Below are 115,343 nucleotides of genomic sequence, written 5' to 3' on the forward strand. Positions count from 1 at the left end.
CGCGGCGGCGTGCTGGACACCAGGCTTGTGGGCGCGTCACCTAGTGCTAGGCCATCGACTCCGGCGTCATGCTGAAGGATGACGAGGTGGAGGTCACGGATCATGCTGGAGCACGACGCGGGGCCGGGGCCGGGGCCGGGTGGCGCAGGGTATGAGCCATGACAAACAACGGACTTCGCCTCTCCCGCCCCGCCGTCATCGTGACGGCCGTCGCCGCCCTCGCCGGTCTCGCCAGCGGCGGCGCGATCTACCTCAACCGCTCTGAGCAGATCGATCCGCACATCGCGGGCACCGAGGCGTTGATTCCTCACCTAGTCGTCCTCGCCGTGGTGGCGCTCTGGTTCACGGTGGCGTCCCGCCGTAGCCCGCTGGGCTGGAAGGTGATCCTCACACCGCTCGGAAGCCCGATCGCGGCCCGGATCACGGCGACCTTCCGGTCCAGCTACACCCCGTTGAATCTGCTGCGCCGCCTGGCTGTCGGCTTCCTCGTGCTGCTGGAGGTCTACATGGCCTGGCGCATCGGAGAGCAGGTCTTCGCCGGAATGGGTCCGAACTTCACCCAGAACGCCTGGGGCGGCCCGTCCTACCTCGGGGCGATGTTCTTCCACTACCTCGACGGCACCCTGCTCTACCCGATCTGCCACGTCCTGATCCGGTCGGCAACTGTCCCCGCCCCCACCGGACCCGCCGCCGAGAGGACGGGGCGACGCGGACAGCGGCTGCAGCCGGTCATGGTCCCTCGGTGAGGATGCGGTCAAGCAACCTCGATGGCGGCAGCGGACTCAGCGACGGTCAGGCGGGCATCCTCGGGGACGTTGCGCTCGCGGCGGTCTCGTTCGGGCTGTTCACACTGCCGGTGCTGATCAAGGACTCCGGGCACAGCCCGACGGCGGCGATCATCGCGCTCGGCGTGGCCGCGACCGGGCGTAGAAGTGCTAAAGGCCGTGCTGGTACGGGTGCCGCACACTGGGGTAGTGGGAGAACTGGAGCGGGCACGCGAACGTGCCGTTGCTGACGCGGCGGGCAAGGTCATCGAGGGCGCGGTCACAGCGGCATTGACTGGTTCCCTTGGTCCCGAAGCAGCGGCGGTCATCGGAGCCGGTGCCGCCGGAGCAGTCAAGGAATTGCCTAATCTCTTCGTACAAATGTTTTGGGACCGGCACCGGCGCGCCTCCATGATGGTGGAGGAAGCTACCGAGCATGCCCGGCTAACGGCAGATGAATTCCTTGCCCTTCTCAGCGCTGATGAGCAGCACCGACAGCTCCTTTTCCGAGCCGTGCAAGCTGCCAGCGAGTCTCTCAGCGAAGAGAAAACCCGGTTGCTCGCGGGAGCGCTTGCCTCCGGGGCGCTCACGCGAGACCCGGCCGAGGTCGACGCGATTCTGGTCATCGTGGCGGCGGTGAAGGAGCTTGATGGATTCCACGTCCGAGCTCTCGGTCTGCTTGCCACGCGCTACGAATCTCCGACCGCACCCATTCCTCACCCCAAGGCGTGGTCTATCAGTGAACTCGGGAGGCAGCTGAAAGCCCACCGGTCAGTCGTTCCTGGAATAGTCGCTCAACTCCGCAGCGGCGGCTTGATCGAGGACAGCTTCGGCGCGCGGTACGACGGCGTAAACGATGCTGCCGTGGCTATCACGCCCTTTGGCTCCGCGTGCATCGACTACTTGAACGCGGTGGCCACCGGCGAAGACCCAGCCCGCCCATTCCAACCACCAATCTGGCGCCGCAGGATCACAACTAGCTAGAGGATGACCTTGATGCGCGGGCCGCTCGCCGCCTCCGCCGCCTACTAGTACTGCTACGGCGGGTCGTAGCTTTCGAGGCGTTCGAGTCGTTTGCGGTAGTGGGCGGCTCGGGCGCGTTGCAGGCAGCGTTGCCGGAAGTTGGACCAGGCCAACACCTGTTTGGTCGCGTGCTGCATAGCCAGGATCAGGGTGGCGAACAGACGCCTGATCTCGTTGACGGTCGGCCAGATCAGGCTGCTCTCGTTCTCTCTGTCGGCGGTGCCCCCTTCCGCCGGACAGACTGCGCCGCGCCGTCGAAGTCTACGACGGGGCGGTCGCGTTCCAACTCAGCGACGGAACAACCGCCGACGTGAGCTGCCGGGTGCGGGACACGATCGAGGCCACCTATGACCGGTTCGCCGTAGTGTCCGCGGCGCTCGCCGCATACCTGGGCCTGGTGTTCGACCCGAGTGCGCGGGTGGTCGAGCGGGCCCCGATCCAGGCAGTGGAGGCCCTGGCCGGCGACGATCCCGGCTTCGGTCAGATCGCGCTGGCCGAGCTGCTCGACACCCGCGACGACGCGATGCAGCGGCTCACCGGCGTGATGGCGGCCGAGGAGTGGACGGCCACCCACCCGCAGTAGCCCGTTCTCGCCCGCCGCACAGTACTGGCAGATCCTGCGCGACTACGAGCTGGTCCGCCAGCCGATGCTGATCGGGCCGGTCGGCGCGCCGATCACGCGGACTCGGAACCCCGTGCGGGGCTTCCTGGACATTCCGCGCGACGTGGTGCTCGCTCTGGTCACCGTCGGCGGGATGCGGTGGGGCGCCAGCGACTTCGGGCCTCGGGAGAGCGGCGACATCATGCACTTCGACCTGGCCACCTGAAACAGTCGCCAGCCCGGCTTGGGTAACCGCCCCGGGTCAGGGCAGCGTGGCGCGGGCCTGGTGGGCGAAGGCCCGCCGGGCCGCGAAGACCGTCTGCACGGCCGGGTCGGTCCGGGGCAGCCGGTGGCCGACCGTGTCGAGGATCGCGCCGGGGACCTCGAAGCTGTAGACGATCTCGTCGCTGGCCGCATCGACGGTCACCGCCGGGTTCGTGACGACGGCGAGCACTCCCGGATAGGCGGCTCGCATCTCCCCGGCCAGATAGTGCAGTTGCGCGTCCATGCTGCGCAGCGTCTCCACGCCGAGCACGCGCCCCTGGTAGGCGTGGGTGAACAGGCCGGAGCGGCGGTTCGCGGAGGTCCACTGCGCGAGGCCCACTCCGGGCAGGCGGGGGCCGCCAGGCCGGGTCCGCAGCATGATCTCCTCCGGGGTGAAGTCGACCACGACACCGTCGAAGTTCTTGGCGCGCGTCGGGTGGTCCGCCGTGCTGCCCTCGATCCGTGACGGGATGACCCCTGACTCGGCCAACAGGTTGCCCACCACGCCCGCGGCCCCGTCGGCCGGGAATCCGTACTGGTGGACCAACTGGCCGGTGGCGTACCGCAGCCGCTCGGTGAGGGAAACCCCGGTCCAGTCGCCGGCGGCCGGGGTCACCACTCCGGGGGCGGGCGCGAAGATCTCCAGCACATCACCGGCCGGCGTCCAGGCGAGGGTGCCGCCCTCGAAGTCGGAACTGCGGCCGTCGGCACCGTCGGGGTACTCGTCGCTGATCGGGAAACCCCACGGTCCGGCCGGACCACCCTGGCTCTCGTAGTACTCCCGGATCCGGCCGTGCACCTCGTACATGCCCCTGTCGGGATATGCGGTCAACAGGGCAAACTGGTGTCGCCGCAGCTGTCCGGCGCCGACCGTTTCGACGGTGCCGGTCGCCAGGCCCGGATCGATCCCGGCCACCCGCATCCGGTCGGCTTTCTGGTCGAAGTCGGTCTCGGTTGCCATCTGTCACCTCGGTGGGTTCGCCGTGTCGAATCGCAGACCAGAGTCCGCGTTGCCGTTACCGGCCCGCTTGGTCCGGCCCCGCCAGGAGTAGTGCCGTCCGTCGTATCCGGACCGCGTGGAGCACCAACCTTCGCGTGCGGTCGAGCTCGACCAGCCGCACCATCCCGAACAGCAGCAGGGTGTTCCAGTCCGGTGGCGCGACGAGATCGTGCAGCCTCCGCACGGCGTCCTTGGTGAGCTCGGCAGCGTCCTCGGCCGTGTCCGCTGCGGCCTGGAGAGTCTCGGCGAGCAGGTCGCCGACCGCCGCGGGCATCTGCTGCGCATGGGCAAGGGCCCGATCCGCGAGCCCGATCAGCAAGTCAGCGAGGGCCTGCGGGTCCGCTCCGGTACCCATGTCAGTTCATCCCGGGCACCGAGGTCACACAGCGCAGCCTTCTCACAACGACAATGTAGGCGCAGAAATCGCCATGATCGTCGAAATTTCCATATTGCCCGAATGGCTTACCGGCGTTTGTGCGGCTGGATCTTCAAGACGCTGATTCGGTACAACGTCTCCTGTCCAGTTCGCAGGCAACATTTCAAGCCTCTTGGCCCCATGTGACAGTCACACGATCCGAGGGCGCAGCGCAGCGCACGCCGGCCGGCGGCCTTGCGCCTGAGCAGCGCTCGCCTACCGGGCGGATCGTCCGCCCTGGCCGCTGTTGCGCGCCGTTGCCACGCTGTGTGCTCGGGGTGCGGCTCCGGTCTGCGCGGTCCGCCTGGACGGGTTCCTCGCGTCAGATCTTGCGAAAGCCCAGCGGGGTCGGCGGCAGGCGGCGCATGATTTCTGTGGCGCGTCATTGTCACGCTCGCGATGGGTACCCGGCGGCTGCAGTCTTCATTGGTGCGACAATCGGGACATACTGCGGGGGCTACAGCCGGGGAGAACGCCGATGGCCAACGGAACCCGGATCAGCCTGCTTCGACCGTACGATCTACTCTGTCTGGATTTTGAGCTGGTCAACCTTGACGTGGACGCCGCCCGGTCGCGTCTGGTCCGGGTCGACGCGGCCGCCGACGCGCTGATCATCGTGCATTTCCCGCCGCAGGCGCTCGCCGAGGCCACGTTCACCGGAGATCCGCCGCAACCGCCGATCGGCACGGCACTGTCCGGGCCCAGCCGGCTGGTGTTCCGGATCGACGATGACGAGCTGCCGCTCACCACCGAGGCCCTGCTGAACTTCGGCGCCTGGCAGCCGGTGCTGGCTCCGACGGCGTTGCCCCGCGGCACCGGGCCGGCGCCGGAGATCCCCGCGCCGGCGATGGCGACTGACCAGCAGACCTCGATCGAGTTTCCGTGGCGGCTGACCCTCTCGCCTGACGAGACCGCCACGTGGCGGACCGATACCGCCGCGACGTCGAGCCCGCGCGGGCAGTTGTGGAGCGCGGTGCTGCTGCCGCCCGCTGACGTCCGCGCGCTCGGCAGCTTCGGTGGTCTGTCGCTCTTCGACAGCCTGCCCGGCGAGTTCAGCCGTGACCAGATCGTCAAGCTGACTTCGAACTTTCACCTGCCGGTGCCCGGCGGCGAGTTCACACCGCTGCCCCTGACCGCCAACCGGCTCGAGCTCACCGCGCTCGGTGCCAACGCTGACCTGGAAGGGCTCTGGGACTACCCGCTGGTGCCGCCGGAACAGCAACCGCCCGGCTTCGACCCGATCGGTCTGCGCCAATATCAGCATACCGCTGGGCTCGGGCGAGACCACTTCGTGCGTACGGTGAAGGTGGGTTGGCTCTGCGGCACCGGGCATCAGGCCGTCGTGGTGACCACGGTGCAACGACTCCCGGTCCACGTCCAGGTCGTCGCCCACCGGCCCGAGGGCGCCCTGTTCTCCAGCATCGGGTATCTGATCGAAACCGTGGACGTGGTCGTCCAGCAGCCGCGGCTCGACTACGGGCCGCTGGCGCCGGCCTTCGCTCACCACGGACGCGAGTTGCCGCTCGCGAGCATCCGGCTGACCACCCTCACCGCGCGGGTGCATCCGGTGCCCGAGAACGAGCCGGTCTGGCTGCGCAACCCGGACGGCTCGATGCTGATGTTCGACGCGGTGGCCACCGATGTCACCGGCGCGACCGTCCGGTTCGCGCTACCGCTGATGTTCGTCCCCTTCGAGGCGCTGGACGAGTATCGCGCGATCCGGGCCGAGTTCGATCGACCCGAGCCGGAGGTGCGCGCCGGCCGCCGGATCGACCTCGCCGGTCAGGCCCTCAGCGTTGCGCCGCACGGCGATCGAGCCGGCTCCACGGTCCTGACCATGAGTACGATCACGTACGACATCGAGCAGCCGCCGTGGCCCGGCAACCCGCGGCCCGACCACCTGATGAACGCGGCCGGGGCGCCGTCGACGTACCTTCCGCGATTCCTGATGCGGATCGACGGGCTGACCGCGTCCAGCCCGGCGATCGGCGACCTGCTCGGCGGCGCCCGGCCGGTCGAACTCACGCTGTCCGCCAGATACCTCCAGGCCGGCTTCGACGGCGGACTCAATCCGGCGCAGACATTCGCCGACTTCGTCACGCCCCTGCCGCTGGCGTTACCGAGCCAGCGTGGCGGCGGACTCGCCGGCGTAGACACAGCGGTCAGGGCCCTCTCCCGGACGCTCGGGCCCGTCGCCGCCCCCGAGGCGTTGCAGACCGGCACCGTCGACCTGTCCGCCTTCGCCGCGACCAGACTGCTCGGCACGATCAAGCTGACCGACCTGCTGCCCGACCCGCCGTTGCCGTTCGACGTGGCGTCGGCCGGGGCGGCACCGACCGGCGCGCAGCTCGACGACCCCCACTTCGTGGTGAACCCGCCACGGCTCACGACCCGCCGCGAACCGATCGGGGTCGCGGTCCCGGACGTCGTCGAGACCCGCTTCCTCTGGAAACCACCGCTGCGCAGCCAGACGATCCTCCCCTCGCTCACGCTGAACCTCGACGAGGCGGACCTGCTGCTCGACGCGACCACCCGGCTCGTACGCAACGGCCCCGGCAGCACTGTGGTCTTCGGGCGCCTGCGCCGGGTGAAGCTCACCTTCGCCAACGCGCTGTCGGCCGGCATCGCATCGCTGACGTTCCGGGCCGAGGCGGGCCGCAAGGTCGAGTTCGGGGCCGGCGGCGTGGACATCACCTTCGAGGGACCGTTGGCGTTCGTCAACGCCCTGCGATCGATCCTGCCGGCCGACGGCTTCGACGACCCGCCGTACGTCACCGCCGACGCGCAGGGGGTGGTCGCCGGCTACACCCTCGCCGTCCCCAACGTCGGGGTCGGCATCTTCAGCATCCAGAACATCGCCGTCGCCGCCGCCCTGTCCATCCCGTTCACCGACCGACCGGCCGGCATCCGGTTCGCAATCTGCGAGCGGCACAAGCCGTTCCTGGTCACCGTCTCGCTGTTCGGCGGCGGCGGGTTCTTCGCGGTCGGGGTCAGCGCCGACGGGCTCGAGTCGGTGGAGGCCGCCATCGAGTTCGGCGGCAGCATCTGCCTGAACCTCGGGGTCGCCTCCGGCGGTGTGTCGGTCATGGCCGGCGTCTACTTCGGCATGACCGGCAAATCAGTGGAGCTGACCGGATATCTGCGCTGCGGCGGCTACCTGAGCGTGCTCGGCCTAATCTCGGTGTCGCTCGAGTTCTACCTGGCCTTTACGTACCGCAAGAAGACACCGGGTGGCAGCGAGATCTGGGGGCAGGCCAGCCTCACCGTGAGCGTGAAGATCGCCTTTTTCAGTACGTCGGTGACGCTCTCGGTGGAGCGGCGGTTCGCCGGATCCGACGGCGACCCGTCCTTCGCCCAGTCCGTCACTCCCGGCGAGTGGGCGCGCTACCTGGGGGCGTTCGTATGATCCGTCGCCAGACCGTCCAGTGGATCCTGCTGCCGAACGGCCTCACTCCCGACGGGCAGCTCAGCGCCTCGGTCTTCGTGGCCCCACGGCTGCGCCCCGGCGACGCCGCCACGCTCGCCGACTTTCCCGACTTCGCCGACTGGCCCGCTGTCGTGGCCGGGCTCGAGTTGACTCTCGTCCGGCCCGACGGCGTGACCGAGGCGCCGCTGGCCATGTCGGTGACCGCCTCCAGCGGCCTGTGGGCCGCCCTGTTCCCGGGCGACACCACGGTCCGGCCGTTCACCTTCGGCGACCTCGCGGACCGGCCGCTGATCAGCTATCCGGTCACCGAGGTGCTGTCCCACCTGCGGGAGCGCTGGGCCGACCTCGCCTACCGGGCCCGTGACGACCTGCCGGTGACCGGCCCGCACGCCTCGCCGATCGGCGGGCCACCCGGCGGCCGGGGCGACGACCGCCCGTACACGCTCGTCGACCACTTCACCGATCTGCGTTCGGTGCGGTCACACGGGCTGTTCGAGGGGGTCGCGGACGGCGCGGAGTTCTCCGACCGGCTGCGCCGCGCCGGGGACGAGGCCGCCCGTGCCGCGCGCGATCTACGGGAACGCCACGCGAACGCCGTACAGCCGCTGATCCGGCCGTTCGGCGCCGGAGGGTCGCCGGCCGCCGCCCTCCATGCCCTCGCCGGGTTTCACGCCCGTCCCTCGAGCGAGACGCCGAAGGCGTTCCCGGCCACCCGGGACGAGCTGCGCGCCGAACTCGCCGAGCAGCAGGACTTCCACCACCAGCTTTCCGCGGTCGGCGATCACCCGGCCCTGCTGCGGCAGCTTGGCCTGGTCATCGACCTGCAGATCCGGCCGGACTTCGTGCCGGCCACCACCGACGGTGACCCGCCGGTGCCGCTGCGGCTGCGGGTGACCCGCGCCTCAGCCTTCCCGGCCCGCGGCGACCACCCCGGCGCTGACGTGTGGAACACCGACGTCACCCCGGCGACCTGGTGCCGGCTGACCACGGTCGGCGGCCAGGCCGTCTTCACCGCGGTGGAGCGTTCGTCCCGGCAGGATTACGCGCACGGCTTCCTGCACCTGGATCCCGCCCGCTACACCGCCACCGCCGTCGACGTGGACGGGCTCGCGCTGAAGGCGCTCAACCTCGCCGCCACGCTGCACCGCCAGGACGACCACGAGCAGCGGCCAGTCGAGGAGCCCGACCGCGAGGGCATCCCCACGGCGCGGACGGGCGGGGTGGCGCTCGTACACAGCGGCCACGCGAACGACCTGCACGAGGGCTTCTACGACGCGCGCGCCGCCGACGACGCGCTCGAGAAGGACCCGGACAACCCGAAGGACATCGCGGCGGAGGACGTCGTCCGCGGCTACCGGCTGGACATCGGCGTCGACGGGCAGTGGCGCTCGCTGCACCGGCGACAGGTCACCTACCGCCCCGAGCGCGATCCCGGCCAGGCCACGAACGTCACCGACGAGGGGCACGTCCAACTCGGCCTGACCGCGGAAGCCGACCGGCCCGGCGCCCCGGCCGATCCCGACCGGGCGCTCTACGCGCACGAGACGCTGACCACCTGGGACGGCTGGAGCCTGGCGGTTCCGCGCCCGGGCAGCGCCATCGCCCAGGAACCGGCCGCGCCGGAGGCGGCCACCGACCTCACGTCGATGCGGCTCGGCATCGACATCACCCCGCCGCCGGCGACGTTGCCTCGGCTGCGGTTCGGGACCGGCTACCGGGTACGCGTCCGGACCGTCGACCTGGCCGGCAACGCGCACCCCCCGGAAGCCGCCGACGCGGTGATGGCGGCCCTCGACGACACCCACGACGCCCGCTACACCTGCACGACTCCGGTGGAGCCGCTGATCTATCGCCGCTTCGAGCCGGTGCCGCCGCCCGAACTGCTGCCGCGACGGCCGTTCGGGCCCGGCGAGGGCGCGGAGCGGCTGGTGATCCGCAGTGCGCCGGGGCAGTCCGCGGAGTCCTACGCGGCGGCCAGCCAGACCACCGCCGACGAGTCGCTGCGGTTCCACGCCGTCAGCGAACGGCACCTGGCCGCGCCCAAGGCCGCGCTCCAGCTGGTCGAGGCGCACGGGCGGCTCGACGAGGTGTTCGAGGCGGTCCGCGGCCTCGACCCGGAGGCGGCGGTCGCCGCGGCCCAGGGCTGGTACGAGATCGTCGCCCGGGAGAGCGGCAGCTTCCGCGACGCCCCGCAGGCCCGTTTCGTGGCCACCGGCACACACGACGGCGTCGAGCAGGGCTACGTCTGCCTGGACCGGGACACGGTGGACCTGCCCTACCTGCCCGACCCGCTCAGCGTCGGCGTCAAGGTGCGGCTGGTCCTCGAACCGGGGCAGCCCGAGCAGGTTCTCGACCTGACGTTCCCGGACGGTGGCGACTGGTACCGGCCGGATCCGCTGCGGCTGCGGCTGGCCGAGGGTGACTACGCCGCCAGCTTCGATCCGGCGGGAAAGGTGCTCACGGTGGCGCTGCCCGCCGGGCGTACGGCTCAGTTGCGGGTCTCGTCCTTGATGGCAGACGATCCGGAACTGTTCGGCATCGTCGGCTGGTGCGACGAGGAGTTGTCGCCCGACCGGGCCGCTGCGGTGCGCCAGGCGGTACGCGACGGAACCCACTGGATGACCACGCCCTGGCGCGACCTGGTTCTCGTACACGCCGTGCAGCAGCCGCTGTGGGCTCCGAAGCTCGACCTCGACACCGACGCCATGGATGCGTTCGCCGGCCGGTTCGTGCTGGCGCGCGGTCGAGGCGAGACCACGGCGGACGTACGCGGCCGCATGTTCTTCGATCTGCCCTCGACCGCACAGGTGGACGTGGAGGCCATCTGGGACGACGAAACCGACGACCCTGGCCGCGCCTATCCCGACCGGGCCGCGATGGTCCACCGGATGTGCAAGCGCATCCTGTCGCTGCCGGTTCCGGAGCCGTTCGGCACCCCATGGCAACCCGAGCTCGCGCCGTGGATCGAGCCGCTGGATCGCGACGGGGTCTCCTTCCGCGGCGGCGGCCACGACGAGCAACCCGAGGACGTACGGCGTCGCCTGCTCGACCGAGCGGCCGGCCCCGGGCTGAACGCTCCGGAACGACGCCGGCTGGAAGCGGGCGCCGCCCAGCTCGAGCAGTTGCGCGCCCACGAGTTCGGCGACACCCGCTATCGCCGGGTCAGCTACCAGCCGGTCGCGTCCACCCGCTTCCGTGAGTACTTCGACCCGGCGATGCCCAGCGCCGACGTTTCGGCGACCGGCGAGCCGCAGACGATCGAAGTGCTGAGCAGCGCCCCGCCGACGAGGCCGGTCGTGCTCCAGGTGCTGCCGCTGCTGGGGTACGACCAGGAGCGCACCGGCGACACCACGCTCAGCCGCCGCGAGGGTCTGGGGCTGAGGGTGTGGCTGGGCCGCCCGTGGTTCTCCTCGGGGACCGGAGAGCTGCTCGCGGTCGTGTGCAACAGCGGCGGCCCGGTCACCGCCGACGATCCGGCGTCGCGCGTGATCACGATGATCACCGCCAACCCGGCGTATGGCTCCGCGGTGCCGCTGCCGCTGCGCGCCGACTCCTTCCCCGACGCCGTCCGAGTGAGACGGCAGGCGTTCGACGCCGCGACGTTCGCACCCGTCTGGGACGCCGGACGTCAGGCTTGGTATTGCGATCTGCGGTTCGACACCGGCGACGCGTACTTCCCGTTCGTGCGGCTCGCCCTGGGCCGCTACCAGCCGTACTCCCTGCCCGGTTGTGAGCTGTCGGCCCTGGCCGTCACGGCCTTCGTCCAGACGCTGCCGGACCGGACGCTGACCTGCACACACGGCGACGGCCAGGTCGCAGTCTCGGTAACCGGCCCCGCTCCGTCCGCCGCCCGGGACCTGGGCGGAGCCGTGGTGACCGGCGGCAACGAGCTCGTGGCGGTGGTCGAGATCCAGCCGGAGGAGTACGCCGACCCGCTGCTGGGCTGGACGGCGCTCGGCCCGGAGACCCTTCTGACCGCGGACGCCGATGCCGTGACCCATCGAGGCGACGTGTCGGTGCCGGAGGCGCCGGGGCAGCGCCGCCGACTCGTGGTCCGCGAGTTCGAGCACCATCCCACCGACGACCGATCGGCCGGCGGTTTCGTGGTGGCTCGGCGGCTCGTGCACGCGGACGCGGTGCCGCTGTGAAGGCCTTCTGGTTCCGCTACGACGCCGTCCTCCAGGCGGTGCTGGCAGGTGAACACCGCCTGCTGGTGAGCAACCCGCTGGAGACCGGGCGGCACGTGCGCAAGGTGCAGCAGGCACTGCTGGACAGCGGTTTCGCCTTGCCAGTCCATGGCCGATCGCTGCTTGAGCAGGGTGAGGCTGCGGCCGGCGTCGTCGAGGAACAGACCGAGCGCGGGGATCGCGGCCTGCCGCACCCGACAGGCGGCACGTCGCTGGGCGGCATGGGTGATCGCTAGCCGCTGGGAGGGGAATTCTGTCCATCGATCATGGGTGTGAGGTCTTGGTGGATCTGATCCGGCCAGAGCGCTTTGAGCTGGATGTGTCAGTTGCAGTTGGGCGGCTGGCCGACTCCATCCGTCTCAGTAGATCTAATTCCTTTTCGGGCTGCGGAGCGTCGAATGGTGTTTTTTCCTGAGCGCGGTACAGGTCAGGCGGCCAGGCTCACGGGTGTTCGGCCAGCATGGCTCCTGCGCATGGTCGAGTAAGTAAAACCATTCACCTTAAAGAATCCTGACGCCGGAGCTTCGAGCACGTGATCAAATCACTTCATGAAGATCATGTCAGGCGTTTCTGTAACCACTCTTCTGGTATCCCTGGTTGTCGGGGTGAGCCCGGCTGCCGCGGCTCCGCAGCGAACGGAAAGACCTTTCAGGATCGCCGCCGAATGCACCACCGAGCCGACCGATCGTGGAGTGCGCAAGAGCTGTGACTCAGACGTGACCAGCTTTCCCGCACCTGCTGGATTCTGGATCGACCAATCCAGCGTGAAGGGTGAATACACCTCGGCCGCTGGCTCAGAGAACAGCATCAATATCACGTACGATGGCCTGGTTCCCGTCATCGCGAATGTTCCCCAAACGGCGTTGCCCACGATCATCAACGTGAGCGTTCACGCACGTAGCCCCAAGGGCTTATCGCCGCGGCGGGGATGGTCCAAGGCGATCGTCACCGGGACAATGTTCTCTCTCTCCTAGCGGCTGGCTCACTCTCCGACAAATCGAATTCATCATGGAGGCCTCACATATCTGCGGGCCACTCGCAAGCAGGCCGGCGCCACCGCGTCTGACCGGAGGCGCCGGCCCGGCCGCTGCTTACTTGCTGAAGATGAAGTACTTCCAGGCCCCGTTGGTGGTGTAGTTGGCGCGGTCGCCGGAGGTGCCGGTCAGGTATGCCGCCGAGACTCGATACTTGACCCCGGTCTTGTGGGTTCCGGTGAGGGTGTACGTGTACTTGCCGGCCGAGCTGAGCTTGTAGGTTCCGCTCTTCCACGCCACCCATTTGCCGCCCGCGTACCTCTGGAAGATCAACCGCTCGGTACGCCGGGGGTACGGCGTCATCGTCGTGGTGAAGGTGATCCGTCGGCCGCAGCGCGACGTCAGCCATGCCGCTCCGAGATCGGCAGTTGATCGCGTGGTGATCCGGTGGTGATCGGATGTCGGCGACAGTTCCAGCACAACCGGAGCTAAATCAGCACGACCGCTCGTGCGGCCGGGCTCCGATTCTGCTAGTTCAGCCCGCCTTCGCAGACGACCGGCTCTGACCTGCGATAATAAACCTGCTGGTGGCAGCGGGTTTGCGCACGCTACCTGGCCCTGATAGAGTCAACTCGTACTTTAGCGCCACTCTGGGTAGGCCATCTGACTACGGATCAGAAGGTTAGGGGTTCGAGTCCCTTCGGGCGCACTTCTGGAAAAGGCCGTGACCTGCGGAAACAAGGGTCACGGCCTTTCGTTTCCCATTTTTGCTCCCTAAATGCCCATCTCGTGGGAGCGTGGTGATCCGATGGTGATCGCGTGTCGGAAACGTGTTCCGTCCATCCGGCCCGCGGCGGCCCGGATCCCGGCCGGGTCCACCTCACTCCCGGCCGTGGTCAGCCCGAGCCGGTTCAGGTAGCCCCGCGCCAGGCTCGGCCCGGCCAGGTGCAGCTCACTCGGCCACCCCTGGCGGCACCACCGTCGGCTGCTCGTCGAGGACGTACGCCCGGGATTCTCGGCTTTCCGATCGGCGGAGTGTCCCTACCCCGCAGCGGGCCGCTCATGGTCGTGCACACCGTCGCCTCGGTCGGACCGTAGGCGTTGAACATCTGCCGGCCCCGCGACCACTCGGCGGCGACCTCGGCCGAGCAGGCTCGCCGCCGACCATCGGGCACTCCAGCCCGGGCAGCTGCTCCATCACCGCCCCGGACAGCGAAGACGGCCCGACCAGGGCATGGCTGGCCCGCAGCTCGCGCAACGTTGTCCGCGAGCACCCTCCCCGGCCAGCTGCCGCGGGTCGGGAAGGACCAGTGCCGCCCCGGCGGGCAACGACATCAGCAACCCAGCCGCCCGCCGTGGCGAGGGGAGTGGCCCATGCCGACGCCGGCGGGCCCGAAAGGCTCCCGATCGGCGCGGTCGGGAGGCCCATGCTCAACGTAGCGGCGGGTAACTTTCCGTGCATCTTCCATGGTGCGCAGTGAGGAGATGATCGCCCCGGTTCCCCCCGAAGGCGGGCGTGACCAAGCGTTGTGCCGTTTGGCGCTCAGGCCCCGGCGGCGTCGGCCGGTCGACGCGGGTGAGCGGGCTCGGCGGCGACCGACGCGGTCACGGCCATCCCCTGCCTGAGGGTCGCCGCCACCAGGCAACCGCGTTCAGCGACCTCGACGAGGTGCTCGAGGTCAGCGGGCGGGCACGAGTCACAGGACACCTCGATGTGGATCGAGCCGAACCGCCGGGGGTTCGCCACGAACACGCCCGTGACACGTGAGGTGGCGCCCTCGATCGGGACGGACCGGGCCTGGGCGGCGGCGTAGAAGGTACTCATGAAGCAGCCGCCGACCGCGGCGAGCAGCGTCTCGCCACCCATCGGGCCGGCGTCCGATCCGCCGTGCGAGGACGGGCGGTCCATCACGACGGCGTGATCGCGAATGCTCGCGACCGATGCCGTCTGCCCGCTCTGAACGAGAGCCACCGTCATCTGATCCATACCCGCCGTCCCCCTTCGCGCGATGATCACGGTCGATGCCAAGTCTGCCGATGTTCCGGCGGTCCGCCTGGCACGACGACTGTAGCCGCCGCCGGTGCCGGCGGATTCCGCACTGACGAAGTGGCGCCGCCGCGTTTCCGGCCGTCAGAATCGGTGGATCCCCAAGGTGATTACTCTCGTCGTTCCGGAGGACGGGATGATCCACATAGGCCGGGCGTTTGTCCTGCCGATGACTCACATGGAGGCAGGGCTTGCGTCGTCGTCCTCGGGTTATCATCGTCGGCGCCGGACTGGCCGGCACGGCAACGGCCATCCGGCTTCTCCAGTTCGCCCGCGAGCCCCTCGAGATCGTCCTGCTCGAGCGCCGCCACGACTACCGGTACGCGGGCGTGGCGTATCACCGGGACGGCAACCCGTGGGATCACGTGTTCAACATCCAGGCTGGCCGGATGTCCGCGTTCCGCGAGGACGTCAACGACTTCGTGCGGTGGGCCAATCACGAGGCCGACCGCAGCGGATGGTCAGCGCCGTGGTCGGACTTCACGTTCGTCGAGAGCGGGCCGGCGCCGCGCCGGATCTACCACGACTACCTGACCGATCGCATCGCCGAGGCGCGCCTGGAGGCGTACCCCGATGTCGAGCTCGTCGAGATCGATGGCGAGGCGGTCAGCCTGGACATCAGCGGCGATCACGCCGAGGTGTCGATCCGGCAGTCCCCCAGCGACGGTGACGCCGATGGGGTGATGCCGACGCGGACGCTGACGGCCGATCACGTGATCCTCGCGACCGGTATGGAGCTCAAAGAGCCGGCGTTCGCCACCGAGGTGCTCGACCACGATGCGTTCATCCGGCACCCGTACTCGACCGACGGCGTGCGGCGGCTCCTCGCGATCCCGGCCGGGGCGAGCGTGGTGATCGTCGGAACGGTGCTGAGCGCGTACGACTCGGTGGCTCTGCTGCTGCGCCAGGGCCACACCGGCACCGTCCACCTGGTCTCCAAGTCGGGCACGAGGCCGCGGACCTACCCTGAACACCACGAGCACGGCGTGGTCCGGCTCCCCGCACCCACCACACTGTTCGAGCCGTACCAGGACCGGACGGAATTCCTGGCGCGCGTCCAGGCCGAGTGGGAGGCTGCCTGCGACGCGGTCACCACCGAGCACCCCGACATCGACCGGCTGATCGTCACGGAACGCGTGGCCAAGGCGTGGGAGCCCTACCTTCCCCGGGTCATCGAGCAGATCCCGACCGGCGAGCTCCGGCAGTTGCTCCAGGAGTTCAGTACGCAGATCGCCTCGCTGCGAGTCGGCGCGGTGCTCTACACGACGTCGATCGTCGAGCACGCCATGGAGTCCGGCCAGGGCTCGGTCGAGTTCGTCGTCGGCAGGATCGACAAAGTCGCACCGGCCACGTCGGGACAACTCGACGTCGTCGTGGTGACCGAGGACGCCACCCGCGTCATCCGAGCCGATTTCGTGGTGTGCAACTTCGGGCGGGAGTTCGACTACACCCACGTCGACTCCCCGCTGTGGATGGATCTGCTGGCCAAGAAGCTTGTCACTCCCCACGAGCGCACCGGTCGCGGCATCGAGATCAGCAGCTCGGGTACGCCACTGCGGCCCAGTGGCGAGCCGATCGAGATGCTCTCCGCCATCGGGGTGATGCGCGAGGGTGACGAGATCGTGCGCAACGGCCGCACCGGCGCCTTCGCGTTCAATCTCGCCGCGATCAAGAACCATTCCATCGTGGTCGCCGCGCACGTCGTCGAACGCCTCGAGCTGGACCGCGACGGCAGGGCGGCCCTGCATCGCTCGCTCACCGCCGACGAGGCGACCCACGACGAGTTCGAGCAGGCCGTCGCCGTGGAGGTCAAGCGCCTCGCCGCACGGTCGCGGGCCGCGCGCGAGCGCCTCGACGCACAGCTGGTCGGTCTCCTCCGCTCCGGCCGCCGCATCCCGGCCGCCACTGCTGAACAGGACAGCAGGCTGATCCGCGTCGCCGTCAATCGGGCGGCGGTGCGGAGGCTGACGGACATCTCGGTAACCCCGCGCCAGCTGCGACGACAGCTGGGTATCGCGAATGATGAAGAGGCGGGGTACTCGTGATTGAACGACAGATCCGTGGCGTCCTACTCACCCGTGGCACCGAATCCGTGGTGGACGGGCCGTGCAATCGCACCGCACTGCCGGTGGAGGGTTCGATCCTCATCGCGCAGGCGATCACCCCTGAGCTGTACGACGCGCTCATGACCGCCCGCGCGGTCGTCTGCAGTACTGGCGGGCGTACCGGCCATATGCAGTCCATCTGCCGCGCCAAGGGCATTCCGGTCCTGCGCGTCGACCCGGCCGACCTCGACAAGCTCGCCGGCGTGGTGACGCTCGACCTGGAACGAGAGTCGGTCACCGTCGGCGCGGCCGCCGCCGGAACCGGTGTGGCGATCACCAGCCCGGCCGGTCCACAGCCGGAGGTTCTCGGCTCGGCCTGTGCCGTGATCGCCGACCTCCGGGACATCCGCGGCCTCAACTCGGGTGGTCCGCGGCCGTCAGTCGTCGAGTCCTTCTTCGTCCGGGAGGAGTTCCTGTGCTTCGCCGCGGGCCTCAGCCCCATCGACGCTCTGCGCGGCGGGGCCGCTGTCGACGCTTACGGGCGGGCGATCGCCGAACAACTGGCGGCATGCGCGCAAGCGCTGCTGCCGGGCCAGCGGCTGATACTGCGGATGCTCGACCTGCGCTCCAACGATGCCGTCCACATCACCGGCGAAGCCACGGTGCCGCGGGAACCCAACCCCGACATGGGCCTGCACGGCACCCGATGGCTGCTCCGCTCGGCCGCGTACCCCCAGGCACTGCACGTCATGCTGGACACTCTGCGCGGACGACTCGGCGCCCAGGCCGGTCGTGTCCATCTCTCGGCGCCGTTCCTCACCGACGCCGATGAGTTCGCGAAGCTGCGACCGCACCTCGGGCTGTCGCCCGAGACGCCCCTGTCCGCGTTCATCGAGACGCCGGCCGCGGTCCACGCCACCTCGAACATCTGCGCAGCCGGCGCCGATGAGCTGTTCGTCGGTACCAAGGACCTGGTGCAGTTCTACCTCGCCGCCGACCGCAGCAATCACCTGGTCGCCGAGTCCTACCGCACCCGGCACCCAGCCGTCCTCGACGGTTTGCGGCGGGTCATCGAGGACGCGCGCGTAACCGGCACCCCGACCCGGGTGTTCGCGCTCGGTGCCGACCTCCAGCACTACATCGAGCGGCTTCCTGCGCCGACTGGATACATGATGTGCGTCTCGGAACTCACGCACGTCCTCCGGTCCCCCGGCCGGCCGGCACCCACTGTCGGGAAGGCCGCCTGAGCCCGCGCCGGCCGGTGTGACAACTGCGCACGGCTGAAGATGTTGGCCCGATCACTTTGTGCCACGGTGAGGCGCATGGCTTATATCGACCTCGGTGTGGACGAGCACGAGTTCCCTGGGATCACCGGCCCGATGCGGTTCCGCCCGGAGACCGCACAGCCGCTCAACATGCTTGCCGAAATACTGCTCCGCGCTCCGCACTCCCTGCCGCCGGGTGAGCGGGAGCTGATCGCGGCCTACGTGTCCGGGCTCAACGAATGCACCTTCTGCTGCTCGTCGCATTCGGCGTTCGCCGCCGTCCAGCTCGACGCCGGCATGTCTCTCGTGGACAAGGTGCGCGCCGACCTGGACTCCGCGCAGGTGTCGCCGAAGCTGCGGGCGCTGTTGCATATCGCCGGGGCGGTTCAGCAGAGCGGCCGGGCGGTGACCGCCGAACTCATCGACGCCGCCCGCGCGGAAGGCGCCGACGACGTCGAGATCCACGACACCGTGCTGATCGCCGCGGCGTTCTGCATGTTCAACCGCTACGTCGACGGGCTGGGCACGTTCGCCCCACAGCGACCTGAGGACTACCTGCCGATGGCTTCGCGCATCGTTGAGCAGGGCTACGGCGTGTGACAAGTCAGCATCGTGCGAGATGCCGTTGAGTGATCTCGATCGATAGCGTCCGGGTCATGGCTGACGAAGCGACAGCGGTGGTGATCGGCGCGAGCATGGGTGGCCTGCTGGCCGCCCGGGCACTCAGCGAGCGTTTCGTGCGGGTGATCGTAATCGACCGCGATCTGCTGCCCGCCGAGCCGGCGAGCCGCCGGTCCGTGCCGCAGGGCCGGCAGCTGCACGTGCTGCTGGCTCGCGGCAGGTCGGTGCTCGAGGAGCTGTTTCCGGGTCTGTCCGCACAGCTGCGCGACGCCGGCGCGCCGATCGTCGACCTGCACGACCAGGTCCACTGGTACAACGACGGGCACCGGATGCGGCGGGCGCCGTCGGACCTCATCGGCATCGGGGTCAGCCGGCCTCTGCTGGAGCATGTGATCCGCAGCCGGGTCGCCGCGCTGCCGGGTGTCGAGCTGGTGCCGGGGACCGAGGTCACCGGCCTGCTCACCGACGCCTCCGGCACCACCGTCACGGGCGTGCGGGTCGCCCCGCGGCACGAATCCGAAACGCCCCGCACCATTGCGGCGGACCTCGTCGTCGACGCGGGCGGGCGCGCCTCCCGCGGCCCGCGGTGGCTGGCGGAGCTCGGCTACCCGCCGCCGCCGGAGGACCATGTCCGCGTCGACGTCACGTACGTCACCCGCCTGTACCAACGCTGCCCGGAGCACCTCGACGGGCTGCTCGGAGCGCTGACGAACGCGGTGCCGGGTGCGCCCCGCGCCGGGATCGCCGCAGCGCTGGAGGGCGACCGGGTGGCGATCGCGCTCAACGGCATGTTCGGTGAGCAGCCGCCGACCGACGACGCGGGCATGGTGGCGTTCGCCGAGAAGCTGGCCGCACCGCACATCGCGGCCATCGTCCGGTCCGCGCCCCCCGCCGGCGAACCGGTGACGATGCGGTTCCCGGCCAGCCTCCGCCGCCGGTACGAGCGGCTGCGCCGGTTCCCGTCCGGCTACCTGGTCCTCGGCGACGCGCTCTGCAGCTTCAACCCGATCTACGGTCAGGGTATGACCGTCGCCGCGTTGCAGGCGCTGCTGCTGCGCAGCCTGCTCGCCGGGAGCGGCGCCGGGATCGCGGCCCGGTTCTTCCCCGGCGCGGCGCGGATCATCGACGGGCCCTGGACGATCGCCGTCGGGACCGACCTGCGGTTCCCGGAGGTGCCGGGGCGGCGCGGCGTGCGGGTGCGGTCCGTCAACGGGTTCGTGCACCGGCTGCATGTCGCGGCCACCCACGACGCGGTGCTCGGGGCGGCGTTCCTGCGTGTGCTCAATCTGGTGCGGCCCCCGTCGTCGCTGCTCAGGCCGGGAGTCGTCCTCCGTGTCCTGCGCGGGTCGCTGCGATCCCCGCGCGCAAGCACGCCGGGCCGGCCACGCTGACGCGGCCGGCCCGTCCTGGGGTGGCTGAGCTGTCAGCCGACGAGGTCCAGCAGCGACAGCAACGCGACGAGCGTCGTGCCGTCGCTGGCCTTCCCGGCGTCGATGATGCGGCGCACCTGGGTGAACGGCACCCAGGCGAGCCCGCTCGGACTCGAACGGGTCGCTCGGCGCTGCGAGTGCCGAGAACGCCATCCGTACTGCTCAGGCGCCCTTCAGGTATTCGTGGAGGAGTCCGCCGAATCGGTCATGTCGGCGGACGTCGAGGTGGCTCAGCGCGGCTGGCTCGGTGACCGGTTCGGGTAAAGGCCGTAGCGGTCGGGCGTTCGCGATGCCGCGATGTGGGCGATGTTCGTTGTGGTGGTGTTCGCACTCGCGCAGGGCGTGCAGCAAATGCGCACGGTCCAAGATCAAGGTCCGGTCGAGCAGTTCGTAGCAAGGCGAGCGAGCTCGACAGTCCATCGCCTGGTCCCACACGCCAACTCCAATACCCTGCCAAAGGGTGCGAGGCGCAGCCGCGTGTCGCCGTGACCAAGAACCGGCCGGCCGAGGTCAGCGCCTGCTCGTATCGGGCCAGCACTGCCCGCGCCTCGGCGGCCGGCACTGTGCCCGGGTCAGCACGGCGCCCACGCTCACAGGCTGACCACTGCGGCTGCCGGACGCGAGGGCGTCGACAGTCTGGAGCATCCTGTAACCCACCGGATTCCGTACACTGGCGGCATGAGCGGCTGGGTGTCGGTGTATTCCTCGGATGGCGGCGGCCGTTTCTCCCTGGCTGGTTGACTGGCCGACCGCGGCATCGACTGGGACCCTTTCGGAGAGGGCGAAGTCCGCGGCGGCGTGATGTGCGGTCGCAACGACGAGACCGGTCGTTGGTGGTGCAGACACTACGTAGACATTGACGCGGGTGCCCTGTGGCGGCTTGGCCTGCATCCCGATCAGCCGCTGTCCCGGATCATTAGCCGCCCGCTACCGCCTTCGCACGTCAAAAAGATTCTGGCGGAGCGGTTGGCTCTCGAGGCATGGCAGTGATTTCCCCGCTCGGCGTGGCTGTCTCGCCGCGAAGCCTGCGCTGAATGGGGTTTAGCCGTAAGTCTCATTGGCAGGCGTGTGAGGTTGCCATCCTGGCTCGAGGGGCGGTCGGCCTGACTGCCTCGTGACGGCCGTTGTGCGACGATCGCTCCGGCTATGGGGAGGCCAGCGAGCAATGGGCATCTGGGATGTCGGGCCGTTCGACAACGATGACGCCGCAGACTTCGCCGATGCCCTTGACGACGCATCGGCACAAGACCGCATAGAGATGATCGGCGCAGTCCTCGAACCCCCCATGCCGCGGTTCCCGGCCTACGTCCGGGACCTCGCCATCAACGCCCTGGACGGTCTCATCGCGAAGCCGACATGGCTTGCTGAGGCCTGGAACGCCAGCCCCGACGGCAGCAAATGGCGCCGGACAATCGTCGACCTGCGTGCCATCCTGGACCCGCCACAGCAAGAGACCCTCTTCGTCCTCTAATGCGGGGGTGTCGACCTCAACAAGGTCGACGACGGCTTCGGCTACGGCGGAGCCGGCGACTACCTGCTCTCCGGCGAGGACTGGGGCAACAACCGCAAGGACTTGCTCGACGTCATACCTGCACGACAGCCGTCATAGCGATCACTTGGCGTAGGTGAAGTACTTCCAGGCGCCGTAGGTGGGTGCGTTGACCCTGTCCCCGTAGTTTCCGGTGGCGTACTCGGCACGCATCCGGAACCTCGCACCGGCCGGGTATTTGCCGGTCAGTTCGATGGACGACTTGCCGCGGGAGTCCAGCGAGGCGTAGCTGGTGCGGAACGGCTTCCACTTGCCGCCGGTGTAACGCTGGAAGACGAACCGGTAATAGCGCTTCGGGTAAGCGGTCATCGTGGTGGTGAAGCGAGGGTCCTTGGTGGTCCGGACCACGTAGTAGCTCTGCGCGCCGATCTTCTTGGTCTGGAAGTGCTTGGTGACCGTGGAGCTGACCGCGACGCGGGTGTTGACCCGTACATCGGCGATTGACGGCTCGTAGACGGCGTCGCCTGCGAAGCTGGCGCGCAGGTTGGTGTTGCGGGTGAGCTTGAGGCTCACGCTGAGCTTGCCGGAGCTGTCGACGGCGCCCTTCTTGACCAGCCGCTTCGGCAGGTCGCTGCCGTCCGGGTCGGCCCAGATCTCGACGACCCGGTTGGTGGCGGTCTTGCCGAGCTTCGCGGTGAAGGTGACCGTCGTGCCGTGGGCGTAGGTGGTGCCGTGCCGGTCCAGGCTGAGCGAGACGGGCTGCCGGTAGCAGTAGAGATCCAGCAGGCCGGTGGCGGCCACATAACCGAGTTCGTCCTTGTAGGTGACCGTGTACGTAGCGGGGCCCTCGGCCGTCAGCGTGTCGGTGAAGCGGAACGTCCCGGTCGCATCGGTCCTGACTCTGGCGATCTCGGTGCTGGTCGGCGCAGCGTCGCTGACTCGTGTCACGACGAGTTCGCTGTCGGCCAGGATGCCCGTGGTCCCGCCAGTGACGGTGAATGGCACGTTGGGGCGGGCGTAGAAGTACGGCGGCTGCTGGAAGGTGATGCTCGGCCGCCCGGCCACCGGCGGCGTCGGGGGCGCCGGAAGGGTCGTCGTCGGGTCGTTGAGGACGAGCAGCCAGTACTCGTCGGAGCGCTGCACAACGGTGAACAGGCGGTTGCCCCCGGGTTCCCAGGCCAGCCCCCGTTTGACGGCGGGTGTGACGGCGACGCCGTCCACCTTCGGCAGGGTGATCCGCTTCGCCGGCTCGATTGCGTCAGCCTGGTAGACGACGAGCGCGGCGCCGGCGTCGGTGTCCGCCGCGAACGCGACCCGCCCGTCGGCTGCGACGTCCGCCGCGTAGGTGGCGGTCAGGTTGGTATAGGCCGGGCTCACAGCCAGATCGTCGAGGCCGATGCGCCACCGGCTGGAGTACCCGATCCGCAGTAGGGCGGTGCTGTTCGCGACGAAAATGAGGTCATCGACCGCGATATGGCCCGGCGCGTGGGTCGTCTTCGTCACGGTCGCGGTGCCCGAAGACACGTCGTAGAGCGCCAGGGCACCGCCGGTGCTACGGGCGTCGGTCGCGACCAGAAGGTCGGGCCGTGCCGCGCTGGCGAGCAGCCGCGGTGGGCCGCTGAACCAGCTCCACGCCCCCGCGCCGTCGCCGTTCTGCTCGTGTTTTCGAACCTCCGACGTGGTCAGGTCGACGGAGCCGAAACCGCCGAGCCCGTCGGTGTCCTTGTTCTCGTCGTAGCCGAACCAGAGCTCGTTCCCGATCGCGACGACCTCTTCCGGATACCACGTGTCGCCCACCGGGTAGCGCTTGGCCTCAGTGATCGTCGTGGTGGTGACCGAGACGAGCGCCTTCGCCCCGGGCACCGCGGCGTAGAGGTGGCTGGAGTCGGCGGACAGCGCCAGGCCACGTACGCCGGGAAGGTCGCTCAACTGTGCGACTTTCCGGCCCTGGTAGTCGGTGGCGACGATTGTTCCGCTGCGTGGGTCGCTCGCGAAGACCCGCTGGTGTACCGGGTCGACGACGAGATCGCCCAACGAGGCGATCGGAAGTTTTCCGTAGGTGTCGGCCGCCGCCTCGCCGGCCGAGATGACCAGTCCGCCAAGGACGAGGCTGGTGACGGTGGCCGCCAGGAAAGCGGTGCGGGACGAGCGCATTGCTGGATCTTAAGATCAACTAGAGCTCATGATCATCCGCTGATCGGATGAGTCGATACGGTAACGACCCGACGACGTCGGCTGCCCGGGGCGACGTGGCTGACGCTGTGCGACAGTCGGGTGCGCCGATGGCTGCGGTCCGCTGCTCCACTGCGTAGTCGTTGCTCTGCAAGCTAACAAATCCCACGCTTGGCTGTGCGGGGCGACGGAACGTGGCCGTAGCGTTCTATGATGCTGCCGACGCGCTGATGATCACGAATGCGCGCGGGGGAGGAATCATCGTGTCCCGGTCGCTGTGGGTGTCCCGTATCGGGTTGACCCTGCTCACCACCATCTCGGTCGGGGTCCTGGCCACGCCGGCGGAGGCAGCCTCGGCCGGCGTCGCGTCGGTAAGCGGCACCAGGGTCCTGTACTCGGCGGCGCGCGGCACAGCGAACAAGGTCGTCGTGACCCGCTCGGGCAGGACCGTCACGATCGACGACGTGGTCGCGGTCAAACCCGGCGCGGGCTGCAAGAAGGTCGACTCGTCCAAGGTCCGCTGCACCACGAAGAGGACGCCGAGCCGCGTCGTGGTCGCCACGTCCGACCGCAACGACTCGATCGTCAACAAGTCCGGCCTGGCGATGACCGCCGACGGCGGCACCGGCAACGACCAGATCACCGGCGGCCCGAAAGCCGACTTCCTGCGCGGCGACAACGGTGCCGACACGATCCGGGGCCTGGGCGGCAAGGACACCATCGAGGCCGGCTTCGACAACGACCATGTCTACGCCGGCGACGGCGACGACAAGATTTCCGACGGCTTCGGCAACGACGTGCTGTACGGCGGCAACGGCGACGACGTCTTCCGTGGAGATCCCGGCAACGACAGGTTCTACGGCGGTCCCGGCCGCGATGAGTTCGTGCCCTCCTATCCGTACCAGCAGGAGAAGGCCGACGCCGACTACTTCTCCGGCGGCCCGGGCACCGACTACGCCGAGTACTTCACCTACGACAAGAGCGTCACGCTCGACGCGGACGGCGTGAAGGGCGACGACGGCGTCAAGGGCGAGCACGACACTCTCGCCGCCGACGTCGAGGCGCTGTGGGGCAGCCTGCAGGGCGACCACATCTACGGCACCAGCCATGACGACATCCTCCAAGGCCTGGGCGGCAACGACGTCATCTACGGCTACGGCGGCAACGATCAGCTCTCCGGCGACGACGGCATCGACAAGGTCTACGGCGGAGCCGGCGACGACCTGCTCTCCGGCGAGGACTGGGGCAACAACCGCAAGGACTTGCTCGACGCGGGCAGCAACGGTGCCGATGGTGACTACTGCTACCCGACGAAGGCGGACACCACCGTCGGATGCGAGCACATCGTCAAGTAATGGCCGGGTCGCCGCCTGACGGGACCACGCAGACGAGAGACGCGGCCTCTCCACGGAGACGGATCACCTGGACGGCGGCGACAACGCCACCGGCAAGGGCGACAACTGCTACGCGAGCGAGGCCGACACCACGGCCAACTGCGAGTACGCCGAACAGTATTGGCCGGGCGGGATCCGCTGACGCAGACGAGGAAGGCCGCCGCACACCCTGTTCGACGTCGAAGACCCATGAGATCCACCCGATAACTACATCGAGGGATTGCCGATGCTTCGCAAAGTCTGTTCAGCCCTGCTCCTCTCGGCCGTCACCACCATTGCCGCTACGGCCGTTGCCGGCCCCGCCGCGGCGTCGAGCTACGGGTGGGTGTCCGCGGGCGCCACCACGATCTCGTTCTCGGCCGACGACAAGGTCAGGAACAAGGTCGTGATCACCCGGTCCGGGCGGACCGTGACGATCGACGACCGGGTGGCTGTCAAGCCTGGCAAGAACTGCAAGCAGGTCAAAGGCGACAAGACTCGGGTTCGCTGCAAGACCACGAAGACACCCGCCAAGGTGACGGTGAAGCTTTACGACGGGAACGACTCGGTGGTCAACAAGAGCGACCTCAGGATCGAGGCGTACGGCGGCGCGGGCAACGACACCCTCGTCGGCGGCCCGAAGGCCGATGTCCTGCACGGCGAGGACCTCTGTGACGGGGCAGCCGGCAATGACAAGATCTACGGCGCGGGCGGAAACGACCTGATCTACGCCGGTGACGGGTCCGACTACGTCTCCGCCGGTGACGGCAACGACCGGGTTCTCGGCGACAGCGACTGCATCAACATGCGCGACCGGTCCGGCAACGACGTCATTCACGGCGGCAACGGCACCGACGACCTCTTCGGCGACAACGGCAACGACAAGCTGTACGGCGACAACGGCAACGACTTCCTCACCGGCTGGTACGGCGCCGACCGCATCGAGGGTGGCGCCGGCAACGACCAGCTGCGCGGCGACCCCGACGACCGCAAGGTCTACGCTGATGTGCTGCTCGGTGGCGCCGGCCGGGACCAGGTCGGTTATCAGGGATACCGGAAGCCCCTGGCCGTCTCTCTGGACGGTGTCTCCGGCGATGACGGCGTGGCCGGCGAGCACGACACCGTCGGTGCCGACGTCGAACTGATCGAGGGTGGCTCGGGCAACGACCGCCTGGTCGGTAACGCGGCGGCCAACGAGATCAACGGTTTCGCCGGCAACGACACCATTCTCGGCGGCGGCGGCAACGACGAGCTGCGTGGTGACAACGGCGACAACAAGCTCTACGGCGAGGCGGGCGACGACACACTCTTCGTCTACTACGGTGTCGGCCTCCTCGATGGCGGCGCTGACAACGACGTGTGCAACGGCCGATACGAGACCGTCACCCTGATCTCCTGCGAGACGTTCCAGCCCTGGTAACACTTCGCGAACAGGTATTGCTTCAGAAGTTCGAGGCTTCCGGGGCACCAGTTCATAAAGGCCGTGACCTGCAGAAAGGGGTCACGGCCTTTTCCAGGCCGCGCTGACCCGGATCCGCTCGGAACCGGGGGCGGGTCAGCGCGGTTGGCCGTCAGAGCCGGTCGGCGTCGATGACCGCCTGGGCGAACTCGCGTGGTGCCTCCTGCGGCACGTTGTGGCCCACGTCGAAGGTGCGGTGCCGGTACTTGCCGGTGAAATGCGCGCGGTAGCTGCTGCCGTCGCCGGCCGGGGTGAACGGGTCGTACCGGCCGTCGATGGTGATCGTCGGCACGGTGATATTCGGAGCGGCTTGGAGCCGGCTCTCCAGCTCGGCGTACTGCGGTTCGACGGGCAGCAGGCTCTGCCGCCACCGGTAGTTGCCGATCACGATGGGCACGTAGTCGGGATTGGTGAACGCCGCGGCGGTCCGGTCGTATTCGGCGCGGGAGTACTTCCAGGTCGGTGAGTTGAACTTCCAGATGAACTCGCCGATCTCGTACGCGTACTCCTGTAGTCCACGCACGCCACGCTCGGTGGCGAAGTAGTACTGGTACCACCAGGCGTTCTCGGCCGACGGCAGCTGCGGGTTGCGGTTGAAGGCCAGGTTGGTGATCAGGTAGCCGGTCACCGAGACGAGTGCCTTGACCCGCTCCGGCCACAGCGCGGCGATGATGTCGCCGGTCCTCGACCCCCAGTCGTATCCCGCCAGGACCGCTCGACGGATCTTGAGGGCATCCATCAGGCCGAGGATGTCGAGGGCAAAGGCGGCCTGGTCAGCGTCGCGCGGCGTGGACGCCGATCGGAAGGTGGTGGTGCCGTGCCCTCGGAAGTACGGCACGATCACCCGGTACCCGCGGGCGGCGAGCAGCGGGGCGACCTGGGTGTAGCTGTGGATGTCGTACGGGAAGCCGTGCATCAGGATCACGGGCGCGCCACTGGCCGGGCCGAGTTCCACGTACCCGGTGTTGAGGACGCCGGTGTCGATCTGCCGGAGCGGGCCGAAGGCGGGTCTTCTCCCGTCGGTGGCTGCCGCCGCTGCCCGGCCCGCGGGGATGAGCGGGCCGAGGCCGGCGGCCATGGCGGCGGTGCCTGTGGCGAGCAGGACCTGGCGGCGGCTTGGGTGGTCGGTAACCATGGTGGTCAGCCTTTCTACTGCAGAGATGTCTGTTTCCTGAGGCTTGCACGGCAGTCGTGCAGGGGCCCCAGGGAAACCGACTGGGCCGGCACTCCAGTGCCCTGGGCTGTGGACGGTGAGACGGGCCCCCGCCCTGCGGCGGGGCCGGTTCGGGTGGGCTGCGCCATCGTCACTGATGGATGCCTGGCGCGCTGATCTCGCGCGGGTGGCGTCGGTCCCGGCCGGCCGGGTCACCTGCGAGCGTGGTCATGTCTCGACCTGGTCGCCGGCACCACCCGGGGTAATCTGCCTGCGGGGGAGGGCTCAGGTGGCCGATGGCATCAGACGTTCCAAGCTGCGCGGACGTGGGCAGGAGCTGGAGACCCTCGATCGCCTGCTGCGTGACGTCCGCGATGGGCAGAGCCGGGTGCTCGTCCTGCGCGGGGAGGCGGGGTGCGGCAAGACCGCCCTGCTCGACCACCTCGCCGAGCGGGCGAGCTTCGCCCGGGTGCTGTCGGCGGCCGGGGTCGAATCCGAGTCGGAGATCGCGTACTCGACGTTGCAGCAGCTCTGCGCGCCCCTGCTGGACCACCTCGATGCGCTGCCCGTGCCGCAGCGTGAAGCGCTGGCCACGGCGTTCGGGCTGGTCGCCGGGCGGGCTCCGGAGCCGCTGCTGATCGGACTCGCGGTGCTCGGCCTGTTCGCCGAGGCCGCCGCCGGGCAACCGCTGGTCTGCGTGGTCGACGACGTGCAGTGGACCGACGCCATGTCCACGGCGATCCTGACCTTCGTGGCACGCCGGCTGAGCGTCGAGGCAGTCGCACTGGTCTTCGCCGCCCGCAGTCCCGGCGACGAGCGGATTCTCGCCGGTCTGCCGGAGATGCAGGTGCCCGGTCTGCCGGACGCAGACGCCCGGGCGCTGCTCGATGCCGTGCTGCCCGGTCCGGTTGACGCCCACGTCCGGGACCGGATCGTCGCCGAGACGCGCGGCAACCCGCTCGCGCTGCTGGAACTGCCGCGCGGACTGTCGCCCGCCGAGCTGGCGTTCGGGTTCGGCGGGCACATCACGACGCCACTGGCGAGCCGGGTCGAGGAAGGCTTCCAGCGGCGTATCGCGGCGCTGCCGGAGCAGACCCGCACCCTGCTGCTGGCGGCAGCCGTGGAACCGGTCGGCGACGTGCCCCTGCTGTGGCGGGCTCTGAAAGTGCTCGGAGTGGGGCCGGAAGCGGCCGTCGCCGCAGAGAACGAGCGTTTGATCGAATTCGGTGTGCGGGTGCGGTTCCCGCATCCGCTGGTCCGCTCGGCCGCATGGCGTTCCGGTCAGGGGGCCGAGCTGCGCGCGGTGCACGCCGCGCTGGCCGAGGCGACCGACCACACCAGAGACCCGGACCGCCGTGCGTGGCACCGCGCGCACGCCGCACTGGGCCCCGACGAGGAGATCGCCGCAGAGCTGGAAGGCTCGGCGCAGCGAGCACAGTCCCGCGGCGGCTGGGCCGCGTCGGCCGCCTTCCTCGAACGTGCCGCGGAGCTGACTGTGGATCCCGGCAGCCGGAGTGAACTGCTGGTGTCCGCGGCGAGTGCCCGAGTTGAAGCAGGGTCCTACGCCAGCGTGCTGGACCTGCTGGCGGCCGCCGAGACCGGGCCGCTGGACCCGCTGCGGCAGGCTCGCGCCGAGCGGCTGCGCGCGCAGGTCGCCTACGTGCTCAATCCCGGCCGCGGGTCCGTGCCGGCGCTGCTCGCCGCGGCCCGCCGCCTGGAGAAGCTCGACCCGGTCGCCGCGCGGGACACCTTCCTCACCACGATGGGCGCGGCCATGTATGCCGGCCGCTTCGGTGACGACACCCTGCGAGTTGCCGCCGAGGCCGCACGCAGTTCCGCACCGGCTGGGCAGACGTTCCCTGATCTGCTGCTGGCGGGCGTCGTCTCCTGGGTCCTGGACGGGCGGCCCGCGGCCGTGCCGCTGCTGTGCCGGGCACTGGACGCGATGGGCTCGGCCGGCGACGCCGGTCTGGTCTGGCCGGCGGCAGCGGTCGCCTATGAGGTGTTCCGGCTGGACCTGGCCTTCCGGATGAACCAGGAGGCGGTGCGCTTCGCCCTGAACAGCGGGGCGCTGTCGCTGCTGCCCAGCGCGCTGGCCATCTGGGCGAACAGCCTCGTCGACGCGGGCCGGTTCGCTGAGGCGGCGGACCTGATGGACGAGATCGACGCGGTCACGCAGGCCACCGGCGGCTCGGCGTACCAGTTGTCCCGGCTCTTCCTGGAGGCGCACCGCGGCCCCGAGCATGCGGCGATGCATGTGATCGAGGCCAAGCTGAGTGATGCGGCCGCGCACGGCAACGGCCGGCTGCACTCGGTGGCTCACCACGCCCTGGCGATGCTGCAGAACGGGCTGGGCAACCACCGCGCCGCCATGGCCGCGGCGCAGGAAGTGATCGCCTACCCGGAGATGGCGCTCGGCAATTGGGGCCTGCGGGAGTTGGTCGAGGCGGCTGCGCGGGCGGGGGAGCCGGAGGTGGCGGTCGAGGCCCGGGATCGGCTCGCCGAGCGGACCGCGGCCACACCGACACGCGCGGCGCTCGGTGTGCAGGCGCTCGCCGACGCGCTCGTGGGGCCGCCCGAGCAGGCTGAGGAACGCTACCGTGAGGCCATCGACCGCCTGGGCACCGTCGAGACCGCCACTCACGGCTGCCGGGCACGGCTGCTCTTCGGCGAGTGGCTGGCGCGAGCCAACCGGCGTACCGAGGCACGCGTCGAGTTGCGGGCGGCGTACGAGACGTTCTCGACGATGGGGGCCCCGGTGTTCGCCGAGCGGGCCGCACGGGAGCTGGCGGTCACCGGCGAGGCGGTCGCGAAACGGCCCGCGGGCGTGGGTGAGCGACTGACCCGGCAGGAGGCCGCGATCGTCAGGTTGGCGATCGCCGGGCAGACCAATCCGGAGATCGCGTCGGCGTTGTTCCTGAGTCCGCGCACTGTCGAGTGGCACCTGCGGAAGGTCTTCACCAAGCTCGGCATCGGTTCGCGCCGCGAACTGGCCGCCGCGCTCCGCGATCGCTGATCGACCAGGGCCCGGGCCGGGGCACTGCCAGGGTCCGGCACGGGCGCGCCGGTGTCCTCGGGCCGGGCAGTCTGTGGGAAGTTCCCCCGACATCGCCCGAGGAGCACGACATGTCCACGATCCACTTCGTCGAGAAGACCACCGCGACGCCCGAGCAGTTCCTCGCCGCGCTCACCGACTTCGGGCCGGGCCGCGCCCAGCTGTTCGGCAACAGCGCCGACGAGTATCTGAAGATCCATGGCCATGGCCCGGACTGGGCCGACGTGACCGAGGGCGCCGGTGGCATCTGGGAGCGGCTGCGATACGACTGGTCCGATGCCCGCCGGGTCGTGATGACGACCACCGACTCCAACATCTGGGGCGGCAGGTCGGGGCACACCTACACGCTGACGCCGCAGTCGGACGGAACCACGGTGCTGGACGTGGTGGTGGTGCGGGAGGGCAAGAACCTCAAGGGCCGCCTGACCGGTGTGCTGCTCGGGACCGTCGGCAAAGGGGTCCTGGCCAAGGCGCTGAAGAACACGGTCAAGGCTGTCGAGGCCCGCAACCGCGTCGCCCGTTAGCCGGGCGCGGCCCCGCGGCGTGGGTGTGGCAGGACCAGGCCCGTACCGCCGGCCGAGCCCGGCGCTCAGCCGGACAGTTCCGCCAGGGCGTTCTTCGGCAGCGCGGTCCGCAGCTCCCGCCGGTTGCTGATGCCGAGCTTGGTGAAGACCTTCCGCAGGTGCCACTCCACGGTGCGGCCGCTGAGGAACAACTCCGCGCCGATCTCCGCGTTCGACTGGCCGTCGCGGGCGCGCCGGGCGATCTGCCGCTCCTGGGCGGTCAGGTCGCTCGGCGCCGCATGTACCCGGGAGCGGGCCGGAGCACCGGTCGCGGCCAGCTCCCGGCCGGCTCGCTCGGCGAAGGCCTCGGCACCGAAGGACACGAACATCTCGTGCGCCGTACGCAAGGCAGCGCGCGCGTCGGAGGTCCGGCCGGCCCGGCGCAGCCACTCCCCGTACACCAGGTGGGTTCGGGCCAGTATGAACGCGCCGCGGCACCGGCCGAGCCGATCGATGGCCTCGCGATAGAGCGGCTCGGCAGCTGCGCCGTCGGTGACCAGGGCCCGCGAGCGTGCTTCGATGCCGAGCCCCCATTCGCCGCCACTCGGGCCGATGCGGGCGGTGAGCCGCTCCAGAGCCTGTGCGGCGGACGCCCGGTCACCGCTTCGTTCCGCCGCCTCGACCAACTCGACCAGCGCCCAGTTCGCGAACCCGGTTTCCGGCGGATATGACGTCGCGTCGGCCGCTGCGGCGTGTGCCTGCGCGTAGTGACCCAGCCCGTTGTGCAACACCGCCGCGAACATGTGCATCGCTGTCAGCACCGCACCCTGCCCGCGGGCGGTGAGCGTCTCGGTGACACCTGGCAGCAGCCGCGCCACGTCGGCTTCCTGACCGCGCCACGCGGCCACAGCGAGCGCCGCGATGGGCGGCTGACCGTCGCCGGTGGCCACGCCCACCGCGTCGACCTCATCGATGAGCGCGGCCGCCTGTGAGATCTCACCTTGGTGGAGGTGCAGGGCGAGCCGCTGGTAGAGGATGAAGGTCAGGCCGCTGAGCGCGCCGGTGGTCCGCGCGATCCGCAGATGCCGCGAGGTCAGTTCCTGCCAGGCCTCGTCGTCCCACACCGTATGGGCGGCATGTGACACGACGTAGAACTGGTGGACCGTGTCCTGATCGGTGGCATTGCCGCGAATGCTGTCGAGTGCCTGCCGGACGAGTCCGGCGCCGGCGCCGAATCCGTCGGTGTACAACTGGGCCAAGCCGTCGAGCAGTAGGTCTGGCGCCGCGTCCGCGCCCTCGGTGGGCGGAGCTTTGCCGGCGGCGGCAGCGACCTCGGCCAATCCCGTGTCGCCGGCGAACCGGCCGACGAAAACCGCTGCGGCAAAGGACTCCAGGTATGTCCTGCGGGCTCGCACGACATCGATGCCCTCGAACTGCTGGGCCGCGTCGAGTAGCAGCCCGGGCGCTTCGGTGCTGCGGGCAGGGGAGGCGAACGCCATCTCCGCGCGCAGGAGGCTGATGCGGGCGCCGCGCAGGGTGTCCGGCGGGCCGGCCGAGGCACCGGCCAGTAGCGCGGCCGCGGCGTCGGGCGACCCGGCGCGGTAGGTGGCCCGGGCCGCCAGCAGTGCGCGATCCGCTCGGCGCGCCGGGTCGGCACTGAACTCGGCCGCCCGTCGCAGAAACGCGGCGGCTGCGGCGAGGCCACCCCGGGCCTGGGCGCGCCCAGCCGACGCCTCGAGTTTCACCGCGACCGACTCGTCCGCGCCGACCGTAGCGTGCGCGTGGTGCCACGCATGGCGGTCGGGATCCGTTTCCGGCGAGGTGGCCAGGGCGAGGGCTTGATGCGCCTGGCGCCGGTCGGCCGACGACGCCGCGCCGTAGACCGCGGATCGCACCAGCGTGTGGCGGAACACCACACGCGAGCCGATCTGCAGCAGACCGGCCGCGCGCAGCGGTTCCCCGGCCTCCGGACCGAGCTCGAGGAGAGCGGCGGCCCGTTGCAGCAGGGCTGCGTCGCCCACCGGGTCGGCGGCCGCGAGCAGTAGCAACATCCGGGCATCGGCCGGCAGGATGTCGACACGGCGCAGGAAGCTCTCCTCGATGCGGCCCTGCGGCAGCCCGAAGCCACCGGCCAGCGTGACCGGCGACCAGGTCTGCGGCAGTTCCAGCAGGGCCAGCGGATTTCCCCGCGCCTCGGCCAGAACGGCCTCCCGGACGTCGGCGTCCAGTGGCCACCGCACCACCTCGGCGAGCAGAGCCCGGGCGTCGGCGTCACGCAACCCGCTGATCCGCAGCTCCGGCAAGGTCCGCAGGATGCCCGCGGTCTCCGCGGCCGGCTCCCGGACGGCGAAGATCATGACCACGGACTCCGCCAGCAACCGGCGGGCCACGAAGGCCAGCGTCCGCGCCGACGCCTGATCGAGCCACTGCGCGTCGTCGATCAGGCACACCAGCGGCTGTTCCGAGGCGGCCTCGGCGAGCAGGCTGAGCACCGCGAGCCCGACCAGGAACGGTTCGGGCGCGGCACCCATCTGCAAGCCGAAGGTGATTCTCAGTGCGTCGCGCTGCGGCAGCGGCAACCGGTCGAGGAGAGGGAGCAGCGGCCCGCAGAGCTGGTGCAGCGCCGCGAACGGCAACTCCCGCTCCGACTCGATCCCGGCGACCCGGGCGACCTGGAGCCCGCGAGCCGCGGCAACCGCCTCGTCCAGCAGTGCCGTCTTGCCCATGCCCGCCGCACCCGTCAGGACCAGTGCACCGCTCTGGCCGCCACGGGACGCCTCCACCAGACCGGTGAGAACCGCTCGCTCGCTGTCTCGGCCCCGCAACATGTCCTGCCCCCTGTTTCCTGCTCTTAACCGGTTCATCGTCGAACGGAAGAGCGAAGGCCGACAAGGACCCCAGGGACTGGTCCCGTGTGTAGACCAGTGACCTGCCGGGCTCAGCGCAGAGCGCCAGGGTGTCGCGCGACCGGATCACGACCGTACGGCTCCAGGTCATGATCGTTTTTCGACGAGATCAGGAAGCTCGGTAGTCGGTCGAGCGGCTCAGGTCCGCCCACCTCTCGGCTTCGGCGTTGCGGGCAGCGCCGGCGGTCAGGGCCGTGCTCAGCGCGTCGGAGCCGAGCGGCAGCCGGCGTGGCGGGTCATCCAGCGATGCCACCTTGACGATCGCCTCGGCCGCCCGGACCGGATCGCCCGGCTGGTCCCCCTGCGACTCGGCGCGGAACCGGTGGATCCGGCCCACCGTGGCCTCGTAGTCCGGGCCGACCGGGTGCCGGACCATCGACGAGCCCTGCCATTCGGTGCGGAACGCGCCGGGCTCCACGATGATCACCTTGACGCCGAAGGGGCCGGTCTCGGCGGCGAGCACCTCGGAGAAACCCTCGACGGCGAACTTCGCCGTCTGGTAGGCGCCCATGCCCGGGGTGCCGCCGACCCGGCCGCCGATCGACGAGATCTGCACGAACACGCCGGAGCGCTGCGCGCGCAGCACCGGCAGCGCCGCCCGGGTCACGTTCACCACCCCGAACAGGTTCGCCTCGATCTGGCGGCGAAAGTCCTCCTCGGACATCTCTTCGATCGGGGCACTGTCGGCGTACCCCGCGTTGTTGACGACCACGTCGAGACGGCCGAAAACGTCGACGGCGGCCCGGACCGCCCGGCACGCAGCGGCCGGGTTGGTGACGTCCAGCGCGACGGTCTCGACCCGACCCGGGTACGCCGCCATCAAGTCGTCGAGCTGATCGGGTTGGCGCGCGGTGGCCATCACCTTCGCGCCGGAGGAGGCAGCGGCTTCGGCGATGGCCCTCCCCAACCCCCTTGAACTTCCCGTGACCAGCCAAACCCTGGGCTCGTCCATTGGCGGTGTCCTCCCTGTCGGTAGCTGTGGACCCAGCCTTCCGGCAGGCGACGGTTCTGACCCCAGGGGCAGCGACTGGTTGCGGCCCTGGCTGCCACGCCTGCTGGGGTGTGTCGCGGATCCCCCCGTGAACTCGGCGGTTGGCTGACCGCGTCGCGGGAACAGGAAAAGGGCCCCCGGATGGGGGCCCCTTTCAGTTACAGAGACGGATACAGAGGCAGCGTCAGCGCATGCAGCGGTAGCTGGCGGCCGAGGCCGTGTCGCCGTGGCCGGTGTAACGGGCCATCTGCGGGAACGGGCAGGCGTTACGGGTGACGGCCTTGCCGTCGGCGTTCGTCGTCGCGGTGGCAAGGGTGGCCGGTGTCCGGCCCTTCTCCACCCAGGTCACCAGCGCGCCGAGCGGGTCCACCGCCTGCGGGCCGGTTCCGCCTGCGCAGTGGTCCACGCCGGGCAGCAGGAACAGCCGGTAGAAGTCGTTGACCTCGGTGTTGCCGCCCATCATCCGCTCCACGCGCTTGCGGTAGTCGACCGTGCCCTGGGTCGGCACCAACTGATCGTTCTGGCCCTGCCAGGTGAGCAGCTTGCCGCCGGAGTTCCGGAACGCCCGCAGGTCGGCGTCGTCGGTGCCGATGACGGAGTTGAACTGCTTGCGGGAGGAGGCGAACAGCTTCGTGAAGTCGCCGTAGGTCAGGTTCTTGGTGTCCAGCGCGGGGTTACGAGTGACGAAGTTCTTCACCCAGAGGTCGGCCACGATGAACGGCTGCGCCGGGTTCGCCAGGTAGCTCGCGATGTCGGCGCCCTTGCTCGGCCCATACCAGAGCTGCTTGCCGCTGCGGGTGACCGGCCCCTGCCAGATCTTGCGGACTGCCTCGGCCTCCGCCTTGGAGATGGTCAGCGTCTTGCCCTCGCAGACCACGGTGGTGCCGACCAGCTTGCGGGGGTCCCAGGTGCAGTCCTGCGGGTCGTCGATGATGCCGTCCTTGACACCGTCGAGGGTGTCGCAGGCCTTCACCACGGCGGTGTTGAACGCGCCGATCTCGCATGCGCTCGGCGCGACGTCCAGTTCGTTGAACACGACCGCCGGCCAGATGGTGGCGACGGCGAACCGGTCCCAGTTGACCGCGGGTGCGTTGGCCAGGATGCCGTCGTAGTCGTCCGGGTACTTCTGCGCCTCCAGGTAACCCTGGCGCCCGCCGGTGGAGCAGCCGTTCCAGTAGGAGTAGGTGGCCGCCTTGCCGTAGAACGTCTTCGTCACGTTCTTCGCCACCACGGTCATGTCGTGCAACGACCGCGAGGCGAAGTCGGTGAGCAGGCCTTCGTTCAGCGATCCGTCGTTCTTGATCGCCCAGGTGGTGTCGGCCGGGTTCTGGCTCACCCCGGCGTCGGTGACGGTGGCGACGTATCCGTTCTTGACGGCCGTGACAGTGTCCCCGCCGTTGAGGTTGCCGGCCTGATAGGCGGAGCCGCCCAGAGCCTGCAGCCTGCCGGACCACTTCGTAGTGTCGCCGGGCAACGACACCTTCACCTGTACGTGGTCGCCGGCACCCGGGTGAGTCAGGGTGACGGTGACGTCGCACCAGGCCGGTACGGCGGTGATCGTGGACTGGTCCGGAAGGGTGACGGTGCCGCCCGGGTTGGCAACGACGGTCACCGACTCGACTGCGGCACCCGGCGGCGCGGCCACGGGCAAGGTGGAGCAGGAGGCCTTGGCGCTGCTGGCGCTGGAAGTGGTCAGGTCGCTGACGGCGTTCGCGGCCATCGGTGCCAGGGCGGCGCCGGACAGCGGAACGATCGCGGCGGCGATCAGAAGCAGTCGTCGTTTCATGTCCAGGACTCTCACAGCCAGGACACGGGCCGGGAGCCAGGGAAACCCACGTGCCGATGCCCCTGGTCCGCCCTGGGTGATCCGCTCACGCTTCGCACGGTACGGAGGTACGAGCGCGCGTCGTGGTGGGCAGAGGTGTCCGGGCACGGAGGAACCGCACGACGCCGAGACCGAGCCCTAACGTTGTTAGGGTGGCGGTGCCGTGACGGCGCCGCGGGTCGGCGCCGGAAACATGCTTGGAGCGAGGTGGCAGCTGTGTCGACCGGCACCCGACGGGCCCGTGAACGTGCGAGCACGCGTGAACGGATCATCGAAGCCGGGTTGCGCGTCCTGGAGAGCGAGGGCATCTCGGCGCTGACGATCCGGCGCATCGCCACCGACGTCGAGTACGCCGCGCCCATCGTCTACCAGCATTTCGCCAACAAGGACGCGCTCGTCCTGGAGTTGGCCGCCCACGGGTATCGCATGATGCTGGCCGAGCTCGAGCAGACCGCCCAAGAGCCCGACATCGATCGGCGCATGATGCAGCTCGCGTTGGAGTATGTCCGGTTCGCCGGCGAGCACCCGCACCTGTATCAGGTCATGAACGGCCCTGCCGTCGACGCGGAAGACCGCCGGCGGGCGGCGGCCGCCGCCATCGCGGTCCTGGAAGAACTGCTGACGGCCTGGTCGGCCGCCCACGACGTGGTCCTGGCGGATGTCGAGGAGGCCTGCGACATCGTCTGGGGCACGTTGTACGGCATAGCCTCGCTCGGCTACCTCGACACCATCGGCAATGAGCGCGCCGGCCGGCTCGCCCAGCAGGCGCTGCGCACGTTGCTCCGCGGCTGGCGGACTGACCTGTGAAGATCCAGCCTCGGTTCTGACGTCCTCACTTGCCGGTGGGGGTCCAGTCCGCGGGCAGGCCGGAGTCACTCAGGATCTCGCCCCGGTTGTAGTAGTCGCTGCTCGACCGGATCAGGTTGCCGCGCAGCCGGAGCACGGTCACGGCCGGCACCGCGAACGGGCGAGGCGCACCGACGATGTGGCCGCTGAAGACGCCCTCGACCACCACCTCGTCACGCCCGCCGAATCCGCCTGTCACGTCGAAGCCGAAATCGGTGATGAGCTGATGGGACCCGGTCTCCCACTCCGTGACCCCTTCGCGACCCTGGAACACCAGGTCGAGAGCGCGGTCGGTGTAGACGGCGTCCTTGGTGTACAGGCGGGCGAGATCGCGGGTGTCGGTGGTCTCCCACGCGGCGGCCCAGCGCCGCCCGATCGTCGGCACCCGATCGCTCTTCCGGCTCTGCTGCGCATTCTCGACGACTCCCTGCGTCCCGGCCTGCTCCCTCGGTGACGCGGCCGAGGTGGGCGTTGTGCCGGCGAGAAGTGCCGCTGTGGCCACTGCGGCACCGAGACCGGAAACGACGATTCGCGTACGCATGTGAGTCCCCTTTGCTGAGTCGACGCGGCTTCGCGTTTAACGCCGTTAGATCTTCTAACGCCGTTAGATTAGGCGCCGCCTGGGGCACCGTCAAGGGCAGTCGAACTCCTCCGGCATGACGACTCCGTTCGTGGGTAGCCGCTGTCCGGACGGCGAGCAGCCGCCGATCCGCAGTCGCAGTGGCCCCAGGCGGGGCGGATGGGGGATCACCAGTGACCACGAACGTTCGGGAGTTCCTGGCCGAGCACCGGGATGCCATGACCGCCGAGCTGGCGGAGTGGGTCCGGATACCGTCCGTCGCCGGAGTCCCGGAGCATGCGATCGACCTGCGGCGGTCGGCGAACTGGCTGGCAGCGGCCCTGCGAGAGACGGGTTTCCCGTCGGTGGAGGTGTGGGACACCGAGGACGGGCCGGCGGTGTTCGCCGAATGGTGCGCCGATCCGGACGCTCCCACGGTTCTGATCTACAGCCATCACGACGTACGGGCAGCGAAGGACGAGGAGTGGGACGAGACCGCGCCGTTCGAGCCGAAGCTGCGTGACGGGTACCTCTACGGGCGTGGCGCGTCGGATGCCAAGGGACAGGCTCTCGCCCACGTGTGGGGTATCCGGGCCCACCTGGCCGCCACCGGCCGGGAGAATCCCGCGGTGAACCTGAAGGTGCTGGTGGAGGGCGAGGAGGAGACCGGGTCGGCGCACCTGCGGCAGCTTCTGGAGGAGAACCGCGACCGGGTCGGCGCCGATCTGATCGTCTTCTCCGACACGCTGATGTGGCGTGCCGACCATCCGGCGGTGTGCGTGAGCATGCGCGGCACCATGCTGGCGCAGCTGGAGATCATGGGGCCGTTGCAGGACGTGCACAGCGGAGCGGTGTCCGGGCCGGCGCCCAACCCGATCCTCGAGATGAGCCGGCTGCTCGCCCAGCTGCACGACGACAAGGGCCGGATCACGGTGCCCGGTTTCTACGACAGCGTGGTGGAGCCGTCCCAGCGGTTCCGTGACGACCTGGCCGCGCTGCCGTACAGCGACGCCGATTGGCTGGAGCGGACGCTGACCCGCAGCGTGGGTGGCGAGGCCGGCTACACGGTCCTGGAACGTCTGTGGACCCGGCCGGCGATCGAGGTGACCAGCGTGATCAGCGGCGACCCGATCGGGCCCTCGCGGGCGGCGGTGCCGTCGCTCGCCACCGCAGATCTGAGCATCCGGTACGTCTGCGAACAGACCGGCGCCGAGATCGCCGAGCAGTTGCGGCGGTGGGTCGCCGACACGGTCGGTGATCGGTTCGGGCACCGGCTCACCGTGTCCCCGGAGGAAGCCCAGGACCCGTACCGGACACCGGAGGACCTTCCCGCGGTCGCCGCCCTGGCGGAGGCCATGGAGGAGGGTTTCGGGCGTCCCGCGGGCCGGATGGGCAACGCCGGAGGCGGCCCGGCGGTGTGGCTCACCGAGCGCATCGGCGCGCCGGTGGTGTACTTCGGCACGGGCCTGCCCGAGGACCACTGGCACGACAGCAACGAACGGGTCTCCGTCGACGTGCTGCTCGCCGGAGCCGCCACCCTGGCCGCGTTCTGGGACCGGCTCGCGTCAGCCTGACCCCGTTCCGGCGGGGAGGGCAGCGGTTCGGGTACGCCCGTGACCGGCCGGGAGTTCGCGGTCACAGCTGTTCCCGCAGCCCGGCGGCCGCTGTGGCGCTCAGCGGCCCCGGCCTCCGCGGCTCGCGTGCACAGGGCGGCGTAGCCGTCCTCGCCGGCCGCTGCCGGCGCGCCTGGCGAGGACGTCGACAGCGAGCCTCTTACCGCCGGCGTTCGCTGCCGGTGGGCAGATCGCGGGGTAGTTCGACGTGCATCGTCGTGCCGGGCCGGTTGCCGGGTGGGTTGATCGTGATGGTGCCGTGGTGGCGGTCGGTGATGAGTTTCGCGATGGCGAGTCCGAGGCCCGCGCCGGGAATGGCGAGCTCCGTCGCGATGGCGCCGCGGTGGAAGCGGTCGAACACGTGTGGCCGTTCGTGTTCCGGTATGCCGAAGCCGGTGTCGGTGACCGGGGTGCGGAGCTCATGGCCGACGAGGTTGAGGTACTCGTCCTTGGCACGGCTGAGCATCTGCTGCAGGTGTTCGGCCTGACGGGCTTCGGTGATGTCGTGGAAGACGGCGACGGCACCGAGGCGGCTGCCGTGCTGGTCGGTGATCGGATGGGCGTTGACCCGCACCAGGCGCTGGCCCTCCCGGGTCTGCAGCGCGTATTCGGTGCCGCGGACCTCGGTGCCGTTCAGCGCTCGCCGCAGGGGCATCTGGGCGCGGTCCACCGGGTGCCGTCCGGGGTGGTGATGGGGAGCCAGTTCGCCCACTTGTCCAGATCGGTGACCTCCGACGGCATGCCGAGACGCTCGCGCAGGGAGCGGTTGACCAGTGCGAGGCAGCCGTCGGCGGCACAGGCGGCGACCCCGGTGTCGAGGCTGTCCAGCATCGTGTCCAGATAGCGTCGCTGCCGGTGTTCGGCCTCGCGGGCGCGTTGCTCGGCGACGAACGCGGTGCACGCCTGCGCGCCGTTGTCGACGGCGGTCAGTTCATCGGGCTGCCAGTGGCGGGTCCGGTAGTCCATGACGGCGCAGACCCCGACGATGGCGCCGGCCGGGTCACGGACGGGGAATCCGGCGTACGAGCGGATGCCCACGGCCCGTGCCGGCGCGTCGGCCGGAACCCGGTCGTCGGCTTCCACGTCGTCGATGACCAGGGGAAAGCCGGTACGCAGCACCAGGCCCGCCAGGGTGGACGACGTCGGCACCTGCTGCATCGGCTCGAAGCCCGCCGCCAGGTTGTAGCCACCGATCAGGCGCATGTGGCGGCCCTCGGCCAGGTGGATCACCGCCGAGGCTGCCCGGGCCCCGCACACGGTCAGCGCGGCGAGCCGGTCGGCCGCCACGCGGGACAGGCCGCCGTGCGTCATCTCCATGACCGGCGCGTCGGCTTCGGCCGGCGTCGGCCCGCTGATCAGGACACCGCGGTCCGGTTCGGCACGGGAGCCCATCTTCCCAGTGTCGCGTCCGCGGCTGTTCACGGTGGCCCGAACCGGTAAGTACGGATCAAGACCGGCCGTGCGGAAGACTCAACCCGCGCTGTATCGCCGCCGGAAGCCTAAGCTCTGATGGAGGTATCGCCATCTGCGCCGTTTCCCGCTCCAGCGTCTGGGATCACTGATGTCCGAGAGCACTGATGTCCGAGAGCACCGCTGACGACCTGGCAAGGCCGGCTCATGACCCGCGGGCGTGGCCGTGGCGGGAGGCGATCGTCGACCTGCTGGGCCGCACCCGGCTGGCGCAACCGGACCAGATAGCCACGGCGGTCAACGCTTCCACGGCGCGACTGGGCATCGACATCACCGTCTACCTGATCGACTACGAGCAGCGACTCCTGCACCCGGTGCCCGAGCCGGGCAAGGACGTCGGCGGCCCACTGCCGGTGGACGCCACCCTCGCCGGCCGCGCCTTCATGACCACTGCGGCGCGGGCCACCGGGCCGTCCGGGGCGGGCGGGTCACCGCTGTGGATGCCGCTGCTCGACGGCTCCGAGCGCCTCGGCGTCCTGCGCATCGACGCGCAGGACAACGCGGTCGTGGACACGCCCGAGTTCCAGGCGCAGTGCGACATGCTCGCCGTCCTGCTCGGTCACCTCGTGGCCATCAAACTCCAGTACGGCCCGCACCTGGACCGGACCCGGCGCACCCGGCGGATGTCAGCCGCGTCCGAGTTGCTGTGGCGTTTGCTGCCGCCCCTGACGTACGCCTGCGAGCGGTTCATCGTGTCGGCGATCTTCGAGCCGTGCTACACCGCCGGCGGCGACGGCTTCGACTACGCCGTGGACGCGAACACCGCGTTCCTGGCCATCTGCGACACCACCGGCCACGGTCTGCGCGCGGGCATGGGCACCGCCGCCGCGCTATCGGCGATGCGCGCCGCCCGTATCGACGGCGACGGCCTGTACCAGATGGCCCGGGCCGTCGACGGCGCGTTCGCCGAACAGTTCACCGACGGCCGGTTCTGCACCGCTGTGCTCATGGAGTTGGACCTGGATACCGGCCGCGTGCGTTACATCAACGCCGGACATCACCCACCGGTGATCCTGCGCGACGGCAAGGTCGCCGCCCGCCTGGACGCCGGCCGGCGCCTGCCTCTGGGGCTGGACGATCCGCAGCTCACCATCGGCGAGGTGATGCTCCAGCCCGGCGACCGGATCCTGGCCTACACCGACGGGGTCACCGAGGCCCGCGACACCGGCGGCAAACTGTTCGGCGAGCCGAGACTGCTCGACCTGGCCGCCAGGCACACCCTCGCGGGCCGGTCCGCGCCGGAGACCCTGCGCCGGCTGTCCCATGCCGTGCTCTCGCACCTGGACGGGCCGCCCGCCGACGACGCCACCCTGCTGCTTGCCGAATGGTCCGTCGACACCGCCGCCGAGCTGACGCCATGACCCGGCAGGACGCCCGCCGCACCGAGCGGCAGGGCGTCCGCCGGGCCCTGGTGTCACCTCACCGTGCCGTCGCGGCGCGGACGATCAGGTCCGTGACCGGGCCCGGGTTCGACACACCGACGGCGTGCGACGCCTTGCGGATCTCGATTGTTGCCCGGGAGCCGGCTCGCTCGGCCATCCAGCGCTGCGCCGCGACCGGGATGTTGCGGTCGGCGCCGGCGATGAGGAACCACGAGGGAGTCTTCTTCCACGCGGGCTCCCCGGAGCCCTCGCTGAGCGCCGCGTCGCGGACCGGGCGCTGCGTGACGGCCATCAACGTGGCCTGCCGCTTGGGCACGTCGGCGGCGAACTGCTGCCGGAACAGGTCCTGCCGGATGTAGAGGTCGTTGGTGCCGTCACCGAGCGGCACCGGCGCGAGGGTGTCGCCGAGGGTGCTGCCGGGGAACTTGTTCGACAGCTCGAGTGCGCTCTCACCCTTGTCGGGCGCGAAGGCCGCGATGTAGACGAGCGCCTTGACGTCCGGGTCGCCGGCAGCGGCGTTGGTCATCACGGCACCGCCGTACGAGTGGCCGGCCAGCACGATCGGACCCGGTACGGAGTTGATGACGTTCCGCACGTAGGCGGCGTCCGAGCTGAGCCCCCGCAGCGGGTTGGCGGCGGCGACGACCGGGTAGCCGCGCCGCTGGAGCTGTTCGATCACACCGGACCAGCTCGCGGAGTCGGCGAAGGCGCCGTGCACGAGCACGATGGTCGGTTTGGTCTTGGTCTTCGAGCCGGCGACGGCAGCGGCGGAACCCGAGACTGACGCGGTGGCCGTGACGACGACTGCGGCGGCAAGGGCCACCACTGTGGAGATGCGGACTCGCATGGTTCTCTTCTCTCTTCGGATACGAGGATGGGCCCGGTGCGACGCCGCCCCCCGGCCGGCGCCGCACCGGAGGACGTCAGACGATCGCGGCAGCGGCCTGGAGGATGACTCCGGCCACCGCGGCGGGCTCCGAGGCGGGGATGGCGTGCGAGGCACCGGGCAGCTCCACACGGGCGCGGGCGCCGGCGCGCTCGGCCATGAAGCGGTGCGCCTCGAGCGGGATGTTGTAGTCCAGCTCCGGGTACACGAACCAGGACGGCACGGTCTTCCAGGCCGGCTCGCCGGACCCCTCGTTGAGCGCAGTGGTGTTCAGCGGGCGCTGGGCGACGGCGTCGAGGGCGGCCCGCTCGGCCGGGACGTCGGCGATGAACTGCTGGTGGTACCGGTCCTGCCGGATGTACAGGTCGACGGTCCCGTCCGGGAGCGGCACCTCCTTGAGGGTCTCGCCGAGGGTCCCGCCGGGGAACTTGCCGGACAGCTCGCCGATGCTCTCGCCGGCCTCAGGGGCGAAGGCGGCGACGAACACGAGCGCCTTGACGTGGTCGTGGCCGACGGCGGCGTTGGACATCACGGCCCCGCCGTAGGAGTGGCCGACGAGCACCACCGGTCCGTCGATGGTGGCCAGGACGCTGGAGACGACGGCGGCGTCGCCGGACACGCTGCGCAGCGGGTTGGGCGCGGCGACGACCGGGTGGCCCTCGGCGAGCAGCCGCTGGGTCACCTCGTTCCAGCTGGCGGACTCGGCGAACGCGCCGTGGACGAGGACGATGGTGGGTTTCATGACAGGGCCTTTCCGTGGGTGGGCAGAACGGTGGACAGCACGCCGGCGGCCTGGCGAGGCGGTCAGGAGGTGATCTCCACTTGGAGCTCGACCTCGACCGGGCTGTCCAGGGGCAGCACCGTCAGGCCGACGGCGGAGCGGGCATGGATCCCCGCCGGGCCGAAGACGTCGTGCAGGAACGTGGAGGCGCCGTTGAGGACCTGGGCCTGGCCGGTGAAGGACGGCAGTGAGGCGACGAAGCCGGTCACCTTGACGACGCGGACCACCGCGTCGATGCCGACCAGAGCGTCCACTGCCGCGAGAGCGTTCAGCGCGGCGGTCCGTGCCAGGTCGGCTGCCTGGGCGACGTCGACGTTGTCGCCGACCTTGCCGGTGACCGGCAGCGTCCCGCCGACGAAGGGCAGCTGGCCGGAGGTGTAGACGTAGTTGCCCGAGCGGATCGCCGGCGCGTAGCCGCCGACCGGTGCCGCGACGTGCGGCAGCGTGATGCCCAGCTGGATGAGCCGGTCGTTCCAGATCCCCATGGTGTGCGCCCTCTCGTGTCGCGGCGGGCGGCTCCTGCGGCGCCCGTAGTTGATCCCACCCGGCCGGGGCGCCGCGGAACAGGCGGGACCGCATGCAGAAGTGCTTCTGCCTATGCGGGCCGGTCGCGCCCGGCTGCCGGTTCTTCCTCGGCGAGCCGTTCCCTGGCGAACAGGCGGATCAGGTTGTGGAAGCGGTACCGGCCGTCGACGTGGGCTTGCAGGAGGCTCAGCTCGACGAGTTCGTCGAGGGCGTCCTCGATGCCGTCCGGGTCCGCCGGATCCAGGGATCCCGCGAGCCGCGCGTCGAAGTCCGGAACGGACGCGAGCGACAAGCGCCGGAACAGCCGGCGGGCCTGCGGGGACAGCTGGGTGTACGAGAGGCTGAAGGCAGCGGCGATCCGCAGGTCCCCGGCGATGAGCTGGTCCAGACGCCGGCCCTCGTCGGACAGCCGATCGGCCAGATGCCGCACTGTCCACTGCGGCCGGCTCATCAGCCGGTTGCCGGCGATGCGCAGCGCGAGAGGAAGACGTCCACACAGCTCGGTCACCTCGCCGGCCGCGTCGGGTTCCCGGTCGCCGATGATGCGCCGCAGCAACGTCGCCGCTTCCTCCGCGGGCAACTGCGTGAGATTGAGCCGGTGGACACCCTCCAGCCCGGCGAGCAGCCGGCGGCTCGTGATGACGGTCAGCGATGGCCCGGGACCGGGCAGCAGCGGCCGGACCTGCGACTCGTCCGCGACGTTGTCCAGCACCACCAGCGCCCGCCGGTGGTGCAGCAACCCTCGGTACATCCCGGCCCGGTCCCGCTCGTCCGCCGGGATCTCGTCGTCCTGGACGCCCAGCGCGCTCAGCAGCCGGGCAAGCGTTTCCGCGGCGGCTGACGGGCGGGCGTCCATTCCCCGCAGATCGACGAAGAGCGTCCCGCCGGTGAACGTCGTGCCGAGCAGGTGAGCCGCCTGCACGGCCAGCGTCGTCTTGCCGACCCCGGCTGTTCCGGAGACCGTCACCACCGGCGCGGCCGTCGCCGCCGGCCCGGCAGCCGTCGCGACCTGGGTCAGCTGCGCCAACTCCCGGCCACGGCCGGTGAAGTCGGGCACCGGACGCGGCAGCGCGCAGCCGCCGGCCGCCACGGTGGTGGTGGCGACGGCCCTCGGCCGGCCGGCCCTGGCAGCGGCGAGGAAAGCCGGTTGCTCGGCCTCGGGTAGTGCCAGTGCCTCGGCCAGCGCCTGAACGGTCCGCCGCTGCGGCGCGACGCTGCGCTCGCGTTCCATGTCGCTGATCGCGCGAGCACTGACGCCCGATCGTTCCGCGAGTTGTTCCATCGTCAGCCCGGCCGTGTGCCGCTGTTCCCGCAGCCGGCGACCGAAGGTGTCACTCATCGATCGGGTGGGCCGTTCCTCGCCGGGCAGTTCCATCGATCACCGGCAATCTGAGCAACACTGCGAATCCTCTCGTCCACGCGACGGTGAACGCTGACACGGGCAGCACCGGCCCGCCAGGGACGGACAATCCCTGGCAGCCGGCACATGCCGACATACCTGCTGGTCATCGGAACGCCGTGCCGCAGGACGGGAGAGGTCAGCCGGCGACGGTGGCGGTGCCGGGAGCGGCGACGGCGACGATGCCGACCGGTTCACCGCCGAGCATGAGCAGCGCCCTCTTCGGCGGCTGCGTGCCACCCGCCGCAGCGGCCCACGCGGTGATCGCCGCCTGCGCGTCGGCGGGCAGGGCGACCCCTGTGCCGTCCCTGGTGACGGTGACGGTTCCGGCCCGCTCGCCGATGGTGACGCACATGGCCGAGCCGGCCGACTCGACGTACCAGGAGTCGAAGTCGCACGGCGTCGAGAGGCCGCCGAACCATCCGGACTTCTCACCGGGGGCTGCCGGGGTGGTCAGGTCGTCCTCGATGAAGTGGACCTCCACCCGGCTGGAGCCGACCGGCAGTTCGGCGGCCTCGGCCGGCCAGCCGACCCACAGCACGAAGGCCGTGATCAGCCCGGTGACGGCGACTATCCCCCAGGTCAGTACGGGGCTGAGCCGGAACTTCGCCGGAGCGTCGGCGGGAGTGCTCATCGGGTCCAACTTCCTGTCCGAGGTGCGGAGTGGTGCGCTGGGCCTGCCGCCCGGATCGCGAGATCGACGCTACGGCCGCCGGATGTCCCGGTCATCCGACCGTGGTGCCCATTGCGTTGTGGTACCGCGGTACCAGTCGGGTCGCGGTCAGACCAGGCCGTGGGTGTGGGCCCAGATCACCGCTTGGACGCGGTCGCGGGCACCGAGCTTGGCGAGGACCCGCCCGACATGGGTCTTGACCGTCGACTCGGACAGGAACAGCTCTCCGGCGATCTCCGGATTGGAGAGTCCCCGGCCGATGGCGACGAGGACTTCACGTTCCCGGCCGGTCAGCTCGTCGAGCAGGTTCGTGCCGGTCACCGCGGGAACGCGGCTGACCTGGTAGTGGTCGAGCAGGGTTCGGGTGATCCGGGGCGAGACGACCGCCTCCCCGCCGGCGACCGTCCGGACGGCCTTGACGAGCTCGGCCGACGGGACGTCCTTGAGCAGGAAACCGCTCGCCCCCGCGCGGAGGCCGGTCAAGGCGTACTCGTCGAGGTCGAAGGTGGTCAGGATGAGCACGCGGGTTGCGGGGCAGTGGGCGACGATGTCGCGGGTGGCCTCGATGCCGTCCATGATCGGCATGCGGACGTCCATCAGGACGACGTCGGGGCGCAGGTCGCGGGCCAGCAGCGCGCCGGCCCGGCCGTCGCCCGCCTCACCGACGATGCGCAGGCCGGGTGCGGAGCCGAGGACCATGGCCATGCCTTCACGGAGCAGCTCCTGGTCGTCCACGAGCAGCAGGGTGATCTCATTCGTCGAGCTCATCGAGGTCCTCGGTCTGGTGCGGGATGCTGACCCGGACGGCCCAGCCGACCGGCTGAGGGCCGGCTTCGACGGTGCCGCCGTAGAGAGCGGCTCGTTCGCGCAGCGCGATCAAGCCTTGCTCGCTGCCCACCGACGGCGCCGGTGCGGTGCCGCGGCCGTCGTCGACGATCGCGATCCGGATCGGATCGCTGCTGTAGTCGAGCTCGGCGAGGACCTCGGTCGGGTGCTCGGCGTAGCGCAAGGCGTTGGTCAGCGCCTCCTGAACGATGCGGAACACCACTCGTTGCAGGCCCGGCGACGCGGGCTCCGGCCCCCGGCCTCGCAGGGTGACCGGCAGGCCGGCGATCCGGAACGTCTCGATCAGGGTCTCCAGGTCACCGGGGACGTCCGGGCTGCCGTCGTGCAGGACGCCCAGCAGCCGGCGCATGTCCTTCATCGCCTCCCGGCCCAGCTCGGCGGCGCGTTCCACGGCCTTGCGCGAGCGCTGCGGGTCGGCGTCGGCGACCGCGGTCGCGCCGTCGGCCAGCCGGACCATGACGGTCAGGTTGTGGGCGACGATGTCGTGCAGGTCGTGAGCGATCCGGGCGCGTTCCCGGGCGGCGGCCAGCAGCCCCTCCTGCTCCTTCTCCCGGGCGAGCCGGGCGGCCCGGTCGAGCAGCGCCTGCACGTACCGGCGGCGGGTGGCGACGGTCGCGCCGATCAGCACCGAGGCCACCACGGTGACGCCGTAGAAGAAGATGAAGGTGCCCAGACCGTCGCGGCCGGACCGGTGGACCGTCTCGGCCCCGAGCACGGCGAGAGAGCCGAGGGTGCCGGCCGTCGCCTCGTTCAACGTGCGGTTGGCGGCCAGCGAGTACATCGCCACCGCGAACGCCGCGACCAGCATCCCGTCGGTCAGGGCGTCACCGGCGACCGTCACCGCCAGCACGCCCCACGGCCAGGACCGTCGCCAGATCAGCGAGACCGCCACCACGGCGTCGACGGTCAGATGCCACCAGTCGCTCTGGCCGGGGCCTCGCAGCAGCACGTCGGTGCCGAGCCCGGTCAGGAAGCAGAACGCCACGATGAGGGCCGTGCCCAGCCGGCGATGACGCGCCCAGAACGCCCGGATCGTGCCCGCCCCGGTCTCCATTCCTCACACCTCCCGGCGAGCCAGGGCCCGAGGGAGCGTGCCGGTGAACGCGAAGAGTCCCACGAGCACGCAGTATCCGATTTCGCCGCCCGGCAGGCTCAGCACTGTGCCGAACGGCACGCCGGCAACGGCTGCCCGGCCCGCGTCAACCGGCACGGCGGATCGGCGCGCTGAACTCGACGCCGTCCTCGCGGACCAGGTGACGCAACCGCCCGATGTCCAGAAACGCGTTCTCCAACGGATGGACGAGCAGTCTGCCGATCGCCGTGCAGTACTTCGCCATCGAGTGGCGACCCGGCATGGTGATCGACAGTTCCTCGCCGGCGTCGAGCTCCCGCACCTCGGCGACCGGCTGCAGGGCTGCCAGCGTCGCCGCATCCGCGCGAACCGCGACCCGCACCAGCCAGAAAGGCCCCTTCCCGGCGTACGCGGACCCGGGCGCAAGCGTCCGCCAGGGCGTGCCCGCCGGCACCGCGCCGTACGACTCCACCGTCCTGACCAGGTCTTGCGTCGCGGCCTCCAGGACCGTCTCGTTCAGGTCCCACCCCTGCTGGTCGTCCCCGCGGATGACCGGCGCCGGTTTCGACACCACGGTCATGGCCGGGACGTGACGCAAGCACGGCTCCGGCCGCGTTTCCAGCAGGTCCCGGGCGGTCCGGAGCGCCTCGTCCTGTTCCGCACGTTCCCGCCGTACCCGATCGGTGTGCTCGGCCAGCAGCGCGGCGGCGACGCCGGGTTCGCCGAGCGCCCGCCTGACCTGCTTGACGCCCAGTCCCGCCTGCCGCAGGACGGTGATCAGCATGGCCTTCTCCACCTGGTCGAAGGTGTACGAACGGTAGCCGGTCTGCTCGTCGACCCGGGCCGGGACGAGCAGCCCTTCGGCGTGGTAGTACCGCAGCGTCTGCGCGGACAGGTGAGCCATCTCGCTGAAGTCTTTGATCGACAGCATGGGATCAGCGTGCCCCTTGCAGCGGCCACAAGGTCAAGTGCCTAGCCTCGCCGCCGGCCGGTGTCGGGCCGTTGCGGCATCTCACCGAGAACGGTGCTGAACAGCGCGTCGCGCAGGGCCACCTCGCGCGGGTCGTCCCACAGGTGGAAGCCGGTCCGGTTCATGGCGTAGGCGAATCCCGTGCCGGTGTCCGGGTCGGCGAAGGCGAACGAGCCGCCCAGCCCCATCGTGCCGTACGCCGTACCCGAGGTGGAGCCGAACCGGAACGCCGGGAACGGCTTCACATACCCCAGCGAGTACTGGGTCGGCAGCCGCAGGACCTGGTCGAAGAGGCCTCGCGACGGGGTTTCCGCCGGGCTTTCGAGCGCGTCGAGCGTCGAGCGGCCGAGTCCCAGGCCGGCGCCACCGGTCGCGGCTTCGCCGTAGAGCCTGGCGATCGAGCGCACCTGCCCGATGCCGTTGACGGCGGGGATCTCGGCGGCCTGCACGTCGGGCCGGTTGATGTTGTCCGGGACGCCGAGCACCCGCGGATTCTGGAAGGCGCGGGCGCTCAGGCTCCGCGGGTTGGCAAACGCCAGCGCGAAGGCCGGCGGCATCGACCTGATGTGCAGCATCATCTCCCAGGTCCGGAAGCCGTGCATCCGGGCGATCCGGCGGCGATCGGTGCCCTCCGGCAGGCCGATGTGGAAGTCGAGACCGAGCGGCGCGGCCACCTCGTCGGCGAAGAACCGCCCGAGGTGGCGGCCCTGCGGGTCGACGCGGCTGACCAGCTCGCTCTCGTACCAGCCCAGCGTCTGCCCGTGGTAGCCGTGACGCTCGCCCGGCGTCCACGCCGGCCGCTGCTCCGCGAGCGCCGCGGCCAGAGCCGGGGAACCTGTCAGGTCACGCAGCTCCAGCGGACGATCGACCGCCGCCAGGCCCGCCTGGTGAGACAGCAACTGGCGTACGGTGATGTCCGCTTTACCCGCGGCCGCGAACTCGGGCCAGTAGGCCGCCACGGGCCGGTCGTAGTCCAGCAGCCCGCGGGAGTGCAGCAGCGCGACAGCCGTCGACGACACGCCTTTGGTCGTCGAGAAGACCGGCACCATCGTGTCGCGTTCCCACGGCTCGCGTGCCAGACCGTCGCGGAAGCCACCCCAGAGATCGACCACTTGGCGGCCGTCGCGATAGACCGCACAGGCGGCACCGATCTCGCGCCCCTGCGCGAAGTTGCGCCGGAACGCGTCGGCCACCGGCCCGTAACCCTCCGCCACCTCGCCGTGGATCATGCTGGACGGCACGTGCACTTTCAGAACCACTCGACTTCTCCCCATTCTCACGAGACATCGAACGGTGACACGGGGAACATGGCCGGACCAGGGATCGACGATCCCTGGCGGCGCGGTGCCGCCCCGGCGAGGGCTTAAGATCGCCTGGTGAAACGCGACGAGCTGGCCGACTTCCTGCGGAACCGTCGTGCCGCGCTCGTCCCCGCCCGGAGCACGGCTCGCCGGACGCAGGGATTGCGCCGCGAGGATGTCGCCGAGCGCGCCTACATCTCCATCGACTACTACACCCGGCTGGAGCAGCGGCGCGGGCCGCGACCGTCACCCGAGGTGGCGTCGGCGCTCTCCCAGGCGCTGGAGCTGAACACCGACGAACGTGACCACCTGTACCACCTGATCGGTCACAACCCGCCCCAGCAGGCGCTGGAGTTCGACGACGTGGATCCGGGGCTGCGCCGGGTGCTGAACGCGCTCGACGAGAACCCGGCGATGATCATCTCGAATCTGGCGCACACCCTGGTGCAGAACCGGCTGTGCCGGGAACTGTTCGGCGACCTGACGCGTTACACGGGCCTGGCCCGCAGCGGCTACTTCCGGTGGTTCATGCTGCCTGAGGAACGCGCCTACTATCCCGCTGACGTGCACGCCGCCCAGAGCGCGACCTTCGCCGCCAGTGTCCGGGCGGCCGCGGACCTGGAGCCCGATCCCACCGAGGCCAACTGCCTGATCTCGGCTCTGCGGGCGGGAAGTGCCGAGTTCCGCGAGCTGTGGGAGAACCACGACGTGCGGCTCTGCCGGCAGGAGACCACCTCGCTGACCCATCCGGCCGTGGGCCGGGTGGACCTCGACTGTGAGGTCGTCTTCAGCCACGACCGTAGGCAGCGGATGCTGATCTTCACTCCCCGTGACGGCAAGGATCTGCGTCCCCTGATCACGGCGTAGTCAGCGCCGTACGGCTGCTGTCTCCCGCTGTGCTCGAGGCGGAAGGTGGCATTGCACGAACATGTTCGCTACGATCGCGTTTAGCGCTTACGAACATGTTCGTTGCGAACGTGATCTGGGAGCGAAGATCACCACCCCGACAATGAGGGACTGACACGACATGACCACTGCCATCCTCAACGCACGTATCTTCGACGGCCACGATGTGCCGGACTCGACGACCGTCATCATCGACGGCCCCACGATCACCGCCGTGGGAGCGCGGCCGCCCGCGGGCGCCGAGATCGTCGACGCTGCCGGAGCCACGCTGCTGCCCGGCCTGTTCGACGCGCACGTGCACACCAGCAAACCGAGTCTGGCGCTGGCGCTGCGCTTCGGGGTGACCACTCATCTGGAGATGCAGGGCACCAACACCCGGCCCAACCGCGGGGACATCGAGGAAGACGACACCCTTGCCGACGTACGCTCGTCCGGCTTCGGGATCACGCCGCCCGGAGGCCACCCCTCGGAACTGTTCCCCGCCGACTTCCGGCCCGGTCCGCCGCCCGGCGCATCCCGGGGAGCGGCACCCGAGCAGGCACCGGTGATGCCGTTCTCCACCACCCCGGAAGAAGCCGTCGCGTTCATCCCGAAGCTGGTCGCGACGGGTTCCGACTACATCAAGTTCATGGTCGACGACGGGAGCGTGGAGGGTCACCCCGGCCTGCCCATGCTGGACCAGGCCACCCTCGACGCGGGGGTGGCCGAGGCCAAGCGGCACGGCATGCTCACCGTCGCGCACGCCCTGACCATCGAGGCGACCCGCATGTCGATCGAGGCCGGCATCGGCGGTCTGGCGCATCTGTTCATGGACCGGCCCCACACCGCCGAGATCGTCGGACAGATCGCCGCCTCGGGAGCCTTCGTCGTGCCGTGTGTGGTCCTGAACGCCTCGATGATGGGTATCACCGGCGCCGAGCTGGCGGCCGACTCGAGGGTGTCGTCCCGTCTCGACCAGCCCTGGCTGGAAACCCTGCGGTCCAGCTTCGACCATTACCCGCAGGGCGACCTCGACGACGTGCTCGTCTCCGTCAAGGCTCTGCACGACGCCGGCGTGGACATCCTGGTCGGCACGGACGCCTCGGTTCCCCTGCCCTTCCTGGGCGGCCTCGCCCACGGCGCCAGCGTCCACCACGAACTGCAGTACCTGGTCCGAGCCGGCCTCAGCCCGATCGAGGCGCTGCGCGCCGCCACCAGCACTCCGGCGCGCCGGTTCGGTCTCACCGACCGAGGTCGCATCGCCGAAGGGCTTCGCGCCGATCTGCTCCTGGTCGGCGGGGACCCCACCACGACGATCAGCGACACGCTGAACACCCTTGCCGTCTGGCGGCGCGGAGCACGGCTCGCCGATGCCGCTGCCTCCCTGTGAACGGCCGCCGCTGACAGCGGGCGATCCGGGCAGCAAGGGTGAATTGCGCAGAACGGAGGCGCCGGCCGTTGGCTGTCGGCAACCCGCAGGTTTAGTGTGAAGGCTCCATCAGCTGCCCCAGACCCTGGTTGCGCGTCCACCACCTCGTGGTGCTGTCCGGGGAGAACAGCCGATGACCCGGCAGCGAGGCAATGGGCAGGACGACTTGCAGCCCGGCCGGTCGTGGGATCTGGTCGGCGTCTTCGGTCCGGGCCTGAGCGAGCTGTGCCGGGCGGGCACCGCGTTACTGCCGGGTGTCACCGGGGTCGGCCTGTCCGCGGGCCCGCTACCGATCGGCGGGCAGGAGGCCAGCCCGGTTCCGCGGGTCCGGTTCAGCAGCGACCGGGCCAGCGCCATTCTCGAATCCGCGCAGGAGACGCTGGCCGACGGCCCGTGTCACGAGGCCACAGCGACTCGCCAGCCGGTGCACGCCGCCGACCTGCGCCACCCGTCGTGGCGCGAACGGTGGCCGCGGTTCACCCCCGCGGCCCTGAACGCCGGAGCCCGGGCGGTGTTCGCCTGGCCGTTGCACGCCGGCGGGGTCCGGCACGCCGGCGCCGTCGACATGTACCGGCGTACCCCCAGTGGCCTGCGTGATGCCGATCGGAGCGCCGCGGTGGCGTTCACGGCCGCGGCCGCCGAGCTGCTCACCATGGAACGTTTCGGCGTGGACTGGACCGGTGCCTTCGCCCACGCCCGCCTCGACCATGCCCTGCTCGCCCTCGCCGGTGGCGAACCCGTCACGGGTCCGCCCGGCCTGGCCCGCGACACCGCCGCCGGGCTGCCGCTGGCCCGCTGGCTCGACGGCGCCTCGGTTCCCCAGCTGCGCAGGCAGGTTCACTCTCTCAGCACCGCGCAGGGCCTGATCGGCGAGGAGGGGAACCGGTTCGTGCTGGCCGTGCACGAAGCGATGATCAACGCCGTGAGCCACGGCGGCGGCCATGGCCAGCTGCTGCTGTGGCGTCGTGCCGGCCGGCTCTGGTGCGAGATCAGCGACCACGGCCCCGGCATCGGCACGTCCCTGCGCTCGACCGGCACCGCCCGCAGCCGCCGGCGGCGCCCGCACGGCTTCGGGCTGATGGAGCAGGCCTGCACCAGCATGGACGTCATCACCGACTCCACCGGCACGCGCCTGCTGCTCAGCCATGAGCTCGACAGCCGTCGCTGATCTCCGCCGGGGTCCGGGCACGGCATGACCGGGCGGGCCGGCACCTGCTCGCGTCATGCCGTCCCGGTGCGTCACGCCGCCGGTGCGATCACCGTGGTGGCGGGGTCGGTGCCGCCGGTGTCCAGCCGGAACGGCGGATAGGCGTCGGTCATCAGGGCGGTGTACGCGGCGACGCGCAGCACCCACCGGTTCAGGCCGAGGACCAGGTCGAACAGGCCACGCGGATAGTTGCCGGTGACGGCCAGAACGATCGCGGCGATGAGGACCAGGAGCCCGATCAGGCCGCCACCGGTCCAGCTGTAGCCGTCGGTGTCGGCGTTCACGGCGAACCAGGCGCCGCCGCCGACGAAGATGCCCACGATCAGCAGGTGCGGCAGCGCCAGCAGCCACCACTTCACCAGGACCAGCCCGCGGGACAGACGCTCGGGATAGGGCACGTGCAACTGTGCCGGACAGTCAGGATCGTCAGCGAGGGTGAACGGCGGATACCGGTCCGTGCCCAGCGCGCTGTAGGCGTAGTAACTGACCCGCCAGCCCCACCGGAGCACACCGACGTTGAACTCGAAGATCGCCCGCGGGTAGTGGCCGGTGAACAGGATTGCGAAGAACGCGACCACCGACAGGACCATGAACGCGATCCACAGGAAGAACAGCGCGAGATAGTGCGGGATGGACAGGAACCACTTCACCAGCCACATCCAGCGGGACAGGTGTGGATCCAGGCGTGCATCCACGCGAACCGGGTAGACGGACGCAACGGTCATGATCGTCGTACCTCCTGCCGACCGGCCGGCCGTTCTGATCCGCCGGTGTGGAGACGCCCGGCGCGAGCACACGGCTCACTTCCGTGCCTGCATCCTGATCAGGTCATGGAGGTGTCCGGGGAGATGGTGGCCCAGACGACCTTGCCGCCACGGGCGGGCAGCGCGCCCCAGCCGGGCGCGACGGCATGGACCAGCCGTAATCCCCGCCCTCGTTCCTGCAGCTCGACCGGGTTGCCCTCACCGGACGGCTCCCGCATGCGCGGATAGCGGGTGTCGCTGTCGCGGACGGCCACCAGCAGCCCGGGACCGGTGCGCACCACGGTGACCACCAGGTCGGTACCGGCGTGCTGGACGGCGTTGGAGGCCAGCTCGGAGACGATCAGCGCGGCGTCGTGCCGCAGGTGATGCAGTTGCCAGCGGTGACAGGCCTGCACGACGAGTTCTCTGGCCGCCGCCACGGAGAGCGGGTGCGAGCGGAGCCGGGCCTGCATCCGGGAGCCGGGTGGCAGGTCCGTGGCCAGGGCCCGGCGCGCCTGTTGCATGGTGTCGAACACCAGCGCCGGGGTTTCCTCGCCGTGCCGTAACCGGTGGTCCAGCATGGTCTGCGCGGGCAGGCACAACGCCAGCCGGACCGGCCGGGGACCGAGTCGAGCCGTGCGTGCCGCCGTGACCCAGAAGGACCGGCTCACCCCGTGCAGGTCGCCCACATCGTGCAGGTCGACGATCACCGCGGACACCGGGCCGGCGAGACACATCCGCAGGGTGGCGTCCACCTGCTGGCCGAGCTCCGTCGACCACTGCCCGTGCACCGTCATCTCGACCACGGTGGTGCTCGCATCGGCCGCGACGTCCACCGCCACCCCTCGCCGATTCGTCTCGGCGGTGACCAGATAGGGAGGTTTCGCGGGGTACGTCCGCCGTCCGACGGTGGTCATCGCCGACCGGCCGTACGGGTGTCGTGACGGTTACGCCTCGCCCCGCCGGCCGGGGCCGGATGCCGCCGGCGGCTCGTGAGCCCCAGCGGCGAGTCCTCGGCCCCGAGGAAAGTGCGCGGCCGGTCGCCGGGCGCGTGCGGGGTGGCGACGGGGAGGCGGGGTTGAGTGATCACGACGGCTCCAGGCGTCTGTAGGGCGGGTGCGCTACCGAGGTCTGGAGCAGCGAGGAGTGGCGGTGGTGACGTCATCGGCACCTGACTTCACTCTAGGCCGACCTGCTGTTGATCGCCCGACTCGTTGGACGTACGAGGGCCGGACGGCTGCGTTGTTTCAGGGTTTCCCGGCTCTCGTCCCGGTTACGGGAGCCCAGGTCATTGACTCGGTTCGAGCCCGTCGCAAGGATTTCCGGCAAGTTTCTTTACGATTGCGACCAGTCGGAAGGGCGCCGCCGTATGACCCGTCCCCGTTTCGCCGCCCTCACGGCGGGCCTGCTCGCCGGCGCGGGCCTGCTCGTCCCGCAAGCCGCCGCCCAGGCCGCCCCCGCCGCGACTGTGCAGGCATGGTTCAGTTCCGAGTCGCGCACCGCGGGCTACGAGCCGAAGAACGCGAACTGGTACACCAGTCCCGCCACCGGCCTGGCCGGCACGCCGTACCAGCTCAGCAGGCAGGCCGACATCGCCACCACGGCGGCCGCCGGCACCGCCACGATCTCGGTCGACACCGCCCAGCAGTTCCAGACCGTGCTCGGCGTGGGCTCCTCCCTGGAGGAGTCGACGGTCTTCAACCTGGCCCGGATGAGCGCGGCCGGCCGCACGAACGCCCTGCGCGCGCTGGTCGACCCGAGCGCCGGCGCGGGCTTCAACGTCGCCAGGATCGCGTTCGGCACCAGTGACTTCACCTCGCACGACTTCTACACCTACGACGACGGCGCGGCCGATCCGTCGCTGTCGCGGTTCTCGATCCAGCGCGACATCGACGACAAGATCATCTCGACGTTGCGCGAGGCGCTGGCGATCAACCCGAACCTGAAGATCTTCGCGAGCGCGTGGTCGGCGCCGCCGTGGATGAAGAGCAGCAACGCGATCATTACGGGAAGCCTGCTCGACCAGTACATCCCCACGCTGGCGACCTATTACCGCAAGGCGATCCAGGCGTACGCGGCACAGGGCATCCCGATCTACGGCCTGACGCTGCAGAACGAGCCGCTGTTCGAGCCCGCCGACTACCCGGGCATGCGCGTCACCGCTGACCAGGAACGACGTCTCGCGATCGCGCTGCGCGCCGAGCTCACCGGCAACGGCCTGGGCGCCACCAAGATCTGGGCCTTCGACCACAACTTCAGCGAGGGAGTCTCGTACGCGCAAGGGGTCCTCACCGGCGACGCGCGTGCCTCGGTCGACGGGATCGCCTTCCACGACTACGCCGGTGACCCGTCGGCGATGGCCACCGTCAAGGCGCAGTTCCCCGACAAGGACGTGCTGATGACCGAGCGTTCGGTCTGGGGCACCGCGGGCGCCGACCGGATAGTGCAGTACTTCCGCAACCAGTCCACCCTCTACGAGGGCTGGGTCTCGATGCTCGACCAGAACCGCTCGCCGGAGCGCTGGAGCGGCTCGCCCGACCCGACGATGCTGGTGCAGAGCGCGTCGAACCCTGACACGTTCTGGAAGACCCCCGACTACAACATGATCGCCCAGTTCTCGAAGTTCGTGCGGGCCGGTGCGAAGCGCGTCGCCACCGGCTACGGTTCGACCGGCACGGTGACCGACGTCGCCTTCGTGAACCCGGACAACTCGCTGGTCACCGTCGTGGTCAACCAGACCGCGTCGAACCAGACGTTCACGCTGCGTGCCGGCGGCCGTCAGTTCACCAGCACCCTGCCGGCGAAGACCACCGGGACGTACGTGTGGCCCGGCGCGGGTGACGCCGGAACCAGCCCGTCGCGTTCGGGTCAGATCACCGGGTACGGCGGCAAGTGCGTCGACGTTCCGGGCGCGTCCACCGCCAACGGCACCCAGGTGCAGCTCTGGACCTGCAACGGCTCGCCGGCGCAGACCTGGACCGTCGGCTCGGACGGCACGGTCCGGGTGCTCGGCAAGTGTCTCGACGTGAACGCCGCGTCCAGCGCCAACGGCACCAAGGCCCAGATCTACGACTGCAACGGGACCGCGGCCCAGCAGTGGACAGCGGGCACCGACGGCACCCTGCGTTCCCTGGGCAAGTGCCTGGACGCCACCGGCCCGTCCTCGGCCGACGGCACGAAGCTCCAGATCTGGGACTGCTTCGCCGGCGACAACCAGCGCTGGACCCTGCCGTAGTTCCCGGTCCGGCGCCGCCCGGCTACTGGTCGGCGGGGTGGCGCCGGACCACCGGAAACGGGACAGCGGGCTGCGACGAAGTCTCGTACGATGCGCGCACTTGATCTTCTTCGTCAGCACGTGAGGACTCCGTTGACGCATTCTCTCCTTCGCTGGGCCGTGGCCGGGACGGCCGCCGCCGTGGCGTCCGCCGCGCTGGCGGCCCCCGCTCTCGCGGACAGCGGACCTGTCCTGCTCGCGGGAGCAACACCGCAGGTCAGTGCGGCTGTGGGCGCTGACTTCGAGGTCAGCCTGTCGGTCACCAACACGGGCAGTTCGCCGCTGACCGGTGCCGGCGTCCTGCTGCACACCGACTGGGGCTTCGAGCCCACCCAGCAGTTCTCCAACTGCTTCTACGAGGACGCGCGGGCGCGGCGCTGCGCCTTCGACCAGACGCTGGAGCCGGGCAAGAGCTACCGGCTCGTCCTGCCGTACAAGGTTCGATCGGACACCTACGCGCCGGGCGGCACCGTGGGCCAGTTCCAGTGGCTGACGGCCGGCGAACTCGCTACCTACAGCGGGGGCACACCCGGAACCGGTGATCCGCTCCCCCTGCGGGAGGGCAACCCGTTGCCCAAGCACGACGACGGCTCGTCCGCGAACGTCGACGTGAAGGTCACCGGGACGAACGGCCTGGATCTGGTCGCGATCGGTGACGCCGTCTCCGGTGCGGCCGGTGCCGTGGTGCAGGCCACCGTGGGCGTGCGTAACGACGGTCCGGCCACGATCGACAGGGGCCGTTCCGGTAATGCGCCCGCCGAGGTCGAGGTGACTCTTCCGGCCGGCACGTCGTTCGTGAGGGCCCCCGGCTGCAGCCGGGAGGAGGACAACTCGCATTACCTCTGTGACGTGCCGGAGTACCTCTTCAAGGCCGGTACGACGTCGACCTGGACGTTCACCTTGAAGATCGACAAGGTGGTGCCCGACGCGCAGGGGACGGTCCAGGTCAACCCGCCGTGCCAGTGCGTCAACGTCGGCGACGTGAACAGGGCCAACGACACGACGCTGCTGCGAGCGAACCCCACCGCCGGGGACACCGACCAGCTCGCACCGGTGATCGCGAGCACCGGTCTCCTCGCCGATCAGCGGGTCCCCGCCGAGCTCGTCTTCTACCCGGGGACGGCCGACAACGTCGGAGTCATCGAGCTGCGGGCGACCGTCAACGACTCCCTCGACGCGGACTGCACCCTGACCGCCGGCTGCCGGGTGTCACTGGCGAGCCTGCCCAGCGACAAGTACGCCACCGTCACCGTCAGTGCCGTGGACGCCGCCGGCAACCACGCCGAGAAGTCGGTCCGGGTGAGCGTCGACAACGTCCTGCCCACCGCGACCCTCTCGCCGCGGGCCGGGTCCTCGGTGCCGAGCGGGCCGGTCACGATCACGCTGACCGGCGTCCCCAGCGACGTCTGGCGCATCGACGCGATCGACGGGCAGACCCGCGTCGGGCTGTCCGACGACGCCTGGGCGTACACCTGGAACGCCGTCGAGGGCGTCACCTCCCCGACGTTCGTTCTCCACGACCTCGCCGGCAACACCACCACCCTCGAGACCGGCTACACCGTGACGGCCAAGCCCGTGGACGACAAGCCGCCGGTCATCGCGCAGGTGGACTTCGCCGGTGCGTACTCGACGAACCGGCTGGACACTGGCACGGGCTGGATCGGCGGCGTCAGCACCCTGAAGCCGACGATCCAGGACGAGTCGGCGATCGTCCGGACGGAGTGGACGGTCGACGGCACGCCGCGGTCGAGCGACCCGACGTTCACCTGGGACGCGCGCACCTTCGCGGCGTCCGCCGCGACCGTGCGGCTGCAGGTGTGGGACGCGGCCGGCAACACGTCGTCCACCTCGTTCCCCGTGAACATCGACAAGACCGCTCCCACGATGACCATCGCACCCGGCCACAACGCCTTGGTCCGGGGTACGTCGTACGTCACCTCGCTCAAGGCCGCTGACCCGCACGGTGTCGCGGTCACGAACCTGGCCGGCCGGAGCGGCTCGGTGACGTCCGTGCGGCTGTCCAGCGGCAAGGACGGCGCGAAGACGATCACCTGGACGGCCGTCGACAGGCTGGGCAACACGGCGAGCGCGAGGCGGACCGTGATCGTCGACAACACCGCGCCCACGCTCAAGGTCACCAAGGCGCCCAGGAACAAGTCGAAGCTGTCCCGGAAGGTGACGTTCTCGGCCTCGGCGAGCGACCGCAACGGCGTGGCCAAGGTGCAGCTCCTGGTCAACGGCAAGGTGGTGGCCACCGACACCAAGGCCGCCTACCTCCTGGCGCTCACTCCCGCGCGCTACGGCAAGAAGTTCACGGTCCAGCTGCGCGCCTACGACAAGGCGGGCAACGTCCGGTACTCGAGCAAGCTGAGCTATCGCCGCTGATCCACGACACCGGTGCCCGCCTGGAACACTCCGGGCGGGCACCGGTCGTTGCGGCTGGCCGGGGTCAGCGCCAGTTGCCCCGCTTGCGGGCCTTGCGGACCAGCAGGTACGCGGCCACGCCGCCGATCAGGACAGCCCAGATGCTCGCCTCGGGCCCGAACTCGCCGCCGCTGAGAATCGCCGGGCCGTGCGGGGTTCCGGTGAACAGCCCGCCGACCGTGGTGTCGGCGCCGGAGACGGTCGCGCCGAAGATGCCCGACTCGGCGAAGTTCCAGCCCAGGTGGATGCCGATCGGCAGCCACAGAGTGCGCGTCGCGGCGTAGGCGGCGCCGGCGAGCAGGCCGCCCTCGATCGCGACGGCCAGCGCGCCCCAGACCGTGGCGTCCGGGTTGAGCAGGTGCAGGCCGCCGAAGAGCACACCCGAGACGATCAGGGCGATCGTGCTGCCCCAGCGCTCCTCGACGATGCGGAACAGCACCCCACGGAAGAGCAGCTCCTCGATGACGGCGACGCCGAGCATCAGGCCGAAGGTGCCGATCATGTCGCCGAACGATCCGCCGTGCAGCCGGTAGGCGTTGCTGACGAACATCAGGGCCAGCGTCAGGCAGAACAGGCCGACGCCGATCAGGGTGCCGCGGATCAGCTGCGGGCGTGCCGTGGCCCGGCTGATCTCCGGGGTGTCGCGCTCCTCGAGCCAGGAGACCAGCTTGGCGTACGCGTAGAGCGCCGTTGCCGCCGCCGCTACCCCCGCGAGGATGCCGGTGACCGGGTTCCGCGCGGCCGCGGTCAGCAGCGGCGTGAGCAGCGACTCGAACGCGAGGAACACGACGAGCAGGAACACCAGGCGAGCGCCGAGGGGCCGCAGCCAGCGCGGCGGACCGGAACGGGTGGGCGATGCCTCAGCGGTCTCGTTGCTCATCGTCTCTCCTCTGTGAGCTGCGGGAATGTCCCGCATCGACAGGAGTGAGACTAGGAAGAACAGCCGCGGCGATAGTCACCCTCGAGTGAGCAATCGGGGGTCCCCCGGACGGGGGACGGGCCCCGGAGACGCGCTCCGGGGCCCGCGGGAACTCCAGGGTCAGGACTTGGCGAACTTCTGGGCGGCAGTGCCGTTGCAGTCCCAGATCTGCAGTCGGGTGCCGTTGGCCGTGTTGCCGGACGGCGCGTCGATGCAGCGGCCGGACTGCGGGTTGCTGATGCTGCCGTTGCCGTTGACGACCCAGGTCTGCGCCGCGTTGCCGGTGCAGTTGTGCAACTGCAGGACGGTGCCGTTGGCGGTGCCACCACCGGCGATGTCCAGGCACATGCCGAGCGTGGTCAGCGACTGGCCGGTCCAGGCCCAGTGCTGGTCACGGGCGGCGGACTGGCAGTCCCAGAGCTGCACGGCGGCGCCGTCGCCACCGATGTCGTCACCGGCGACGTCGACACACTTGCCACCCGGGCCGTTGATCGTGGTTCCGGTGGTCGAACCGCCGCCGCCCGAACCGCCGCCCCCGGTGAACGGCGAGAGTGTGATCCCCGCGGACGTCGGGTTGTTCGAGTAGACGAGGGATTCCTGATTCTGTACGTCGTCGAAGGCGAACGCGTACGCCTTCCCGTCCGCCATGTTCGCGTGGATGATCCGCGCGTACTGGTTGGCCGGGTTGTTCTTGTAGAAGTCGGCAGCGGTGCCGCCGGGCTGCGTGTCGATGGTCCCGAGCGTGCCCCGGTTCAGCGCCGCGCACAGCGTACGGGCGATCGGCCCGACCACCAGGTCGTTCGGCGCGGCCAGGTTGCCGTCGCAGCCCCAGACGTTGGCGCTGGACGGTTTGCCGAACGAGGCGACCTGCGCCCCGGAGCTGTTCGTGAAGACCATGGTGTTACCCGACGTACGGCCGAAGTACTTGGTGTTGGGCTGGTCCCCGAATGGCACGACGGTCAGCGTCTTGCTCGCGTAGGCGTTCCACGCGGTGTTGATGTACGAGTCGAAGTAGGTGTTGCTGAACAGCCCCGCGCCGGCCGCCTTGCCGGGCGCGAGCACCCGCAGCACGGTCCCGTCCGAGCGGGTGACCACGGTGTTCGCCCAGCCGGACTGCGCCCGGATCTGGTCGATGACGTTCTGCCGGCCGTTGGCGACGACCGCGCCGGTGCTCCTCGTGCCGTCGCTGCCGGAGACGGTCACCACGTGCGGGAGAGCGAACATGTCGACCTGCGAGCTGTTGAGCCACAGACCGGAGTCGTTGTAGGTGAACTCGCTCCAGTCGAACAGGATGTCGTGGTTCGGGTCGCCCGAGGCCCACGGCGCCGGCTGGACCAGACCGTCCGGGGTCAGGAAGAACTTGAGCTTCTGGCCGAGCGACATGTAGAGCCGGCCGGAGAAGTTGCGCGGCACCTGGACGGTGCTGCTGCCGCCGTTGCCCGCACCGGCTATCGCGACGTCCGGCGCGGCCGACGGTGGGTTCGAGCCGGCCGGCCACGCGTTGAACGTGCCACCGGCGGTGACGTAACCGAGCCTGCCGGTGTTGAGGTTGACGCCGATGACGTAGAGGTAGACGGCGTCGCCGCGCCCGGTGCTGTTGGTGACGGTGAACGGCAGCAGGTTCGGGCCGGCGGCCTGGGCGGCCGGAGCAGCGGCAGCCGCGCCGACCGGTATCGCCGCGATCAGCGCGGTAAGCGCGCTGAGCAGCCTCTTTCGAGTGGACATGGGGACTCCTCGGGGGTGGATGCGGAGGATGCCCTGCGACGTGGGGAGCGTCGAGAGAGCGCTCTCACATCTTTGTTAACTATTTCGCCGCTGTCAATGTTTCGCCGATGTTAACGACGGACGGGACATCGTGAAGACATCGCTCTAGGTCAAAATCGGACGGTGTACGAGCGAGTGATGCGCTGGATCCGCGGCCTGCCACCGACTGCCGCGGATGCCGGCCTGGCGGTGATCGCCCTGGCCGCGCAACTGGCGCCGTTCCTCTCCGGTGACCGGCACTGGCCGATGCCGGCGTACGCCGTAGCCGCGGCCGTGTCACTGCCGGTGATCTGGCGACGGCGGGCGCCGTTCGTCGTCCTGCTGGCGAGCGAGCTGGCCGCCGCGGCCTACGCACTGGTGCCGGACGGTCCACGGCAGCCGCTCTGGTACGGCGCGCTGATCGCCATGTTCACCGTCGCCGCGCAGTCACCCCGCTGGCAGCGGATCAGCGCGATCGTGATCATCGGCTGGGGAGCGTTCATCCTCACCGGCTCGATCGAGACCGCGACCCGCGGGGCGCTGCTCTGGACCACCGCGTACCTCGCCGGCCGCGCCTGGGCCAACCGCAAGGAAGAGGTGCGCACGCTGCAGGAACGCGCCCGTCACCTGGAACGCGAGCGGGAGCTGGAGGCCGAGCGGGAACGGTCCAGGATCGCCCGCGACATGCACGACATCCTCGCCCACGCGGTGAGCATCACGATCGCGCAGGCGGAGGCGGGGCCGGTGCTCATGAAGCAGGGCGCCGCCCGTACCGAGGAGGCGTTCGACGCGATCGCCGAAGCGGGCCGGGACGCGATGGCGCAACTCCGGCGGATCCTCGGCGTGCTCGACGCCGGTGAGGGGACCGCCCGAGTGCCGCAGCCCACGCTCGCCGACCTCGCCGGCCTCGTCGACCAGGTCTCCCGGCCCGGATCGACGTCGGTCACACTGAACGTTCTCGGACAGCCGGGCTCGATCACGCCCGACGCCGAAGTGGCGGCATACCGAATCGTTCAGGAGGCATTGACCAACGTGCTGAAGCACGCGCGGGCAAAAGCGGTCACAGTGACCCTCGACTGGAGTGGCGGCGAGCTCGTCGTCACGGTGACCGACGACGGGCGCGGACCGCAGCGGACCGACGGCCAGGGGCACGGAATCATCGGGATGCACGAGCGGGCCGCGTCGTGCGGCGGGTCCGCGACGGCCGGCCCGGCGCCCGGCGGTCAGGGTTTCCGGGTGCGGGCGACACTTCCCGGGGCCGCTCGGTGAGCATCCGCATCGTGGTCGCCGACGACCAGGAGCTGATCCGGGGCGCTTTCGTGACGATCCTCGGCAACGAGCCGGACATGGAGGTCGTCGCCGAGGCGTCCGACGGGGCGGAGGCGGTGGCCGCGGTCCGGGAACACGCGCCGGACGTGCTCGTGCTCGACATCCGGATGCCGGGGATGGACGGCATCGAGGCCACCCGCCGGCTCAGCGGTGACCCGGTGCGCGTTCTCATGCTGACCACGTTCGGTCAGGACGACTACGTCTACGACGCGCTGCGGGCAGGGGCGAGCGGCTTCCTGCTCAAGGACGTACGCCGGGCCGAGCTGATCCAGGCGGTCCGGGTCGTCGCGGCCGGGGAGTCGCTGCTCGCCCCGGCGGTCACCACCCGGCTGATCGAGACGGCGGTGCGCCGGCAGCCGCCACCGGCCGGCACCTGGGCCGGGCTCGAACGCCTCACCCCGCGGGAGCGCGAGACCCTGCGGCTGCTCGGCCGTGGGCTGACCAACGCCGAGGTCGCGGCCGCTCTCACGGTCACCGAGCACACCGTGAAGACGCACGTCAGCAGCGTGCTCGCCAAGCTCGGGCTGCGCGACCGGGCGCAGGCGGTGGTGGCCGCGTACGAGTCCGGTCTGGTCGTCGCCGGGGAGCCGCCTCCCTCTGGGGAGTGAGATCGGAACCGTTCCCGGCGGCGATGTGCGCGGGCTCCGGCTCGTCGACGATCGTTCTCGTGATCGAACGTGCCTACCGCCTCCTCAGCCTGCTCCTCGTCGTCGCCGCGCTGGCCGCGGTCCCGTCCGCGGCAGCCGCCGTCCCGCCGTCCGTGCCGCCGATCCCGTCCGACCTGACCAGCACCGACGTCAGCATTCACACCAGAGACGGCAAGACCTTGTCGGGTATGGTCGTCGCACCCCGAGCCGCGACGCATCCGCTGCCCGGCCTGGTGCTGGTCCACGGCTCCGGCAACAGCAGGCGCAAGAGCGTCACGCCGGAGGCGATCGCCTTCGCGCGGCAGGGCATCGCGGTGCTCGCCTACGACAAGCGCCCGCTCGACCAGCCGGTGTATTCGCTGCTCGCCGACGATGTCATCGCCGCCGCCGCGACCCTGCGGGACCAGCCCGGGGTCAAGCGCGACGCGGTCGGCCTATGGGGGATCAGCGAGGGCGGCTGGGTCGAGCCGATCGCCGCGAGCCGCTCCCCGGAGATCGCCTTCGTCGTGCTGGCCTCCGCACCGGGCCTGACCCCGCTGCGCGTGCAGAACTGGAACATGCTCAACAAGCTGACCGGCGCCGGAGTCACCGGGGCGCTCGCCGGCACGCTGTCCGACCGGTTCTACCGGCTGGCCGACGACGCCGGGCTCTTCGCCGAGGCCGATCACGACCCGCAGCCGCCGCTGGCCGCCGTCACGCAGCCGGTCCTGGCCGTCTACGGCACCGCCGACACCCAGGTGCCGGCCGCGGAGAGCGCCGCGGTGCTGACCCGGACGATCCGCACGCCGCTGACCGTGCGCTTCCTGCCCGGCGCCGGGCACACGCTGCGCGTTCTCGACGGGGACGGGATCTACACCGACGAGCTCTTCCCGGCGTACGCGGAGATCGTCGGCACCTGGGTCCGCTCGACAGCCGCCGGCCGGATCCCGCCGCCGCACACCGACCCGCTCCCCGCGCAAAGGGCGACCAGCGACGCGCTCACCCCGTCGGCCTGGTGGGAGTCGTGGCCCGCGCAAATCGCCGCGCTCGCCGTGCTCCTGCTCGGCTTCCTCTCCTACCCGATCGTCGCGCTGACCCGGCGGATCCGCGGCCGGAGCGTCCCCACCGCCCGTCCCGCCCGGATCCTCGCCGCGACCGGTGCCCTCGCCGTCCTCGGCTTCGTCGCCTACTTCGTCACGGTGGCCGACAGCGCCGACTGGAAGGGCATCTCCCCCGGCCCGATGCTGGGCGGGCGGCCGGTGCTCTGGCTGGCGGTGCAGGCGCTCGCGCTGATCACGGTGATCGCCGCGGCCATGACGGCCCACGCCTCGCGCCGGACCCGGGGCGACCGCCCGCGGCAGGTCGTCCTGCTCGTGGCCGGCGCGCTGTTCCTCCCGTGGGCGCTCTACTGGGGGCTGCTGCTGCCCTGAGGCGGGGAAACAGGCCCTGTCCTCGCGGGGCAAGGACAGGGCCATCGGTCTGGGGAGGTCAGACGCCGGTGGCGGCCGCCACCGGCTGGGCGTCGTGCGGGCGGGCCGGCGTGGCCGGGCGATGCTGCGCCTTCCAGATCGCGTTGAACGTCTGCAACGGCTTGGGTGGGTTCAGCTTCACCACGGTGTGCGCGTCCACTGTGCGCATGTCGAGCGCGAAGTCGCGCCGTCCGCCGATCAGCTCGACGTCGCCGGTGTTGTTGCCCTTCTGGTTCCACCAGATCCAGCCGAGGAAGTCCCACGGGCGCCGCCAGCCGGCGACCTCGTCGTGCACCCCCTTGATCCAGGCGGCGCGGGCCGAACCGTCGTGGTCCGCGGGCATGCCGATCAGGCCGAGCTCCGGGAAGATCCGCGGCCGGGTGTCGGCCGGGCTGAACTGGTACGCCTTCACGTGCTTCAGGAACTCGGCCGGCGCCGGCAGCCGCGCCGGGCTCATCACGTGCTCGCGTGTCCCGGCCGGCACGTAGCAGTCGATGCCGAGGAAGTCGCCGGTGCCGGGGTCGTACGTCTCGTACTTGAAATGGCCCTTGTCCTCGCCGTTGTTCTCGGTCCAGGTCTTCGTCAGGACCGGGCCGCAGCTGATGTTGTGCCGGATCAGGGCCGGCAGGCTGTCGATCATGGCGAGGAACTTCGCGAAGTTGCGCCGGTACGCCGCCGGGCCGCCGTCCAGGTCACCCTCGGGCTCGTGCCGGTCGGTGATGTAGACGCGCATCGCCGGGTCGTCGATGATCCAGGCCGGCATCTGCCGCAGCTGTTCCCGGACGTGGTCGAGTCCGCCGCTGTGACCGTCGATCTTGCAGCTCAGGAACGGGATGGTCCGCGTGCGCCGGCAGTAGTCCAGTCGCTTGTCGGACCAGTTCGGGAGGACCTTCCGCTTGACGCCACCGATGGCGACGTCGACGGGGAAGATCCGCATGATGTCGTTCCCGGAAAACAGCGGCTCGTAGACATCGATGTCTCCGGCCGCGATGGACGCGCCGATCAGCACGGGTACCACCTCCGAACTGATTCAATCCGTTTCAAACCTTTTATACCGAACTTGTCGGATTTTCCATCCTTTGGTGTCATCGTGAGTTCGGAGCTACCCCAGCGTCGATCATCAGTAAATGGTCAAAGTCGGTGTAATCGCACTAATCCTGGCTACCGGGCTCGGCTCAGCACCCGCACCCGCCTCCTGGGGGCAGGACGGCTACGGTCCCGGGAACACCCGCTACAACCCCGCCGAGTCCGTGATCAACGCCGGATCGGTCGCCCGCCTGAGACTTCGCTGGACCGTCGAACCCGCGCCGGACCGGCCCGGATGCGAGTCCGTCCAGGTCGCGCCCAGGGCCGTCGACGACCGGGTCGTCCTGCTGGAGGGCGGTGGGGTGGCGGCGCGCAGCGCCACGACCGGCAAGCGCCTGTGGATCAACACCGGCTTCGGCCGAGTCACCGCGGGACCGGTCGTGACCGGCGGGCTCGTCCTGGTCGCCGGCACCAGCTGCGAGTCGAACAGCGACTACGACGGGTCGCTCGTCGCGCTCGACGTGAGGACCGGCGCGCAGCGGTGGCGCCGGACCGGCGAGTGGACCATCGACGCGGTCGTGGCCGACGCCGGGGTGATCGTCACGTCCGGGTACTGCCGCACGTGCGAAGCGGGGCACGGGGTGAACACTTACCGGCTCAATGACGGGACACCACTCTGGACGCATCGTGAGGAGGAACTCGCCGGGCAGGTCTCCGCGGGCGGGACGATCCTGCTGCGCCGCACCGCCGGAGACGCCGAGACCTGGGCCGGCCGGATCGGCACGGGCACGACGATCTGGGGCAACGACCTCGGGCCGGTCGCGGTCGCGGCGAATCCGGACGGCACGCAGTTCTATCTCCGGGACTCGACAGGCCTCTGCGCCCGGGCCGCCGCCGACGGTCGTCAACTCTGGCAGGCGCCGAAGGAGGCCGGCGACCTCGCGGCGGACGGGCGGCGGGTCTATGTCGCCTCGGCGGGACGGGTCAACACCTACGACGCGGGGACCGGGCGGCTGCTCTGGACCCGGGCGGTCGACTCGCCACGGGAGCCGGTCCGGGCCGGGGGCCTGCTGTACGTACTGTCGGGGAAGGGGAATCTGGTTCTTCTGTCCCCGGTCGACGGCAGGCCGGTGGGCTCGAAGGTGACCTTCACCGGGTTGACCACGCACGTGGTGCCCGCCGGCGGGCGGCTGCTGACCACGCACCGGCGGGCCGTCCGGTCCTACGCCCCCTGAACGAACGGTGGCCGCCTCGACGAACGAGACGGCCACCGCTCACCACGGACCGAGGCGGGCTACCAGCCGCCGACCCCGGCGAGCAGCCGCTCCACCGGAACCGGCTTGCCCAGGTAGAAGCCCTGACCGAACGGCACCCCGCAGGCCATCAGCGCGTCTCGCTGAGCCGCCGTCTCGATGCCTTCCGCGATCACCGTGCACCCGTGCTGGCCGGCGAACTCCACCAGCGTCCGGATCGCGGCCTGCCGAGCCGTCTCGTTCTCCAGGCCCTGCAGCGTCTCCTGCCCGAGCTTGAGGAAGGCAGGGCGCAGCGACTCGATCCGCGCCAGCGTCTCGTAACCGGCGCCGAGGTCGTCGATCGAGAGCCGCACCCCCCCGAGCTGGGCGAAGTCGGCCGGAGCCGCGTCACCGACCTCGACCACCAGCGGGCGCTTCGCCTCGGCGAGCAGCGGCATCAGCTCGTGCGGACGGCTCAGCAGGTCGGCCGAGACGTTGACGGCCAGCCAGGTGCCGTTCGGCAGTGACTGCGACGACGCGATCGCGGCCTGGACCAGCGCGGCGTCCAGTGCGAGGTGCACGCCCCGCTGCTGCGCCGCCTCCAGGCTCTCCTTCGGGTTGCTGCCGTCGGCGAAGCGGGTGAGCGCCTCGTACCCGACGACGTGCCCGTTGATCATGTTGTAGATCGGCTGGAACACCGTGAAGAAGCTGAACTCCTCGAAGAGGTGTGCCTGGGTCGACTTCGACTTGTCGCTCTTCCACGCGCCGGTGTCGGACCGCTGCAGTCGCACGGTGACCTGACCGGCGCCGGTGCCGCGTTCCTCGCGGTAGTGCAGCACCTGCGCCCAGTCACCGACCGCGGCCGGCTTGACGGCCGTGGCCGCGTCCGCCTTCTTGACCTTGGCCTTCTTGACCTTCTTCGGCTTGACCGTCGGGACGAGCCAGTCGCGTAGGTGGGTCAGCAGGTCGACGACGGTGTTGCCGAGGCCGACGAACGCGACCATCGCGTAGAGCGAGAGGAGCAGGTTCAGGCCGGCGAAGACCAGGTTGTTCCACTGCCGCAGCTGGACGTCGTGCCACACGGTGTAGACGCAGAGCGCGATCAGCGCCAGCGGCAGCACCAGGTAGGCGGTCGCCGCCGTCGTGCGGTCGCGGACCTTCGGCGTGCGCTTGAACGTGCTCTTCTCACCGGTCAGCAGCTGCAGCAGCGAGGCGATGCTGCCGGACAGGTTGACCGGCAGCAGGATCAGGTTGAAGCCGTAGATCCGCAGCATGTCGGAGCGCTTGTAACCCAGGTGCTTCAGGTCGGCGGACATCATGAAGAAGTACGGCACCGAGATGAGCAGCAGGAACGGGTTGAGCAGCTCGTTGTTGAACGGGTAGACGAGCATCACCACGAGGCACACGGAGCTCCAGAAGATGGAGGCCATGTAGTTGACCCGTAGGAAGTACTCACCGAAGCGGTTCTTGTCCTCACGCTTCGACTTCGCGCGGAACTGGTCCTTCAGCCGGGACAGGATCAGCAGACCACCGTTGGCCCAGCGCTGACGCTGGATGGCGAGCGAGCCGAAATCCGGCGGGGTCGCGCTGTAGGCCATCCGCTCGGGGTAGTTGTGCAGCATCCAGCCGCGCACCCCCAGGTCGATCGTCGACTCGGTGTCCTCGATGACCGTGCGGTCCTGGATGTAGCGCTTGATCTCCCAGTCACCCTCGTACGCGACCTCGCAGATCTCGTCGAGAGCCTTCTTCCGCAGTACGGCGTTGGCCCCCACCCAGAACGTCGCGCCGTAATGCGTCATGCCCTGGTGCACGATGTACTGGATGTCCGTCGTCGCACCGGAGATCCGCTCGATGCGGGTCGCCGATCCGGGGTATGCGCTGTACGGCGTCTGCACCACCGCGTGCTGCGCGTACGCGCCCTGCTCCATGAGGTGGACAAGGCGCAACGCGTACTCGGGAAGCAGAACGCTGTCCGCGTCGAGCGTCAGCACGTAGTCCGGGTTCGGGACGACCAGATCCGCCCGGTTCGGGCCGGCCGTCACCAGCGCGGTGCCCAGCGGCGTGTTGATCTCCTGGTATGCGCCACCCATCAGCCCGATGTAGCTGTTGAGGTTCATCGCCTTGTTGGGCTCGTGCGACAGCGACACGTACTTCTTGCGCTCGAAGCTGGTGACCTGCGCGTCGAAGATCGCGAGCAGCCGCCGGTAGAGCTGGTTCATCCGCGCCATCGGCAGCGCGACCTGCTCGTCGGCGCCCTTGTCGAGCGCGCCCGCGATCTGGCCGAGGTCCGCCGCGAGCGGGTGCAGGATGTGCTCGACGAAGAACGTGTCGGTGTGGTCGACCATCTCCTGCTTGGCGCCGAGCTCGTAGAGCCAGTTCGAGGCGAACTGGTACTCGTCGGAGAGCCGTCGCATGTCGTCCGGCACCACGAGGTAGCCACCGCGGTAACGCACCTGCTCGTCGAAGCTCGCGAACGCCCCGGAGACCCGGTGGAACGGGACGTTCAGCTCGGCCTCGATCTTGCCGGGCAGCGCGCGGGCGGCGAGGAGCATGTCACGGGCGGCCCGCGTCTTCGGCGTGCGCGGGTCGTCGATCAGCAGCGTCACCCGCAGGCCGGGGTACTCCTGCAGCGCGGCGGAGAGCAGCGTGTTGCGGTTGGTCCGCTCGTCCTCCTGATATGAGGGGACCAGAACCGTAAGACTGGGCTTCTTCCCGCCGATGAACTCGTCGAGCATGATCCGCGGCGCGCGCTGATGACCACGCCCGCGGTAGAAGTAGCCGATCCGCGTGATCAGGTACGCGATCGCGGACGCGGCCAGCCCGGTGATGACGAGCATGTACACGATCGCCTCGGCACCGAGCCGGGCGCTGTCGGCGTGCCCCTCGATGAACTGCTGGAAGATCGTGTAAGCGATGTAACAGGCCCAGACCGTGATGGTCACCACGATCGCGAGCCGGCCGCGGGTGATCCTGCCTTCGGAGACCGGGGGCGGAACGATCGGATGAGGTTCCGTCCTCCGGTCGGCCCCCCATTGGCGCTTGGCGTCCGGCTTGCGCTCGTCCGCCCGTGTGCGTGGCATGCGTTTTTGGGCCTTTCGATGCTGTTTCGCGGCATCGATTGGCGATGCCCGCGCCGAATTGTCATTGCGCGGACACGTTTTGGCGCTCCCGATTCCAGATTGGAACGACGGGTCCCGCGTCTGCCCTTCGTCGTCCTTTTGCCCGATCGCTAAATCTGCTCGGGCACGCCAGCGTTTGGCGACTTTAAAAAAAGGGAAGGGCTTTCATGACGGACCGCGCCACACCCGTAGCCGTGCGGGCGGATCACGATCCGCTCGCCGACCCGGAATGGCAGGAACCGGAGCAGCCGCGTCGCCGCCTGTCGTGGACGAGGCTGGGAGTTCTCGTTCTCGCACTCGGCCTGATCGGCGCCGGTGGCACCATGGGCGTGATCCACCTGCGGGACACGGCCGGCCCCACGGCGAAATCCTGGGCCGTTCCGTACGTCGACGTCACGCTGACTCCGACGTTCCAGTTCCAGGACCCCACCGCGAACCCGGCCAGGAACATCGCGCTCGGCTTCGTCGTCGCCGACCCGAAGAACGTGTGCACCCCGAGCTGGGGTGGCGCGTACACGCTGGACGGCGCGGCGTCGTCCCTCGAGCTCGACCGCCGTATCGACCAGCTGCGCCAGTCCGGCGGTGACATCACGCTCAGCCTCGGCGGGCTCAGCAACAAGGAACTGGCGGTCGCCTGCACCGACCAGGGCAAGCTCACCGACGCCTACCGTCAGCTGGTCAAACGGTACGACGTGAAGACCCTGGACCTCGACATCGAAGGCACCGCCGTCGCCGATCAGGCGTCCCTCGCGCGCCGCGTCACGGCCGTGGCAACGGTGCAGAAGGAGCGGCAGGTCGCCGGCAAGTCACTCGACGTGTGGCTGACCCTGCCGGTCACGCCGGAGGGCTTGACCGCCGACGGGGTCGGCCTGGTCCGCGGCATGCTGGACGGTGGCGTCGCCCTGCGCGGCGTCAACGTGATGACGATGGACTTCAACAACGGCGACAAGAACCCGGACATGCTGGCGTTGAGCACCAGCGCCCTGAACGGCACCCACAAGCAGCTCACCGACCTGTACCTGCAGCTCGGCAAGAAGCTCACGTCGCCGCAGGTCTGGTCGCTGATCGGGGCCACCCCGATGATCGGCCAGAACGACATCGACACCGAGCGGTTCACCGTCGACAACGCGCAGGGTCTCGCTGACTTCGCCGTCGACAAGGGTCTCGGCCGGGTCTCCATGTGGTCGATCAACCGGGACGCCGCCTGCCAGGGCACGTTCGCCAACGTGGTGGTGCACTCCAACACCTGCAGCGGCGTCGAGCAGGAGTCGCTCGCCTTCTCGAAGATCTTCGCCGGGCTGCCCGGCAAGGCGGCGAACAGCAGCGCCGAGGCGGTCGACATCCCGGATCAGACGGCCAGCGTCGACGACCCGAAGACCAGCCCGTACCCGATCTGGCGCCTGACCGCCCTCTACACCGCCGGTTACAAGGTGGTCTGGCACGGCGTCGTCTACGAGGCCAAGTGGGCCAACTCCGGCCTCGACCCGTCCGCGGCCCCGCCCGCCGGCACGCAGACCGCCTGGTCGGTGATCGGCCCGGTCAGCCCGGTCGAGAAGGCACCCAGGCCGACCCCGGCGGTCACCGGCGTCACCAAGCCGTGGACGTCCGGCACCAGCTACAAGCGGGGCGACCGGGTTCTCTTCGAGGGCCTGCCCTACGAGGCGCGGTGGGCCGTCAAGGACGAGGTCCCGTCCACCGAATTCCCCATCGACGCCGACGACGCCTGGCTCCCCCTCTTCACCGTCCCCGGCGAGCCGGACACCAACTGACAACTGCACATTGATCTCTCGTACGCTGTGACGCCCGCGACATTTCGTCGCGGGCGTCGCGGTATTCCGGCCGTTCCCAGTTAATGCGAAAGAGCACCCGCAAGCGCTCTCGGGTCCGTCCCCTGAGGACAATCGCGCGACCGGTACTGCTTCGGTTTCGTTGAGTTTGGCACGTGCGGAAGGCCCGGCCCGCGGCGAATGCGGTCCGGGCCTTTCCGGTTCAGGCGGTGACTTACTTCGGGTCGTTGTTGAACTTCGCGGTGGCCCAGAAGTAGCCGAGGATCGCGAGGCCGACGCACCAGGCGACCGCGAGCCAGCCGTTGTGGCCGATCGGGGTGCCCAGGAGCAGGCCGCGCAGGGTTTCGATGGCCGGGGTGAAGGGCTGGTACTCGGCGATCGGCTGGAACCAGCCGGGCATCTTGTCGACCGGGACGAAGGCGCTGGACAGCAGCGGCAGCAGGATCAGCGGCATCGCGTTGTTGCTGGCCGCCTCGGCGTTCGGGCTGATCAGGCCCATCCCGACCGCGATCCAGGTGAGCGCCAGGGCGAAGAGCACCAGCAGCCCGAAGGCGAGCAGCCAGTCCACGACGGTGGCGTCCGTGGAGCGGAAGCCGATCGCCACCCCGACCGCGCCGACCAGGACCACGCTGGCGACCGACTGGAGGACGCTGCCGATGACGTGGCCGACGAGCACCGAGCCGCGGTGGATCGCCATGGTGCGGAAGCGGGCGATGATGCCCTCGCTCATGTCGGTGGAGACCGAGACGGCGGTGCCGATCACCGTGCTGCCGATGGTCATCAGCAGCAGGCCGGGGACCAGGTACGCGATGTACTCCGATCTGCCGCCGCCGAGCCCCGCGCCCAGGGTGTCGCCGAAGATGTAGACGAACAACAGCAGCAGCATGATCGGGGTGAGCAGCAGGTTCAGTGTCAGCGACGGGTACCGGCGGGCGTGCAGCAGGTTTCGGCGCAGCATCGTGGACGAGTCGCGGACGGCCAGGGAAAGGGTGCTCATCGGACAGTCTCCTCGAGTTTTCCGGTCAGGGCGAAGAACACGTCGTCCAGGTCGGGGGTGTGCACGGTCAGCTCGTCGGCCTCGACGCCGGCGGAGTCCAGCAGGTCGAGCACCGAGCGCAGGTCGCGCTGGCTGCCGTCGCTGAGGATCTGCAGCGACAGCGACTCGTCGTCGCGGGCCGCGTCGGGCAGCGCCGCCGCGGCGCTCTGGTAGGCGGCCGGGTCGGTGAAGCGGAGCCGGACGTGCCCGCCCGGGATGAGCCGCTTCAGCTCGCCCGCGGTGCCCTCGGCGACGATCTTCCCGTCGTTGAGCACCGCGATCCGGTCGGCCAGCTCGTCGGCCTCCTCCAGGTACTGCGTGGTGAGGAAGACCGTGACGCCGGAGGCGACGAGCTCCCGGATGATCTGCCACATGTTGTGCCGGCTGCGCGGGTCGAGACCTGTGGTCGGCTCGTCGAGGAAGATGATCCGCGGGCTGCCGACCAGCGTCATCGCGATGTCGAGACGGCGCTTCATGCCGCCGGAGTAGGTGGAGGCCGGTTTCCTCGCCGCCTCCACCAGGTCGAAGCGCTCCAGCAGCTCGGCGGTGACGCGCTGCCCCTCCTCGCGGGACAGGTGGTGCAGGTCCGCCATGAGCCGCATGTTCTCCTCGCCGGTGATCAGGCCGTCGACCGCCGAGAACTGGCCGGTGACGCCGATCGCGGCGCGCACCGCCTGCGGGTCGGTGGCCAGGTCGTGACCGCCGACCCGGATCCCGCCCGAGGCGGGACCCGCGGAGAGCAGCGTGGAGAGGATCTTCACGGCGGTCGTCTTGCCGGCGCCGTTCGGCCCCAGCAGGGCGAAGATCGATCCTTGCGGTACGGCGATGTCGACCCCGTCGAGAACGACCTTCTCGCCGTACGACTTGTGCAGCCCTTCCGCTGCGATGGCCAGGTTCGTCATGTCCGGGACTCCTCAGTTGCTCTGGGCGGCGATGTCGCCGTACGAGGTGGTGGCGTGGATGTCGAGCTCGATCGAGCCGTCGTTCTTGAGGCTGTTGCTGATCTCGCCGTAGCCGGTGCGGGCGACGAGCGCCGCGGAGACGCCCCGAGCGGCGCCCACCGAGATCGACCCGGCCTGGGTGGTCAGCACGACCGCGCCGCGTACCGCCTCGGTGATCCGGATGTCGCCCTTGCCGGTCCTGATGTCGGCGGCGTCGGTGAGCCGGCCGATCACCACGTCGCCGGCGGCGGTCGTGGAGCGCAGGCCGGCGACCTCGTCGAGCTTGATCTCGCCCTGCGCGCCCTCGAAGGTGACGTCGCCGAGCCGGCCGACGCCGCGCAGGTCAGCGGCGGCCACCTTGGCCTCGACCCGTGAGCCGGCCGGCAGCTGGACGGTCACCTCGAGGTAGCCGGAGCTGCCGAGGATCTGGTTCTTCGCGGACGCCTCGATCCGCAGGATCCCGTCGGCGAACTCGACCCGGGTCTCCTCGGCGACCTTGACGTCCCGGCTCTTCGAGGCGTCGGCCGGCCGGACCTCGACGACGGTGTCGGACCGGTCGGCGGCGATGACCTGGATGCGGCCGGCGGGGATGTCGAGGACGGCGGTGATCGGGGCGGTGGTGTCGAACTTGTTCACTGTTTTCTCCCTCGATGCTTCGTTTCCGATGTGCGAAACGCTACGTTGCGTTCGCGAAAGAGGCAACAAGCTTGTTGCACTAGGAAACCGAATCTGCAGTTCAACGGCGCTAAATCGTTGCAATGGCCGTGCGGAGAATGCAACGCAACGCGGTGGTTCGTTGCAATGGAATGGAAGTGAACGCTATGCTGGCGGCGTCATGCACCACGACGAGGGAGATCGCTATGCCGGGCGGCAGGCTCAGCCAGCAGGAACGTCAGCAGATCGCGGCCGGGCTGGCCGACGGCCTCGCGTATGCGGAGATCGCCCGGCAGCTCGATCGCCCGACCTCGACGGTCACGCGTGAAGTGATGCGCAACGGCGGTCCGGGCGGTTACCGCGCCGAGCTGGCCCACCACGCCACCGAGCGCCGCTCCCGCCAGCGCCGGCAGACCCCTGCGCGGGGCGAGACACCCGTGCAGCCGGAGGGGCGCGACGCCGAGGCCGTCCGGGCCTACGAGGAGACGCTGACCACCGTCTTCATCCAGTCCGGCCTGGCCAAGATGATGTCGCGGGTGCTGGCCGCCATCTTCGTCAGCGACTCGGGCACCCGCACCGCTGCCGAGCTGGCCCAGCACCTCGAGGTAAGCCCGGCGACGATCTCCAAGTCGATCGCGTTTCTGGAGAGTCAGGATCTGGTCCGCCGTGAGCGCGACGACCGCCGCCGTGAGCGGTACAGCGTCGACAACGAGTTGTGGTACCAGTCGACGATTGCCAGCGCAAAGGCGAACTTGCGGCTCGCCGAGATCGCGCGGCAGGGCGGGAACGCGCTCGGGGCGAGCAGTCCGGCCGCCGTACGCCTGGAGAATGTCGCCCGATTCCTCGACTTCGTCAGCGAGGCAATCGTGCGGTCGGCCGAGCAAGCCCGCGACGTGCTCTTCACCAAGCCAGATCAAGATCAAGACGTGATCTGAAAGGGGCGGCGACCTTTGGTGAGGTCGCGGCAGACGGGACCGGGACGGCGTACGCCCCGTATCGCTGGCTGCCCGCGGCCGAGCACCAGGCGGCCGGTGCTCCGGGCACCGGCGCAACCCTGCGTCTGGAACCCGGCGACCGGCGCGGACCAGCGAGGACGGCGCCGTGCGGCAGGCCGAGGTCGCCGTGACCGGCGGGCAGGGCGGCGATCTGGTCGCCATCGGCGGCGCGGTCACCGGCGCCCTCGGCACGGTGGTGCAGGCCGAGGTCGGCGTGTGCAACAACGGGGCCGGCCACGCTGAACGGACCCGCGTCGGCGAGTCGCCCAGGTGGGCCGGCGTGACCATTCCGGCGGGCACCTCAGTGGTCACCGCGCCTGGACAAGCAGAGAGCCTGACCAGCGATGATGCCGGTCAGGCTCCCGGTGGTCACAGGCCGGTCGAGTCGCAGGCGCGCGGACCGTGCGTGGCGAAGTGCTTCTGGACGGCGGCCGGGATGCCCGCGCAGTAGCCGGCGCTGCCGCCGCCGAGGTACGTCCACTTGCCGCCCACGTAGTGGAAGCTGTCGACCTCGGACTCCTGCCCGGGCGGCTCGAAGCCCGCGATGGCCCAGCCGTCATGGCAGGCGATCTTGGTGAGCCGCGTGCCCTTGATCGGCGCGTGACCGCTTTTGATCTCCCAGGCGGCCAGCAGCGTCGCCTCGGTGGCCGGGCATTCGGAGTCGCTCGCGGTGGTCTTGGTGGTCACGGGCGCGACCTTCGCCGCGGCCTTGGAGGCGGTGGGCGCGGGGGCTGCCGCGGAGCTGGCAGGCGCGGCGGTCGGGGCGGTGGCCTGCGGGGTCGGGGCGGTGGCCTGCGAGGCCGAGGTGGAAGAGCAGGCGGCGGCACCGAAGGTCAGCCCGGTGGCGGCGATCAGGACGGCGAAGGTACGCGTGAACATCTCTATGTCTCCAGGTGAAAGCGCGGTTCAGGTGATGTCGAAGACTCTATGGATCCACCGACCGATGTGGATCACGCATTCGTGCCACTACCCTGCGTGGCCGATAATGCTTCGATGGGCGCCGTCTTCGCACTGCTGGCAGGCATCGACACGTACGCCTCGGAGACCGTTCCCGACCTGCGCGGGTGCCGCAACGACGTGCTCGCCGCGGCCGCGTTCCTGCGCACCAGGTGCACGTCCGCGCGGGTCCTGCGGTTGCTCGACGCGGAGGCCACCCGCGCCGCGGTCGTCGACGGGATCCACCGGCATCTCGGGCAGGCCGGCCGCGGCGACACGGCGGTGTTCTGGTTCAGTGGCCACGGCTCGCAGGTGCCGGTGCCCGATGGGCTGCAGCACCTGGAGACGGGCCCGATGATGCAGACGCTGGTCTGCGCGGACAGCCGCACCCCGGGCGTTCCCGACCTGCTCGACAAGGAGCTGTCGCTGCTGCTCGACGAGATCGCCGGGCGGGGCGCGCACGTCGCGGTGGTGCTGGACAGCTGCCACAGCGAGGGTGCGAGCCGGCTGACGGTCCGGGTGCGGTCGGCGCGGCCGAGCCTGCACGCAGCCCGGCAACGACCGCCGGTGCTGCTGCCCGAGCTGGGCGGCCGGCCGTATGACGCGGTGGGTCGTCCCGGCGCCCGGCACGTCGCTCTCGCCGCGGCCCGGCGTCACGAGCTGGCGCGCGAGCTGGAGCTGGACGGGGAGCAGCGCGGCGTTTTCAGCTGGGCGCTGCTGCGGGCGCTGGGCCGGCTCGGCGGTTCCGCCACCTACCGGGAGCTGCTGACGGCGGCCCGCGTGCTCGTCGAGGCGCGGATCGCCGAGCAGGTCCCGCAGCTGTACCCGATCGAGCCCGGCATCACCGACCAGCCGTTTCTCGGCGGCGCGACCCGCCTGTCGGAGGGGTTGCTGATCCGGCACGGCCGGGACGGCTGGGAGCTCGACGCCGGCGCGTGCCACGGCCTGCCGCTAGCCGGTGGGGAGTTGCGGGTGGCACGGGCGGGCGGCGGCGAGCTGAGGGAGGCGCGGGTGACCCGGGTGCTCACCGAGCGCAGCCTGGTCACGCCGCTCGGCTGGGCGCCGGACCAGGAGCGGCAGTACCCGATGGTCTTCTCCCGGGTGCCGCTGCCGGCCACCACGGTCGCCGGCGTTCCGCCGGAGGAGATCGAGCATTCCGCCTACGTACGGCTTGCCGGCCCCGACGAGGAGCCGGAACTCCTGGTCGTCGGCGGCACGCGGATCCGTACGCCGGAGGGCGAGGTGCCCGCCGGTCCCGGGACACGCCTGCAACGCCTGGAGCACGTCGCCCGCTGGCGGCAGATCCGCGCGCTGGAGAATCCTCGGTCCCGCCTGGCGGGGGCGGTCGCGCTGGAGGTCATCCCGAAAGCGCCGGGCAATGCGCCGATCAACGGCGAGATCAGGCTGGCGTACGAGAACGGAGTCCCGCCGAGGATCTACCTCCGCCTCTACAACCGCACCAACCGTCGTCTCTACTGCGTCCTCCTGAACCTGACCAGCGGATATCGCGTCTACACCGGCCTGTTCCCGGGCGCTTTCGTCGATGCCCGGTCAGCGGGCTGGGCCCTGGACCGCGAGCCGGTGGAGGTTTCCGTCCCGTCCCGTCCCGGCCGGCTGGGGAGACTGTGGGGCAGGTCGCCCGGCGTGACGCGCGACTGGCTGAAACTGCTGGTGGCCGAGGAACAGTTCAGCTCGGCGCCGTTCGTCCTGCCCGCTGTCGACCGGCTCGGCGCACCGCATCAGCGCTCGATCCGGCTGCGCGGCCCGCACCATCGGGAGGACGGCGAGAGCGCCTACGACTGGACCGCGGTCACCGTTCCGGTCGTCACCGAGAATCCTCAGTAGACGCCGCGGTGCGTCAGGCCGCGCGCCTCGTCGCGCATCCGGCGGCGTAGCGCGTGCACGGCCGCCGCCGGGTCCTGGCGTTCGACGCCGAGCCGCCGGTGCAGCTCCCGGTAGACGGCGGCGGGCTTGCCGACCGCGTCGAGCCAGCCGATCGCCCCGGTGAACCCGGCGGTCAGGAACGCGTCTGCGAGCTGCGGAAACGCCGCTCCCGGCGGCAGCACCACCAGTCCGCCCGCACGCCGGATCCGCGCCGCCGCGACCATCTCCGCGGTCAGCTCGGTCCCCTCGCCGAGAAGCAGCACGCCGTCCGGTCCCACCGGGCAGTCCAGGTGCAGCACTGTCGCGCTCAGCCGGGCCAGCACGTCCGCCGCGGTCGGGCGGTCCAGCAGCTCGCCGCGGCCGTAACAGCGCCGCAGCTCGGCGCCGTCCGCCCCGGCCGGCAGCACCGGTTCCTCGACGATCGCCCGGCGCTTGCGGCCGGTCAGGTCGAGCAGCTGCGCGTGGCTCGCCAGGGTGGAGACGATCGAGCCGGGGGCGGCCGGCGGACGGTCGGTGACGATCAGCGTCCGGCGTGGCAGGGAGTGGGCGGTGCCGAGCGTGACCTGACCGGTGGCGGCGTGCAGCACGAGCATCCCGTCCGGCTGCGGGACGGCGAGCGCGTCCGCGCCGGCCGCGCGCAGCGCCGCGGTGACGACGGTCCCGGCGCCGCGGACGCGGGGCTCGGCGAGCGCGTGGCAGAGCCGCAGGAACAGCGGGAACGACTCCGGTGGCAGGTTTCCCGCGGCGGCGGCGCGCAGGCTCGACCGGGCATCGGCGAGGTCGTCGCCGGCGCCGGGACCGTCGTCGGCGCGGGCGCGCAGGGTCAGGCCCAGGGCGAGCGCCAGGTGGTCGGCGGGCGTGGTGCCGCCGCCGCTGTGCAGGACCGTGGTGGCCAGGGCGACCAGCTCGTCGGCGAGGGCCACGGCCGGTTTCCCGGCCAGGGCGCCGGCTCCGCCGTACGGGAGATCCCGCAGTTGTTCTCGAAGCTCCTGGCGCGGATCGAGGGCGCTTCCGGCAGGTCGTGGCCCCGGCCCGGGCGGCTCGGCGGGGGTGACCGGATCGTCGCCCTCGACCAGGAGGACCGGGCGGTCCAGCGGATCGGTGCGCGCGAGCCGCGTCCCGGCGGTGAGGAGGGAACCCATGCCGAGGTCGTGCCACTGCCGCCGGCTCTGCTGGAAGCTCGCGACCGCCCGGGTGATCGCGGCGACGTTCACGCCGACGCCGCCGAACGCGTCGGCGAAGCCCTCGGCCATCGTCAGCATGGTCCGGGTGGCCGCGGTGACCTGCGATGACAGCTCGGGCCCGGCGAGGACCGTGCGGAAGCACCCGGCGGCCGCGCGCGCCGCCTCGACCTGTGGCCCGCCGCCGGGTCGCAGCGCGGGGAGGAATCCCCCGGTGCGCAGACTGCCCACCGCCACCTTCATGTGGAGCTGACCCAGCATGATCCGGGCCAGCACACTCTGCGTGAACGGCAGCCGCGGATTCGCGAGGGCCTCGGTGAGCAGCGCGACACCGCTCTCCCGATCGCTGTCCGGCCCGTGATGCCCGAGGTGCCGGGTGGCCAGCAGCGTGCCGAGTTGTGCCGCGACCGGCGCGCGCAGGCCGTCGTCCGCGGCGAAGTAGCCGTAGGCCTCGGTCAGCGCCCCGATCGCCTCGGTCAGCTCCGGCAGCGCTCGTGACCGGCCGGTCCCGGCCCGCCAGTACCGATCGGTCAGGATCCGGGCGCGTTCGAGGAGTTCGGGCGTGCGGGCCGGGTCGGAGCCGGTGGGCACCTCAGCGTCCCCAGTGCACGAAGCCGGCCCAGGCGGCGACCTCGGCCGGGTCGGTGCGGGCCAGCTCGTCGCGCAACTCGGCCGGCATCCGCTCGGGCGGCTCCCGGCGCGGGTCGATCATCCACAGCTGCGCCCGGTGCAGCGCGTCCCAGACCGGCCGCCGCTCGACCCGCAGGAAGTGGTGGAACATGAACATCAGCACCGAGGTCGCGGCGTCCGGGATCGGCCACAGCGTGGAGAGCACCGAGCGCACCCCGGCTGCCAGGAACGCGGTGCCCAGGCTGTACGCCTCGTCGTAACCGCTGATCGCCCGCCCGGTGTGGCAGCCGGCCAGCACGACCAGCCCGACCTCCCGTTCCGGCGCCCGGGCCAGCAGCGGGCCGATCGTCTCGGCGGCCAGCCGGTCACCGCCGGCGAGCAGCAGATAGGCAGTGCCGCGCCCGGTCGAGGCGAACCCGTGGCAGGCCAGGTGCAGCACCGCGCCGGCGCCCGGGGAGGACGAGGTCAGCCAGTCGCGCACCTCGTCGGCGCTGCCCGGGCCGGTCGGGCTGACGCTGTCGTCCAGGCGGCGGCCGACGTACCGGGCGCCGGGATAGAACGTGCGGCGGATCGCCCACGCCTCCACCCGCGCCGACGGCAGGTCGTCGGCCACCCCGCCGGTGTCCGGGTCACCGACGATCAGCCCGGTCGGCGCGAGCCGCACCGGCGGGAGGGCGGCCGCGTGGCACAGCATGCGCGCCGAGACCACCTGGGAGACGGCGACCGACTCGATGGCGTAACGCCCGTCCCGGCGGCGGGCCGCCTGCCACGGGATCAGCGCCAGCTTGCCGGTCGGCACCAGCACGATCCGGGGCGGCCGGCCGGCCGGCAGGGTGCGCAGCCGGGGCAGGTACTGCTCGACGACCGGTCCCATCGCGGCCCGCCACGCCCAGCGGCACAGCCCGTCCAGGCTGCCGGCGAACGCCGTGTCCGGCCGCTTGCCGGCGCCGGCCGGGCCCATGTCCCGCCGCGCTGCGGTCGTCAGGTATTGCTCGACCTCCAGGTCGTCGTCGGGGCGCAGGTTCGGCAGGGTGAGATAGCTCGGCGGGCCGTCGGCCGGGGCGAGCACCGCGTGCCCGGGCAGGCCACGGTCGCCGGGGACGAGGTAGACCAGCACGTCCGCGTCCAGGTCGCGCAGCGCCCGGCGGATCTCCGGCAGACCCGGCGGGTCGAGCAGCGCCGGCATGCCCTGCTCGGCGAGCACCCGGAACGCCTCCCGGCGCAGCGTCGTCGGCAGCCGCTCCGGGTCGCCCGAGGCCAGCGCCGACTCCCAGCGCACGGCCAGGTCGGCCCGGCCGGCGGCACGCAGCCGGGCGGCGACCCGGCCGACCTCGGTGGCGGCGAACAGGGCCAGGCCGCGGCCGGCGTCCAGCGCCTTGATCGCGCCGGCCGCGTCCCGGTCGTGCAGGCCACGGCGGGCGAAGTCCAGAGCGTCCTGGCTCGCGTCCGCCGCAGCCAGCGCCGCCCCGGCCAGGTCGGACTGCACCATCACGTGGAACGTGTGCCCGCGCATCGCGTCCAGCCAGGCGGGATGCTCCGACGCAGAGGTGTGACCGAGCCGGGTCTGCACGGCGTCGAGCAGTTCGTTGATCAGCGACCAGTGCGGGTGGTCGGCGTCGCCGGCCAGCTCCCGGGCCGTGGTGAGCAGGCTCATCGCCTCGTCCAGGCCGGCCGTCGAGTTGGTCACCTCGCTGCGCCGGAAGAGGCCCATGGCGAGCCCGGTCAGGTGGAACGCGCGGTTGAGGTCGTCCGGCGGGACCAGCGCGACCGCCTCCCGCAGGTGCCCGATCGCCGTCTCGATCTTGCGCGGGTCGGTCTCCTCGCCCATGCCGAGCATGCGTGCCGCGGCGAACCCGCGCTGCATCGCCCGGTCCTGGTCGGTCATCGTCCAGTGGTCGCTGTCCGCGACCGCGTCACCGGACAGGGCGCCCAGGTGCTGCATCACCATGGTGCGCAGCGGGTCGTCCGCGGGCAGGCGCTCGGCTGCCTGCCCGGCCCGGCGCAGCGCCTCGTGCAGGTCGGTGCCCTTGCGGCGCGCGTGCATCGCCGCGACGAGCGCCTCGATCAGCTCGAGCTGCGCCTCGATCGGCACGTCCTTCGCGCCCGGGCCGGCGTTCGCCCGCATCCGCGCGAACTGCTCCGGCAGCCGGCGGTAGGCCGATTCGTCGCCGTCGTGCAGGGCGGTCATCAGGGTCAGGCCCATCCGGGCCGACTCGAAGATCGGGGTGAACCGGGTGTCCGTCCCGGCCTCGGCGACGAGCCGCTCCAGCTCGGCGAGAGTGGCGTGCGGGTCGGTGATCCGGTCGGCGAGGGTGTCGGCCATCAGGGCGGCGACCCGGGCGCCGGCGCGCATGGCCGGCCAGTGCGGGCTGTCCGGCGGGTCCGCCTCGGCGATCGCGAGGACCCGGCCCAGCCGGCGCAGCGTGCGCAGGTCGACCTGGAGGTTGGCGAGCAACGGCCAGAGCAGGGCGGCGGCCAGGGTTCCGCGGCCCGGTGAGCCGGCCGGCACCCGTTCCAGGGCGGCGACTGCCTCGTTCAGGTCGCCGTTGCCGGAGGCGGCGAGGGCGATGCCGGCGTACTCCTCCAGAGAGCCGGTCAACCGGTCCGCCCGTTGGTGAACACCCCGACCAGGCACGCCACGAGGGACACCAGGACCGCGAGGGTGAGCAGGCAGACCACGACGACGCCGGCGTAGTGGACCCCCTTGCGCCAGCGGCGGTACGGATCGACGACTGCCATCTCAGTTCACCCCGTTGCGGTTCAGTGTCCAGGCGAGCAGGTCCTGGACGTGCGGGTCCACCCCGTCCCGGGTGACGCGGGCGCTGGTGTGGAAGTACCGCACCTTGCCGAACGACTTCTCGATCGAGCGCACCATGTTGGCCATGCCGGCCCGGTCGGCCAGCCAGGCCCGTACGTCGTCGTCCAGCCCGGCACAGATCGGCAGCCCCTCGGTCAGGTCGCTCTTGGTGACCGCCACGGCCAGCGACACGTCGGCGAGCTTCTTCGCCCGTACGCCGGTCAGGGTCTCCAGCACCTGTTCGAAGATGTAACCGGGTGGCTGCGACGAGCGGACCGACTGGTATTCGCGCTGCGCCGCGGGGTCGAGCGAGTTCCAGACCTCCGGGATCGCGAACGGGTCGACGACGAAGACGAACGCGTGCGCGCTGTCCAGGAAACGTCGCAGGCGCAGCCGTGCCGTGTCGGTGAAGTCCTCGCCGGGCAGGTCGTAGAGGTGGACGACCCGGCGGTCGAGGTTGAACGAGTACGCCCGGACGGCGTCCTCGGCGAGCGTCTTGCTGGTCTCGCCGCGCGCGCCCAGCGCCGCCCGCATCTGCGTGATCGTGTTCCTGGTCGGCTCGTCGGCGAGGGACGCGCCCAGGGCGCCAGTCATCGTCTCGGCCAGCGCCAGCATCAGCCTCGTCTTGCCGGCCGTGGTCGCGCCGACCATCACGGTCCGGAACTCCCGCGCCGTCCCGGCGCCCTCGGCCATCGGCGCCGCGCAGTGCGGGCAGTACGCGGTCATCCGGTGGCTGCCGAGCACCAGCAGCGTCGGCATCCGCTCACCGCACGCGCAGGTCCGGCGCAGCAGGCCGTACTTCCCGGGCCGGACGTCGGTGTGCCGGCGGTCGCAGGACGGATTGGGGCAGTCGTAGGCCGGATAGACCACCCGGTGGTGACAGGCAGGGCAGGTCAGCTTGATGCCGCGCAGCTGCGACAGCCCGGAGTCCACCCCGCGCAGGGTGTAGAGCAGGGCCTTGGCCAGCACGAACAGCACACCCCAGACGAGCAGCGCGCCGAGCGCCACGACCGCCATCACCAGCGCGGTGACCACGGCGCCGGCGATCAGCCCGGCGGCGATCAGCACCCCGACCGCGCGGCGGTAGTTGTCCATGCCGTAGTAGAAGAACCGCTTCTTCAGCCAGGACTGCGCCTTCCCGCCGACCTCCCGCGTCTCCCGCCAGGTCAGGTCGGCGACCTGGCGCAGGTCACGCCCGGCCGGCCCGGAGAGGTAGTGCACGTAGGCGGGGACACCCTCGGGCTGCGGCACCGGCGCCGCCTCCGGGCCCAGAGCCAGCTTGCTCGCCCGCACGTACGCGGCGGTGCACAGGACCAGGAACGTGGTGCTCGCGACGGCGATCAGCGGGATGCTCACGATCAGGAAGATCGTGGCGATCAGCGCGTACCAGATGAGGGCGAAGACCAGGTAGAACACGCGATGCTCCTCGACTCAGCGCCGTCGTGGCAGGAAGCGCCCGAAGCCGCGCGGCACCCGGGCCTCGCGCCACTCGGTGAGGTGTTCGGCCAGCCCGTCGACCTTGCTGTGGGAGAGCAGCTTCTCCAGCGCGTCGAGGTCGCGGGACTTCCAGCGGGCCACCGACGCGGTCAGCGCCTCGTCGAGCTTGCGGGCGTGGTCCGGCTGGGTGCCGGTGAACCGGTGGAACGCCTCGAAGGTGGTGGCGGCCAGGCCCAGGTCGGCGCCGCGGGACAGGGTGTCGGCGAGCTGCTCGCGATAGCGTCGGCGGACTGCCGAGGGCACCTTCAGCAGCAGCTCGGCCAGGGTCGTGCCGTCCAGCCGCAGGAGGACGGCCGGGAGTTGACCGGCCAGCCACTGGCTCGCCGGCGGCCGGACGGCAAGGAGCTGCTCGACGACGTCCCCGGCCACAATGGACAGTTTGCCACCGGTGGCCTTCTCGGCAACCTGGACCAGCTTCACGCAGGCCTGCATCTCCCGCACGCGGTCGCGGGCCGCCGGGGAGAGCCGCTCGCCGAGCTTGGCCCTGGTGACGAACGCGGTCAGCGCCACGAAGTGCGGCATGCCACCCGGTGGGATCTCCGGCCTGGCCAGCACGTCGTCCAGCAGGCCGAACAGCGCGTCCGAGGCCCAGAACCGCTCCGGCGCCTCGCGGGCCACCTCGGCGGCCTCGTCCAGCTCCCAGCCGTGCGGCCAGAGCGCCGTGACCACCGCCCGTTCCGGCGGGGCGGAGTCGCTGAGCCGTTTCAGGGCCGGGATCCGCCGGCGCGGGTCGCCGGCCGCCCGGGACACCTCCAGCATCCGCTGCAGCGGACGATGGGCGGCGAACTCCTCCTCCGGCACGGTCCCGCCCGCCAGCCGGGTCGCGACCGCCAGGACCCCGCGTTCGCGGGTGGCCAGCGCCTCGCCGAGCCCGCGCAGCACGCCTCGTCGCAGCGCCGGGACGCTGCGCAGCACGGCCGGTGGCTGCCGCTGCGGATCCGCCAGCAGCAGCGGCGTGACCAGGTCGTGGCCGTAACCTTCCAGCTCGGCGTCGGAGAGCTCCACCCGGGTGCGCACGGCCAGGCTCAGCACGGCGACCGTGTCGTCGCCCGGCGCCGCGCCGCCGAGCCGGGTGGTGACCTGCTGCCGGGCGTAACGGGCGCCGTCCGGGGTGGCCAGGCGCGGCACGTCGGCGGGCGCCGCGGCGGGGTCACGCAGCAGCCGTTCGAACGCGCTGACCTCGGTGTTCGCGTGCAGATCCGGATCACGCAGGCCGGCCGCGACCTCGACCAGCACCAGGCACTGCGGCAGGGTGAGCGCCTCGTGGTCCAGGCACTCCTCGGCGATCTGGGTGACCGTCTCCGGGGGCAGCCGGCCGGCGTTGCCGGGCAGCCAGGCCAGCACCGCGGCGAGGTCGCCCTCGTTGACCGGCAGCCGGACACAGAGGGCGGCGGCCACCGCGACCGGGTACCACCCGTCGAAGTCCCGCTCGGTCCCGGCGGCGAGCTGACCGGCCAGCTCCCAGAGGAACCGGGCGTCCGCCGGGCCGGCCACGGCCAGCAGCTCGGCGAGCGGGTGCTCGTCGCCGCCGGACACCGTGCCGCCCGCCAGGTCGAACACGGCGAAACTGCGCAGCGCCGAATCGGTCACGGTGAAGTCGCTGGTCGGGACGGTGCCGACGAGGTGCTCGCGGCCACGGCCGGGCCGGTACTGGTAGGTGGCGAACGCGAACCGGGCGACCATCGCCGGGGGCAGCAGCTCGCAGAGCGCAGCGATCCAGTGCGCGACCTCGGTGGTCTCCTCGGCCACCACGATCACCGGCCGGTCCCCGGTGACGATCGCCCGCTCGACAGCGGTGAGCAGCTTCGGAACCGTCCCCTGCCGGCCGGCCCGCAGGAAACCCTCGGGATCGAAAGCCTGCGACGGTACGGGATCCAGCTCCGGCAACTCCGCGAACGGCACCTCGGAGCGCGCCCAGAAGCCCGCCGCCCAGAAGTCGATGGGCCGCGCGCCCGCCAGGTCGTCCGGGCCGAGGCTGAGCGCGTGCACGAAGTAGTTCCCGAAGCGCTGCGAGTAGTCGTTGCCGACGAACACGGTGTGCGCCAGGATCGCCGGCTCGCCGTCCGCGCCCGGCAGGTAGCAGAGGTTGACCGGGGTGGCCGCGAGCTGCTCGGCGGTCGGCTCGTAACCGAGGGAGCGGGGCGGCTCGTACGAGGTGGCCTGCTCCACCCGCCGCAGCACCGCCCCGGGCACGCCCGGCGTCGCCGCGTTGAACTGGAAGCCGGGGTATCCGGCCAGTCCGGACTCGCACGAGGTGTAGTACATCTGCGGGACGCCCATCTCAGTCCCTCCCCGTCTCGATCACCTTGAGCCGGCTGAGCAGCCACAGGAACGGGTCCTCCACCCGGTGCGGCTGGATGCCGGACTTGGCGACCCGCTGCCGGGCCTGCCGGGACTGCTTGGCGGGCGGCACCGCCCCGAGCGCGGAAAGGCCGAAGTAGCGGTAGGTGCGGTAGTGCTTGTGCAGCAGCTGATCGATCTGCCCGCCCTCCCACTGGAGCAGCAGCGCCTGGACATAGTCGTGCATCGCGAGACTGTCCGACTCGGGGAAGAACGGCCCGTCCGGCGCCGGCTGGCGCAGCAGGCTGTCCTCGGGCAGCGCGTCCCACAACGCGTCCACCTTGGAGAACGCGATCGCCACCGGGATGTCGATCATGCGGTTCGGGCCGACCCCGGGCAGTTGCTGCAACACCTCGGTGATCCGGGTGAGGATGTTGATCGGGGTGTCGCCCTTCGCCGCCTCCTGCTGGGAGGTGTCCGGGAGCACGCTCGGGTCCAGCCCGAGCGTCTGCACCAGGCCCGGGACGGTCAGCGGGTCGAGCAGCACGATGATGCCGTCCGCGCTGCTCAGATAGCCGACGTTCTGCGCCACGCCGCGGGCGGACTCCAGATCCTCGCCGGCGGTGTCGAAGAACGAGAGCACGGTGTGCCGCAGCGTGCTGCGGAACCGCTTGCGCTCGCCGAGCGAGAACTTGAAGACGAACGGCTGGCGGCCCTGCTCGTCGGCGGCCGGCCGGGTCGCGATCGGCAGCACCCCCTCGGAGTAGAGCGCCCGCTCCTCGCTGCCGAACTCCTTGCGGGTCCGCTCGTCGGCGCCGACCACCGCCGCGTCGAAGCGTCGCCCGACCCGATGGATCAGCTCGTGCATCAGCACCGTGGTGTAGACCGACTTGCCGCTGAACTTGGCGCCGATCATCGCCACCATGCGGGTGTCGATCTTGCCGTAGTGCACCGGCAGCTGGGCGTGGCAGTGCGGGCAGATCTGCACTGTCGCGGTGTTGCCACAGCGGGTGCAGACCGCCGAGAGCTTCTTGCCGTTGCCCTCGACGACCGGCGGCACCTCGTCCCGGTCGCCGAGCTGCACCCGCACCGGGTCGGGCTCCGGCTTGCAGAACGCGCCGTTCGCCGCGCGGAGCCCGCTGCAGCGGAACAGCATCTCCTTCTCGGCGAACGTCCGGTAGCAGTACGGGCAGGTCAGTCGTGCCATCAGCCGCCTCCCGGGATCCCCTTGAGCACCACGTCCGACCCGTCGCCGGTGTGGTCGTCGACGAAACAGCCCAGGCGGTACGGCCCGCGCGCGCTCTGCACCGGCACGTCCACGGTCACCGGCCGGCCCGGCTCCAGGCGTTGCGCCGGGATCCGCGCGACCGGTGTCCCCTGATCCGGCCGCAGCGGCACCACGCGGCCCGGCGACTGCACCACGACCAGGTCCGGCAGCGGGCACTCCTGGTCGGCGACCAGCTCCAGCCGGGTCGTCTTGCGGAACATGCCGGTCTGCGTGAACCGGTAGTTGACCGGCACGCCGCTGCCACCGACCCGCAGACCGGCCGGGCTGCCCACGGTCTCGCCCTCGCCGTCGCGACTGACCGGGGACACCTCGACCCGGACCGCCCGGATGCCCGTGGTGATCTGCAGCCCGCCGTCGTCGCGATAGGCGCGCTGCCAGCAGTCGACCTGCTCGGCCTGCTCCGGCGAGCCGCCCTCCGGCCACCAGCGCACCCGGGCCAGGGCGACGCCGTCCGGCCAGGTCCAGCTCAGTCGCACGACCGGGCCGACCCGCCGCGCCCGCAGATCGGTGACCGACGCGATGTTGGTGACCGCGACCGTCGGCCCGACGATTACCCGCCCGCCGCCCACGCTGAACGCCGTGACGAAGACCCGCCCGGCCGGCATCGGCAGGCTCATCGCGGCCCGCCGGCTCGTCCCCGGGTCGCTCCGGCCCAGGACCTCTTTCCCGTACGTCGTGAGCTCCGCGCCGGTGATCTCCGCACCCCGGTTCCACCGTGGCCGGTGCGCCGCCGAGCGCAGCGTCACGTCGCCGCCGTCCGGCCGGGTCCAGGCCAGGCGCAGCCGCCCCGGGTCCTGCCCCGGCAGCGGCTCCACGGCCAGGTCGGGCACTTCGGTCGGTGCGGCCTGCGGCATGGCGGTGACGGTGACCCCGGCCGACGCGGCGGGATAGTTCACCCTGATCAGGTAGCGGTACTCGACGCCGGGCGTCAGCTCCTCGTCGGCGAATCCGTTGCGCCCGGCCCGGACCGGTGTCCCGCCCGGCTCGCGCACCACTGTGAAACCCGTCGCGTCCGCCCGGGACGTCCAGGTCACCCGCACACTCGACTCGTCGGTCACCGCGCCGACGTCGGTGACCTCCGGCAGCAGCGACACCGGCCCGGCCGTGGCGCCGGGTGACCAGACCCCCTCCGACCGGGTCGCGAAGACCGTGTAGTGCAGGTCGTCCCCGGCCGGCGCGCCGGTGTCGGCGACCTCGTTGCCGTCGGTCCGGCCGATCACCTCGCCGTCGCCGGCCGAGCCCGCGGGACGCTGCCGGGTGCGGACCACCTGGTAGGAGATCCCGCCCGTCCGCGCCGGGCTGGGCGTCCAGCTGATCGCCACCCGGTCGCCGGCCGCGGTGCCGGCCCGCACGGCCGGGACCGGTGGCGGCGCGAGCGTGCGCAGCCGCCCGGCCAGGTCGGTGTCGTCGGCCGCCTCCCGGACGGCGATGGTGAGCAGCTCGGCCGCGATCTCCGTCCGGCCCGCGGCGATCTCCCGCTGGGCGCGCGCGGCCAGGTCGTCCACCCGCTGCGTGGCGGCCCGGACGCGTTCGCGCACCTCGTCGTCCTGGTTCGCGGGCAGGCTGGGCAGCAGCCGCTCGGCCGCGCGCAACGAGCCCCCGCCGAGCAGCTCGTCGATCTCGTCGGCCACGTCCCGTCGCGGCGGGATGACAGCGCCCCGGTTCAGCACCGCCAGCGCGAAGTCCTCCGCCTCCTCGCGCTGCAGGCCCAGCCGGGTCGCCTCGCGGGCCACCACCCGCAGCTTGCCGAGGCCGGCGGCCGGCCGGACCGCCTCGATCAGCTCCCAGAGCACGAGCCGGTCGAGGCTGCCGTCGCGCAGCGCGCCGCCCAGGTTGGTGAGCAGGTCGTCGGTGGCGGTCTTGCGGTCGTCCTGCTTGCGCCGCTCGGTCCGGGCCCGCACCCCGTCGAGGTCCTCGACTGTCAGCGGACGGCCGCCGACCCGCAGCCCGGCGCGCAGCGTGAAGCTCAGGTCCTTCTCGCCGGCCAGCACGTGCAGCGAGAGCGGCAGGCCCAGGGTGCGGACGCTGCGCTGCACGGCCCGGCCCTTCGGCGGCGGGCCGTCCGGCAGCGGCCACAACTCGTCCACCACCCGGACGCGGCGCTTGCCGAGCAGATCGCGCAGCGTCGCCTCGACCGCCGCGCCACCGAGCGGGGCTGCCGCGACGGACAGCGCGCTCGCCGCCACCACCGGGTCGGTGGCCAGCTCCTTGACGATCTCGTCGAGCGCCTGGCCGATCTCCTGGACGACCCGTCTGCGTTCGGCGAGGAAGTGCTCGGCGGTGAGCCGGTCACTCTCCTTGAGCTTCTGGTGCGCGGCGTTCAGCGCCTCGACGATCTTCTGGTAGACCCGGCGCTGCGTGCCCAGTTGCTGCCAGTACTTGTAGACGGCCGAGATGTGCGCGTCGAAGGCGGCGCCGCGGGGTGGCCGGGCCGGGTCGACGGCGTACCGCACGAGGAGGTCGGCCGGCGGGGTGTTCCCGTTCTTCCGGGCCGGGTCCAGCACCTCCTCGCGGTACCGCTCACCGTCGAACATCGGCCGCGTTCACCAGCCTCAGGCCGAGACGTTGTAGCGAGCCACGGCGTTGCGTGCCGCGCTCACCTGCTCGTCGGTCAGGCCGCCCTTGATCTGCACCTCGATGCGCAGGTCCTTGCGGGTCCTCAGCTCGAGCGCGTGCACCGTGAGCAGGCCGTCGGCGGCCATCTGGAAGCTGATGTCGATCGGCGAGTTCTCCGGCAGCGGCGGCAGGCCGCTGATCACGCCCTCGGCGATGTGCTCGTTGTCCTCCAGCGCCTCGGACTCCACCGAGCCTGACTGTTCCCAGATCTCCACCGAGATCTCGACCTGATTCGGGTACGCCGTGCCGAAGCGCTGTGGCTCGGTCTCCGCAGGCAGCGGGGTGTTCGCCCGCAGCACGTGCTCGATCGTGTACTGCTCCCGGCCGCCGACCCGGTTGATCACCTTGACCCCGAAGGCCCGCGGGACGACGGTGGCGACCCGCTTGCCGGCCAGCGCCCGCACCTTCTCCACCGGCAGGTCGAGCTGGGCGGCGATCTCCTCGACGACCTCGGCCGGGGCCTCACCGCCGTCCTCGTCCGAACGGATCTTGATCGACTCGATCAGCGCGTACCGGGCCGCGCCCTTGGCGACCGCGAGGTCCGGGTCGTGCATCCGCGGCTTGAGGCCGAGCGACTCGAGCGCCGCGGTCACCGCCGGCATCCGGCTGGAGCCGCCGACCAGCAGCACGTCGTCGAACTCGGTGATGCCCCGCTCGGCGGCGGTCCGCAGGGTCCGCTGCGTGATCGTCACCGTGCGCTCCAGCAGCTCCGAGGTGAGTTCCTCGAACTTCTCGCGGCTCACCTCGATCTGCGAGGTGTCCCCGCCGAAACGGGCGTTGAAGCGGCGGCTCTGCATCCGGCTGAGCTGCTTCTTGATGTCCTCGGCGCCGGCCGCGAGGCTCTGCAGGAACTCCTCGTCGTCGGCGGCCTCGGTCTCCGGGTGCTCCGCCTGGAACTGCTCCAGCAGGTACTCGGCGAGCCGGTCGTCCCAGTCCGCGCCGCCCAGGTGGTGGTCGCCGTCCGTGCACACCACCTGGATCTCCTCCGGGGAGACCTTGATGACGGTGGTGTCGAAGGTGCCGCCGCCCAGGTCGTACACGAAGAGGGTCTTGGTTCCCCCGGCGTTGATCGCGTCGTAGTGCAGCGCCGCAGCGACCGGCTCGTCCACGATGCTCAGGACGTTGAGCCCGGCGATCTCCCCGGCCCGGCGGGTCGCGTTGCGCTCGGCCACGCCGAAGTAGGCGGGAACCGTGATCACCACGTCGGTGACCGGCTCGCCGACGTTCTCCGCGGCGGCGTCGGCCAGCTCGCGGAGGATCAGCGCGGAGATCGACTCGGGGGTGTGCGTCTGGCCGTGCACGGTGATCTCGAACGACTTGCCCATCTGCCGCTTGATCAGCGAGACCACGAGGTCCGGCTGGATCTTGGCGACCGCCTTGGCCTCCTTGCCGACGACCACGTTCTCCGGGCTCTCGAAGTAGACGACCGACGGGGTCGTGTCGTCACCGGGCCGGTTCTTGATGATCGCGGGCCGTCCGGTGTCGTCGATGTGAGCGACGCAGGAGTACGTCGTGCCCAGGTCGATGCCGAAGGTGGCCATGGCGCTACTCGCTTCCGACGGGGTCAGGGTCGTGGTGGTCGACGAGCGCCAGATCGACGGCGTCGTCCGGCGCCGGGGGCGCCTGGTATCGGTAGAGACGTGCCCGGGCCGCACGGCGCACCTTGCCGGACTCGATCTCCAGCAGGCCGGCGCTCAACGGCTCGGCAACGGTGTTGTCCAGGCTCGGGTCGTCGGTCGCCACGGTGCCGGCCGGCGCGTGCCGCCCGGTGGTGAACGGTTCGCCGGGGAGCGCGGGGAACATCTCGTAGCCACAGCGCTCGACGGCCATCGTGACGTCGTCGGCGAAGCTGCCCATCAGCTTGGCGGCCTTCGGGTCGTCGGCGGCCATGCGCTGGGCCTCCCGGGCCATCGCGTCGTGCAGCCGCAGCAGGTCGGTGACGACCGGCTCCAGGATCACCCGGCGCAGGCCGTCACGGAACTGCTGGTTCTCCTCGTGCAGCCGGTCGATGATCGACTCGCGGTGTGCCGAGCGCCGGTGGAACTCGGCCAGCTGCGCCTCGACACGCTCCAGACGGCCCAGCACGGGATCCGGTGCGCCCGGCTCCTGCGCCGATGGGCCTTCCGGGGATTCGTCCACGTGCCATCGCCTCCCGTGAGACCCGTCGTCACTGTCAGTTTTGGAACGTAACGGGTCTTCGTGGGGAGCGCTATGCCTGGGTGTGCCCGGATGTCTTTTCGTAGAGCGGACCTCGATCTTCAGTGGACCGGTGTCGGCTTTCTTACCCGCCGGCGGAGCCCGGCTGCTTACCCCTCAGGGGAGCACCACACAGCGGCGGCAGCGCGCCTCGTAGGTATAGGTGCCGTCGTCCGGCAGCGCCGTCGACGGTGCCAGCTCGCGGATGAACGGCTTGCCGCTCTCCAGCACCTGGGTGTGCGTCGCGTCCAGCGACCGGCACACGTCGCACACCGCCCGGCGGTAGATCACCTTCTCCGGCGCGAGCTCGAACAACGCCCGGACCGGCGCGAACAGCTGCCCCCGGTGGTCCAGGTCGATCCCGGCGACGACGACCTTCACGCCGCGCCGGACGGCGACCCCCAACTCGGCGATGTCGTCGACCGTGAACATGTGGACCTCGTCCACGCCGATCACCTCGACGTCGCCGTCCGCCGCGCCGGCGAGCGTCCGCACCTTCACCGTCTCCAGGCTGCCGCCGACCCGGGAGGTCAGCGTGGTGTCCCGGACGTGCCGCGACGACTGGTAGATCCGGTGCGGGATGCCGGTGTGCTGCAGCGGCGACAGCAGGCTGATCATCTCCAGCGACTTGCCGCCCTTCATCGGGCCGAGGATCACGGTCAAATCCATAACCGCGTAGCCTGCCACCGCGACCCGCCCGGTGGCGACCAGAACCGTCATGCCCGCGCGTGCCCTGTGATACCTGTCATGCGGCCGGGCCCGGCTTGCCTAACCGGTCCGGTGCGTCCGGGCGAGAACCATGCTGGCCAGGCCGCAGCAGACGGTCAACCAGGTGGCGGGGAGCAGCAGGTAGACGGCCTCGCGCGCGGCTCCGCCGAGAAGACCGCTCAGGATCAGCAGGGCAGCGCCGATGAAGACGATCGTGGCGGCGGCCACCGTGCGGCGGGCGGTGCGATCGGGCATGCGGGGCTCCCGGGCTCGGCGAGGGGACGGGCTGGAAGCCTCCCCGATCACCACGAATCAGGACAACCGCCATTCGGCTGTGACGAGTGACACAGCTCCGGCAAGCAACGAATCGCGGCGGGTGGGGCCACCTCCGTACGTACGAGGGAATTGCTTTGGTCTTTCTTCTGAGGTCGGCAGATTATTTCTGCCGGCCCTGGTGGCGTTTCCAGGTTAATGGTAAGTCCGCAGCTCAGAGCGCTTATTAGGAATTGCTTAAGGCTGGTTGACCGGGATCTCGGAAAGCGCTTATGGTCCTCCTCGCGCCGAGGTGGCACATCCCCATTCCCCGTTTTCGCCTCGCCGCGAAAAGCGAAAGGAACACCATGAACAGCGCCGAAGAAAGCGCGGCGGAACCGAGTCGCCGGAAGCGGAAGATCGCCCTGGCGTCCGGCATGGCCGTGGTCGTGGCCGGCCTCGGCACGGTCGCCGGCGTGTCCTTCGCGGGCACCGGCGACACCGCTGCCACCACCGCGGCGAGCAGCGGCGCCGCGTTCGCCGACGACTTCGAGGACGGCGACACCGCCGGTTGGAGCAGGTCGGGCGGCGCCTGGTCGGTCGCGACCGACGGCAGTAGGGTGCTCAAGCAGGCGAAGACCGGTGCGACGGCGGCCCGGGAGTTCGCCGGCGACACCGGTTGGACCGACTACTCCGTGCAGGCGAAGGTCCAGCGGCTGTCCGTGGCCGCCGGCGGGTTCGCCGGGATCGTGGCCCGCGCGACGAGCTCGACCAGCTTCTACCGGCTCGCGCTGACCGGGGCGAACAGGGTGCAGCTCCAGTCGGTGAAGTCGGGCGCGGTGACAGTGCTCGACGAGGCCGCCGTGACGGTGAGCGCCGGCGCGTCGTACACGCTGGGCCTGAAGCTGACCGGGAACACGCTGAGCGGCTCGGTGAACGGCGCGGCGGTCGTCGAGGGCACCGGGAGCGCGTTCGCCAAGGGCCGGATCGGGCTGCAGACCTACGACGCGACCGCGGAGTTCGACGACGTGGTGGTGACCACGAGCGGATCGGCCGCGACGACGGCGCCGACCGCGACCGCGAGCCCGACGGCCACCGTAACGGCGAGCCCGGCCGCAACCGCCACCAGCAACGGGAAGTTCGAGTCGGCCCCGATCGGCTTCGGTGCGGGCACGACCGGCGGCGCCGGCGGCGAGACCGTGACCATCACCTCGCTGGACCAGCTGATCACCGAGGCCGCCTCGGATGGCCCGAAGATCCTGCGGCTCACCAGCGTGCTCAAGGGCAGCGGCACCGACCAGGTCGTCGTCTCCTCCGACAAGACGATCCTGGGCGTCGGTGCGAACGCCGGCCTGACCGGCGCGGGCATCTTCATCAAGAAGGCCAGCAACGTCATCGTCCGCAACCTGAAGATCTCGTTCGCGCTGGCGCCGGTCGACCTGATCGCCGTGCAGAAATCCGACCATGTCTGGATCGACCACAACGAGCTCTTCAACGACACCACGCACGACAAGGACTTCTACGACGGCATGGTGGACCTGACCCACGCCACCGACTTCGTCACGATCTCCTGGAACTACCTGCACGACCACCACAAGGGCTCGCTGGTCGGGCACTCGGACAGCAACGCCGCCGAGGACACCGGGCACCTGCGGATCACCTACAGCCACAACTGGTTCGACAACGTGGCGTCGCGCCTGCCGCGGGTCCGCTTCGGCACCGTCCACCTCTACGACAACCTGTTCACCGACGCCGGGACCAGCGGCATCCACTGCCTGATGAAGGCGCAGTGCCTGGTGCAGAACAACGTCTTCGTCAAGGTGAAGCTGCCGGTCTGGACGACCGAGGACTCCGACGAGGACGGCTTCGCGGTCGTCTCCGGCAACGACTTCGGCGGCGAGACGCCGGTGATCACCGCGACCGGCACGTTCACCACCGCGCCGTACCCGGTCACCCTGGAGCCCGCGTCGTCAGTCTCCGCCCTGGTCAAGGCGGGTGCGGGCACCGGCAAGATCTAAGGATCCAGGCTTTGCGCGTACGGACGAGGGCCGCGGCCCTCGTCCGTACGGTATGGCCAGCACTACCCCGAAGACTCACGCTGTCCAGATGGGATCGCCGGCACGGATCGAGAAAGCTCAACGGCGTCAGAACCGTCGATGAGGAGTTCTTGATGCTCAAGCGTCTCGTGTTCGTCTCCGCAGCCCTCGCCGCCACCGTCTTCGCCGCTCAGCCCGCCGTCGCCGCCACTGGCTTCGCCGCTCAGCCCGCCGTCGCCGCCACGCGGGACCCGGTCAGGAAGGATCTGGAGGGCCTGGTCGCCGAGGGTTTCCCGGGTGCGCTGGCCGTGGTCCGCGACGAGCACGGGCGGGTCCGCAAGCCCACCGCCGGCGTCGGTGACCTCGCCACCGGGCGCCCGGTGCCCGCCGACGGCCAGGTCCGGATCGGCAGCAACACGAAGACGTTCGTCGCCGTGGTCATGCTGCAACTGGTCGCGGAGCACCGGGTCAGGCTCGACGACCCGGTGGAGAAGTATGTGCCCGGCCTGCTGCGTGGTCAGCGGATCACGGTGCGGCAGGTGCTGCAGCACACCAGCGGCCTGCCCAACTACACCGATTTCCTGGCGCTGGACGACCTGTCGCTGCGCTACCGGCACTTCGAGCCGCAGGAGCTTCTGGACCTCGCGCTGGCCCATCCGCCGGTGTTCCCGGCCGGGGCGGGCTGGGCGTACAGCAACACCAACTACATCGTCGCCGGCCTGCTGATCGAGCGGGTGACCGGGCGGCCGCTGGAGGAGCAGATCGAGAAGCGGGTGATCCGGAAGGCGGGGCTGCGCCACACGTACTTCCCGGCCGACCACGAGACCGGCATCCGCGAGCGGCACCCGCAGGGCTACACGCCCGGGCCCGACGGCAAGCCGCTCGACATCACGGACCTCGACCCGTCCTGGGGCTGGGCGGCCGGTCAGATGATCGCCACGCCGTCCGACCTGAACACGTTCTTCAGCGCCCTGATCCACGGGAGACTGCTGCCCAAGGCTCAGCTCGCCGAGATGCAGCGGACCGTCCCCGCCGACCTGTTCCCCGGCGCACGGTACGGCCTCGGCCTGATCAGCTTCCCGCTCAGCTGCGGCGGCCTGGCGTGGGGCCACGGCGGTGACATCCCCGGCTACGAGACGCGAACCGAGGTCACCGCGGACGGCCGCGCCGCCACGGTGGCGGTGACCGCGCAGCCGGAGACCGAGGAGGCCGCCACCAAGGTGTTGAAAACGGTCGACGACGCGCTCTGCGCCTCCTGAACCGACCGGCGCCGGGCGGCCTGCGTGCCGCCCGGCGTCGCACCGGCTCCCTACGGGGTTACCGCTCGTTTCCCGCGCGCAGCCAGGCGATGTAGTCAGCGGCGGCCGCGGCGGTGTCGTACCGGGGCTCGAACCCGGTGTCCTCGCGCAGGCGGGTGATGTCGAGCCAGTTCACCTGGTGGTCTCCGGCCGAGGGCAGCTCGTACTGGAAGCCGGGTTCGACGGAGTTGATCGCGGTGATCACGTCGACGTTGCTCGTGGCGCGACCGGAGGCCACGTTGTACGTGGAGTGGTTCAGCTTCCCGGCGAGCTGCAGCAGCGCGAGCGCGCGGCCGGTGTCCTTGACGTAGAGCAGGTCGAGGGCGTCCTCGGCGTGCGGCGGTGCGATGAGCCCGGACAGGTCGGGTTCCCTGCGCAGGGCCGCGGCTTGGGCGAGGGACGGGGCGGCGAAGAACGGGTCGGGCAGGTGGCCGCCGGGACCCCAGGTGCCGGAGATGCGGGCGTTGACGATGTCGACGTCGGTCGCATCCGAGAGGTGGCCCGCCAGAAGCTCGGTGATCTTCTTGAACGTCGGGATGGGGTGGGAGTACGCCAGGGAGATCGGCACGTCCTCGCTCAGCGCGCCTTCGGAGCCGAAGCCGTAGACGCCGATGGTGCTCGCGGTCACGACACGGCGCACTCCCCAGGCCTGCGCGGCGCTGACGATGTTGAGGAACGCGTTCAGTGCTTTCCCGGTGGCCTCGATCGGGTCGTCGTCGGTCACCGGCCACGGCAGGGCGACGGCGAGATGCACGATCCCGGTGATCGGGTACTGCCGGCCAACGGCGAGCAGCGCGTCGAGGTCGGCGACGTCGGCTTGGACGACGTGGATGGGCAGGCCGGCCAGGTGCGGGGGGACCTGCGCGGAGCGGCGCTGGAGCAGAACGCACTCCTCGCCGGCGTCGGTGAGGGCGCGGACGGTGTGGGAGCCGATGAAGCCGAGGCCGCCGGTTACGAGGATCATGGTCGCGCCTTTCGCAGTAGAACTGATCGTCAGTGTTGCTGATGATCAGAGTAAGCCTAAGATGGGATCCGTGTCCACTGACCCGAACCCCACCGCCGACCCGCGCGAGGTCCTGGCGTACCTCCTCAAGCACGCGAACCTGAAGCTCACGGCACTGATGGACGCGGCGCTCGAGCCGCTCGGAATAGACGGCAAGGACTTCGGGGCACTCCGGGTCCTGGCCCACCGGGAACCGTCGTCGCAGCTGCAGGTGGCGCAGACGCTCGGCATCGACCGCACCACGATGGTGGCGTTGCTGGACGTGCTCGAGCGCAAGGGCATCGTCACGCGGCGACCCGATCCCGCGGACCGGCGCAGGAACGTCGTCGAGCTCACCGAGCAGGGGATGCGGACCTACGAGGCGGCGCAGGTGGCGTACGGGAAGGCCGAGAGCGCGTTCCTGGCGGCGATCAGTCCGGCGGCGACCGATCAGTTCCGCCAGACCCTGCGCACCCTCGTGGAGAAGTGACGCGGGCCGGGTCGCCGCCCCTTGGGCCTGCCCGGGCGGTGTTTCGCTGTGCGGCCATGCCGCAGCCCCGGCCGCACAGCGAAACGCCGCCTGGTCCGGTTGTCGCTCGTCACAACGTCGGGGGTCGCGTGGTGAGAAGGGGGTAACGACCGAAGCACCCAAGGGTGACAGCGCGGTAATGGCGACTTCCTAGCGTGACCGTTCGAGGACGACGCGTCGGACGGAAGGGATCTGCCTGTGGCCGCCGATGTCACTCAGGTGCGCACCGTTTGCGGCTATTGCGGCGTGGGCTGCGGCATGGTGCTGGACGTCGCCGAGGACTCCGGCGGTCGCCGCCGGGTGCTCAAGGTGATTGGTGACAAGGATCATCCGGCCAATGGCGGCCGGCTCTGCACGAAAGGCGCGACCAGCGCGGACCTGCTCGCGGCCGACGGCCGGCTGGGCTACGCGATGGTGCGTGAGGAGCGCGGCGCCGAGCCGCAGAAGCAACCTCTGGACGAGGCGATCGCGGAGACCGCGCGCCGCCTCCGGGCGATCGTCGACGAGCACGGCCCGGACGCGTTCGCCATGTACGTTTCCGGTCAGATGACGCTGGAGGCTCAGTACCTGGCGAACAAGCTGGTCAAGGGCTACCTCGGGACCAACAACATCGAGTCGAACTCGCGGCTCTGCATGGCCAGCGCCGGCACCGGCTACAAGTTGTCGCTGGGCGCTGACGGCCCGCCCGGCTCCTACGACGACCTGGATCACGCCGACGTCTTCTTCGTGATCGGCGCGAACATGGCGGACTGCCATCCGATCCTGTTCCTGCGGATGATGGAGCGGGTCAAGGCCGGCGCGAAGCTGATCGTCGTCGACCCGCGGCGCAACGCCACCGCCGACAAGGCCGACCTGTTCCTGCAGATCCGCCCGGGCACCGACCTGGCGCTGCTCAACGGCCTGCTGCACCTCGTCGGCAAGGACGAGGAGTTCATCGCGAACCACACCGAGGGCTGGGCCGCGATGCCGGAGTTGCTCGCCGACTACCCGCCGGAGCGGGTGGCCGAGCTGACCGGCATTCCGGAGGCGGACATCCGGACGGCTGCCGCCTGGATCGACGAGAGCGAGAACTGGGTCACGCTCTGGACCATGGGGCTGAACCAGAGCACCCACGGCACCTGGAACACCAACGCCATCTGCAATCTGCACCTGGCGACCGGCGCGATCTGCCGGACCGGGAGCGGCCCGTTCTCGCTGACCGGCCAGCCGAACGCGATGGGCGGCCGGGAGATGGGCTACATGGGCCCCGGCCTGCCCGGCCAGCGATCGGTGCTGGTCCCGGCCGACCGCGAGTTCACCGAGCGGGTGTGGGGAGTGCCCGGCGGGACGCTGCGCACCGACGTCGGCAAGGGCACCGTCGACATGTTCGAGCAGATGGCGGCCGGCCGGATCAGGGCCTGCTGGATCATCTGCACCAATCCGGTCGCGTCGGTCGGCAACCGGAAGACGGTGATCGCCGGGCTGGAGGCCGCCGAGCTGGTGATCACACAGGACGCGTTCGCGGAGACCGAGACGAACGCGTACGCCGACATCGCGCTGCCGGCCGCGATGTGGTCGGAGACCGACGGCATCATGATCAACTCCGAGCGCAACCTGACGCTCGTGCACCCGGTGGCCGACGCGCCCGGCGAGGCGATGCCGGACTGGATGCTGATCGCCCGGATCGCCGCCGCGATGGGCTACGAGGAGGCTTTCGGGTACGAGAGCGCGGCGCAGATCCTCGACGAGATCAAACAGTTCGCGAACCCGCAGACCGGCTATGACCTGCGCGGAGTCACCTACGAGCGGCTCGCCGAGGGGCCCGTGCAGTGGCCGGCCGCGCCCGGCGGGCCGTCCCGCAACCCGATCCGCTACCGCACCGGGGACGGGGGGTTCCGCTTCGCCACCGCCAGCGGGAAGGCGATGTTCCACGCCCGCCCGCACCTGGACCCGGCCGAGCTGCCCGACGACGACTACCCGTTCGTGCTGAACACCGGCCGCCTGCAGCACCAGTGGCACACGATGACCAAGACCGGCAAGATCACCAAGCTCAACAAGCTCAACCCGGGCCCGTTCGTGGAGATCAACCCGGCGGACGCGGCGGCGCGCGGCATCGCCGAGGGCGACCAGATCGAGATCGAGTCGCGGCGCGGCCGGGCGGTGCTGCCCGCCGTGGTCACCGACCGGGTGATGCCGGGCGCCTGCTTCGCGCCGTTCCACTGGAACGACCTGTTCGGCGAGTACGTCAGCGTCAACGCCGTGACCAGCGACGCCGTGGACCCGCTCAGCTTCCAGCCGGAGCTGAAGGTGTGCGCGGTCCAGCTGTCCAAGGTGCACGCTCCGGCGCCGGTGACGGAGACGACCTCGATCCACGACATGCTCGGGCTGGACCCGGCGCCGCCGGTGCTCACCGACGGTCAGCGTCGCTACCTGGCCGGCTTCCTCGCCGGGTTGCCGCCGGCCCACCCCGGCCCGCCGGTGCTGCCGGACAACGCGCCGTTCGACCCGGCCACCGCGATGTGGGTGAACGGGCTGCTCGCGGGCGTGTTCATCGCCGTACCGGAGAAGGCCCTTGATCGGAAAGCCCCGGCCGGCCCCCGGCTGCAGATCCTGTGGGCGTCGCAGACCGGCAACGCCGAGGACTTCGCGCGAGGCCTGTCCGAAAGGCTTTCCACGACCGGACACCAGATTTCGGTACGGGAGATGGACGCCGCCGCCGGTGAGCTCCTCGACCCGGAAGCCGACCTGCTCGTCGTGACCAGCACGTTCGGCGACGGGGACGCGCCCGACAACGGCGCCGCGTTCTGGCAGTCGATCGCCGGTGACGGCGCGCCCCGGCTGGACGGCCGCCGGTTCGCGGTGCTGGCGTTCGGTGACTCCAGCTACGACGACTTCTGCGGGCACGGCCGCCGCCTCGACGAACGTCTCGCCGAGCTGGGCGCCGTCCGGCTCGCGCCGCGGGTGGACTGCGAGCCGGACTTCGAGGACACCGCGGCCGGCTGGCTGGAAGCGGTCGTCACGGCGCTGACCGCCAAACCGGTCCCGGCCCCGACCAAGGCGGCCCCGCTGAAGTCCGCGCTGGTCGGGAACCGGCTGCTCAGCGGTCCCGGCTCGGCGAAGGAGGTGCGCCGGTTCACGTTCGACACCGGCGGGCTGCTCGACTACCAGGCCGGCGACGCGCTCGGCGTGTGGCCGGTCAACGACCCGGAGCTGGTCGAGGAGTGGCTGACCGTCACCGGGCTGGCCCGGGACACCGCTGTCGAGCTGGACAAGGTCGGCATGATCCCGTTCGGTGAGGCGCTCGCCCGGCACCTGGACATCACGAAGATCACCACGGACCTGCTGCGGTTCACCGCCGAGCGCGGCGGGGACGCGCAGCTCAAGACATTGCTGCGGCCCGACAACAAGGGCGAGCTGGCCAAGTGGGCGTGGGGCCGGCAGGCCGCCGACCTGATCGGCGAGCAGGGCGTGCGGGCGTCCGCGCAGGAGTGGGCAGGCGTGCTGAAGCGGCTCCAGCCCCGGCTGTATTCGATCAGCTCCACCCCGCTGGTCGACCCGGATCGGGTGAGCCTGACCGTGTCGGTGGTCCGCTTCGACAGCCTGCTCGGGCGATCACGCAAGGGTGTCTGCTCGACGCACCTGGCCGACTCGGCGCTCGACCTGGAGGTGCCGCTGTTCGTGCAGAAAGCGCCGCACTTCCGCCCGCCGGCCGACCCGGCCACTCCGATGATCATGGTGGGGCCGGGCACCGGCGTGGCGCCTTTCCTCGGCTTCCTGCAGGAGCGGCAGGCGACCGGCGCGTCCGGCGGGAACTGGTTGTTCTTCGGCGAGCAGCGCCGCGAGACCGATTTCTACTACCGGGAGGAGTTGGCGGCGCTCTCCGCGGCGGGCACGCTGACCCGGCTCGACCTGGCGTTCTCCCGGGATCAGCGGGCCAAGGTCTACGTGCAGGACCGGATGCGCGAACAGGGCGCCCACCTGTGGGCGTGGCTCAAGGACGGCGCCCACTTCTACGTCTGCGGCGACGCCAGCCGGATGGCCAAGGACGTGGACCGGGCGCTGCACGAGATCGCTGTCAACCACGGGCGGCTGTCGCCGGAGGCCGCCACCGCTTACCTGAAGCAGCTCGCCGCCGACAAGCGTTACGTCCGGGACGTCTACTGAGCCCCTGCGGGCGGCTGAACCTCAGTAGGCGGCGGCGCTCACGTAGACCCAGGCCCGCACGCCGGAGTCGAGCGACAGCAGCACGCGGTGGTAGTCGCCCACCTCGTACTTGTCGGCGGCGATCAGCTCCTCGTCGGTCACCTCGAAGACCGTGCCCGGCACCCGGTCGGTGTCCTCGCCGGTCTCCACGACGATCGGGTGGTGCGTCTTTCCGCTGGTCGCGACGACGTCCGGATCGGTGATCTCCAGGAGCCGCTCCGCGTACCCGGGGAGCGTGGCCGCCCGGCTCTCCAGTTCCCGTCCGAAGTTGGCCCGCTGAACCGCGGGATCCTGCAGGGTGCCGTACGAGAAGAGCAAAGGCATGCCCTGATCCTGCCCGGTATTGCCATGCCGGATTAGCGTTCGTCCCGGGTTGTAGGACTGGGGAGGTTGCGGTGGGTACCTGGATGGCCACGATCCGCTTCCCGGACGGCACCGAGCGGTATGCGCGTTACAGCACCGTCGTGGCGGCGCTGGCGTCCGATTTGTACCAGGCGTTCCACGTGGAACATCACCGAGCGGAGCCGACCGGCGAGCCGCTGCCGACGTTCCCGGAACGGCCACACGCCCCGATCGACGAGCTGATTCCCGTGGTGATCAGCCCCGCGCCGGACGATTGCCGCTGGCACGCCGTTTACTGTCCGCGACAGCAGCGGGTGCTGGGGCCGGTGGTGTCGTACCACTTCCGGAATCTCCAGGGGCACAACGAGCTGACCCGGGGCAGCGTCGACGGGCGGCGGCATTTGTCGCAAGTGCACGGACGCGGCCTGTGCGGGGCGCCCGTGCTGGACACCCCGCTGCCGTACCGGAACCTCTGCAGTTTCTGGGGCCCGGCGGAGGAACGGCCGGAGGAGCCGCCCGACCAGGATCTCTTCGCCGAGTGGGACAGCCCCGACATCTGCCGCGAGTGCCTGCTCCGCGCGCTGGACCAGCGGGAGTAGACGCGCTCGCCGCCGACGGGCCTCTCGCTATGTCCGGCAAAGGGCCGTCGAGCGGGTTGCGGTCCAGCATGACGAGTTCCGCGACATTCCCGGTACACACCTGACCACTGTCGGCATCCGCCCGGCGAGATCGGCTACCGCGTTCCCCTCGGCCGCGCAGCTCGGCGACATCATGGACGGTCCTGGAGGATTCGCGGCCCTGACGGCCGCCGCGCGGAGCGCCAGAGCCGTCAGCTTGCGTCCAAGAAACGCCGGCTCGTCTGCCTCGCGCGAATGTTCAGCGTGCCAGGGCTGGCGGAGTTCGCGACAGCTCGAAGTAGGCCTTGTTCCGGCGCGGCTTGCGTCTTACGCTGCAAGCAGCAGGAAAGCGCTTTCCTTGATACTCGGAGGTAACCGTACATGGCCGCGCGGCGATCGATTGGCATCATCCTCAACGGCGTGACCGGCCGGATGGGCTACCGGCAGCACCTGGTCCGCTCCCTGCTCGCCATCCGTGAGCAGGGCGGCGTTGCCCTGCCCGGCGGCGGGCACATCTGGCCCGAGCCGATCCTGGTCGGCCGCGACCCGGACAAGCTCGCCGGCATCGCCGCGCAGCACGGCCTGACCGAGTGGACCACCGACCTGGACGCCGCGCTCGCCCGGCCGGACGCGGAGATCTACTTCGACGCGCAGGTCACCCAGCGCCGGGAGAAGGCGATCCGGGCGGCGATCGCGGCCGGCAAGCACGTCTACACGGAGAAGCCGCTGGCCGAGAGCTCGGTCGCGGCGCAGGAACTGGCCGATCTGGCCGAGGCGGCCGGCATCCGCAACGGCGTGGTGCAGGACAAGCTGTTCCTGCCGGGCCTGCGCAAACTCAAGCGCCTGATCGACGGCGGCTTCTTCGGCCGGATCCTGTCGGTGCGCGGCGAGTTCGGCTACTGGGTGTTCGAGGGCGACTGGCAGGCCGCGCAGCGCCCGAGCTGGAACTACCGGCTCGCCGACGGCGGCGGCATCGTGATGGACATGTTCCCGCACTGGAACTACGTGCTGGAGGAGCTGTTCGGCGCGGTCCGCGGGGTGCAGACCACGATCGCCACGCACGTCCCGGCCCGGGTGGACGAGCGCGGTGAGGAGTATGCGGCCGACGCCGACGACGCGGCCTACGCGATCTTCGAGCTGGAGGGCGGCATCGTCGCTCAGATCAACTCGTCCTGGGCGGTCCGGGTGAACCGGGACGAGCTGGTCGAGTTCCAGGTCGACGGCACGCACGGCAGCGCCGTCGCCGGCTTGCGCGGCTGCAAGATCCAGCACCGGGCGACCACGCCGAAGCCGGTGTGGAACCCGGACCTGCCGCTGACCGGCAAGTCGTTCCGCGACCAGTGGACCGAGGTGCCGGACAACGACGAGTTCGACAACGGTTTCAAGGTGCAGTGGGAGGCGTTCCTGCGGCACGTCGTCGCCGGCGAGGCGTTCCACTGGGACTTCGGCTCCGGCGCCCGCGGTGTCCGGCTCGCCGAGGCCGGCCTGCAGTCCGCCCGCGAGGGTCGCCGCATCGAGCTGGGGAACTCCTGATGGCCGTCGTGAACCTGCCGTCCGGTCCGCTCACCCTCTCCGGCCGGACAACCTGGGAAAAGCCTGCGAGCCAACCCAGGACCCGGATTGCGTACGCCGCGGCGCACGTCGTCGCGGATCCGAAGGCGCAGAACGCGCCGGGTGCACCGGCCGTGCTCGACTGGGAGGCCACGCTCGCGTTCCGGCGGCACCTGTGGTCGCACGGCCTGGGGGTGGCCGAGGCGATGGACACCGCGCAGCGGGGGATGGGCCTGGACTACGCCGCGACCAGGGAGCTGATCCGGCGCAGCGCGACCGCGGCCGAGGGCCGGATCGTGGCGGGCGTCGCCACCGACCAGCTGCCGCCCGGGCCGGCGACTCTCGCCCAGGTCTCGTCCGCCTACCGTGACCAGCTCGAGGACGTGCTCTCCGCGGGCGCCGGGCCGGTCCTGATGTGCAGCCGGCACCTGGCCGCCACCGCGCGGGACGCCGACGACTACCTGGCGATCTACCGCCCGCTGCTCGACCTCTCGGACGAGCCGGTCGTGCTGCACTGGCTCGGCACCGCGTTCGACCCGGCGCTCGAGGGCTACTGGGGCTCGTCCGACGTGGACAAGGCCACCGAGACGGTCCTCGAGCTGATCAACGCGAACCCCGCGAAGGTCGACGGCATCAAGATCTCGCTGCTCGACGCCGACCACGAGATCCGCCTCCGCCGGCGCCTTCCGGCCGGTGTCCGGCTCTACACCGGTGACGACTTCAACTATCCGCAGCTCATCCGCGGTGACGAGCAGGGGTACTCGGATGCGCTGCTCGGCATCTTCGCGGCGATCGCGCCCGCCGCCGCGGCCGCGTTCGCCGCGCTGGACGAGGGCGACCTGGAATCGTACGACCGGATCCTCGCCCCGACGGTCCCGCTCTCCCGGCACATCTTCGAGAAGCCGACGTTCTACTACAAGACCGGCATCGTCTTCCTCGCCTGGCTGGCCGGCCACCAGTCGCACTTCACCATGGTCGGCGGCCTGCAGTCGGGCCGCTCGGTGCCGCACTTCGCCACGTTGATCGAGCTGGCCGACGCGGCCGGCCTGCTGCCCGACCCCGACCTGGCCGCCCACCGGGCCAACCGATTCTTCGAGGTGATGGCCGGATGAGCCGGTTCTCGTTCAACCAGATCACGGCCAAGTTGTGGGATCTGCCGGACCTGGTCGCCGGTTGCGTCGAGGCCGGCGTCGACAAGGTGGCGCTCTGGCGCGAGCCGGTCGCCGAGCACGGCCTGGAGCGCTCCGCCCGGCTGGTCCGGGATGCCGGCCTCTCCGTGACGACGCTGTGCCGCAGTGGATTCTTCCAACTTCCCGGTTGGTACGACGACAACCGCCGGGCCATCGACGAAGCCGTTGCCCTGGACACGTCCGTCCTGGTGCTGGTCTCCGGTGGCCTGCCCGAGGGGTCGAAGGACATCGCGGGCGCCCGGCTGCACGTGGCCGACGCGATCGGGCAGCTGGCGCCGTACGCGGCCGGCGCGGGGGTGACGCTGGCGATCGAGCCGCTGCACCCGATGTACGCCGCGGACCGTTGCGTGATCAACACCTGGGACCAGGCCATGGCGATCGCCGCGCAGCACCCGGCCGGGCAGGTCGGGGTCACCGTCGACACGTACCACCTGTGGTGGGACGACACGGTGCTGGAGAAGATCGCCAGGGCTGGCGAACGGATCGCGATCTACCAGCTCGCGGACTGGATCACGCCGCTGCCGGAGGGTGTGCTGACCGGCCGTGGGCTGCCCGGGGACGGCTGCGTCGACATGCGCGCCTTCCACGAGGCGGTGGAGAAGGCCGGGTACACCGGGCCGATCGAGGTCGAGGTGATGAACGCCGGGCTGTGGGAGCGACCCGGGCGCGAGGTGCTGGACGCGACGCTCACGGCGTACCGAAGCGTGTTCTAGAGGGTTTCGGATCTTCTACTTCGGCGGCAGGGAACTCGCGAAGTCGAGGCCGGCCCGCACCCAGCGGGCCAGGCCCTCGTCGTCGAGGCGATCGCCGTCGACGACGACCCAGTTCTTCATCGGGCGGCCGGTGAAGTCGAAGACGCGCGTGCCCGGCTCGGCCAGCGCGGACTCGGCGGCCTGCTGACCGAGCCGCACGATGAGGTCGTCGCCCATCACGCCGACGGCCATGTTGCCCTCGACCATGAACGTGATCCCGCCGAACATCCGCTTGTCGGTCACGCCGTCCACGTCCGCGAGGGTGTCCCGGATCCGTTCCGCGAGAGACTCGTCGAAGGCCATGCCCCAAGGTAGGCCATGCCTCCCCGGCCAGGGCCGTCGCCGCGCGCGATTCGCGGGGCAGCGCCCGGCCCGGCGATACACTGTGACTCACGCCACTCTGGCTGGAGAACCGTGAGCGAGTTGCCGTCGTCTTGCCTGACGTGAGACGAAGTCTGGACGCGGCCGACGAGGCGGAACTCGTTCGCCGCACCGCAACCGGCGATCGACATGCCTTCGACGAGCTCTATCGGCGCACGTCGCCGTGGCTCGCCGTCCGGCTGCGCCGGCGCTGCGCCGACGAGGACGTGGTCGCCGACGTGATGCAGGAGACCTACCTCGCCGTCTGGCGGGCCGCTGGTGACTTCGCCGGCTCGGCCACCTCCGGCAGCGCCCTCGGGTGGCTCTGGACCATCGCGGCGAACCGGCTGGTCGACGCGTTCCGCCGGCGTGCCCGGCGCCGCGACCTGCCGGCCGCGCTTGCGGTGGCCCCGGCTCCCGCCCCGGCCGCCGAGGACGAGGTGATGGCCGGCCGGGTCGGTCAGGAGATGGAGCAGGCCCTGCTGACGCTGCCCGCGGACGTGCGGCAGGTGCTGCGGGCCATGGTTCTCGACGGGCTCTCCGTGCGGGAGACGTCGCTGCTGCTCGGCGTGCCCGAGGGCACCGTCAAATCCCGGGCGCGGCGGGCCCGGATCGCACTGCGGGAGGCGCTGTCATGACCGATCACCCCAGTCCCTCGGTGATCTCGCGCTACGCCGGCGGCGATCTCGATCTGGACGAGGCCACGCTGTGGTCCGTCGAGGTGCACCTGGAGGGGTGCGCCGACTGCCGGGCCCGGCTGGCCGGCAGCACGCCCGAGGATGTCCTGACCCTGCTCGATCGGGTGAGCAACGGGGTGGATCAGGGCATCACGGCCGGTCCGGCGCCCGTCCCGGCTCGGCGGCGCTGGTCCGCGACGCGGCACCGCTGGCTGGTCTGGCAGCTGGTTCCGTGGCTGACCATGACGGCGGCGGTCCTCGCCTGCGCGGTGCTGCTCCAGGTGCTGGAGCCGAGCCTGCCGTCCCTGGTGCTGCTGCTGGCTCCGGTCGCTCCGCTGCCCGCGGTGGCGGTCGCGTGGAGCCGCGGCAGCGACCCGGCGTGGGAGTTGATCGCCACCACTCCGTCGGCCGGCCTGCCACTGCTGCTGCGGCGGACCGCCACCGTGCTCGCGGTGATCATCCCGATGCTCGGGCTGGCCACCGACCGGACCGGAGTCTCACTGGCCCTGGCACTGCTGCCGTGCCTGGCCTTCACCACCACCGCGATCGCCCTGGGCGCCTTCGTCGGGGTGCGGCTCGCCGCCCTCGGTCTGGCGGCCGCGTGGGGTTCCGTGGTGGCCGTGCCGGCGGTCTTCACCGCCCACCTCCCGGTCGTGCTCGCGCCGGGCAGTCTCGGCGTCTGGGCGTTGATCGTGGTTGCCACCGCAGCCGTCGCGATGACCCGCGCCGACCGCTTTCTCAGGAGGAGATGACCCATGCGAACGGTGAGCGCGGCCGAGACCGCCCCGACCACGCATCCCTGGACGGTGCACGCCGAAGGGCTGCGGGTTCGCGCCGGTCGGCACCTGGCCGTCGACGGGCTCGACCTGGCCCTGGGCACCGGCGTGCACGGCCTGCTCGGTCCGAACGGCGCCGGCAAGACCACGCTGATGCGCGCCCTGGCCACCGTGCTGGAGCCGGCCGGCGGCAAGCTGACCCTGCTCGGCGAGTCCGTCGACGGGCGTGCCGACCTGCGGCGGGTGCGTCGCGGCCTGGGTTACCTGCCGCAGCAGTTCGGTTTCTACCCGCGATTCACGGTGCGCGAGTTCGTGGAGTACATGGCCTGGCTCAAGGAGATGCCGAAATCCCTGGTGCCCGGTGCGGTGCAGCGGGCGATCGAACGGGTCGGGCTCGCCGACCGGGCCGGCTCGCGGATGAAGACGCTCTCCGGCGGCATGCTGCGCCGGGCCGGCATCGCCCAGGCGATCGTCAACGACCCCGCGATCCTGCTGCTGGACGAGCCGACCGTCGGCCTCGACCCGGAGCAGCGCCTCGACTTCCGTGAGCTGCTGCGCGACCTGGGGACGGACTGCTGCGTCCTGGTCTCCACGCACCTGGTGGAGGACGTGGTCGCCGCGTGCAGCGACGTGGTGATGATGCACGAGGGCCGGATCCTCTACCAGGGCACACCGGATGATCTGATCGCGCAGGGCAGTGCCGGTGACGCCGGGGACAGCCCGGCCGAGCGGGGCTATTCGGCGCTGCTGCGCCGGCACCGGGCGGAGGCGGGCCGGTGAGCCGCGCCCTGAGCATCGAGATCCGCCGTTCGGCCGCGCTCGGCTCGGCCCTGATCCTGCTGGCCGTCGGCGTCGCCCTGCTCTACCTGGTCGACGAGACGGGATGGTCGACCAGCTGGATGCAACTGGTCATGGCCCAGCGGCTCTACCTCGCGCTGCTCTGGCCGCTCGCGCTGGCCGCCGGCGCCTGGCAGGGCCGCCGCGAGCGGCAGTCGAACGTGACCGAGCTGTTCGCCAGCACCCCGCGGCCGCGCGTCCAGCGCGTGGTGCCGACGCTCGGCGCGATGGCCGTGACGATCATCGCGGCCTACCTGCTGATGGGTGTCGTCGGCGCAGTGTCGATCATCAGCACCGCGGAGTACCTGCCGATGGCGGTCGTGGCCGTCGTCGCGGTCGGCGCGCTGGCGCTGCTCGCCGGGGTCTGGCTCGGCCTGGCCGTCGGCCGCCTGCTGCCCTGGCTCGCCACCGCGCCCACCCTGGGCGTGGCCGGCCTCGGCCTGCTGCTGACGATTCCCGCCATCACCCGTCCCCGGGGCTGGCTGGCGCTGGTCTTCTCGCCGATCTACGAGATGAACCTGCCGGACGCCTACACGACCGTCCCGGGGCGGATCAGCGCCGCGCAGGCGATCTGGCTGGCCGGGCTCGCGGTCGCCGGGGTGCTGCTGTTCGCGTCCAGTGGCCGGCGGTCGCGGTTCGCGGCGCTGGTGCCGGTGGCGCTCGGCGCCGCGCTGGCGATCACCGTCATGCCCCACCAGAACAGGCTCGTCGTCGACTCCGTCGACCCGGTCGCGAAGGAGCTGGTCTGCGCGCAGGACGAGGCGCGAGTCTGCGTCAGCCGGGTGCACGAGGGACTGCTGCCGGAGATCGTCCCGCGGGCCCGGGAAGCGCTGACGATCCTGGCGAAACTGCCGGGCACGCCGACTCAGGTGCACGAGGACAACACCACCTATCTGCCGTACGTCCCGGCCCCGCGAGCCGCCGACGTCGCACTGGTCCCGATCAGGGCCGGCAAGACGAGCGACCTGACAGCAAAGATCGTGATCTCGGTGTTCGCCAGCCCTTACGACTGCGACAAGGGCCCCGCGTGGCCCGACGCGCTCGCCGCGGCGTATTGGATGATCGGGCGGCAGCCGGTCGCTGACGCGCCGGACGACGCGCCGGACGTCATCCCCGATGTCGCGCCGGACGTCATCGCCGACGCCGTAATCCGCTGGCAGGAGCTGCGTGAACTCCCCGCCGACCAGGCGACCGCCAAGGTCAGTGCGGTTCGTGACGCGGCCCTGAGGTGCAAGTGATGCGGTGGCTCGTGCTGTACCTGCGCTCGCGGCGCGCGCCGCTGGCCGTGGCCATGGCGGTGGGCTGCGCCGTCCTGATGTGGTCCATGTGGGTGGCCGCCTCCGACAGCCGCGAGGTGGGCCCGGCCATGGTCGTCCTGACGGTCCTCCTGATGGTGACGGCCCTGACGCCGACCCTGGTCAGCCCGGACGCAGCCCTCGACCGCACCGCCGCGCTGCCCTGGCCGCCACGTCGGGCCGCGCACGTGCTCGCAGCCATGACCATCGTGGTGGGGTTGCTCGCGATCACCCTGGTCACCCCGGCCCGCTTCAGCCCGGCGCTGCTGGTGGTGCGGGACGCGGCGGGGCTGCTCGGGCTGACCGCGCTGTGCGCCACGGTGATCAGCCCCGCCCGATCGTGGTTCGTGCCGCTCGGCTGGACCCTGGCGGCGACGCTGTACTCGCAGTCGGAGACCCGGCTCGGGCAGGTCCTCACCTGGCAGGGGCAGGACCCGCGATGCGGCCCGGCGGCGGTGACGGCGCTGGTGCTGGCGGTCGGCGGGCTCGCGGCGTACACGCTGGCCGGCCCGCCCCGCCGAGCGGTCGCCGAGGCCGCGGTTTAGGCCATGTCCCGCTGATCGTCCGAACGACGAAACGCGGCCCAGCTTGCCGGCCGGCTCCCAGGGGTTCCTCCGGTCCCCGTCACACGCCTGGGAGCCGGCCGGCGCGCAGCGGGACTCCGGGTCGAGGTGAGCGGCCATGGCCGTACCCGGGAACGGGTTGCCCTCGACACTCAGCGGAGCCGCCGCTTCTGCGATAAGAATCAACAGTGACTTCCTTTACGGCCGCGCCCACCCGCTACGACTCCATGGAGTTCCGCCGGACCGGGCGCAGCGGACTGAAACTGCCGGCGATCTCGCTCGGCCTGTGGCACAACTTCGGCGACGACAAGCCGATCGAGACGCAGCGGGCGGTGCTGCGCCGCGCCTTCGACCTCGGTGTCACGCACTTCGACCTGGCGAACAACTACGGTCCGCCCTACGGTTCCGCCGAGGTCAACTTCGGCCGGCTGCTCGCCGAGGATTTCCGGCCGTACCGGGATGAGCTGGTCATCTCGACCAAGGCCGGCTACGACATGTGGCCCGGCCCCTACGGTGACCACGGCTCCCGGAAGTACCTGACGGCGTCCCTCGACCAGTCCCTCCAGCGGATGGGGCTGGACTATGTGGACATCTTCTACTCGCACCGCTTCGACCCGGAGACCCCGCTCGAGGAGACGATGGGCGCGCTGGACGCCGCGGTCCGCGCGGGCAAGGCGCTCTACGTCGGCATCTCGTCCTACTCCCCGGCGAAGACCGCCGAGGCCGCCGCGATCCTGCGTGACCTGGGCACGCCGCTGCTGATCCACCAGCCGTCGTACTCGATGCTGAACCGCTGGATCGAGGACGACCTGCTCGGCGTGCTGGAGCAGGAGGGCGCCGGCTGCATCGGCTTCTCCCCGCTGGCCCAGGGCATGCTCACCGACCGCTACCTGAACGGCATCCCGGAGGGTTCACGCGCCGGCGAGCAGAAGTCGCTCACC

The 115,343-nt window shown here is 70.7% G+C and carries 92 protein-coding genes (1 of these 92 running past the window's edge); 46 read left to right on the forward strand and 46 right to left on the reverse strand.

Features of this window, described 5'->3' with window-relative positions:
* Positions 1–158: 158 nt before the first annotated feature.
* Positions 159–746, forward strand: coding sequence for a hypothetical protein (locus tag Acy02nite_RS23480; RefSeq protein ID WP_203743940.1), 588 nt, complete (start codon positions 159–161; stop codon positions 744–746).
* A gap of 228 nt (positions 747–974) precedes the next feature.
* Positions 975–1,748: a hypothetical protein gene (locus tag Acy02nite_RS23485; protein WP_203743942.1), complete on the forward strand. Its 774-nt coding sequence runs from the start codon at positions 975–977 to the stop codon at positions 1,746–1,748.
* Between the two features lie 53 nt (positions 1,749–1,801).
* On the opposite strand, the gene Acy02nite_RS47245 is transcribed toward Acy02nite_RS23485, so the two are convergent.
* Positions 1,802–1,924, reverse strand: coding sequence for a hypothetical protein (locus tag Acy02nite_RS47245; RefSeq protein WP_264653280.1), 123 nt, complete (start codon positions 1,922–1,924; stop codon positions 1,802–1,804).
* A gap of 173 nt (positions 1,925–2,097) precedes the next feature.
* On the opposite strand from Acy02nite_RS47245, the gene Acy02nite_RS23490 reads away from it, so the two are divergent.
* Together Acy02nite_RS23490 and Acy02nite_RS47250 are read left to right on the forward strand one after the other, a co-directional pair.
* Complete coding sequence (locus Acy02nite_RS23490; RefSeq protein ID WP_203743944.1) at positions 2,098–2,370, forward strand: hypothetical protein; 273 nt, start codon at positions 2,098–2,100, stop codon at positions 2,368–2,370.
* A 112-nt stretch (positions 2,371–2,482) separates the two neighbouring features.
* Positions 2,483–2,614, forward strand: coding sequence for a hypothetical protein (locus Acy02nite_RS47250; protein WP_264653279.1), 132 nt, complete (start codon positions 2,483–2,485; stop codon positions 2,612–2,614).
* A 36-nt stretch (positions 2,615–2,650) separates the two neighbouring features.
* On the opposite strand, the gene Acy02nite_RS23495 is transcribed toward Acy02nite_RS47250, so the two are convergent.
* Positions 2,651–3,613, reverse strand: coding sequence for a phage tail tip lysozyme (locus Acy02nite_RS23495; protein ID WP_203743946.1), 963 nt, complete (start codon positions 3,611–3,613; stop codon positions 2,651–2,653).
* Positions 3,614–3,668: 55 nt separating this feature from the next.
* The gene (locus Acy02nite_RS23500) at positions 3,669–4,007 is read right to left on the reverse strand and encodes a hypothetical protein (protein WP_203743948.1); all 339 of its coding nucleotides are present in this window, start codon (positions 4,005–4,007) and stop codon (positions 3,669–3,671) included.
* Positions 4,008–4,545: 538 nt separating this feature from the next.
* Here Acy02nite_RS23500 and Acy02nite_RS23505 point away from each other — a divergent pair.
* From Acy02nite_RS23505 to Acy02nite_RS23520, 4 genes are all read left to right on the forward strand, one after another.
* Entirely contained in the window at positions 4,546–7,473 is a 2,928-nt protein-coding gene (locus tag Acy02nite_RS23505; protein WP_203743950.1) for a hypothetical protein, read from the forward strand.
* Entirely contained in the window at positions 7,470–11,642 is a 4,173-nt protein-coding gene (locus tag Acy02nite_RS23510) for a hypothetical protein (RefSeq protein WP_203743952.1), read from the forward strand. The genes Acy02nite_RS23505 and Acy02nite_RS23510 overlap by 4 nt, the downstream gene beginning before the upstream one ends.
* Positions 11,639–11,917 (forward strand): hypothetical protein, encoded by a 279-nt coding sequence (locus Acy02nite_RS23515; RefSeq protein ID WP_203743954.1) that lies wholly within the window; start codon positions 11,639–11,641, stop codon positions 11,915–11,917. The genes Acy02nite_RS23510 and Acy02nite_RS23515 overlap by 4 nt, the downstream gene beginning before the upstream one ends.
* Positions 11,918–12,229: 312 nt before the next feature.
* On the forward strand, positions 12,230–12,655 hold the full coding sequence (locus Acy02nite_RS23520) for a hypothetical protein (RefSeq protein ID WP_203743955.1): 426 nt from the start codon (positions 12,230–12,232) through the stop codon (positions 12,653–12,655).
* Positions 12,656–12,772: 117 nt separating this feature from the next.
* On the opposite strand, the gene Acy02nite_RS23525 is transcribed toward Acy02nite_RS23520, so the two are convergent.
* Both Acy02nite_RS23525 and Acy02nite_RS23530 read right to left on the reverse strand, forming a co-directional pair.
* On the reverse strand, positions 12,773–13,018 hold the full coding sequence (locus tag Acy02nite_RS23525) for a hypothetical protein (RefSeq protein WP_203743957.1): 246 nt from the start codon (positions 13,016–13,018) through the stop codon (positions 12,773–12,775).
* A gap of 1,180 nt (positions 13,019–14,198) precedes the next feature.
* Positions 14,199–14,627: an OsmC family protein gene (locus Acy02nite_RS23530; protein WP_203743959.1), complete on the reverse strand. Its 429-nt coding sequence runs from the start codon at positions 14,625–14,627 to the stop codon at positions 14,199–14,201.
* A gap of 266 nt (positions 14,628–14,893) precedes the next feature.
* Between Acy02nite_RS23530 and Acy02nite_RS23535 the strand changes: the two genes are divergently transcribed.
* The 5 genes from Acy02nite_RS23535 to Acy02nite_RS23555 all read left to right on the forward strand — a co-directional run bounded on the left by Acy02nite_RS23535 (position 14,894) and on the right by Acy02nite_RS23555 (position 21,534).
* The gene (locus Acy02nite_RS23535; RefSeq protein WP_203743961.1) at positions 14,894–16,747 is read left to right on the forward strand and encodes an FAD/NAD(P)-binding protein; all 1,854 of its coding nucleotides are present in this window, start codon (positions 14,894–14,896) and stop codon (positions 16,745–16,747) included.
* The gene (locus Acy02nite_RS23540) at positions 16,744–17,994 is read left to right on the forward strand and encodes a putative PEP-binding protein (RefSeq protein WP_203743964.1); all 1,251 of its coding nucleotides are present in this window, start codon (positions 16,744–16,746) and stop codon (positions 17,992–17,994) included. The genes Acy02nite_RS23535 and Acy02nite_RS23540 overlap by 4 nt, the downstream gene beginning before the upstream one ends.
* A 75-nt stretch (positions 17,995–18,069) precedes the next feature.
* Positions 18,070–18,612, forward strand: a complete 543-nt coding sequence (locus Acy02nite_RS23545) for a carboxymuconolactone decarboxylase family protein (RefSeq protein WP_203743966.1) — start codon at positions 18,070–18,072, stop codon at positions 18,610–18,612.
* A 56-nt stretch (positions 18,613–18,668) separates the two neighbouring features.
* Positions 18,669–20,024 carry an FAD-dependent oxidoreductase gene (locus Acy02nite_RS23550; RefSeq protein WP_203743967.1) on the forward strand — a complete coding sequence of 452 codons (1,356 nt, stop codon included), beginning with the start codon at positions 18,669–18,671 and terminating at the stop codon, positions 20,022–20,024.
* A gap of 1,204 nt (positions 20,025–21,228) precedes the next feature.
* Entirely contained in the window at positions 21,229–21,534 is a 306-nt protein-coding gene (locus tag Acy02nite_RS23555; RefSeq protein WP_203743969.1) for a DUF4259 domain-containing protein, read from the forward strand.
* A gap of 141 nt (positions 21,535–21,675) precedes the next feature.
* On the opposite strand, the gene Acy02nite_RS23560 is transcribed toward Acy02nite_RS23555, so the two are convergent.
* Positions 21,676–23,706, reverse strand: coding sequence for a YncE family protein (locus Acy02nite_RS23560; RefSeq protein ID WP_203743971.1), 2,031 nt, complete (start codon positions 23,704–23,706; stop codon positions 21,676–21,678).
* Between the two features lie 281 nt (positions 23,707–23,987).
* On the opposite strand from Acy02nite_RS23560, the gene Acy02nite_RS23565 reads away from it, so the two are divergent.
* The gene (locus Acy02nite_RS23565; RefSeq protein ID WP_203743974.1) at positions 23,988–25,079 is read left to right on the forward strand and encodes a calcium-binding protein; all 1,092 of its coding nucleotides are present in this window, start codon (positions 23,988–23,990) and stop codon (positions 25,077–25,079) included.
* Between the two features lie 265 nt (positions 25,080–25,344).
* Positions 25,345–26,517, forward strand: coding sequence for a calcium-binding protein (locus Acy02nite_RS23570; protein WP_239175118.1), 1,173 nt, complete (start codon positions 25,345–25,347; stop codon positions 26,515–26,517).
* A 151-nt stretch (positions 26,518–26,668) separates the two neighbouring features.
* Here Acy02nite_RS23570 and Acy02nite_RS23575 read toward each other — a convergent pair whose 3' ends face one another.
* Positions 26,669–27,691, reverse strand: a complete 1,023-nt coding sequence (locus Acy02nite_RS23575) for an alpha/beta fold hydrolase (RefSeq protein ID WP_239175119.1) — start codon at positions 27,689–27,691, stop codon at positions 26,669–26,671.
* Positions 27,692–27,998: 307 nt separating this feature from the next.
* On the opposite strand from Acy02nite_RS23575, the gene Acy02nite_RS23580 reads away from it, so the two are divergent.
* Both Acy02nite_RS23580 and Acy02nite_RS23585 read left to right on the forward strand, forming a co-directional pair.
* Entirely contained in the window at positions 27,999–30,725 is a 2,727-nt protein-coding gene (locus Acy02nite_RS23580) for an ATP-binding protein (RefSeq protein ID WP_239175120.1), read from the forward strand.
* Positions 30,726–30,835: 110 nt separating this feature from the next.
* On the forward strand, positions 30,836–31,288 hold the full coding sequence (locus Acy02nite_RS23585; protein ID WP_203743978.1) for an SRPBCC family protein: 453 nt from the start codon (positions 30,836–30,838) through the stop codon (positions 31,286–31,288).
* A 65-nt stretch (positions 31,289–31,353) separates the two neighbouring features.
* Here Acy02nite_RS23585 and Acy02nite_RS23590 read toward each other — a convergent pair whose 3' ends face one another.
* The 3 genes from Acy02nite_RS23590 to Acy02nite_RS23600 form a co-directional block, all read right to left on the reverse strand.
* Positions 31,354–34,095 carry a helix-turn-helix transcriptional regulator gene (locus Acy02nite_RS23590; protein ID WP_203743980.1) on the reverse strand — a complete coding sequence of 914 codons (2,742 nt, stop codon included), beginning with the start codon at positions 34,093–34,095 and terminating at the stop codon, positions 31,354–31,356.
* A gap of 187 nt (positions 34,096–34,282) precedes the next feature.
* Positions 34,283–35,125 carry an oxidoreductase gene (locus tag Acy02nite_RS23595; RefSeq protein WP_203743982.1) on the reverse strand — a complete coding sequence of 281 codons (843 nt, stop codon included), beginning with the start codon at positions 35,123–35,125 and terminating at the stop codon, positions 34,283–34,285.
* A gap of 223 nt (positions 35,126–35,348) precedes the next feature.
* On the reverse strand, positions 35,349–36,950 hold the full coding sequence (locus Acy02nite_RS23600; RefSeq protein ID WP_203743984.1) for a tannase/feruloyl esterase family alpha/beta hydrolase: 1,602 nt from the start codon (positions 36,948–36,950) through the stop codon (positions 35,349–35,351).
* 255 nt (positions 36,951–37,205) lie between these two features.
* On the opposite strand from Acy02nite_RS23600, the gene Acy02nite_RS23605 reads away from it, so the two are divergent.
* Positions 37,206–37,796 (forward strand): TetR/AcrR family transcriptional regulator, encoded by a 591-nt coding sequence (locus Acy02nite_RS23605; RefSeq protein WP_203743986.1) that lies wholly within the window; start codon positions 37,206–37,208, stop codon positions 37,794–37,796.
* Between the two features lie 25 nt (positions 37,797–37,821).
* On the opposite strand, the gene Acy02nite_RS23610 is transcribed toward Acy02nite_RS23605, so the two are convergent.
* Positions 37,822–38,376: a nuclear transport factor 2 family protein gene (locus Acy02nite_RS23610; RefSeq protein WP_203743988.1), complete on the reverse strand. Its 555-nt coding sequence runs from the start codon at positions 38,374–38,376 to the stop codon at positions 37,822–37,824.
* 212 nt (positions 38,377–38,588) lie between these two features.
* Here Acy02nite_RS23610 and Acy02nite_RS23615 point away from each other — a divergent pair, with 212 nt between their 5' ends.
* Positions 38,589–39,968 carry a M20/M25/M40 family metallo-hydrolase gene (locus tag Acy02nite_RS23615; RefSeq protein ID WP_203743990.1) on the forward strand — a complete coding sequence of 460 codons (1,380 nt, stop codon included), beginning with the start codon at positions 38,589–38,591 and terminating at the stop codon, positions 39,966–39,968.
* Positions 39,969–40,167: 199 nt separating this feature from the next.
* Here the strand turns inward: Acy02nite_RS23615 and Acy02nite_RS46640 are convergent, their stop codons facing one another.
* Positions 40,168–40,662 (reverse strand): sensor histidine kinase, encoded by a 495-nt coding sequence (locus Acy02nite_RS46640; RefSeq protein WP_239175122.1) that lies wholly within the window; start codon positions 40,660–40,662, stop codon positions 40,168–40,170.
* Positions 40,641–41,399 carry a GAF domain-containing protein gene (locus Acy02nite_RS46645; protein WP_239175123.1) on the reverse strand — a complete coding sequence of 253 codons (759 nt, stop codon included), beginning with the start codon at positions 41,397–41,399 and terminating at the stop codon, positions 40,641–40,643. The genes Acy02nite_RS46640 and Acy02nite_RS46645 overlap by 22 nt, the downstream gene beginning before the upstream one ends.
* Positions 41,400–41,584: 185 nt before the next feature.
* Between Acy02nite_RS46645 and Acy02nite_RS23625 the strand changes: the two genes are divergently transcribed.
* Entirely contained in the window at positions 41,585–42,838 is a 1,254-nt protein-coding gene (locus Acy02nite_RS23625; protein WP_203743992.1) for a PP2C family protein-serine/threonine phosphatase, read from the forward strand.
* A 58-nt stretch (positions 42,839–42,896) separates the two neighbouring features.
* On the opposite strand, the gene Acy02nite_RS23630 is transcribed toward Acy02nite_RS23625, so the two are convergent.
* From Acy02nite_RS23630 to Acy02nite_RS23670, 9 genes are all read right to left on the reverse strand, one after another.
* Positions 42,897–43,706: an alpha/beta fold hydrolase gene (locus tag Acy02nite_RS23630; RefSeq protein ID WP_203743994.1), complete on the reverse strand. Its 810-nt coding sequence runs from the start codon at positions 43,704–43,706 to the stop codon at positions 42,897–42,899.
* A gap of 76 nt (positions 43,707–43,782) precedes the next feature.
* Positions 43,783–44,487, reverse strand: a complete 705-nt coding sequence (locus tag Acy02nite_RS23635; RefSeq protein WP_203744003.1) for an alpha/beta fold hydrolase — start codon at positions 44,485–44,487, stop codon at positions 43,783–43,785.
* A 62-nt stretch (positions 44,488–44,549) separates the two neighbouring features.
* Positions 44,550–45,011, reverse strand: coding sequence for a RidA family protein (locus Acy02nite_RS23640; RefSeq protein WP_203744005.1), 462 nt, complete (start codon positions 45,009–45,011; stop codon positions 44,550–44,552).
* 110 nt (positions 45,012–45,121) lie between these two features.
* Complete coding sequence (locus Acy02nite_RS23645) at positions 45,122–46,390, reverse strand: helix-turn-helix domain-containing protein (protein WP_203744007.1); 1,269 nt, start codon at positions 46,388–46,390, stop codon at positions 45,122–45,124.
* A 199-nt stretch (positions 46,391–46,589) separates the two neighbouring features.
* Complete coding sequence (locus tag Acy02nite_RS23650; RefSeq protein WP_203744009.1) at positions 46,590–47,084, reverse strand: hypothetical protein; 495 nt, start codon at positions 47,082–47,084, stop codon at positions 46,590–46,592.
* A gap of 147 nt (positions 47,085–47,231) precedes the next feature.
* Positions 47,232–47,891: a response regulator gene (locus tag Acy02nite_RS23655; RefSeq protein ID WP_203744011.1), complete on the reverse strand. Its 660-nt coding sequence runs from the start codon at positions 47,889–47,891 to the stop codon at positions 47,232–47,234.
* Complete coding sequence (locus Acy02nite_RS23660) at positions 47,875–49,023, reverse strand: sensor histidine kinase (RefSeq protein WP_203744013.1); 1,149 nt, start codon at positions 49,021–49,023, stop codon at positions 47,875–47,877. Before Acy02nite_RS23660 ends, Acy02nite_RS23655 begins: the two co-directional genes overlap by 17 nt.
* A 145-nt stretch (positions 49,024–49,168) precedes the next feature.
* A complete protein-coding gene (locus tag Acy02nite_RS23665; RefSeq protein WP_203744015.1) occupies positions 49,169–49,972 on the reverse strand; it encodes a MerR family transcriptional regulator in 804 nt (267 codons plus the stop codon).
* 41 nt (positions 49,973–50,013) lie between these two features.
* Positions 50,014–51,270: a serine hydrolase domain-containing protein gene (locus tag Acy02nite_RS23670; RefSeq protein ID WP_239175124.1), complete on the reverse strand. Its 1,257-nt coding sequence runs from the start codon at positions 51,268–51,270 to the stop codon at positions 50,014–50,016.
* A 117-nt stretch (positions 51,271–51,387) separates the two neighbouring features.
* Between Acy02nite_RS23670 and Acy02nite_RS23675 the strand changes: the two genes are divergently transcribed.
* The 3 genes from Acy02nite_RS23675 (at position 51,388) to Acy02nite_RS46650 (ending at position 54,794) form a co-directional block, all read left to right on the forward strand.
* Entirely contained in the window at positions 51,388–52,179 is a 792-nt protein-coding gene (locus tag Acy02nite_RS23675) for a helix-turn-helix transcriptional regulator (protein WP_203744019.1), read from the forward strand.
* Between the two features lie 160 nt (positions 52,180–52,339).
* Entirely contained in the window at positions 52,340–53,587 is a 1,248-nt protein-coding gene (locus Acy02nite_RS23680; protein ID WP_203744026.1) for an amidohydrolase family protein, read from the forward strand.
* A gap of 172 nt (positions 53,588–53,759) precedes the next feature.
* Entirely contained in the window at positions 53,760–54,794 is a 1,035-nt protein-coding gene (locus tag Acy02nite_RS46650; protein ID WP_239175125.1) for an ATP-binding protein, read from the forward strand.
* A 71-nt stretch (positions 54,795–54,865) separates the two neighbouring features.
* Here the strand turns inward: Acy02nite_RS46650 and Acy02nite_RS23690 are convergent, their stop codons facing one another.
* Positions 54,866–55,558 carry a DUF4389 domain-containing protein gene (locus tag Acy02nite_RS23690; RefSeq protein ID WP_203744027.1) on the reverse strand — a complete coding sequence of 231 codons (693 nt, stop codon included), beginning with the start codon at positions 55,556–55,558 and terminating at the stop codon, positions 54,866–54,868.
* Positions 55,559–55,656: 98 nt separating this feature from the next.
* A complete protein-coding gene (locus tag Acy02nite_RS23695) occupies positions 55,657–56,493 on the reverse strand; it encodes an ATP-binding protein (protein WP_203744028.1) in 837 nt (278 codons plus the stop codon).
* A gap of 452 nt (positions 56,494–56,945) precedes the next feature.
* On the opposite strand from Acy02nite_RS23695, the gene Acy02nite_RS23700 reads away from it, so the two are divergent.
* Positions 56,946–58,811 carry a ricin-type beta-trefoil lectin domain protein gene (locus tag Acy02nite_RS23700; RefSeq protein ID WP_203744029.1) on the forward strand — a complete coding sequence of 622 codons (1,866 nt, stop codon included), beginning with the start codon at positions 56,946–56,948 and terminating at the stop codon, positions 58,809–58,811.
* 132 nt (positions 58,812–58,943) lie between these two features.
* Positions 58,944–61,235: an Ig-like domain-containing protein gene (locus Acy02nite_RS23705; protein ID WP_203744030.1), complete on the forward strand. Its 2,292-nt coding sequence runs from the start codon at positions 58,944–58,946 to the stop codon at positions 61,233–61,235.
* Between the two features lie 64 nt (positions 61,236–61,299).
* On the opposite strand, the gene Acy02nite_RS23710 is transcribed toward Acy02nite_RS23705, so the two are convergent.
* Both Acy02nite_RS23710 and Acy02nite_RS23715 read right to left on the reverse strand, forming a co-directional pair.
* The gene (locus Acy02nite_RS23710) at positions 61,300–62,154 is read right to left on the reverse strand and encodes a CPBP family intramembrane glutamic endopeptidase (RefSeq protein ID WP_203744031.1); all 855 of its coding nucleotides are present in this window, start codon (positions 62,152–62,154) and stop codon (positions 61,300–61,302) included.
* A 159-nt stretch (positions 62,155–62,313) separates the two neighbouring features.
* A complete protein-coding gene (locus Acy02nite_RS23715) occupies positions 62,314–63,918 on the reverse strand; it encodes a beta-1,3-glucanase family protein (protein ID WP_203744032.1) in 1,605 nt (534 codons plus the stop codon).
* Between the two features lie 162 nt (positions 63,919–64,080).
* Here Acy02nite_RS23715 and Acy02nite_RS23720 point away from each other — a divergent pair, with 162 nt between their 5' ends.
* From Acy02nite_RS23720 to Acy02nite_RS23730, 3 genes are read left to right on the forward strand one after another with little or no spacing between them, the layout of a single operon-like run.
* Positions 64,081–65,205, forward strand: coding sequence for a sensor histidine kinase (locus tag Acy02nite_RS23720; protein WP_203744034.1), 1,125 nt, complete (start codon positions 64,081–64,083; stop codon positions 65,203–65,205).
* Positions 65,202–65,873, forward strand: coding sequence for a response regulator (locus Acy02nite_RS23725; RefSeq protein ID WP_203744036.1), 672 nt, complete (start codon positions 65,202–65,204; stop codon positions 65,871–65,873). The genes Acy02nite_RS23720 and Acy02nite_RS23725 overlap by 4 nt, the downstream gene beginning before the upstream one ends.
* Positions 65,870–67,321, forward strand: a complete 1,452-nt coding sequence (locus tag Acy02nite_RS23730; protein ID WP_203744038.1) for an alpha/beta hydrolase family protein — start codon at positions 65,870–65,872, stop codon at positions 67,319–67,321. The genes Acy02nite_RS23725 and Acy02nite_RS23730 overlap by 4 nt, the downstream gene beginning before the upstream one ends.
* A gap of 58 nt (positions 67,322–67,379) precedes the next feature.
* On the opposite strand, the gene Acy02nite_RS23735 is transcribed toward Acy02nite_RS23730, so the two are convergent.
* The gene (locus Acy02nite_RS23735; protein WP_203744040.1) at positions 67,380–68,369 is read right to left on the reverse strand and encodes a hypothetical protein; all 990 of its coding nucleotides are present in this window, start codon (positions 68,367–68,369) and stop codon (positions 67,380–67,382) included.
* Positions 68,370–68,487: 118 nt separating this feature from the next.
* Between Acy02nite_RS23735 and Acy02nite_RS23740 the strand changes: the two genes are divergently transcribed.
* On the forward strand, positions 68,488–69,621 hold the full coding sequence (locus Acy02nite_RS23740; RefSeq protein WP_203744042.1) for an outer membrane protein assembly factor BamB family protein: 1,134 nt from the start codon (positions 68,488–68,490) through the stop codon (positions 69,619–69,621).
* Positions 69,622–69,680: 59 nt separating this feature from the next.
* Here the strand turns inward: Acy02nite_RS23740 and Acy02nite_RS23745 are convergent, their stop codons facing one another.
* Positions 69,681–72,698, reverse strand: a complete 3,018-nt coding sequence (locus tag Acy02nite_RS23745; RefSeq protein WP_203744044.1) for an EAL domain-containing protein — start codon at positions 72,696–72,698, stop codon at positions 69,681–69,683.
* Positions 72,699–72,904: 206 nt separating this feature from the next.
* Here Acy02nite_RS23745 and Acy02nite_RS23750 point away from each other — a divergent pair, with 206 nt between their 5' ends.
* Entirely contained in the window at positions 72,905–74,506 is a 1,602-nt protein-coding gene (locus Acy02nite_RS23750; protein WP_203744046.1) for a chitinase, read from the forward strand.
* Positions 74,507–74,738: 232 nt separating this feature from the next.
* Here Acy02nite_RS23750 and Acy02nite_RS23755 read toward each other — a convergent pair whose 3' ends face one another.
* Genes Acy02nite_RS23755 through Acy02nite_RS23765 form a run of 3 tightly spaced genes read right to left on the reverse strand, consistent with a single transcriptional unit; the run spans position 74,739 to position 77,137 of the window.
* Positions 74,739–75,521: an ABC transporter permease gene (locus Acy02nite_RS23755; protein WP_203744048.1), complete on the reverse strand. Its 783-nt coding sequence runs from the start codon at positions 75,519–75,521 to the stop codon at positions 74,739–74,741.
* Positions 75,518–76,462, reverse strand: coding sequence for an ATP-binding cassette domain-containing protein (locus Acy02nite_RS23760; protein ID WP_203744050.1), 945 nt, complete (start codon positions 76,460–76,462; stop codon positions 75,518–75,520). Before Acy02nite_RS23760 ends, Acy02nite_RS23755 begins: the two co-directional genes overlap by 4 nt.
* A gap of 12 nt (positions 76,463–76,474) precedes the next feature.
* Positions 76,475–77,137, reverse strand: a complete 663-nt coding sequence (locus Acy02nite_RS23765; protein WP_203744052.1) for a DUF4097 family beta strand repeat-containing protein — start codon at positions 77,135–77,137, stop codon at positions 76,475–76,477.
* 224 nt (positions 77,138–77,361) lie between these two features.
* Here Acy02nite_RS23765 and Acy02nite_RS23770 point away from each other — a divergent pair, with 224 nt between their 5' ends.
* A complete protein-coding gene (locus Acy02nite_RS23770; RefSeq protein ID WP_203744054.1) occupies positions 77,362–78,090 on the forward strand; it encodes a helix-turn-helix domain-containing protein in 729 nt (242 codons plus the stop codon).
* Between the two features lie 429 nt (positions 78,091–78,519).
* Here Acy02nite_RS23770 and Acy02nite_RS23775 read toward each other — a convergent pair whose 3' ends face one another.
* Entirely contained in the window at positions 78,520–79,029 is a 510-nt protein-coding gene (locus Acy02nite_RS23775; protein WP_203744056.1) for a hypothetical protein, read from the reverse strand.
* A gap of 114 nt (positions 79,030–79,143) precedes the next feature.
* On the opposite strand from Acy02nite_RS23775, the gene Acy02nite_RS23780 reads away from it, so the two are divergent.
* Positions 79,144–80,931: a caspase family protein gene (locus Acy02nite_RS23780; RefSeq protein WP_203744058.1), complete on the forward strand. Its 1,788-nt coding sequence runs from the start codon at positions 79,144–79,146 to the stop codon at positions 80,929–80,931.
* On the opposite strand, the gene Acy02nite_RS23785 is transcribed toward Acy02nite_RS23780, so the two are convergent.
* The 11 genes from Acy02nite_RS23785 to Acy02nite_RS23835 all read right to left on the reverse strand — a co-directional run bounded on the left by Acy02nite_RS23785 (position 80,925) and on the right by Acy02nite_RS23835 (position 96,418).
* Positions 80,925–82,742 (reverse strand): hypothetical protein, encoded by a 1,818-nt coding sequence (locus Acy02nite_RS23785; protein WP_203744060.1) that lies wholly within the window; start codon positions 82,740–82,742, stop codon positions 80,925–80,927. The genes Acy02nite_RS23780 and Acy02nite_RS23785 overlap by 7 nt on opposite strands.
* Position 82,743: 1 nt before the next feature.
* A complete protein-coding gene (locus tag Acy02nite_RS23790) occupies positions 82,744–85,380 on the reverse strand; it encodes a CHAT domain-containing protein (protein WP_203744062.1) in 2,637 nt (878 codons plus the stop codon).
* Positions 85,377–85,520: a hypothetical protein gene (locus Acy02nite_RS23795; RefSeq protein ID WP_203744064.1), complete on the reverse strand. Its 144-nt coding sequence runs from the start codon at positions 85,518–85,520 to the stop codon at positions 85,377–85,379. The genes Acy02nite_RS23790 and Acy02nite_RS23795 overlap by 4 nt, the downstream gene beginning before the upstream one ends.
* A gap of 1 nt (position 85,521) precedes the next feature.
* A complete protein-coding gene (locus Acy02nite_RS23800; protein WP_203744066.1) occupies positions 85,522–86,994 on the reverse strand; it encodes a TRAFAC clade GTPase domain-containing protein in 1,473 nt (490 codons plus the stop codon).
* Positions 86,995–87,009: 15 nt separating this feature from the next.
* Complete coding sequence (locus Acy02nite_RS23805; protein ID WP_203744068.1) at positions 87,010–89,355, reverse strand: GTPase-associated protein 1-related protein; 2,346 nt, start codon at positions 89,353–89,355, stop codon at positions 87,010–87,012.
* A gap of 1 nt (position 89,356) precedes the next feature.
* Complete coding sequence (locus tag Acy02nite_RS23810) at positions 89,357–90,562, reverse strand: hypothetical protein (protein WP_203744070.1); 1,206 nt, start codon at positions 90,560–90,562, stop codon at positions 89,357–89,359.
* Complete coding sequence (locus Acy02nite_RS23815) at positions 90,562–93,177, reverse strand: hypothetical protein (protein ID WP_203744072.1); 2,616 nt, start codon at positions 93,175–93,177, stop codon at positions 90,562–90,564. Before Acy02nite_RS23815 ends, Acy02nite_RS23810 begins: the two co-directional genes overlap by 1 nt.
* Positions 93,178–93,195: 18 nt before the next feature.
* Positions 93,196–94,800: an Hsp70 family protein gene (locus Acy02nite_RS23820; protein WP_203744074.1), complete on the reverse strand. Its 1,605-nt coding sequence runs from the start codon at positions 94,798–94,800 to the stop codon at positions 93,196–93,198.
* A 4-nt stretch (positions 94,801–94,804) separates the two neighbouring features.
* Positions 94,805–95,398: a nucleotide exchange factor GrpE gene (locus tag Acy02nite_RS23825; RefSeq protein WP_203744076.1), complete on the reverse strand. Its 594-nt coding sequence runs from the start codon at positions 95,396–95,398 to the stop codon at positions 94,805–94,807.
* 174 nt (positions 95,399–95,572) lie between these two features.
* Positions 95,573–96,175 (reverse strand): thymidine kinase, encoded by a 603-nt coding sequence (locus Acy02nite_RS23830; RefSeq protein ID WP_239175127.1) that lies wholly within the window; start codon positions 96,173–96,175, stop codon positions 95,573–95,575.
* Positions 96,176–96,223: 48 nt separating this feature from the next.
* Positions 96,224–96,418, reverse strand: coding sequence for a hypothetical protein (locus Acy02nite_RS23835; RefSeq protein ID WP_203744078.1), 195 nt, complete (start codon positions 96,416–96,418; stop codon positions 96,224–96,226).
* A gap of 365 nt (positions 96,419–96,783) precedes the next feature.
* Between Acy02nite_RS23835 and Acy02nite_RS23840 the strand changes: the two genes are divergently transcribed.
* Together Acy02nite_RS23840 and Acy02nite_RS23845 are read left to right on the forward strand one after the other, a co-directional pair.
* The gene (locus Acy02nite_RS23840; RefSeq protein ID WP_203744080.1) at positions 96,784–98,433 is read left to right on the forward strand and encodes a pectate lyase family protein; all 1,650 of its coding nucleotides are present in this window, start codon (positions 96,784–96,786) and stop codon (positions 98,431–98,433) included.
* A gap of 152 nt (positions 98,434–98,585) precedes the next feature.
* Positions 98,586–99,710, forward strand: coding sequence for a serine hydrolase domain-containing protein (locus Acy02nite_RS23845; protein WP_203744082.1), 1,125 nt, complete (start codon positions 98,586–98,588; stop codon positions 99,708–99,710).
* A gap of 58 nt (positions 99,711–99,768) precedes the next feature.
* On the opposite strand, the gene Acy02nite_RS23850 is transcribed toward Acy02nite_RS23845, so the two are convergent.
* Positions 99,769–100,713 (reverse strand): NAD-dependent epimerase/dehydratase family protein, encoded by a 945-nt coding sequence (locus Acy02nite_RS23850; protein ID WP_203744084.1) that lies wholly within the window; start codon positions 100,711–100,713, stop codon positions 99,769–99,771.
* 70 nt (positions 100,714–100,783) lie between these two features.
* Here Acy02nite_RS23850 and Acy02nite_RS23855 point away from each other — a divergent pair, with 70 nt between their 5' ends.
* A complete protein-coding gene (locus Acy02nite_RS23855; protein WP_239175128.1) occupies positions 100,784–101,221 on the forward strand; it encodes a MarR family winged helix-turn-helix transcriptional regulator in 438 nt (145 codons plus the stop codon).
* 237 nt (positions 101,222–101,458) lie between these two features.
* Positions 101,459–105,403 (forward strand): bifunctional nitrate reductase/sulfite reductase flavoprotein subunit alpha, encoded by a 3,945-nt coding sequence (locus Acy02nite_RS23860; RefSeq protein WP_203744088.1) that lies wholly within the window; start codon positions 101,459–101,461, stop codon positions 105,401–105,403.
* A gap of 21 nt (positions 105,404–105,424) precedes the next feature.
* Here the strand turns inward: Acy02nite_RS23860 and Acy02nite_RS23865 are convergent, their stop codons facing one another.
* A complete protein-coding gene (locus tag Acy02nite_RS23865) occupies positions 105,425–105,766 on the reverse strand; it encodes a gamma-glutamylcyclotransferase family protein (RefSeq protein WP_203744090.1) in 342 nt (113 codons plus the stop codon).
* Between the two features lie 71 nt (positions 105,767–105,837).
* Here Acy02nite_RS23865 and Acy02nite_RS23870 point away from each other — a divergent pair, with 71 nt between their 5' ends.
* From Acy02nite_RS23870 to Acy02nite_RS23885, 4 genes are all read left to right on the forward strand, one after another.
* Positions 105,838–106,383 (forward strand): hypothetical protein, encoded by a 546-nt coding sequence (locus Acy02nite_RS23870; protein WP_203744092.1) that lies wholly within the window; start codon positions 105,838–105,840, stop codon positions 106,381–106,383.
* A gap of 399 nt (positions 106,384–106,782) precedes the next feature.
* Positions 106,783–107,934: a Gfo/Idh/MocA family protein gene (locus Acy02nite_RS23875; RefSeq protein WP_203744094.1), complete on the forward strand. Its 1,152-nt coding sequence runs from the start codon at positions 106,783–106,785 to the stop codon at positions 107,932–107,934.
* Complete coding sequence (locus Acy02nite_RS23880) at positions 107,934–109,064, forward strand: dihydrodipicolinate synthase family protein (protein WP_203744096.1); 1,131 nt, start codon at positions 107,934–107,936, stop codon at positions 109,062–109,064. Before Acy02nite_RS23875 ends, Acy02nite_RS23880 begins: the two co-directional genes overlap by 1 nt.
* Positions 109,061–109,855 carry a sugar phosphate isomerase/epimerase family protein gene (locus tag Acy02nite_RS23885; protein WP_203744098.1) on the forward strand — a complete coding sequence of 265 codons (795 nt, stop codon included), beginning with the start codon at positions 109,061–109,063 and terminating at the stop codon, positions 109,853–109,855. Before Acy02nite_RS23880 ends, Acy02nite_RS23885 begins: the two co-directional genes overlap by 4 nt.
* 15 nt (positions 109,856–109,870) lie before the next feature.
* Here Acy02nite_RS23885 and Acy02nite_RS23890 read toward each other — a convergent pair whose 3' ends face one another.
* Positions 109,871–110,197, reverse strand: a complete 327-nt coding sequence (locus Acy02nite_RS23890) for a TfoX/Sxy family protein (RefSeq protein ID WP_203744100.1) — start codon at positions 110,195–110,197, stop codon at positions 109,871–109,873.
* A 140-nt stretch (positions 110,198–110,337) separates the two neighbouring features.
* Between Acy02nite_RS23890 and Acy02nite_RS23895 the strand changes: the two genes are divergently transcribed.
* From Acy02nite_RS23895 to mgrA, 6 genes are all read left to right on the forward strand, one after another.
* Positions 110,338–110,892: an RNA polymerase sigma factor gene (locus Acy02nite_RS23895; RefSeq protein ID WP_203744102.1), complete on the forward strand. Its 555-nt coding sequence runs from the start codon at positions 110,338–110,340 to the stop codon at positions 110,890–110,892.
* The gene (locus Acy02nite_RS23900) at positions 110,889–111,683 is read left to right on the forward strand and encodes a cupin domain-containing protein (protein ID WP_203744104.1); all 795 of its coding nucleotides are present in this window, start codon (positions 110,889–110,891) and stop codon (positions 111,681–111,683) included. The genes Acy02nite_RS23895 and Acy02nite_RS23900 overlap by 4 nt, the downstream gene beginning before the upstream one ends.
* Positions 111,684–111,686: 3 nt before the next feature.
* Positions 111,687–112,487 carry an ABC transporter ATP-binding protein gene (locus tag Acy02nite_RS23905; RefSeq protein WP_203744106.1) on the forward strand — a complete coding sequence of 267 codons (801 nt, stop codon included), beginning with the start codon at positions 111,687–111,689 and terminating at the stop codon, positions 112,485–112,487.
* Entirely contained in the window at positions 112,484–113,782 is a 1,299-nt protein-coding gene (locus Acy02nite_RS23910; RefSeq protein ID WP_203744108.1) for a hypothetical protein, read from the forward strand. The genes Acy02nite_RS23905 and Acy02nite_RS23910 overlap by 4 nt, the downstream gene beginning before the upstream one ends.
* Complete coding sequence (locus tag Acy02nite_RS23915; RefSeq protein ID WP_203744110.1) at positions 113,782–114,384, forward strand: hypothetical protein; 603 nt, start codon at positions 113,782–113,784, stop codon at positions 114,382–114,384. The genes Acy02nite_RS23910 and Acy02nite_RS23915 overlap by 1 nt, the downstream gene beginning before the upstream one ends.
* 245 nt (positions 114,385–114,629) lie before the next feature.
* Positions 114,630–115,343, forward strand: the 5' portion of a protein-coding gene (gene mgrA, locus Acy02nite_RS23920) for an L-glyceraldehyde 3-phosphate reductase (RefSeq protein ID WP_239175140.1). Its footprint extends 276 nt past the window's final position; the window shows 714 of its 990 coding nt (coding positions 1–714); the start codon lies at positions 114,630–114,632; its stop codon lies off the right edge, out of view.

Source organism: Actinoplanes cyaneus, assembly GCF_016862095.1.
In the GTDB taxonomy this organism is placed as follows: Bacteria; Actinomycetota; Actinomycetes; order Mycobacteriales; family Micromonosporaceae; genus Actinoplanes; species Actinoplanes cyaneus.

Coding starts and splice junctions, on each gene's coding strand:
- Acy02nite_RS23505 (WP_203743950.1), top strand. CDS start 4,546: ATGGCCAACGGAACCCGGATCAGCCTGCTTCGACCGTACGATCTACTC.
- Acy02nite_RS23770 (WP_203744054.1), top strand. CDS start 77,362: ATGCCGGGCGGCAGGCTCAGCCAGCAGGAACGTCAGCAGATCGCGGCC.
- Acy02nite_RS23525 (WP_203743957.1), bottom strand. CDS start 13,018: ATGACGCCGTACCCCCGGCGTACCGAGCGGTTGATCTTCCAGAGGTAC.
- Acy02nite_RS23625 (WP_203743992.1), top strand. CDS start 41,585: ATGTCCGAGAGCACCGCTGACGACCTGGCAAGGCCGGCTCATGACCCG.
- Acy02nite_RS23570 (WP_239175118.1), top strand. CDS start 25,345: ATGCTTCGCAAAGTCTGTTCAGCCCTGCTCCTCTCGGCCGTCACCACC.
- Acy02nite_RS23595 (WP_203743982.1), bottom strand. CDS start 35,125: ATGGACGAGCCCAGGGTTTGGCTGGTCACGGGAAGTTCAAGGGGGTTG.
- Acy02nite_RS23555 (WP_203743969.1), top strand. CDS start 21,229: ATGGGCATCTGGGATGTCGGGCCGTTCGACAACGATGACGCCGCAGAC.
- Acy02nite_RS23590 (WP_203743980.1), bottom strand. CDS start 34,095: ATGTTGCGGGGCCGAGACAGCGAGCGAGCGGTTCTCACCGGTCTGGTG.
- Acy02nite_RS23850 (WP_203744084.1), bottom strand. CDS start 100,713: ATGATCCTCGTAACCGGCGGCCTCGGCTTCATCGGCTCCCACACCGTC.
- Acy02nite_RS23900 (WP_203744104.1), top strand. CDS start 110,889: ATGACCGATCACCCCAGTCCCTCGGTGATCTCGCGCTACGCCGGCGGC.
- Acy02nite_RS23630 (WP_203743994.1), bottom strand. CDS start 43,706: ATGCGAGTCCGCATCTCCACAGTGGTGGCCCTTGCCGCCGCAGTCGTC.
- Acy02nite_RS23650 (WP_203744009.1), bottom strand. CDS start 47,084: ATGAGCACTCCCGCCGACGCTCCGGCGAAGTTCCGGCTCAGCCCCGTA.
- Acy02nite_RS23600 (WP_203743984.1), bottom strand. CDS start 36,950: ATGAAACGACGACTGCTTCTGATCGCCGCCGCGATCGTTCCGCTGTCC.
- Acy02nite_RS23510 (WP_203743952.1), top strand. CDS start 7,470: ATGATCCGTCGCCAGACCGTCCAGTGGATCCTGCTGCCGAACGGCCTC.
- Acy02nite_RS23795 (WP_203744064.1), bottom strand. CDS start 85,520: ATGGCAGTCGTCGATCCGTACCGCCGCTGGCGCAAGGGGGTCCACTAC.
- Acy02nite_RS23695 (WP_203744028.1), bottom strand. CDS start 56,493: ATGACCACCGTCGGACGGCGGACGTACCCCGCGAAACCTCCCTATCTG.
- Acy02nite_RS23805 (WP_203744068.1), bottom strand. CDS start 89,355: ATGGGCGTCCCGCAGATGTACTACACCTCGTGCGAGTCCGGACTGGCC.
- Acy02nite_RS23665 (WP_203744015.1), bottom strand. CDS start 49,972: ATGCTGTCGATCAAAGACTTCAGCGAGATGGCTCACCTGTCCGCGCAG.
- Acy02nite_RS23575 (WP_239175119.1), bottom strand. CDS start 27,691: ATGGTTACCGACCACCCAAGCCGCCGCCAGGTCCTGCTCGCCACAGGC.
- Acy02nite_RS23815 (WP_203744072.1), bottom strand. CDS start 93,177: ATGTTCGACGGTGAGCGGTACCGCGAGGAGGTGCTGGACCCGGCCCGG.
- Acy02nite_RS23550 (WP_203743967.1), top strand. CDS start 18,669: ATGGCTGACGAAGCGACAGCGGTGGTGATCGGCGCGAGCATGGGTGGC.
- Acy02nite_RS23885 (WP_203744098.1), top strand. CDS start 109,061: ATGAGCCGGTTCTCGTTCAACCAGATCACGGCCAAGTTGTGGGATCTG.
- Acy02nite_RS23750 (WP_203744046.1), top strand. CDS start 72,905: ATGACGGACCGCGCCACACCCGTAGCCGTGCGGGCGGATCACGATCCG.
- Acy02nite_RS23915 (WP_203744110.1), top strand. CDS start 113,782: ATGCGGTGGCTCGTGCTGTACCTGCGCTCGCGGCGCGCGCCGCTGGCC.
- Acy02nite_RS23775 (WP_203744056.1), bottom strand. CDS start 79,029: ATGTTCACGCGTACCTTCGCCGTCCTGATCGCCGCCACCGGGCTGACC.
- Acy02nite_RS23715 (WP_203744032.1), bottom strand. CDS start 63,918: ATGTCCACTCGAAAGAGGCTGCTCAGCGCGCTTACCGCGCTGATCGCG.
- Acy02nite_RS23905 (WP_203744106.1), top strand. CDS start 111,687: ATGCGAACGGTGAGCGCGGCCGAGACCGCCCCGACCACGCATCCCTGG.
- Acy02nite_RS23880 (WP_203744096.1), top strand. CDS start 107,934: ATGGCCGTCGTGAACCTGCCGTCCGGTCCGCTCACCCTCTCCGGCCGG.
- Acy02nite_RS23890 (WP_203744100.1), bottom strand. CDS start 110,197: ATGGCCTTCGACGAGTCTCTCGCGGAACGGATCCGGGACACCCTCGCG.
- Acy02nite_RS23495 (WP_203743946.1), bottom strand. CDS start 3,613: ATGGCAACCGAGACCGACTTCGACCAGAAAGCCGACCGGATGCGGGTG.
- Acy02nite_RS23760 (WP_203744050.1), bottom strand. CDS start 76,462: ATGACGAACCTGGCCATCGCAGCGGAAGGGCTGCACAAGTCGTACGGC.
- Acy02nite_RS23680 (WP_203744026.1), top strand. CDS start 52,340: ATGACCACTGCCATCCTCAACGCACGTATCTTCGACGGCCACGATGTG.
- Acy02nite_RS23610 (WP_203743988.1), bottom strand. CDS start 38,376: ATGCGTACGCGAATCGTCGTTTCCGGTCTCGGTGCCGCAGTGGCCACA.
- Acy02nite_RS23640 (WP_203744005.1), bottom strand. CDS start 45,011: ATGGGGATCTGGAACGACCGGCTCATCCAGCTGGGCATCACGCTGCCG.
- Acy02nite_RS23500 (WP_203743948.1), bottom strand. CDS start 4,007: ATGGGTACCGGAGCGGACCCGCAGGCCCTCGCTGACTTGCTGATCGGG.
- Acy02nite_RS23810 (WP_203744070.1), bottom strand. CDS start 90,562: ATGGCACGACTGACCTGCCCGTACTGCTACCGGACGTTCGCCGAGAAG.
- Acy02nite_RS23480 (WP_203743940.1), top strand. CDS start 159: ATGACAAACAACGGACTTCGCCTCTCCCGCCCCGCCGTCATCGTGACG.
- Acy02nite_RS23830 (WP_239175127.1), bottom strand. CDS start 96,175: ATGACGGTTCTGGTCGCCACCGGGCGGGTCGCGGTGGCAGGCTACGCG.
- Acy02nite_RS23585 (WP_203743978.1), top strand. CDS start 30,836: ATGTCCACGATCCACTTCGTCGAGAAGACCACCGCGACGCCCGAGCAG.
- Acy02nite_RS46650 (WP_239175125.1), top strand. CDS start 53,760: ATGACCCGGCAGCGAGGCAATGGGCAGGACGACTTGCAGCCCGGCCGG.
- Acy02nite_RS23865 (WP_203744090.1), bottom strand. CDS start 105,766: ATGCCTTTGCTCTTCTCGTACGGCACCCTGCAGGATCCCGCGGTTCAG.
- Acy02nite_RS23780 (WP_203744058.1), top strand. CDS start 79,144: ATGGGCGCCGTCTTCGCACTGCTGGCAGGCATCGACACGTACGCCTCG.
- Acy02nite_RS23820 (WP_203744074.1), bottom strand. CDS start 94,800: ATGGCCACCTTCGGCATCGACCTGGGCACGACGTACTCCTGCGTCGCT.
- Acy02nite_RS23520 (WP_203743955.1), top strand. CDS start 12,230: ATGAAGATCATGTCAGGCGTTTCTGTAACCACTCTTCTGGTATCCCTG.
- Acy02nite_RS23875 (WP_203744094.1), top strand. CDS start 106,783: ATGGCCGCGCGGCGATCGATTGGCATCATCCTCAACGGCGTGACCGGC.
- Acy02nite_RS23745 (WP_203744044.1), bottom strand. CDS start 72,698: ATGCCACGCACACGGGCGGACGAGCGCAAGCCGGACGCCAAGCGCCAA.
- Acy02nite_RS46640 (WP_239175122.1), bottom strand. CDS start 40,662: ATGCCCCTGCGGCGAGCGCTGAACGGCACCGAGGTCCGCGGCACCGAA.
- Acy02nite_RS46645 (WP_239175123.1), bottom strand. CDS start 41,399: ATGGGCTCCCGTGCCGAACCGGACCGCGGTGTCCTGATCAGCGGGCCG.
- Acy02nite_RS23545 (WP_203743966.1), top strand. CDS start 18,070: ATGGCTTATATCGACCTCGGTGTGGACGAGCACGAGTTCCCTGGGATC.
- Acy02nite_RS23835 (WP_203744078.1), bottom strand. CDS start 96,418: ATGCCCGATCGCACCGCCCGCCGCACGGTGGCCGCCGCCACGATCGTC.
- Acy02nite_RS23560 (WP_203743971.1), bottom strand. CDS start 23,706: ATGCGCTCGTCCCGCACCGCTTTCCTGGCGGCCACCGTCACCAGCCTC.
- Acy02nite_RS23690 (WP_203744027.1), bottom strand. CDS start 55,558: ATGACCGTTGCGTCCGTCTACCCGGTTCGCGTGGATGCACGCCTGGAT.
- Acy02nite_RS23635 (WP_203744003.1), bottom strand. CDS start 44,487: ATGAAACCCACCATCGTCCTCGTCCACGGCGCGTTCGCCGAGTCCGCC.
- Acy02nite_RS23740 (WP_203744042.1), top strand. CDS start 68,488: ATGGTCAAAGTCGGTGTAATCGCACTAATCCTGGCTACCGGGCTCGGC.
- Acy02nite_RS47245 (WP_264653280.1), bottom strand. CDS start 1,924: ATGCAGCACGCGACCAAACAGGTGTTGGCCTGGTCCAACTTCCGGCAA.
- Acy02nite_RS23660 (WP_203744013.1), bottom strand. CDS start 49,023: ATGGAGACCGGGGCGGGCACGATCCGGGCGTTCTGGGCGCGTCATCGC.
- Acy02nite_RS23755 (WP_203744048.1), bottom strand. CDS start 75,521: ATGAGCACCCTTTCCCTGGCCGTCCGCGACTCGTCCACGATGCTGCGC.
- Acy02nite_RS23840 (WP_203744080.1), top strand. CDS start 96,784: ATGAACAGCGCCGAAGAAAGCGCGGCGGAACCGAGTCGCCGGAAGCGG.
- Acy02nite_RS23700 (WP_203744029.1), top strand. CDS start 56,946: ATGACCCGTCCCCGTTTCGCCGCCCTCACGGCGGGCCTGCTCGCCGGC.
- Acy02nite_RS23655 (WP_203744011.1), bottom strand. CDS start 47,891: ATGAGCTCGACGAATGAGATCACCCTGCTGCTCGTGGACGACCAGGAG.
- Acy02nite_RS23645 (WP_203744007.1), bottom strand. CDS start 46,390: ATGAGTGACACCTTCGGTCGCCGGCTGCGGGAACAGCGGCACACGGCC.
- Acy02nite_RS23845 (WP_203744082.1), top strand. CDS start 98,586: ATGCTCAAGCGTCTCGTGTTCGTCTCCGCAGCCCTCGCCGCCACCGTC.
- Acy02nite_RS23710 (WP_203744031.1), bottom strand. CDS start 62,154: ATGAGCAACGAGACCGCTGAGGCATCGCCCACCCGTTCCGGTCCGCCG.